General features: G+C 67.3%; 71 protein-coding genes (1 of these 71 cut by a window edge). 33 read left to right on the forward strand and 38 right to left on the reverse strand.

The genetic code is table 11. The features are described 5' to 3' along the window. Positions 1-1,206 carry the 3' portion of a substrate-binding domain-containing protein gene (locus QHF84_RS00465; RefSeq protein WP_281311120.1) on the forward strand. It extends 306 nt beyond the left edge of the window, so 1,206 of the gene's 1,512 nt are visible here — the last part of the coding sequence; its start codon lies beyond the left edge, outside the window; it ends in the stop codon at positions 1,204-1,206. 27 nt (positions 1,207-1,233) lie between these two features. Here the strand turns inward: QHF84_RS00465 and QHF84_RS00470 are convergent, their stop codons facing one another. Genes QHF84_RS00470 through QHF84_RS00505 form a run of 8 tightly spaced genes read right to left on the reverse strand, consistent with a single transcriptional unit; the run spans position 1,234 to position 30,712 of the window. Further along, positions 1,234-2,268 (reverse strand): prohibitin family protein, encoded by a 1,035-nt coding sequence (locus QHF84_RS00470; RefSeq protein WP_281311121.1) that lies wholly within the window; start codon positions 2,266-2,268, stop codon positions 1,234-1,236. 27 nt (positions 2,269-2,295) lie between these two features. Next, positions 2,296-2,547, reverse strand: a complete 252-nt coding sequence (locus QHF84_RS00475) for a hypothetical protein (RefSeq protein WP_281311122.1) — start codon at positions 2,545-2,547, stop codon at positions 2,296-2,298. Between the two features lie 15 nt (positions 2,548-2,562). Further along, complete coding sequence (locus QHF84_RS00480) at positions 2,563-3,174, reverse strand: DUF697 domain-containing protein (RefSeq protein ID WP_281311123.1); 612 nt, start codon at positions 3,172-3,174, stop codon at positions 2,563-2,565. 54 nt (positions 3,175-3,228) lie between these two features. Continuing rightward, the gene (locus QHF84_RS00485; protein ID WP_281311124.1) at positions 3,229-4,908 is read right to left on the reverse strand and encodes a cyclic peptide export ABC transporter; all 1,680 of its coding nucleotides are present in this window, start codon (positions 4,906-4,908) and stop codon (positions 3,229-3,231) included. A gap of 19 nt (positions 4,909-4,927) precedes the next feature. Continuing rightward, entirely contained in the window at positions 4,928-6,703 is a 1,776-nt protein-coding gene (locus tag QHF84_RS00490; protein ID WP_281311125.1) for a carbamoyltransferase C-terminal domain-containing protein, read from the reverse strand. A gap of 14 nt (positions 6,704-6,717) precedes the next feature. Then, positions 6,718-7,428, reverse strand: a complete 711-nt coding sequence (locus QHF84_RS00495; RefSeq protein WP_281311126.1) for an aspartate/glutamate racemase family protein — start codon at positions 7,426-7,428, stop codon at positions 6,718-6,720. Further along, a complete protein-coding gene (locus tag QHF84_RS00500; protein ID WP_281311127.1) occupies positions 7,425-20,846 on the reverse strand; it encodes a non-ribosomal peptide synthetase in 13,422 nt (4,473 codons plus the stop codon). Before QHF84_RS00500 ends, QHF84_RS00495 begins: the two co-directional genes overlap by 4 nt. Continuing rightward, positions 20,846-30,712, reverse strand: a complete 9,867-nt coding sequence (locus QHF84_RS00505) for a non-ribosomal peptide synthetase (protein ID WP_281311128.1) — start codon at positions 30,710-30,712, stop codon at positions 20,846-20,848. The genes QHF84_RS00500 and QHF84_RS00505 overlap by 1 nt, the downstream gene beginning before the upstream one ends. Before the next feature lie 655 nt (positions 30,713-31,367). On the opposite strand from QHF84_RS00505, the gene QHF84_RS00510 reads away from it, so the two are divergent. Further along, a complete protein-coding gene (locus QHF84_RS00510; protein WP_281311129.1) occupies positions 31,368-31,970 on the forward strand; it encodes a DUF4291 domain-containing protein in 603 nt (200 codons plus the stop codon). 734 nt (positions 31,971-32,704) lie between these two features. On the opposite strand, the gene QHF84_RS00515 is transcribed toward QHF84_RS00510, so the two are convergent. Beyond that, on the reverse strand, positions 32,705-35,746 hold the full coding sequence (locus QHF84_RS00515) for a proprotein convertase P-domain-containing protein (protein WP_281311130.1): 3,042 nt from the start codon (positions 35,744-35,746) through the stop codon (positions 32,705-32,707). Positions 35,747-36,011: 265 nt separating this feature from the next. Between QHF84_RS00515 and QHF84_RS00520 the strand changes: the two genes are divergently transcribed. Both QHF84_RS00520 and QHF84_RS00525 read left to right on the forward strand, forming a co-directional pair. Then, positions 36,012-36,863, forward strand: a complete 852-nt coding sequence (locus tag QHF84_RS00520) for a 2-dehydropantoate 2-reductase N-terminal domain-containing protein (protein ID WP_281311131.1) — start codon at positions 36,012-36,014, stop codon at positions 36,861-36,863. A gap of 469 nt (positions 36,864-37,332) precedes the next feature. Then, complete coding sequence (locus tag QHF84_RS00525) at positions 37,333-37,740, forward strand: DoxX family protein (protein ID WP_281311132.1); 408 nt, start codon at positions 37,333-37,335, stop codon at positions 37,738-37,740. Positions 37,741-37,792: 52 nt separating this feature from the next. Here QHF84_RS00525 and QHF84_RS00530 read toward each other — a convergent pair whose 3' ends face one another. The 3 genes from QHF84_RS00530 to QHF84_RS00540 form a co-directional block, all read right to left on the reverse strand. Beyond that, positions 37,793-40,990 (reverse strand): beta-propeller domain-containing protein, encoded by a 3,198-nt coding sequence (locus QHF84_RS00530; protein WP_281311133.1) that lies wholly within the window; start codon positions 40,988-40,990, stop codon positions 37,793-37,795. A gap of 145 nt (positions 40,991-41,135) precedes the next feature. Further along, complete coding sequence (locus QHF84_RS00535) at positions 41,136-41,840, reverse strand: hypothetical protein (RefSeq protein WP_281311134.1); 705 nt, start codon at positions 41,838-41,840, stop codon at positions 41,136-41,138. Positions 41,841-41,845: 5 nt separating this feature from the next. Next, positions 41,846-42,292: a hypothetical protein gene (locus tag QHF84_RS00540; protein ID WP_281311135.1), complete on the reverse strand. Its 447-nt coding sequence runs from the start codon at positions 42,290-42,292 to the stop codon at positions 41,846-41,848. Positions 42,293-42,331: 39 nt separating this feature from the next. Between QHF84_RS00540 and QHF84_RS00545 the strand changes: the two genes are divergently transcribed. The 4 genes from QHF84_RS00545 to QHF84_RS00560 all read left to right on the forward strand — a co-directional run bounded on the left by QHF84_RS00545 (position 42,332) and on the right by QHF84_RS00560 (position 50,634). Next, complete coding sequence (locus QHF84_RS00545) at positions 42,332-42,748, forward strand: hypothetical protein (RefSeq protein ID WP_281311136.1); 417 nt, start codon at positions 42,332-42,334, stop codon at positions 42,746-42,748. 80 nt (positions 42,749-42,828) lie between these two features. Further along, positions 42,829-46,731: a serine/threonine-protein kinase gene (locus QHF84_RS00550; protein WP_281311137.1), complete on the forward strand. Its 3,903-nt coding sequence runs from the start codon at positions 42,829-42,831 to the stop codon at positions 46,729-46,731. Next, positions 46,728-48,347: an SIR2 family protein gene (locus tag QHF84_RS00555; RefSeq protein WP_281311138.1), complete on the forward strand. Its 1,620-nt coding sequence runs from the start codon at positions 46,728-46,730 to the stop codon at positions 48,345-48,347. Before QHF84_RS00550 ends, QHF84_RS00555 begins: the two co-directional genes overlap by 4 nt. 13 nt (positions 48,348-48,360) lie before the next feature. Further along, positions 48,361-50,634: a patatin-like phospholipase family protein gene (locus tag QHF84_RS00560; RefSeq protein WP_281311139.1), complete on the forward strand. Its 2,274-nt coding sequence runs from the start codon at positions 48,361-48,363 to the stop codon at positions 50,632-50,634. Positions 50,635-50,695: 61 nt separating this feature from the next. Here the strand turns inward: QHF84_RS00560 and cysS are convergent, their stop codons facing one another. The 6 genes from cysS to QHF84_RS00590 all read right to left on the reverse strand — a co-directional run bounded on the left by cysS (position 50,696) and on the right by QHF84_RS00590 (position 56,347). Continuing rightward, positions 50,696-52,138 (reverse strand): cysteine--tRNA ligase, encoded by a 1,443-nt coding sequence (gene cysS / locus QHF84_RS00565; RefSeq protein WP_281311140.1) that lies wholly within the window; start codon positions 52,136-52,138, stop codon positions 50,696-50,698. A gap of 324 nt (positions 52,139-52,462) precedes the next feature. Next, positions 52,463-53,842, reverse strand: a complete 1,380-nt coding sequence (locus tag QHF84_RS00570; RefSeq protein WP_281311141.1) for a cytochrome P450 — start codon at positions 53,840-53,842, stop codon at positions 52,463-52,465. A 42-nt stretch (positions 53,843-53,884) separates the two neighbouring features. Beyond that, positions 53,885-54,718 carry a nucleotide-binding enzyme gene (locus QHF84_RS00575; RefSeq protein WP_281311142.1) on the reverse strand — a complete coding sequence of 278 codons (834 nt, stop codon included), beginning with the start codon at positions 54,716-54,718 and terminating at the stop codon, positions 53,885-53,887. After that, positions 54,715-55,074: a sigma-70 family RNA polymerase sigma factor gene (locus tag QHF84_RS00580; RefSeq protein WP_281311143.1), complete on the reverse strand. Its 360-nt coding sequence runs from the start codon at positions 55,072-55,074 to the stop codon at positions 54,715-54,717. The genes QHF84_RS00575 and QHF84_RS00580 overlap by 4 nt, the downstream gene beginning before the upstream one ends. Next, positions 55,049-55,582, reverse strand: a complete 534-nt coding sequence (locus QHF84_RS00585; RefSeq protein WP_281311144.1) for an HD domain-containing protein — start codon at positions 55,580-55,582, stop codon at positions 55,049-55,051. Before QHF84_RS00585 ends, QHF84_RS00580 begins: the two co-directional genes overlap by 26 nt. Before the next feature lie 9 nt (positions 55,583-55,591). Next, positions 55,592-56,347, reverse strand: a complete 756-nt coding sequence (locus tag QHF84_RS00590) for a glutathione S-transferase family protein (protein ID WP_281311145.1) — start codon at positions 56,345-56,347, stop codon at positions 55,592-55,594. Positions 56,348-56,484: 137 nt separating this feature from the next. On the opposite strand from QHF84_RS00590, the gene QHF84_RS00595 reads away from it, so the two are divergent. From QHF84_RS00595 to QHF84_RS00610, 4 genes are all read left to right on the forward strand, one after another. Next, positions 56,485-57,000, forward strand: coding sequence for a hypothetical protein (locus QHF84_RS00595; RefSeq protein WP_281311146.1), 516 nt, complete (start codon positions 56,485-56,487; stop codon positions 56,998-57,000). Positions 57,001-57,081: 81 nt separating this feature from the next. After that, a complete protein-coding gene (locus tag QHF84_RS00600; RefSeq protein ID WP_281311147.1) occupies positions 57,082-57,561 on the forward strand; it encodes a DUF1579 domain-containing protein in 480 nt (159 codons plus the stop codon). Positions 57,562-57,631: 70 nt separating this feature from the next. After that, on the forward strand, positions 57,632-59,002 hold the full coding sequence (locus tag QHF84_RS00605; protein ID WP_281311148.1) for a hypothetical protein: 1,371 nt from the start codon (positions 57,632-57,634) through the stop codon (positions 59,000-59,002). A 9-nt stretch (positions 59,003-59,011) separates the two neighbouring features. Further along, positions 59,012-59,866, forward strand: coding sequence for a hypothetical protein (locus QHF84_RS00610; protein WP_281311149.1), 855 nt, complete (start codon positions 59,012-59,014; stop codon positions 59,864-59,866). A 3-nt stretch (positions 59,867-59,869) separates the two neighbouring features. Here the strand turns inward: QHF84_RS00610 and QHF84_RS00615 are convergent, their stop codons facing one another. Then, a complete protein-coding gene (locus tag QHF84_RS00615) occupies positions 59,870-61,486 on the reverse strand; it encodes a hypothetical protein (protein WP_281311150.1) in 1,617 nt (538 codons plus the stop codon). Positions 61,487-61,708: 222 nt separating this feature from the next. Between QHF84_RS00615 and QHF84_RS00620 the strand changes: the two genes are divergently transcribed. Next, positions 61,709-62,203: a hypothetical protein gene (locus QHF84_RS00620; protein ID WP_281311151.1), complete on the forward strand. Its 495-nt coding sequence runs from the start codon at positions 61,709-61,711 to the stop codon at positions 62,201-62,203. A gap of 358 nt (positions 62,204-62,561) precedes the next feature. Here QHF84_RS00620 and QHF84_RS00625 read toward each other — a convergent pair whose 3' ends face one another. Beyond that, a complete protein-coding gene (locus QHF84_RS00625; RefSeq protein ID WP_281311152.1) occupies positions 62,562-65,873 on the reverse strand; it encodes a serine/threonine-protein kinase in 3,312 nt (1,103 codons plus the stop codon). A 129-nt stretch (positions 65,874-66,002) separates the two neighbouring features. On the opposite strand from QHF84_RS00625, the gene QHF84_RS00630 reads away from it, so the two are divergent. After that, positions 66,003-67,469 carry an ATPase domain-containing protein gene (locus QHF84_RS00630; RefSeq protein WP_281311153.1) on the forward strand — a complete coding sequence of 489 codons (1,467 nt, stop codon included), beginning with the start codon at positions 66,003-66,005 and terminating at the stop codon, positions 67,467-67,469. Between the two features lie 22 nt (positions 67,470-67,491). Further along, complete coding sequence (locus tag QHF84_RS00635; protein WP_281311154.1) at positions 67,492-67,848, forward strand: response regulator; 357 nt, start codon at positions 67,492-67,494, stop codon at positions 67,846-67,848. A gap of 72 nt (positions 67,849-67,920) precedes the next feature. Here QHF84_RS00635 and QHF84_RS00640 read toward each other — a convergent pair whose 3' ends face one another. Beyond that, the gene (locus QHF84_RS00640; RefSeq protein WP_281311155.1) at positions 67,921-68,736 is read right to left on the reverse strand and encodes a HAMP domain-containing sensor histidine kinase; all 816 of its coding nucleotides are present in this window, start codon (positions 68,734-68,736) and stop codon (positions 67,921-67,923) included. A 299-nt stretch (positions 68,737-69,035) separates the two neighbouring features. On the opposite strand from QHF84_RS00640, the gene QHF84_RS00645 reads away from it, so the two are divergent. Beyond that, on the forward strand, positions 69,036-70,484 hold the full coding sequence (locus QHF84_RS00645) for a hypothetical protein (protein ID WP_281311156.1): 1,449 nt from the start codon (positions 69,036-69,038) through the stop codon (positions 70,482-70,484). 4 nt (positions 70,485-70,488) lie between these two features. On the opposite strand, the gene QHF84_RS00650 is transcribed toward QHF84_RS00645, so the two are convergent. Next, positions 70,489-71,172 (reverse strand): hypothetical protein, encoded by a 684-nt coding sequence (locus tag QHF84_RS00650; RefSeq protein ID WP_281311157.1) that lies wholly within the window; start codon positions 71,170-71,172, stop codon positions 70,489-70,491. 158 nt (positions 71,173-71,330) lie between these two features. On the opposite strand from QHF84_RS00650, the gene QHF84_RS00655 reads away from it, so the two are divergent. Further along, entirely contained in the window at positions 71,331-71,552 is a 222-nt protein-coding gene (locus QHF84_RS00655) for a hypothetical protein (protein WP_281311158.1), read from the forward strand. On the opposite strand, the gene QHF84_RS00660 is transcribed toward QHF84_RS00655, so the two are convergent. From QHF84_RS00660 to QHF84_RS00670, 3 genes are all read right to left on the reverse strand, one after another. Beyond that, a complete protein-coding gene (locus QHF84_RS00660) occupies positions 71,543-72,241 on the reverse strand; it encodes a hypothetical protein (RefSeq protein ID WP_281311159.1) in 699 nt (232 codons plus the stop codon). The genes QHF84_RS00655 and QHF84_RS00660 overlap by 10 nt on opposite strands. 16 nt (positions 72,242-72,257) lie before the next feature. Next, a complete protein-coding gene (locus QHF84_RS00665; protein ID WP_281311160.1) occupies positions 72,258-76,349 on the reverse strand; it encodes a DUF2339 domain-containing protein in 4,092 nt (1,363 codons plus the stop codon). A 160-nt stretch (positions 76,350-76,509) separates the two neighbouring features. Then, on the reverse strand, positions 76,510-76,992 hold the full coding sequence (locus tag QHF84_RS00670; RefSeq protein WP_281311161.1) for a hypothetical protein: 483 nt from the start codon (positions 76,990-76,992) through the stop codon (positions 76,510-76,512). A gap of 375 nt (positions 76,993-77,367) precedes the next feature. Here QHF84_RS00670 and QHF84_RS00675 point away from each other — a divergent pair, with 375 nt between their 5' ends. From QHF84_RS00675 to QHF84_RS00715, 9 genes are all read left to right on the forward strand, one after another. Next, positions 77,368-78,270 (forward strand): hypothetical protein, encoded by a 903-nt coding sequence (locus QHF84_RS00675; protein WP_281311162.1) that lies wholly within the window; start codon positions 77,368-77,370, stop codon positions 78,268-78,270. Positions 78,271-78,608: 338 nt separating this feature from the next. Continuing rightward, positions 78,609-79,070: a hypothetical protein gene (locus QHF84_RS00680; RefSeq protein WP_281311163.1), complete on the forward strand. Its 462-nt coding sequence runs from the start codon at positions 78,609-78,611 to the stop codon at positions 79,068-79,070. A 273-nt stretch (positions 79,071-79,343) separates the two neighbouring features. Further along, positions 79,344-83,147 (forward strand): serine/threonine-protein kinase, encoded by a 3,804-nt coding sequence (locus tag QHF84_RS00685; protein ID WP_281311666.1) that lies wholly within the window; start codon positions 79,344-79,346, stop codon positions 83,145-83,147. A 48-nt stretch (positions 83,148-83,195) separates the two neighbouring features. After that, the gene (locus QHF84_RS00690) at positions 83,196-83,696 is read left to right on the forward strand and encodes a hypothetical protein (protein WP_281311164.1); all 501 of its coding nucleotides are present in this window, start codon (positions 83,196-83,198) and stop codon (positions 83,694-83,696) included. Positions 83,697-84,040: 344 nt separating this feature from the next. Next, entirely contained in the window at positions 84,041-84,481 is a 441-nt protein-coding gene (locus QHF84_RS00695; RefSeq protein ID WP_281311165.1) for an STAS/SEC14 domain-containing protein, read from the forward strand. Between the two features lie 23 nt (positions 84,482-84,504). Beyond that, on the forward strand, positions 84,505-85,608 hold the full coding sequence (locus QHF84_RS00700) for a terpene synthase family protein (protein WP_281311166.1): 1,104 nt from the start codon (positions 84,505-84,507) through the stop codon (positions 85,606-85,608). A 33-nt stretch (positions 85,609-85,641) separates the two neighbouring features. Next, complete coding sequence (locus QHF84_RS00705) at positions 85,642-87,447, forward strand: acyl-CoA dehydrogenase (RefSeq protein ID WP_281311167.1); 1,806 nt, start codon at positions 85,642-85,644, stop codon at positions 87,445-87,447. Positions 87,448-87,600: 153 nt separating this feature from the next. Further along, the gene (gene traA / locus QHF84_RS00710) at positions 87,601-89,649 is read left to right on the forward strand and encodes an outer membrane exchange protein TraA family protein (protein ID WP_281311168.1); all 2,049 of its coding nucleotides are present in this window, start codon (positions 87,601-87,603) and stop codon (positions 89,647-89,649) included. Continuing rightward, positions 89,646-91,649, forward strand: a complete 2,004-nt coding sequence (locus tag QHF84_RS00715) for an OmpA family protein (protein ID WP_281311169.1) — start codon at positions 89,646-89,648, stop codon at positions 91,647-91,649. Before traA ends, QHF84_RS00715 begins: the two co-directional genes overlap by 4 nt. Positions 91,650-91,833: 184 nt before the next feature. On the opposite strand, the gene QHF84_RS00720 is transcribed toward QHF84_RS00715, so the two are convergent. Next, positions 91,834-92,463, reverse strand: a complete 630-nt coding sequence (locus QHF84_RS00720) for a hypothetical protein (protein ID WP_281311170.1) — start codon at positions 92,461-92,463, stop codon at positions 91,834-91,836. Between the two features lie 151 nt (positions 92,464-92,614). Between QHF84_RS00720 and serA the strand changes: the two genes are divergently transcribed. Beyond that, positions 92,615-93,862 (forward strand): phosphoglycerate dehydrogenase, encoded by a 1,248-nt coding sequence (serA, locus tag QHF84_RS00725; RefSeq protein ID WP_281311171.1) that lies wholly within the window; start codon positions 92,615-92,617, stop codon positions 93,860-93,862. Here serA and QHF84_RS00730 read toward each other — a convergent pair. Then, positions 93,859-95,250: an FAD-binding oxidoreductase gene (locus tag QHF84_RS00730; protein ID WP_281311172.1), complete on the reverse strand. Its 1,392-nt coding sequence runs from the start codon at positions 95,248-95,250 to the stop codon at positions 93,859-93,861. The two genes, serA and QHF84_RS00730, sit on opposite strands and share 4 nt — an antisense overlap. A gap of 84 nt (positions 95,251-95,334) precedes the next feature. Here QHF84_RS00730 and QHF84_RS00735 point away from each other — a divergent pair, with 84 nt between their 5' ends. Further along, a complete protein-coding gene (locus QHF84_RS00735) occupies positions 95,335-96,666 on the forward strand; it encodes a diaminopimelate decarboxylase (RefSeq protein ID WP_281311173.1) in 1,332 nt (443 codons plus the stop codon). Positions 96,667-96,669: 3 nt separating this feature from the next. On the opposite strand, the gene QHF84_RS00740 is transcribed toward QHF84_RS00735, so the two are convergent. From QHF84_RS00740 to QHF84_RS00750, 3 genes are all read right to left on the reverse strand, one after another. After that, on the reverse strand, positions 96,670-97,368 hold the full coding sequence (locus QHF84_RS00740; RefSeq protein WP_281311174.1) for a class I SAM-dependent methyltransferase: 699 nt from the start codon (positions 97,366-97,368) through the stop codon (positions 96,670-96,672). 63 nt (positions 97,369-97,431) lie between these two features. Continuing rightward, the gene (locus QHF84_RS00745; RefSeq protein WP_281311175.1) at positions 97,432-98,349 is read right to left on the reverse strand and encodes a DNA adenine methylase; all 918 of its coding nucleotides are present in this window, start codon (positions 98,347-98,349) and stop codon (positions 97,432-97,434) included. Between the two features lie 146 nt (positions 98,350-98,495). Then, positions 98,496-99,122 carry a CDP-alcohol phosphatidyltransferase family protein gene (locus QHF84_RS00750; protein WP_281311176.1) on the reverse strand — a complete coding sequence of 209 codons (627 nt, stop codon included), beginning with the start codon at positions 99,120-99,122 and terminating at the stop codon, positions 98,496-98,498. A gap of 146 nt (positions 99,123-99,268) precedes the next feature. Between QHF84_RS00750 and QHF84_RS00755 the strand changes: the two genes are divergently transcribed. After that, on the forward strand, positions 99,269-100,474 hold the full coding sequence (locus QHF84_RS00755) for a hypothetical protein (protein ID WP_281311177.1): 1,206 nt from the start codon (positions 99,269-99,271) through the stop codon (positions 100,472-100,474). 3 nt (positions 100,475-100,477) lie between these two features. Here QHF84_RS00755 and QHF84_RS00760 read toward each other — a convergent pair whose 3' ends face one another. Together QHF84_RS00760 and ggt are read right to left on the reverse strand one after the other, a co-directional pair. After that, positions 100,478-100,900, reverse strand: coding sequence for a PPC domain-containing DNA-binding protein (locus QHF84_RS00760; protein WP_281311178.1), 423 nt, complete (start codon positions 100,898-100,900; stop codon positions 100,478-100,480). 1 nt (position 100,901) lies between these two features. After that, entirely contained in the window at positions 100,902-102,692 is a 1,791-nt protein-coding gene (ggt, locus tag QHF84_RS00765; RefSeq protein ID WP_281311179.1) for a gamma-glutamyltransferase, read from the reverse strand. Positions 102,693-102,799: 107 nt separating this feature from the next. Here ggt and QHF84_RS00770 point away from each other — a divergent pair, with 107 nt between their 5' ends. Further along, positions 102,800-104,497, forward strand: coding sequence for a choice-of-anchor Q domain-containing protein (locus QHF84_RS00770; RefSeq protein WP_281311180.1), 1,698 nt, complete (start codon positions 102,800-102,802; stop codon positions 104,495-104,497). Positions 104,498-104,537: 40 nt separating this feature from the next. Continuing rightward, positions 104,538-105,437, forward strand: coding sequence for a hypothetical protein (locus QHF84_RS00775; protein ID WP_281311181.1), 900 nt, complete (start codon positions 104,538-104,540; stop codon positions 105,435-105,437). Positions 105,438-105,451: 14 nt separating this feature from the next. Here QHF84_RS00775 and QHF84_RS00780 read toward each other — a convergent pair whose 3' ends face one another. From QHF84_RS00780 to QHF84_RS00795, 4 genes are all read right to left on the reverse strand, one after another. Then, a complete protein-coding gene (locus QHF84_RS00780) occupies positions 105,452-106,777 on the reverse strand; it encodes an ATP-binding protein (RefSeq protein ID WP_281311182.1) in 1,326 nt (441 codons plus the stop codon). A 109-nt stretch (positions 106,778-106,886) separates the two neighbouring features. Next, complete coding sequence (locus QHF84_RS00785; protein WP_281311183.1) at positions 106,887-108,491, reverse strand: L,D-transpeptidase; 1,605 nt, start codon at positions 108,489-108,491, stop codon at positions 106,887-106,889. Beyond that, positions 108,488-109,429 (reverse strand): hypothetical protein, encoded by a 942-nt coding sequence (locus tag QHF84_RS00790; RefSeq protein WP_281311184.1) that lies wholly within the window; start codon positions 109,427-109,429, stop codon positions 108,488-108,490. The genes QHF84_RS00785 and QHF84_RS00790 overlap by 4 nt, the downstream gene beginning before the upstream one ends. 63 nt (positions 109,430-109,492) lie before the next feature. Beyond that, a complete protein-coding gene (locus QHF84_RS00795) occupies positions 109,493-110,077 on the reverse strand; it encodes a hypothetical protein (RefSeq protein ID WP_281311185.1) in 585 nt (194 codons plus the stop codon). A gap of 92 nt (positions 110,078-110,169) precedes the next feature. Here QHF84_RS00795 and QHF84_RS00800 point away from each other — a divergent pair, with 92 nt between their 5' ends. Continuing rightward, complete coding sequence (locus QHF84_RS00800) at positions 110,170-112,365, forward strand: prolyl oligopeptidase family serine peptidase (protein WP_281311186.1); 2,196 nt, start codon at positions 110,170-110,172, stop codon at positions 112,363-112,365. 411 nt (positions 112,366-112,776) lie between these two features. Here the strand turns inward: QHF84_RS00800 and QHF84_RS00805 are convergent, their stop codons facing one another. After that, positions 112,777-113,292 carry a hypothetical protein gene (locus QHF84_RS00805; protein WP_281311187.1) on the reverse strand — a complete coding sequence of 172 codons (516 nt, stop codon included), beginning with the start codon at positions 113,290-113,292 and terminating at the stop codon, positions 112,777-112,779. A gap of 563 nt (positions 113,293-113,855) precedes the next feature. Then, positions 113,856-114,608 (reverse strand): SIMPL domain-containing protein, encoded by a 753-nt coding sequence (locus QHF84_RS00810; protein ID WP_281311188.1) that lies wholly within the window; start codon positions 114,606-114,608, stop codon positions 113,856-113,858. 144 nt (positions 114,609-114,752) lie between these two features. Here QHF84_RS00810 and QHF84_RS00815 point away from each other — a divergent pair, with 144 nt between their 5' ends. Beyond that, entirely contained in the window at positions 114,753-115,136 is a 384-nt protein-coding gene (locus QHF84_RS00815) for a hypothetical protein (RefSeq protein ID WP_281311189.1), read from the forward strand. Positions 115,137-115,343: the final 207 nt, after the last annotated feature.

A 115,343-nucleotide genomic window follows, 5' to 3' on the forward strand; every position in this document is an offset into this window, starting at 1 on the left:
GGCGACATCGAGTCGGCCGATGCAATCCTCGACGGAAGCGCAAGGCCCATGTTGTGGGCGCCCGCCGACGAGCTCGTCTTGCGGTACCTGGACGTCCGCTGGAAGACGGTACACAGCCAGGGCAAACTGCTCTTCGACATCGAGAAGCAGGTCTCCCTGGTCCAATCCCCTCTGGTCTTGCTCATCTGGGATGATCGGCGTCAGGTCGTGGACGCCGTCATGGCAAAGCGGACGCGCGAGCACGGGCAATGGGCAGAACTCATGTGCGCGGCCGTCCCGATGCAGCAGGGTCTGTCGGGGATGCCCATCGAGGACATGGTGCCTGGCTCGTGGATCGACTGGTACGGGCCGCTCCTGCCTGCACCGAAAAAGCAGCCCCCGCCCGCGCCCAAGGCTGAGACGACCCCGGACGTCACGACCACGTCCGCTTCGCCCTTCCCCACCGTGGATCAGATCAAGTCCTGGGGGCGCGCCAAATTCGGTCACACCTCACCGACGCGAGCCGCGTCCGGGCTCGAGGTCCTTTATCTGATGGCCTACGATTACGTGTTGCCGCCGAAGGTTCGTTCGGGCGACACGAACATTGCCAAGAAAAATGCACGCTCGACCGCGGGAGCTTCGCGTCCCGTCTCGAACGAGGTGTCCGCCGAGGGCTTCCTGCAAGCCTGGCGCGAGCAGAGGTCGGCGTTCGGCGGTTGGCTCAAGCGGTGCGAGGGCGGCCTCGATGCGCCGCCGGCCTCCACCAAACTCCTCACCGATTCATTCTTCCACGTGGGTTCGTCGCGTTACGACGCCGTCGTGACGTACGAGCACCTCACGTTCGACGTCCTCGCGCGGATCGACGAGTTCGCCAGCGTCGTTCCCGACGCCCGGATCCTCTATCCGCAGCCGACGATCATGACGCAGCATCCGGTCGTGTTCCTCGACTTCGGCGACGAGATCACCGAAGCACAGAGGCTCGTCGCGGGGAAGTGGCTCGCCTTCCTGCGCAGCGACGAAATGCAAAAGAAGGCCATCGAGCACGGGTTCCGCCCGGCAGACCCGGCGCTCTCCATCCGCGACTACCATAGCGCGCAGAACCCATTCCTGCGCTTCCGGCGGTACGGCGTCACGTTCGAGGACCCGATCATCGAGCCGCCGCGCCTCGACGGCGAGGTCGTGCACGAGCTCATCCGTACCTGGGAAGACGCAACCGGCCGAAATTGATGAACGTACGCGCGTGAAGGCCGCGTGTCAGGGGTTGGGCGGCCCCGCGGGTTGCGGGGGCGCGGGCGCAGCGGACGCAGCGGACGCAGCGGGTGCTCCCCCCTCAATCGCTGGCTCGACGTTCATGAGCAACTGCGCGCCGTGCCCTCCGCCGAGGACGACGACCTTCGAGTTGGGCGCCTTCGCCAGATCGAGCGTGGCCTCGATGCTCCGCCAGCGCAGGAGGTCCGGATTCACTTTGCTCGCGATGATGTTGTAATCGCGGATTCCGGCCGCCTCGGTGCGTTTTCGCTCGGCTTCTTTCTCCTCGCGCTCGAGTTTGTATCGGTACTCGAGCATGAGCTGCTCCTGCTTGTACTTGTCCGCGATCGCGCTTTCCACGATGGCCGGCAGCTCGATATCGACGAGCTTGAGCTCCTGAATGATGACGTAGGGGCGCGAGGAAAACTCGTCGCCTGTCTCCTCGAGCCTGCCGAGGACGGGGATCTGACCGAGCTCTTGCAGCACGTCTCTCGAGCTCGCGTAAATCTCGTAGGCGGGCCTGTTCCCGAAGGTACGTCGGACGTGGGACTCGACCTCGGGCTGGATGAGGCGCTCGAAATACTCCGTGCCGATGTCTTGATGCAGGAACCCGAGCATTTCCTTGTTCGGTCGATACCGGATCGAGACCTCGACCCCCAGGTTGAGCCCCTCCTCGCTGAGGACGTCGAACTTCAGCTTTCTCTGCTGCAGGCGCGTCTCGTAAACGGTCAGCGCGTCCCATGGAGGAATGATGTTCAAACCTTCGCCCCAGACGCGGTTCGTCACCGTGCCACCCGCGAGAAATCGGTACATGACCGCGTGGCACCCAGGGGGAACGACGATGAAGATGCGCGGCCACAGGAAGCCGAGCGCCAGAAGCACCATGACCAGCGTCGTGTATGCGGTAAACTGGACGTTCCGCAGCCAGACCCGGAATCGATGTTGCGCGACGGCGGCTGCCCGCTCGAGGGCCGGGGGCCCCTCCGCGGCGGGGTCGGCGGACTCGGGGGGCTCTTGTGTCTGCGGCTCTTGGTCGGACATGGTCATTTCCGGGTCTCACCTACGAGGTCATCGCCCGAAGCGGAACCAAGGCCTCTTCGTCGTCGCGGGCCGTGCATTCGGCGTGGTCCAAGGCCCGAGATCGAGTGGAATGGGCCGGGGGCCCGAAGCCAGCGCCACGATGAAACCGCCGATCGGCGTCAAGATCACCGAGAGAAATACCGCCCACCGGAAGCCGATGCGGCGCGTTCCTCCGACGAGGCCTACCGCGAACACCGTCAGCGCTGGGAGCACGAAGCGAAAGATGGGAGTGAGATCCATGGGTGAACCGCTCGCTCAGGCCCCGTTGTCGGTCTTCGCCTTCTCGCTCACCTCCGCGACCGTCGCCTTGGCCTTCTCGAACTCCCGCATGAAGTACGCGCGCATGGCGACCGGGTCGAAATTGAGCAGGGTGCCGCCCGACTCGAAATGCATCATGAACACCTTGCCCGTCGCGAGCGTGAACGCGCCCGCGAGGATGGGGATGGTGATGATCCCGAGCGCCGTACCCACGCCCGGAATGAGCTTCGCCACGCTCGAACCGATCGAGGCGCCAATGGTCACCCCTCCCAGGCTCGAGAAGAGCGACGTCACGAGCTTTTGCGCGATATCCTTGGTGAAATCGACTCCGTAGAGCTCGGAGAGCTCGGAGAGCATCTTCATCTGAACGCCCGTCACGGCGATCGCGTCGGCGAACGGAATGGGCACCGCGCCGGCGCCGAGCGACCACAGGACATTGCGCCGGATGATCGCCTCCGCGCGCCCCACGAGCGGCGGCGCCGCGGAGGGCTTCGGGCTGGGCGGCGGCTCGGGCTTGGCTTCCGCCTTGGGATCAGGCTTCACCTCGATCGTGGGCTCGTCCTTGTCCTGCCTTGCGGGTTGCTTCGGCTGCGTATTCTCGGTCGTCATGGGGTCCCGCCCAGTTTCGCATGTTTCCCAGCGGTCCGGTAGAAAAAAGCGGTGTCAGGATGGGAGCGATTGCTCCGCGCTCTCGGCCTTGGGGCGAGCCGGAGCACGGCGGCCGGGCTCGATGGATAGGAGCTTTCCGTATTCCATCGTGAGGACGCGATCCGCACAGTCGAAATAACGGTCGTCGTGGCTGACGGCGATGACCGTCTTGCCCCGCGCCTTGAGCGCGGGGAGCAGCTCCTCGTAGAAGTACTTGCGGAACTCGGGGTCCTGATCCGCGGCCCACTCGTCGAAGACGTGGATGGGTCGATCCTCGAGCAGCGAGACGACCATCGCGAGGCGCTTTCTCTGGCCCGTGGAGAGGTCGCGTCGCGTGAATCGATCGACCTTGAATTCGGTCTTGCCCTCGAGCTGCATCTGGGCGAGCAGGCGGGAGACGGCGGCGCCGTCGACATCGAGCAGGCCGTAGGCCTTCGAGAAGAGGTGAAAATCGGAGAAGATCGCGGAGATCATCTCGCGATACGCCGGCGCGTTTTGCGGTCGCAGGAGCTCGCCCCCCGAAAAGAGCATCCCCGCGGTGGGGGCGTAAAGCCCGGTCAGGACTTTGAGGAGCGTCGATTTCCCGCTGCCATTGCCACCGACGATGAAAATGATCTCCCCCGGGTCGATGGTGAGGCTGACGGGCCCGATTCGGAACGGCGCGTCGCCGTTCGTCCGCGCATACTCGTATTCGACCTCCTGTACGACGATCGCGCCGGGCTTGCCCTTCCACGGATCGGAGAGCGCGCCTTCCGGCACCTTCGCCGAAGCGGCTGCGTCGAGCTTCCTTTCGAGCGCCTCGATCTCGGCGATCGCCTGGTTCGAGCGGACGTACGCGGGATACCCGCTCACCGCACCCTGCAAGGGCCCCCACAAGAACATGACGCCCGAGACGAGCTTCGTCAGCGTGGCCGGCTCCATGTGCACGTGCCGCGGCAATACGAAGACGAGAGCGCCGAGGAGCACGAACAGGTTGCAGCTCGCGAGGATGAAATTGTCGTCGAAAAGATGATTGGCTTTTCGCGTGAAGTCGCGCAGGTTCGCCGAGGTCATCATGATATCGTCGCGGATCTCCTGACCGCGCGCTCGGCTGAATCTGACTTCCTTGAAGCCCCGTAGGAGATCCGTGAGCACATCGAAGAACGCGACCCGGGTCTTCGCGAGCTGTTGCAGAAATCCGACCATCACCTCGCTGCGCGTCCAATACAGCGCGAGCCCGGCGGCCGTGAGGATCCCGAGCAGCGCAAAGGCCGGGAGCGACATCCACGCGATGTAGACGATCGCGAACACGAAGATGAGCAGCTGCTGCAGGACGTTCGTCACGAGCCCGGCTGCGCCCGAAATCACCGTCGCGTTCTCGGTGATGCGGTCGTAGATCTCGGAGGTCCCGAGGCGCTCGAGCGCCGCAAAATCAGCGCGCAGGATCTTCTCGACGATCCTGCCCTTGATGCGGTGCAGGATCTCCTCGACGATATCAATCGTACGGTGGAACAGGTACCTCGCGCCCAGGATGTATGCCAGGATGAGCACGAGGAAGAGGAAAAACGCCCTCGCATCGACGTCGTCGGGCGCCTGCGCGGCGCCGTTGATGAAGACCAGCACGAGCGTGTTGCCGACGCCCGCCGCCGTCGACGCGACCAAGAGCCTCAAGCGGTCTGGGCCGGCTTCCTTGTAGATGAGCTGGACGATGTTCATCGGCGTCCCGGTCACTTTATCAGACCCGCGAAGCGGATGCTCGGGAAGAGAGCCCCGGTGCGCTCGGCGCCAGCGCGCGTGCTTCCGCCTCGCCCCTCGGCTGCCGCGACGCCTCGACGAGACAATCTCCAATGGCAAGCACGTCGATGCTCGCGCTCCTGAACGTCTCGATCGCGTGCTCCGGCGTGCAGACGATGGGCTCGCTGTCGTTGAACGACGTGTTGAGGACCATCGGTACACCTGTCCGCGCGTAAAATGCCGAGATGAGCTTGTGGTACCTCGGGTTCGTCTCTGCGCGAACGGTCTGCACGCGGCTCGTCCCGTCGACATGAATGACAGAAGGGATTTGGGCCATGCGATCGGGCCGGACGGGATAGGCGAGGAGCATGAAATCCGATGTCGCCGTGCTCTTTTCGATGACGAACCAGCGCTCCGCCTCCTCCGCGAGGATGCTCGGCGCGAAGGGGCGGAAGCTCGCGCGGTGCTTGATGCGGTCATTCAGGCGGCGCTTCATCTCCAGCGCGCGTGGATCTGCGAGCAAGCTGCGATTGCCGAGCGCGCGTGGTCCGAACTCCATGGCCCCCTGGAACCAGCCGACGATCTTGCCTGCCGCAAGGAGCTCGGCGACCTTTTCCTCGATGTTCGGCTCGCGCTGGTACACGACGCCGGTCTTCGAGAGAGCGCGCTCGATTGCCGAATCGTCGAAGCGCGGCCCCACGTATGGGTGGAGCATCGGAGATCGCTCCGCATGGCCGAGCACGTCGTGCCACACGTGTAATGCGGCGCCGAGCGCCGTGCCTGCGTCGTGCGCGGCAGGTTGCACGAAGAGCCCCTCGAACGGGCTCGCCTCGAACACGATCCGATTGGAGACGCAATTGAGCGCGACGCCCCCCGCCATGCAAAGGTTCTTCGACCCAGTCCGCGCCGCGAGGTGACGGACCATGTGCCCGATCGTCTGATTGGTCATCTCTTGAAGCGCGGCAGCGATGTCCTCGTGCGCCGCGAGGATCGGTTCGCTTTTCTTGCGCAGGGGGACGCCAAACAGGGCCTCGAGGGGTTCGTAGTCCTCCACGCGAAATCGCAAAGCGCCGCCGTCGAGCGCGAAGTGCCCTTCGGGCTCGAAGGAGACGAGGCGCTCGAACGACCCGCGGAATCGACGTGGATCACCATAAGCGGCAAGCCCCATGACCTGGCAGGCGTCGTACTCCGAGAAACCGAGAAACTTGGAGAGCTTTTCCCACAAGAACCCGAGCGAGGATGGATACCTGATTTCATCGAGCGCCTCGATCTTCGACCCGCATCCGGAGGCGAAGAGCGTCGAGCCAACCTCACCGATGCCGTCGACGCACAGAATGGCCGCCTCGCGGAACGGTGAAGGATGGAACGCCGAAGCGGCGTGCGCGAGATGGTGGGGGACCCACTTGAACTCGCCGGTCATGCCCAGACGCCGGAGCTCCGCAGGCACGCGCAGGGCGAGGTCGAAGAAAAGCTGCTCCCCCGCTGGGCTTCCCCAACCGCCGGGGACGACCGGCTCGACGATCTCCTTGTTGCGAAGTCGGTCGTGGGGTTCGAGCGAATACCCCACACACGATACTTCCCCGAGCGTGACGCCTGCGACGTCGAGGCAATACTGGATTGCGAGAAGCGGCAGCGCGTGGCCGTCGTCGAGGTTCGCCGCCTTGCCGTGTTTCCTGCGCGAGAGGCGCTCCTCCTCGATCGCGGCGACGATCGCGCCATCCTTCAGCAAGCAGGCGGCCGATTCATGGTATGCGGCGTTGATGCCCAATACGTACATCGATGACCTCGAATCTACGTTCCCGAGCGGACAATTTCGTAAAAATCACGGGCGACGATGCTGAACGCATCGATCGCGCGAATCGAGCTGCTTTCGCGGGCGTCGAGGGCTTTCGCCAGAAGGTGGAACTCCGTACACCCCGAAATGAACGTCCGCGTCCCGTATTTGTCGAGCAAGCGCTCGAGGGTAGGTAGCGCGATGCGCGGATCCCTGCCCTTCTTCAGGACGTCGAAAATGAGCGCCATGATGACGTCCCGATCCGTACGGTCAGGCTCGACGATTCGGTGGGCGTTCTTGCAGCCCTCTTGAAACAGGCGTTTGTCATAGGTGCCCAACGTGGCGATGAGCAGCGCGGGCTCGTTGCTCCTCTCGAGCTCGCGATCGATGATCGTCATGATGGGGAGCACCTTCTTTTTGGCCTCGGCGGTGATCCCCGGCAGCGAATAATGCGCCGTGCAGCAGCCGATCAGGATTCGATCGCAGAGAGGATCGAGGCGCCGGAGTTGCGTCTCCATGAACACGAGGAAGCGCTCCTCATTTTTCGTGTAGATGCTCTCGTTGCGATCGGGCGCCGAGGGGAGCGAGAAGAGGATGACCTGAGGCGCGTCCTGCTCCTTGGCCTTCGGATTGTATTCATAAATGGTCTTGACGAACTCGGCAGAGACGACGGGGCCCATGCCTCCGAGGATGCCGAGCGTGGGCGACGGCTGGACCGCGGTGTTCATACGTCCTCCAGTGCATCCAGATCGGCCAGTTGCCCGGCGATGACATGCGCGATCGCCTGGACGTGAGGCTCCTCGAGCATGCTCGTATGCATGCCCGGAACGCGTATCGCCGTCACCGAGGCGAGCGCCGACCAGCCTTCCACCTTCTTTCGACCGAGGTCTTCGCCGTCGTCGGCGGCTACGAACAGCACGAACGGCGTGGGGACGAGGTCCCGTGGAACATAAGGCATCCGTCGATTGGCTTGGAAGACGTTCAGCAACCCGCGCACATGCGTGAGGCTCGCCCCCGGCGCAAGGACCCCAACCTTCTCGAGGCAGCCCCGCAAGACGCCGAAGCGCTCGTCCGACGCGAGCGGCGCGAGCTTGTCGGCCGTGAACGAAAAGACCTCATCGAACGTCGCTGCGACGCCCGAAATGAAGTCCGCGATCACCTGCTCCTCGTTCAGATCATTCTTTCTCGGTTCCACCATGTCGGGTGAGCTAGAATCGAAGATCCAGAGGTTTACCTTTTCGCCGGCCCGGACGAGCGCCTGCGCCATCGCGAAGGCCACCCTTCCGCCCCAGGAATGGCCGCAGAGGCGATAAGGCCCGCGTGGAGAGACGGCACGAATCTCGGTTATGTAGCGGTCGACGACCTCCTCGATCGTCGAATACGGCCTGGTGACACCGTCGAGGCCGACCGTTTGGAGGCCATGGACGGGCAGATCGGGTCCGAGGTGCTTCGCCAGGCCATGAAACCCGACGACGTTGCCACCAAGGCCGGGGACGCAAAAGAGCGGGCGCCGCTTGCCTCCGGGCTGGATCGCCACGAGCGGGGCCCATCCATGACTCTCATCGAAGCTCGCAAGGAGCTGCGTCATCGCCTCCACCGTGGGGTGCTGGAAAATGGCGCTCAATGGCAGGCGTTTGCCGAAGGCGTCCTCGACCTTCGCCATGAGCCGCACGGCGAGGAGCGAGTGACCTCCCAGATCGAAAAAATCGTCGCGGACACCCATGGGCGCGACATCGAGGACCGACTCCCAGATCTCGAGGCACTTCTGCTCGTGAAAGCTCCGTGGTGGGACGTACTTTTGCCTAGGAGCCGTCGCCAGGGCTGGTGGTGGCAGCGCTCGACGATCGACCTTCCCGCTCGTGTTGAGCGGCAATGTGTCGAGCGCTACGAATGCCGAGGGGATCATGTAATCAGGCACCATGCTTCGCATGAAATGGCGCAAGGCAGCGGCCGTAGGCGCAGCGGAGAGCGCGCTACCTTCCTCTCGACGCCCGACGACGTATGCGACGATTTGCTTTTGCATCCCCTCGCCGAAGGTCGTGACGGCAACACGCTCGACGTCCGGGTGCTGTGAGAGCGCTGCCTCGATGGCACGGAGTTCGACGCGGACGCCACGAATCTTGACCTGTTCGTCGCGGCGACCGAAGATCGAAATGGTGCCGTCCGGTCGGTAGCGGCCCACGTCGCCCGTGAAATAAAGCAGATCCTCGGGGTCATCGCGATACGGGTTCGGCGAGAATCGCCTCCGTTCTGCCTCGGAGCCATTGATGTACCCGTTCGTTCGGAACGGCGTCCGGATGACGATCTCGCCGGCCTCGCCAATGCCACAGAGATGGCCGTTACGAAGCACGAGCCCCTGGGTCTCGGGCATTGGATGGCCAATCGGCTGCACGCCTGTGACGGGCCGATCGGGGACCTCGAAGAAGAACTTCGTCATGGTCGTCTCCGTGGCCCCGTAGAAATTCATGATCTTGGCCTTTGGAAACGCCTCTCGCAAACGGCGGATCAATACGTCGCGCAGCGGCTCGCCTGCGAGGACGATGCAGCGAAGGCTTTCGATCGCACGCCTGTCCGCCATGTCCGAAAGCCACGTCTCCGCCACGGATGGCACGGTATGGATGAGCGTGATCCGGTCCCGCTCCAGCCACTCGGCGAACCGGCGCCCGTCCATCAGACCGTCATCCGTGTGCAACGAGAGCGAACCTCCGCTCGTGAGCGGAAGAAAAATGTCGCGCAACACGGCATCGAACGAGAGAGCGATGAGCTGCGCCACGCGATCGCCTCGACCCACGCCAAGCAGCTTCCTCTCCCATTGCAAGAAGTGCGAGAGGCTCTTGTGAACGCCCAGCACTCCCTTGGGAACGCCTGTCGTGCCGGAGGTGAAGAAGACGTACGCGGCCGCGTTTGGCTGTATCGCGCGCGTACCGAGCGCCACCTGGGTCGTGCTGTGGCCATCGAGGCCGTGGCGAGGGTCCACCCGGATCTCCCGGATGATATTGGACGAGAGCCCCCTGACCTCGTCGTCCTCGGCAGTGAGCGAAATTGCGTATTTGGCCCCCGACGCCTCCAGCATGGCGGCGAGCCGCGACCGGGGCAGACCCGGATCGAGGAGCAAAAACGCTCCGCCGGCGTCGAGCACTCCGAGCATGCTGGCGACCAGGCCGAAGCTCTTGCCTCCACGAATGGCGACGATGTCGCTTTGCCGGACACCAAGCTCCACGAGCGCATTCGAGATGGTGGCGGCCTTTTGCGCGAGGTCGCGGTACGTCCAAGCCTCCGCGCCCCGCACGAGCGCGACGTTGTCAGGTGTGCGCTCGACCCATTCCGAAAAGAGGCTCGGGACGGGTGCGTGATGCGGCTCGGGGAGCGCGGCCTGTAGGTCCGGGAGGATCGAACGCGCGCGCTCCGTGATCAGCGAATATGCATCGATCGACCTCGCCGGTTCGTCGCAGACCTGGAGGAGCAGGTGTTCGTATTGATCGAGCAGATGCTGAATGCGGTCGGCTGCGAAGAGCTCGGCATCGTATACGGCGCACAGCTCGATTGCGCCCTCGAGATCCACGGCGTACAGCGTGAGATCGTACTTCGACTCCACGCTTGGACACGCCGTCTCTTCCACGACTCGAAGGCCGGGTAGCTCGAACGGGGCGCCCTCCGCCGGCACCATATTGAAGACGACTTGAAAGACCGGGTGATGGTTCAGGTGCCGCGTAGGAGAGAGCGCGGCGACGAGCTTCTCGAATGGAACGTCCTGGTTTGCGACCCCCTCCTGCGCCACGCGCCGCACGCGCCCGAGGAGGCCCTCGAAGGAAGGATTGCCGGAGACGTCGATGCGCAGCGCGACCATGTTCAGGAACAGCCCGATGAGCGGCTCGAGCTCGACATGGCTGCGGCCGGCGACGGGCGTGCCGATGACGAGCTCCTCCTCCCCGGACCACCGGGAAAGCTCGAGCCCGAAGACCGCGAGGAGCACGACGAAGACGGTGGTATCGTTTCGCCTCGCGAGCGACTTGACCGAGCGCGAGAGCTCGGGACCGAGCGAGTGTGAGACGGATCCGCCCGCGGACGCCTTGCGTGCCGTGCGAGGGAAGTCCTGGGGCAATGAAAGCACGGGCGGTGCCCCTCCGAGTGCACGCACCAAGGACGCGAGCTTGCCTTCCATCGCCTCGTTCGAGAGGTGCGCTCGTTGCCATACTGCGAAATCGGCGTACTGGATCGGAAGATCAGACAGCGGCGAGGGTTTGTCTTCCCTGAAGGCCGCATAAAGCGCCGTGAGCTCGCCAAGGAGCACGCCGGTCGACAAACCATCCGAGACGATATGATGCATGTCGATCGACAGGACGTGCTCCGCCTTCGAGATTCGCTGGAGATGGGCACGGAAAGGCGGCTCCTCGTCGAGCCGAAAGGGCAGCGCGGATCCGCGCGCGGCGACGTCAACGGCCGGGAGGAAGAATTCCGTCGGGCCGATGACCTGTCGCGGCTCGCCGTCCATTGCGACAAACTTCGTGCGCAGGATCTCGTGGCGGCGAACGATCTCACGCAGGCTCTTTTCGAGCGCTGCGGTGTCGAGATCACCCAGAAGCCGGAGGCGCAGTGGCATGTTGTACGCCGTGCTGTCCTCCTCGAGCTTGCTCAGAAACCAGATCCGCTCCTGGGCGTGCGAGAGCGGCAAGGGTCCGTCGCGCAGCGCCTTGGGAATGGCTTGCGCGCTCTCCGGCTTGCGCGCTCGTAGCTCGTCGATGCGCGCCGACTGCGCGGCGACTGTCGTGTTCTGGAGGAGGAGTTGTAGCGGCGGATCGATGCCGAGCGTCGTTCGTATCCGCGCCGCCACCTTCACGATGAGCAAGGAATGTCCCCCGAGACCAAAGAAGTCATCGGACACGCTCACACGGGAAACTCCCAGCACGTCGCGCCAGATCCGGGCCACGACCTCCTCCGTGGCCGTGCGGGGAGCTGCGCCTTCGTCCTGCGGGTCTGCATGCGTCTCCCGGGCGTCGAGAAGTGATTCGACGGCAATGTCGCGTGCTTTCGGCAGACACAGCTCCGAGATTCGCTTGTTCGAGAATCGGATCGCGCCGACGAGCAGCGCTTGGAGGTCGTCCCGTAACGCGATGACCGCGGCGCGATCGACGCGGCACGTGTCGAAGGCGAGGGTCGCGCCGGCATGCTCGCCATCGTGATGGATCGCGAATGCGAGCGCGTTCTTCGCGTTCATGACGGCCTCGGGTAGCTCGAGAGAGAACGGCGACCATCCGCCCGGGAGGCCCTCCGCACCCGTCACCTCGAACAAGCTCACGTCGAAGAACGGGGGTTCGCCCGAGCGGCGTGCCATTCCCTGGTCACTGACGACGACATCAAAAGGAAGCGCCTGGTGACGGTAGGCCTCGATCGCCGTCTCCCGGGCACGAGAGATCCATTCTCGGACACTGGGGTCGCCATCGAGCATCACCCGGAGCGCGACCGTGTTCGTGAAAAAGCCGAGGATCCCCTCCGTGCCCGGCACATCACGATTGGCCACGACAGCCCCGATGACGAAATCGGTCTGTCCCGAAGCACGAGAGAGCAACGCGGAAATCACCGCATACCATACGATGAAGGGCGTGCAGCCGATCGCGCGCGCGAGCGCTCCGAGGGCGCTGGATGCCTCGGCTCCGAGGCAAAACGACACATGATCCACGGGGCCAGGTCCGCGCTCCCCCCCGACACGCACGAATGGTAAAGTGAGCCTCGGACTCCCGGTGAGCAGCTTCTTCCAGTATTCGCGTGAGGGCTCGAAGGCTCCACCTTCGAGCGCGTCCTGCTCTGCACGGGCATAATCGGAGAACTGGAAGCGCGGCGAAGAGATCGCGGAGTCCTCTCCGCGGCGGATGGCGTCGTAGCGTGTGGCCCACTCGCGCATCAAGATTCCGGTGGACCATTCATCGGTGATGATATGGTGCTGATGGAGCAAAACGACGTGCTCGTCGGCAGAGATGCGAGCCACGAGCACACGCGTGAGCGGGCCTCGCTCGAGATCGAACGGCGTTGCAATCTCTGTCGAGAAGACATCGCGGAGGGACGCATCGCGTGCGTCATCGAGGAGCGCGGAGAGATCCACGACGTGAAAGCCAATGGCTGCCCGATCCCATACCACGCGAGTGGGCGCGCCGGAGACCTCCGGATAACCCGTCCGGAGGATCTCGTGCCTCTCGCTCAGCGCGAAGAGGCTGGCTCGGAGCGCCTCTGCGTCGAAATCGCCCGTTATCCGGAACGAACGTGGCACCTGGTACGCTCGAGCATCCGGGTAGAGGCGCTCGAGAAACCAGATGCGACGTTCCGTGCTGGAGAGGCCCGCGTACGGCGGAGCTCCACTCTCTCGCTCGTGGAGTCGCACGTCAGCGGCACGCTCGGGCCTCTCCACCGTCTCATCGACGAGCGCCGCGATGGCCTCGATCGTCGGGCGCTGGAAAAACGTCGCCATCGAGGGCGCATACCCGAGCGCCGACTTCATCGCGGAGAGCAGGCGAACGACGAGCAGTGAATGACCCCCGAGGGCGAAAAAGTCCTCGGTCGGGCCGACGTCCTTCACGCCGAGCATTTCCTGCCATAATCCGACGAGAGCGTGCTCCGTGCGTGAACGCGGCGCTCTTCGAAGAGGGCTTACGCTGTCCAGCGCCGGCGCCGGGAGCGCTCTGCGATCGACCTTTCCGTTGGGCGTGCTTGGTAAAACGTCGAGCGTCACGAATGCAGACGGAACCATGTACTCGGGCAACGTAGCCCGCAGGTGCTCGCGCAGCGCGCTCGGCGCGACACCATCCTTCGATGGAGCGACGTAGGCCACGAGCCGCTTGTCCCCCGGCGTGTCCTCACGAGCGAGGACGGCGCACGCACGAACGGCGGGATGCGCGGACAGCACCGACTCGATTTCTCCGAGCTCGATACGAAAGCCTCGGATCTTGACTTGGTCGTCGACCCGCCCGATGAACTCGAGGTTACCGTCGGCGCGCCACCGCACGAGATCGCCAGTGCGATACATGCGCGCTCCGGGCTCGGGAGAAAATGGGGAGGGGACGAAGCGCTCCTCCGTCAACTCGGGTTGATTCAGATACCCTCGCGCGACGCCGGCTCCGCCAACGTACAGCTCGCCCGGCGCCCCCATCGGCAAAAGCTCGCGTCCAGCGTCGAGCACATATACGCGCACATTGGCGAGCGGGCGACCGAGGATCGGCTCCGAGGATGCTTGGATCCTCGTCGCGGTGACGTCGACCGTGCACTCGGTTGGACCGTAGACGTTGAATGCCTTCAGAGACTCCACGCGGGAGAGGCGCGACCAGGTCGTACCATCGATGGCCTCTCCGCCGACGAGGATGCAGCCAGGCCCCCCTAAGCCGTTCGCGTAGAGCCCCGCGTCGAGGAGCAGCGCGGCCTGCATTGGAGTGCAATCGAGTACGTCAATCGCTCGTATCTTCAGGAAATCAACGAAACGCTCGCCGTCGAGCCGCACCTCCTGCGGCACGGGAAGGAGGGTGTCGCCGAACAAGAGCCGGAGCCATTGCTTGACCGACGCGTCGAACGAGATCGACGCATTGAGCGCGACGCGCTGCGACGATCGGTATCCCGCATGAACGGCGCGATCCAGCGCGAAGGCGAGGTTCACGGCGGACGCGTGCTCGACGACGACCCCTTTGGGCCTCCCCGTGGAGCCCGACGTGTGGATCACATACATTGCATGATGCGGGCGAACTCCCGTCTGCGGAGGCGTGTGGGGCAATGTCGACCACGGGCAAGGGGCCTCGTCCAGGCATACGACGCGCGCCCCAGTTGCAGGCGCCCTCGCCTCGAGGTGGGTTTGCGTCAGGAGCACGGGGGCTCGGGTATCCTCCAGGAGGAATTTCATGCGCCCCGCCGGATACGAGGGGTCGATGGGCACGTACGCGCCGCCGGCTTTGAGGATGCCGAGCAGGCCCACCATCATATCGAGCGACCGATCCACGCAAAGCCCTACGAGCACCTCGGGCCCGACGCCCAGGGAGCGCAGGTGATGCGCCAATCGATTCGCTTGGGCGTCGAGGACCCCATAACTCATCCGCTGTCCTTCGTACTCCACCGCGATCGCATCGGGAGCTCTCCTCGCTTGCTCCTCGAAATGCTCGTGAACGCACCGGCCGGATGGGAACTGCGCCCAGGTATCATTCCATTCGACGAGGAGCCGCCGCCGCTCCAGCCCCGTGAGCAATCGTAGCCGCCCTACCCGCTCCTCTGGATGGTCCACCACTTCGGCGAGCAACGTCTTGAAGGAATCAGTCCAGCGCAGAATGGTGGCTTCTTCGAAGAGATCCGTATTGTAAAGCCAGTATCCGGAGAGCCCGTCCTCACGCTCCGTCACGTGCAGCGTCATGTCGGTCCGGGCCGTCCGCAGGCCGAGATCGAGCGGCGAAATACGAAGGTCCGGCAGCGACAGCTCGACGTCCGGCACGTTTTGCAAGGCGAACATCACCTGGACGAGCGGGCTGTGACTCGCGCGCCGTGCCGGCGAGATCTCCTCGACCAGGCGCTCGAACGGTAGGTCCTGATGGTCAAATGCCTCCTCCGTCGTCCTCCGCACCTGTGCCAGGAGCTCGAGGAATGTGGGATCCCCCGCGAGGTTTGCTCGAAGCACGAGGGTATTCACGAAGAACCCGATGAGAGGCTCGATCTCCTGGCGATTGCGGGCGGCGATGGGCGCGCCGACCACCACATCCTCCGCACCGGAGAGACGCGAGAGCAGAATGTCGAAGGCCGCGAGCAATACCATGAACAGCGTCGCGCCCGTCCTCCGGCACAACTTCGAGAGACCCGAGGCGAGCTCCCCAGCGATCCGGAACGACACCACGGCGCCACGATGCGTCTGCACCGGTGGACGCGGTTTATCCACGGGGAGCAGCAAAAGCTCGGGCGCACCCCGAAGTTTTTCCGTCCAGTACCCGAGCAGCGCAGAATGCTCCTCGCCTTCGTGCCATCGGCGCTGCCAGAGGGCGTAATCCGCATACTGGATCGGCAGCGCAGGCAGCCGTGGCTCTTCTCCGCGGAGGAATGCCGTGTAAAGCGCAGAGAGCTCTCGCCAGAGGACCCCGATCGACCACCCGTCGGCGGCGATATGGTGCATGTGGAGGAAAAGGACGTGTTCATCGGCCGCGAGACGCAGCAGAAGAGCACGCAGCATGCAATCGGTCGTGAGGTCGAATGGTCTTCCGGACTCGATCTCCGCCATCCGCTCGATCTCGATGTCACGCTCGTCGCCGGGGATACGTTCGATGTCCACGACCGACAACGTGAGCGTGACGTCCGGGTGGATGATCTGGCGTAGCTCGGAGCCTTCCAGCGCAAACGTCGTGCGGAGGACCTCGTGGCGACGTACGATGTCGCCGAGCGCGCGTTCGAGGGCACGGACATCGAGATCGCCGATCGCCCGCAACGCCCCGAAGACGTTGTATGCCACTCCGGCGCCCCATCGATCCAGAAACCACAACCGCTCTTGCGCAAACGACGCGGGCACTGGCCCTTGCCGAGATGCCGGTACGATAGCGTCCGCTGCCCTTTTCGTTCCCCCCTGCGCGGTAGCGTGGAGAAACTCGGCGAGCCCGGCGATCGTGGGTCTGGCGAAAAATTCCCGGAGCGGAACCTCTCGCGCGAGCGAGCTCCGGACGCGCGACACGATCTGCGTCGCCAACAAGGAATGTCCGCCAAGCTCGAAGAAGTTATCGTGGATACCGATGGGATCCACGCGAAGGACCTCGGACCAGATACGGGCGACGGCGTTCTCCGTCTCGCTGCGGGGTGGGACGAAGGCCTGGCGAGAAGCGTCCCGCTGCGGCAGGGGCGCGGGCAGCACCTTCCGATCGACCTTGCCATTCGACGAGATGGGCAATGCGTCCAGCGTCACCCAGGCTGCAGGGAGCATGAACTCCGGCAACTTCGCGGACAGCGCGTCCCGCAGGAGCGGGACGAGGCGGCGGTGCAGCTTGCCGAGGAGGGGGTTGTTCGCATACGCCCTCCACGGCAACGACGTCGGGCATGATGTCCGAATCGTCGCATCTCCCCGTCGCGCTTCGCTCCCGCGCCTGGACAAGACGACATCCATCGTCCCGACATCGCCGGTGGAAGACCAGAAAATGTCGACATCATAAGGCAACACATCGCCCAGCGCGAAGAGATCCGCGGGATCCACGCCTTTTGGTCCCTCCGCAATGGCTCGGCGAAGCTCGGAGACGCGCTCCTCATGCGGTTGCGCGAGCCATGCGATCGTCCTCGATTCCGCGCCGAGTCGCGCATTGGGCACGTTCGCGATACCGACATGGTCGGGCTGAACCATGACGAGCCACTCCCTCAGGGACTCTGGGGTCCACGACGACCGCGCGAAATTCTCGACGCGCGTGGGCATCGTCCGCTCGGCGCGCGCTACGCCAGCGCCCGAGAGGCGCAGGACGACCTGATAACGGAAACGCGTGAGCTCGTTGTGGAAGCGGCCTCGCTTGAATCCGAGCTCGACATTTTCGATCTGCGGCCACTTCGATCGCAGTGCCAGGAAAAAATCTGGGTCGAGGAGCAACTCCTCCTCCTCGAGGATCCGTTGCTCCACGAGCGCCGCGAACTCGGACCGCCGCATCTCGTCGGGCGCTCGAAAGAGCTGCACCGACGCGTGGTACGCCTCGAGCAGCTTGAAGCTCCGCACGTCGCCGATGTACACGGCTCCGCGTGGCGCTACGGCCCGGAGCGCGCCCTCGACGACGCGGAGCATGTAATCGACGCTCGGGAAATACTGAGCGACAGAGTTCAGGACCACGACATCGAAGAATCCTTCGGGTATACCGGCAAAATCATCCGCCATTCGCTGAGAAAGCTTCACGTGCTCGAGATTGCCGAGAGCACTCCTCATTCGCTCGACATGCGCGAGGGCGCTTGCTGCGTGGTCCGTTCCCCAGTACGCTTCGCAATCCGGCGCAACACGAGCGAGAAGCAAGCCCGACCCGCAGCCGATCTCGAGCACACGGCGCGGGCGAAGCGCGCGAATCTCCCGCACGGTGGCTTCCGTCCACTCGGCCATCTCGATGGCAGGAATGGGTCGTCCCGTATAACTCGAATTCCAGCCGGTGATGTTGAACGCGGCGTCGTCGCCGTCGTGCTCTTCGGCGTAGGTCTCTTCATAGAGCCGCCGCCATTGCTCGACATGTTCGTCTTGCATTGCATCGTCGCCCGATTTCGGAACGACGTACGCCACGAGCCGCGGCTCGCCTCTCGTATCGTCACGGAGCAAAACCTTCACGTCGCGGACCGCAGGATGCAGAGCGATCGCGGCCTCGATCTCCCCCGGCTCGACGCGATGCCCCCGGACTTTGACCTGCTCATCGGCGCGCCCCAGGAATTCGAACCAGCCGTCCGCGCGGAGCCGCGCGAGATCCCCCGTCCGGTAGAGCCTGCCATCGCCGAAGGGGCTCTCGACGAAGCGTGAAGCCGTGAGCTCGGGTCTGTTCAGATAACCACGCGCCACCCCCGAACCACCAATGTAGAGCTCACCCACGACACCGATGGGCGCGAGAGCCAACGTGGGCTCGAGGACGTACGCCTGCGTATTGTCGATGGGTCGACCGATCGGCGGGGTCTCGCGTGCATCCACGCAACGCATCGCCAACGACCAGATCGTCGCCTCGGTCGGGCCATAAAGATTGAAGAACCGGCGATCACGGCCCCATATCCTCACGAGCTCCGCCGAGCAAACCTCACCGGCGACGTTGATCGTGTGCAGGTGCGGGAGCGGCTCGGCGGAGAGAGCCGAAAGCACCGAGGGGGTGAGCGTGGCGGCGGCGACGCGGTGGCGCGCAAGGAATGCTTCGAGCGGACCACCGGGCAGCATAACCTCGCGCACGCCCATGCAGAGCGCGGCGCCGACCGAGAGCGCCATCCAGATCTCGAATGTAGCGGCGTCGAAGCATATCGAGGCGAATTGGAGCACGCGGTCGCTCGGTCCGAGCTCGAAGATGCGCCTCTCGGCCTCGACGACATTGCAAAGGCCTCGGTGCTCGACGAGTACACCCTTGGGTTTTCCCGTGGAGCCCGAGGTATAGATGACGTACGCGAGGGTTTTCGGCCCTGCATCACTTCGAGGGGCCTCCGGGGAAGCGGATGTGATGGCAGCAGCATCGGCCTCCGCGTCCAGGCGTAGCACCGCGATACCATGCCCGAGTCGATCCGCGAGTCTGGCCGTGGTGATCACGAGCAGCGGCCGCGCGTCCTCGATCATGAGCGCGAGGCGCTCCTTGGGGTACTCTGGATCGAGCGGCAAATATGCGCCTCCAGCCTTGAGGATGGCGAGGAGCGCGACGATGAGGTCGATACCACGCGGCAAGCAGAGGCCGACAAGCGTCTCCGGACCGACACCTCGTGATTGGAGGTGGTTCGCGAGTCGGTTCGCGCGTTCGTCGAGCTCGCGATACGAGAGCGTCATGGCGCGCGCCCCATCATCGAACAGCAGCGCCAGGGCGTCGGGCGTCCGCTCGACCTGTGCCTCGAAGACACGGTGGACGCCCGCTTCGCGCGGGTATGTTGCGGTCGGCCCGGTGCCCTTCGCCAGGCAGAATGCCTGCTCGGTGCCATCGAGCATGGGCAGATCGCCGACCCTCGCCCCCGGCTGCGCCACGATGCCTGCGAGCAGCGTCTGGTAGCGGGCGATCATTCGCTTGATGGTGCCTGATTCGAAGAGCGCGGTATCGTAGACCCAATGGCCCGTGAGCGCGCCGTCTCGCTCGGTGAGGTGCACCTCGAGATCGAGCCGCGTGTACTGGGCCTCGTCGGGAATTCGATGGACCACGAGCCCTGGTAGGGCCATTTCCCTCTCCGGCGTGTTCTGAAGCGCCAGCGCGACCTGGACCAGGGGATGGAAGCTCGGATTGCGCTCGGGCGCGAGCTCATCGATGAGGCGCTCGAATGGCAGATCTTGATGCGCGTACGCGTCCTGCGCTGCTTTCCGGACACGCGAAAGCAGATCGAGGAAGGTCGGGTTGTCCGACAGATCGGCGCGAAGCGCGAGGGGATTGACGAAAAACCCGATGAGCGGCTCGATCTCGGTCCGGCCGCGACCGGCGATCGGCGCGCCGACCACGATGTCCGTTTCGGCGCAAGAGCGGCCGAGGAGCACGTGGAGCGCGGCGAGCAACGTCATGAAGAGGGTAGCGCCCGTGGAGAGGCCCAGGCCCGAGAGGCCTCGCGTGAGCTCTTCGGAGATTCGAAACGGGATCGATTCGCCGCGGAACGCGGCTGTACGCGGGCGCGGATGGTCCGTTGGGAGCCTGAGCAAGGCGGGCGCGTGCGACAGCGCCTTTTTCCAGTACGAGATCAGCTCGGTGAGAGCGTCGCCCGAGAGGCTTCGCCGCTGCCATACCGCGAAGTCCGCATATTGTATCGCAAGGTCGGGTAACGGCGATGGTCGTCCGGCGGCGAACGCTCCATAAAGACTCTCGAGCTCATGCATGAGCACGCCCATCGACCAGCCATCCGAGGCGATGTGGTGCAGGGTCAGGAAAAGAACGTGCTCGCGAACCTCCTCGTCTCTCGCGCCACACGCGAGGATCGTCGCGCGCAGCATTGGATCCTGTGCCAGATCGAAGGGTCGCCCGGCCTCCTCGCGGGCGAGCCGCCGCACGTCCGCCTCCTGCTCTTCCAGGGAAAGATGGCGGAGATCGATGATGGGGAACGAAATGGGCGCGGGGTCATGGACGACCTGATACGGCTCCCCATCGCGCTCCGAAAACGTCGTTCGCAGGGTCTCGTGGCGGCGTACGATTTCGTCGAGGCTCCGCCGAAGCGCGTCGAGGTCGAGCGTGCCGCAGAGGCGCAGCGCAATGGGCATGTTGTACGCCGCGGCGCTGCCCATCCGATCGAGAAACCAGAGACGCTGTTGTGCGAAGGAGAGAGGAAGCCCACCGGCTCGCGGCACTGGCTCGATGGGCGACTCCTGTTCCGCCACGACAACCTGCCGGAGAAACGCGATGATATCGTCCCTGTGCCTCGAAATCTCCTCGCGCAGCGCGTCCGTGAGGGCGCCTCGCGGCGCCCTGAAGCGAAGGCGGTCGCCCTCGACCCATAACTTGACACCACGCGCGAGAGCGTCTTCGAGCAACCTTTCGATGGTCATCACAGATCGCCCTCTTCTTCGTGTTCCTCCGTGACGCCATCGTCTCGCGTGGACACGATGCTCTCGCTCCTCGCCACGAGATCACGCGCCAGCGCCGCATGATCGAGGAACGAAGCGAGGGCGGCCACGGTGGGTAGCTCGAAGATGCGCTGGAGCGGCAATCGTACGGAGAAGGCGCGGTTGAGCCGGGCGAGCACCCGTGTCGCCATGAGAGATTGGCCGCCGAGCTCGAAGAAATCGTCGTGGATCCCGACGCTTCCGCGTCCGAGGATGTCCTGCCAAATGGCAGCGACCGCCGCCTCGGTCTTCGTGCGGGCCGCCACCGGAGGGGCCGTCGAGCGCGTCGATGTCGGCATCGGCAACGCAGCACGATCGACCTTCCCGCTCGTCGTGATACGGGGGATCTCGAAAAGGACGACAATACGCAATGGGATCATGTGCTCCGGCAATGTCACCCGCAACGCTTCGAGGATCTCCTCCTCGATCCCCGCGCCGCGCCCCTCGGCGGGGACGACGTATCCCACGAGTGCTCGCTGATTGCCGAGTTCCTGCACGACCACCGCCGCGTCCCGCACCGCAGGGAGCTGACGGATGTTCGCCTCGACCTCCTCGGGCTCGACGCGATAACCGCGAATCTTGATCTGGTTGTCGATCCGCCCCAGGAAATCGAGCGTTCCATCGGGCAACCACCGAACCAGATCTCCCGTCCTGTAAAGGCGGCGAGGCCCGGCTTCGCCGCTCGACCCGGGCGGCGGCGGCAGCGCATCGAGCACGACGAATTTCTCCTGCGTGAGCGCGGGCTGCCCGAGATAGCCACGGGCGGGGCCGATCCCACCGATGTAGAGCTCGCCCGGAACCCCCACGGCGACCGGCCTCTGATGACGATCGAGCACGTAGGCGGTGCGATGCGCGAGCGGTTTGCCCACGGGGATGCGGGCGCGTCTCGCATCGAAGTCACGCGGCACCTCGTACACGGCGGCGGCAACCGTGGCCTCGGTTGGACCATAACAATTGAAGAGCCGGACGTGCTCGGCGAGGGGCGTTTTTCGCCATGGGCCGAGTACATCGGCGGGCATGACGTCTCCGCCGATGATCAGGGTGCGCAAGCGATGCCCAGAAAGCAGCGCAGGATCGTCGAGCCACTCGAGCGTGAGCCCACGCCAGTGCACGCCCGACGTGTCGAGCACGGACACGCCGAGCTCGACGAGCTTTTGTGTGAATGCGCGCGGCTCGAGATCCCAGTTCGGGAGCACGGCCGTGGCACCGGCACAAAGCGCGGGGAAGAGCTGCTCGACCGAGGCATCAAAGTGGTACGACGCGAGGACGAGCACGCGGTCGGCGGGAGACAGGGCGTGGAATCGGCGATAGTGCGCGCAATGCGTCACGAGGGATCGATGCTCGATTTGCACGCCCTTGGGCTGCCCGCTCGATCCGGACGTATAAATGACGTACGCGAGGTCGGCGAGCGCGACGCCACTCTCGGGTGCCTTCGTCGGAAGCGCCAACGAAGCCGCCGCTCCGTCGCGCGGCAAGACGACGACACGCACATCACTTCGTGGCACCGTCGAAGCGAGCTCTGGCTGGGTGAGGAGAATGCGCGCGCCGGTGTCCTCGAGCATGAACGTCACACGATCCCGAGGACTCTTGGGATCCATCGGTACGTAAGCGCCGCCGGCCTTGAGCACGGCGAGCATTCCCACCACCATCTCGATCGACGCCTCGACGAGCATGGCGACGAGCGTCTCGCGGACCACGCCGAGGGCGCGGAGCTCGTGCGCGAGCCGGTTCGAGCGCTCGTCGAGCTCGCGGTACGTCAGGCTGCGGGAACCTACGCCCATTTCATCGAATACGATCGCCACGGCGTCCGGTGTCCGCGCGCACTGCTCCTCGATGAGGTGGTGAATGCACCGATCCGGAGTCGGATCGAGGGCCGTCTCATTCCATTCGATCAGGATTTGCCGCCTCTCCTCCGGCGTCAACATCTCCAGATCGCACACGTTGCGCGATGGATCAGCAACGATGGAATCGAGCAGCATCCTGAAATGGGAGGTCATTCGCGCGGCCGTCGCTGCGTCGAGGCGCTCCTCATCGTAGACCCACACACATGCCAGGCCGTCTTCGGTCTCGATGATGTCGACCTCGAGATCCATTCGCGCCCGCGTCTGCTCGAGCGGAAAGGGCGTGGCCGAGATCCCCGGCAGCGTGAGCGACGCTGTCGGGGCGTTTTGGACGGCAAAGAGGACTTGAACAAGCGGATTGCGGCGCGGGACGCGCTCGACGGCGAGCGCCTCCACGACCCGCTCGAAGGGCAGCTCCTGGCGCTCGAACGCCCAAAGCGTCGCCTCCTTGATGCGAGCGAGGAACTCCAGAAACGTCGGGTTTCCCTTGAGGTCGCCGCGCAGGACGACCGTGTTGACGAAGTAGCCGATCAGCGGTTCGAGGGACTCTTGCTCGCGATTGGCGACCGGGGTCCCGACGAGCAGATCGACCATTGCCGTGTAACGCGACAACAGCACCTGGAAGGCGGCGAGCGTGATCATGAAAAGAGTGGCGCCGCTCTGCCGGCCGATGCGCCGTAGACCCTCCGCGATATCCCGGTCGAGCCGGAACGTCACGCACCCGGCGCGCCTCTCGCCGTGCCGCGGCGGCACGACAGCGTCCGTCATGGAGGGCAGGTCGAGCAGCGTCGGCGCGCCCCGAAGCCTCTCGCAGACGAGACCGAGCTCGCGCTCGAAGACCTCCCCTCGGAGCCGCTCCCGCTGCCAGACCGCGTAATCCGCATACTGGATCGAGAGCTCCGGCAAACCCGACGGCCTCCCGCACGAGAATGCCGAATACAGATCCGAAAGCTCACGGCAGAGAACGCCGATCGACCAGCCATCGGAGGCGATGTGATGCATCGTCAAGAGCAGTACGGATCGCTGGTCCCCGAGTCGAAGAAGCCGGCCGCGCAGCATGGGACCGTTCTCGAGATCGATAGGCTCGTCTCCGTCCGTCTCGATCCATGACCGCAACACGTCGGCGCTCGACGGCGGAGCGAGCCCCGAGAGGTCCACGATGCGGAGGCAAAACGTCGACGGCGGTCGAATGATCTGCCAGATTTCGCCGCGCGCCTCCAGGAAGCTCGTCCGCAGGGTCTCATGGCGCCGCACGATCTCCTCGAGTGACCGCTCGAGCGCGAGAACATCCAGCGGCCCTTCCAGGTTCACGGCAAACTGACTGTGGTATGCGCGACCCAAACCGAGCTGGTCGAGCAACCATAACTGCTGCTGGGCAAAGGAGGCCGGCAATGCGCCGTCGCGCGGAGCCTTCGGAATCGGCGACGGAGCGGCAGCGCTCTCGTTCTCCCCGGCGGACTTCAACGCATCGACGTGCTCCGCGAGGAGCTCGATGGTCGGCCGCTCGAAGAGGATGCGCAATGGGACGTGCACGCCGAACGCGTCGCGCATCCTGCCGATGACTCGCGTCGCCATGAGCGAATGCCCGCCGAGCTCGAAGAAATCGTCGCGGATGCCCACCGCCTCTGTACCGAGCGCATCTTGCCAGATGTGCGTGATCGTGATCTCCGTCGGGCTCCTGGGCGCGCCGCCACGGGCCCGTGTTGCGCTCCGGCCCTTGGTGGGCATGGGCAGGGCCGCGCGATCGACTTTGCCGTTGGCGGTCAAAGGAATGGCGTTCAGCACCGTGAACGTCGAGGGTACCATGTAGTCGGGCAGGCGCGCCGCGAGGGCCTGCCGCAGCGCAGGCGGGAGCGTACGCCGCAGCTTCCCGAGCAAGGGGTCGTTGGCGTAGGCAGAAAGCGGCATCAGCGTCTCCACGCGACGACGAATGCCTGGGTCGGGCGCGCCCTCGCGCACGAAGACCGCTTCCATGGTCGCCCCGGTGGGATCCTCCGCGCAGCCGAGCTCGACGCGGTATGCGTGCTCCTGACCGAGCGCCCACAGGTCCTCCGGATCGACACCGAGCGGTTTGCCCGAACATTCGACGCGAAGCTCGTCGACGGCCTCCTCATGATCGCCACCCAACCACTGGAGTGCGCGGAGCTCACGCCACAATCGCGCATTCGGGATGTTGCGAAGCAACAGGGCGGGCGCCTGCGACGCCTGGAGCTGCTTGCCGAGATCGACGAGGCTGAGGCCCTCGCGGTCGAAATCGCGCCATTCACCTGCGCCCTCGTTCCCGTGCGCGAAAACGTGGTCCTCACGCGTGGGGCCCACGCGGAGGATCGCGTGATATCGGAACCGATTGAGCTCGTTGTGGACGCGCCCGCGCAGGAGCCGTATGCGCACATCCTCGATACCCGGCAAGATCCGCGGCAACGACAGGAAAAAGCCCGGGGCGAGCAAGAGTTCTTCCTCGTCCTCCGCCTGCTGCGCGAGACGCGCGGCGAGCGTCCCGCGATCGAGCGCGCCGGGAGATGCATGGAGCGCGACCGACGCATGAAGCGCGGGGAGCAGCGTGAGGTTCCGCAAATCTCCGAGGAATACGTGACCGCCCGGCCTCGTCACGCGCAGGGCGCCCCGGAGGACGCCGAGCAAATACTCCACGCTCGGGAAATACTGCACGACCGAGTTCATCACGACGAGGTCGAACGAATGATCGGCGATCCCCTCGAAATCGTCCGCCATCCGTTGCTGGAGGCGGACGGAGCGAAGGTTGTCATTCTCCTGCGTGAGCCGATGCGCGCGCGCGATCGCCCGAGCGGAGCAGTCCGTGCCCAGGTAGGTGTCGCATCGTGGCGCGATCCGGGCGAGGACGAGCCCGGATCCGCAGCCGATGTCGAGCACACGCGTGGGCTCTAGGGCGCGCAGCTCCCCGATCGTCCCCTCGAGCCATTCGTTCATTTCGGACGTCGGGATGTCCTCCCCCGTGTAGCTGGAAGTCCACCCAGCAAAATCGGACGCATCGGTGCTCCCCGTCGCGCCGTAGACCTCTTCGTAAAGGCTTTGCCATTCCTTCACGTGCTGGGTCTCCACGGATTCGCGCTCGCGGGTCGGGACGACGTAGGCGACGATTCGCTTCTCGCCCGTATTGTCCTCGGAGGTTTGGACCGACGCGTCCTTTACGCAGGGAATTCCGCGCAGGGCTGCTTCGATCTCACCGAGCTCGATCCGGATCCCGCGCACCTTGACCTGGTGATCCAGTCGCCCGAGGATCTCCAGATGGCCATCCGCGCGGAGGCGCCCGAGATCTCCCGTCCGGTAGACGCGCCCCTTTGCGAATGGGTCGTCGATGAACGCTTCACGCGTGAGCTCGGGGCGATTCAGGTACCCTCGCCCCACCCCGACCCCGCCGATCCAAACCTCTCCCGCGACGCCGAGAGGCGCAAGATGACCCCCGCGGTCGACGATGTAGATGCGCGCATTGGGGATCGGACGTCCCAGCGGGAGCGGCTGCGCGGGGACGTCGCAAAACATCGCGGTCGACAGCAACGACGCCTCGGTCGCGCCGTACACATGGACGAATTGACGCCCCTTCCCCCACTGCTCGAGGAGAGCAGGCGGACACGCCTCGCCCCCGACGTGTATCATCCGCAAATCGGGCAGGTCTGCCGGAGGAAGGGCCGCGAGCGTCGAGGGGGTCACGGCCATCGCCGTGATACGGTGACGCGAAAGGAAATCGGACATCATCTGCCCGGACGCGAGGTCATCCACGCCGCCCGTGTAGAGCGACGCGCCGACGCGCAGGGCCATCCAGATCTCGTACGCGGAAACGTCGAAGCTGGGAGACGCAAACTGCAGGACACGGTCGTTGCTCGTCAAACCGAACATTCGGATCTGCGCCTCGGTGGCATTGACGAGCCCTCGATGGTCGAGGAGCGCACCCTTCGGCGTACCCGTGGATCCGGATGTGTAGACGACGTATGCGAGGTTCTCCGGACCGACGCCGCTGTCGGGGTTTTCCTCGTCGAGCGATGCCGAGACGACGTCATCGCCGTCCATGAAGACGAGCTGCGCGACCGAGGGCGGGAGGCGCTCCACGAAGCGCGCCTCCGTGACCACGACAGGCGGCCTCGCGTCCGAGAGCATGAGGTCGAGGCGGGCGCTCGGGTAGGCCGGGTCCAGCGGCAGATAGGCGCCCCCAGCCTTGAGGATGCCGAGCATGCCGATGACCATGTTTGCCGAGCGCGGGAGACAAAGCCCGACGACGATCTCCGGGCCGATACCGATGCTCCGTAAATGGTGCGCCAGGCGGTTCGCCTGCGTATTGAGCTCGTGGTACGTGAGGCGCGTCTGGATTTGCCCGTCCTCGAAGACGAGCGCGACGTTCTCGGGGCAGCGCCGGCATTGCTCCTCGAAGAGCTGGTGGATGCAGCGAGCCTCCGGGATATCGGCCGTCGTGCCGTTCCATTCGTCGATGATCCAGCGCCGCTCCGGGGTGGTCAGCAGAGGCAGCTCGGAAACCCTGCTCTCCGGGCGCTCGGCAGCAGCGCGGAGGAGCGTCCGGAAATGGCCGATCATCCGATCGATCGTGCCCCGATCGAAAAGATCGGCGTCGTAGAGCCAGTAGCCCGCCACCTCGTCGCCTCGCTCGAAGAGGTGGACCTCGATGTCCGCGCGAACGATGTGCACGTCGATGGCGATCTCGCGGACGTCGAGCCCCGGCAGGACGAGGTCGGCCATCGAGGCGGGTTGCAGCGCGAAGATGACCTGGACCAGGGGATTGTGGCTGAGGGCGCGCTCCGGGTTCAGCTCTTCGACGAGCCACTCGAATGGGAGGCGTTGGTTCGCGTATGCCTCCTGGCTCCTCTTCTTGGTCTGCGCGAGCAGCTCGAAAAACGTGGGGGCACCCGAGAGGTCGACCCGGATCGGGAGTGTATTGGCAAAGAAACCAATGAGGGGCTCGAGCTCCTGTCGAAATCGGTTCGCGATGGGCACGCCCACGCAGAAGTCCTCTTGACCGCCATGGCGCCCGAGCAGCACCTCGAAGCCCGCCAGCAGCGTCATGAAGAGGGTCGTGTCCGCCCTCCGCCCGACGTCGCGGAGGCCTCGGATGGTCTCCGCGTCGAGAGGGCACTCTGCCCTGCTGCCCCGGAATCGCTGGATCGAAGGACGCGGCCTGTTCGTGGGGAGCTCGAGGAGCGGTGGCGCGTGCTCGAGCTGCTTCCTCCAGTATCGCGCCTCCGCGTCGAGCGCACCGCCGCTCATCCATTGGCGCTGCCATGCCGCAAAATCCGCGTATTGCACGGAGAGCGCAGGGAGAGGGGGCTGCGATTCTCCCCGGATGTACGACGTGTAGAGCGCGTGGAGGTCCCGAACGAGGACCCGATACGACCAGCCGTCGGACGCGATGTGGTGCATCGTGAGAAACAGGACGTGGTCGATCGGTGTGCCGCCAGGGTCGCCCAGGCGGAGCAGGCGCGCACGCAATGCGAGGTCGACACGGAGATCGAAGGGCTCCGAGGCCTCCGTTCGAGCGAGCCGTTCCATCTCGCGCACTTGCTCCTCGCCTGGCAAATGGCGCAGATCGACGAGGGGAACGGTGAGCGAAGCGAAATCATTGACGCGTTGGCACGGCATCCCATTCTCGACGTGGAATGTCGTACGCAGGCTCTCGTGGCGACGCACGAGCCCTGAAAGCGCCGAGGAGAGGGCCTCGACATCGAGCTCGCCCGTCATCCTCACCGCCGAAAAGTTGTTGTAGGACGACGCGGCTCCGAGCTGATCCAGAAACCAGAGACGCTGCTGCGCATAGGAGAGCGGGATCGCGCTCGTTCGATTCTGCCGCTCGATCACGAGGAGGCCATGATCCTTGCCCTTCCCCATGGCGAGACCATGCTCCGCGGCGCGAATCGACTCGAGATGGGCAGCGAGTCGTTCGGCGGTCCTGTGCTCGAACACGACGTCGAGGTCCAGGGACGCGACCACCTCGCGCTGGAGCCGGTTGAGCACCATGACCGCGCGGAGCGAGTCTCCCCCGAGCGCAAAGAAGTCGTCGCGAATGCCTACGCGCTCGACGCCCAGCGCTTCGGCGAAGAGGTCGACGACCCGGCCCTCGAGCTCCGTGCGCGCGACATCGACGTTCGGTGCGGCGCAAGCCCCCTGATTTCGGCGGCGAATCTCCGCGAGGATATCGTCGACCGAGGAGAGGTCGCGCGCGATTCGCTCGAAGATGCGGGCGCTCGGGCCCGTGCCTCGCTTCGCGACGGGCGCGGGCGCGTCGTCATGCGCGGCGAGCTCCTCCTTGCCTTCGCCCGGATGAAACTCGAGCATGGCCATCGTCGAAGCCCGGCAGCGCGCCGTCCACGCGCCGTCGCCGTCGTCGCGCACCTCGCCTCCGAGGGCGCGCACGAAATCACACGCGGGGCGGTTCCTCTTCGTTGGCCTCAGGGGCACGTCGATCCACGTGATTCCCCGCTCGATCGCGATCGAGCCGAGGTGACGCATGACGTGATGCTCGACGCCACGTCCGAGCACGCGGCAGCTCAGGAGAAGCGTGTCGACGACGAGCGTATCGCTTTGCGTCTCGAAGAGGAGCAAGCCGACGAGGCCGTAGGCTCCGAAGCGATCGGAGACGGTCACGGCCCTGCATTCGAGCGCGCCCGAGCGGCAGAGATCGAGGAGCTCGCCCTCGCTGCGTCTGCGCACGGTCGTATTGAACTGGTTCGTGCGCTGCGTGAGCTGCGCGGCTCGGGGAATACGTGCCGGGTCGAGCGGCGCGATGTCGACCTCGAGCCCGAGCCCGGCGATGAACTCGGCGAAATGGAAGGCCGTTCGCTGGTAGCTCGCTCGTTGCACGTTCTGCAGATAGAGCTCCGTCCGACTCCGGTCCTCCTCCGTGATCACCATCTGGTCGAAGGCCCATACGTGCGCGAGGAGCGACGGGATCCGGCTCCCGTCCTCGGGAAGCTCGAGGGTGAGGACCTCGGGGCAATGGTCCCTCATCTCGGCGCATTCGATGGGATTGTCGTCGATGAAGATGAAGCTGTCGAGACCGAGGCCTAGCTCGCGCGCCAGGTCGCGCACGTTCTCCGGCTTGGGGCGCCAGTTGATGCGGGTCGCCACGAAATGCCGACGTTCGAGCGGCATGTCGCGGCGCTCGTCGAAAACGGCAAGAACGTCGTCTTCCTCATTCTTGCTGCAAAGGCAAAGGAGCTTTCCTTTGGCCTGCTCGGCGACGACGAAGTCCTGCAGCGCCCGCCGGGGCGCGTCGAGGATCACGCCCAAGGGCCCGTCCTCGGCGACGACGCCGCGCCACAAGGTCTGATCACAATCGAGCACGATCACCTTGTGAGGCGGCCGGAGGAGCGCGGAGATCTTGCGTGCAATGAGGGTCCCGAGCGCACAAAAGAACGGAATCGTGTACGGGACGTGGCCGCGCTTCTCTCCGATCGGGTCATACCATTCGGAGGTGGGGTACACGGTGCCGACGGCCTCGCTGGTCACGACGTGCACACCGTCGATGGCACGAGCGGCTAGGGCGAGCTCCTGTTCGGCACGCGCGAGCAATATGCGTCTTTCGGCGTCTGCGTCGGGGTCGCCTGGGCAAAGGAAAACCAGGCAAGGAAGCCGGCGCGGCGTGGCGCAGAGAGCGCGGACGAAGTCGTTCGTGATCCGAGTGAGCCGTTCTCCGGGGGGCTCTGTGTGACTTCCTTCGGTGAGCCAATCCTCGAGCCGCAAGAGGACGACGTTCGCGCCCGGACCGCTGCGCGTGAATTCGCTCGCAGGATCGAGGAGCTGCTGGAAGACCTGATTGTAGGGTGCGAAGTGGATCTCGGCAGGGATTCCGAGCTCGGCCATCCAGAACGCCAGGGTGTCGCTCAGGGGCTCGCTCGCGAACGTAGCGGCAATGATGACGGTGGCGCGCGCCTGCTCCTGCGTAACTTGCTCGGAATCAAGCTCGACCGCAACAGCACTCTTTACCATGGGTCAAGGAACGTTCAGCCAATTGCCGGCGAGCAAGCGGGGCCTCACGGGTGGGTGGTCTCGACGGTTTCGTTTGCAGTATGCATCGTGCACCCACCCAGGCGTAAACAAGAACACCGCCCAACCAACGTTAGACGAACCACAAACAAGGACGCTGCATCGAGCAGTTTACCAACAGGTGGAAGCTTTCGTCGACCACGGAACATCAAAAACGTACCCGTCACCGCACCGCTGCGCGCAGCGCTTCGCGCGTGGTGCCGCCACGAACCGGAGAGACGCACGGCTCGTATCGATCATTGCTGCGCTGCGGGCCCATTGCCCGCCCAACGGCGGGTGGTCCCCCCTGGTCCCATCGGCTGGACTGTACAGAGACCGCGGCGCGGAAGCCGCTTGCACGGCGCCCTCGTCGGGCCTGGAGGGCCCCTCCAGGCGCTTGACGGCCGAGGCGTTCCTGGTTCATGGCGAGGTGGCTCGCAAGGGTGTGACGGAGCACATGCCAGCGATCCGACGTATCTCGGGCGGCGGCACACTCGCCATAACGGGTGCTTGCAGCGCTCTTGGGGCGGATCGCGAAGGCCGGTTTGTAGAGCTCGTCAAAGCCCGCCCTTCGCGAGCGGCACCTCGCTCCGCGGCATGTCAGGCTTCGTGCCCCGTCATGGCCACGCCGAAGCCCCATGAAATTCGCGCCGACTACGATGGAAGCACGATCGTCGTGTACCAGGCATATTCATCCGAAATCGCGGATGCTGCGCTGAAGCATGGTCGATTCGTGGCGCCGTTTTCCTTCAACAGGATGACGTGGATCAAACCGAGCTTCCTCTGGCTGATGGCACGGAGCAACTGGGGCGCTCGGGCCGGGCAGGAGCGTACGCTCGCCGTGCGTATCACACGCGCGGGCTGGGAACGGGCATTGTCCCTCGCCGTCCCGACGGATCCTCACGGGCCCGGATACGAAACCTACGACACCTGGCGCGCGGCATTCGATGAAGCATCCGTACACGTCCAATGGGATACCGAGCGATCCTTGCAGGGCGCCGGCCTTCCCTACTACAGCATCCAGGTCGGGCTCAGCAGGCACGTCATCCGGGAATTCGTCGACGATTGGATCGCGGAAATCGTCGACCTCACGGGGCAGGTTCGAAAGATGAGGGATTTGCTCAACAGCCGGCAATCCGACAAGGCACGACGTCTCCTGCCTCGGGAGATGGTTTACCCGCTGTCTCCGGCCCTGCGCAGGCGGATCGGTGCATCGGCATAGGTCAGCTCGAAGCGAGTGAGCATTTCGAGCACGTCCGAGGACCGTCGCGACTCACCCAGAGGACAGTCGCGACCCTCTTCAAGCAGGGTAACGACCCACCACGGCGACCGGTTCGAGCAGGTCCATGACCATCGCGACTCACCGCGCCGACAACTTCGAGCACGTCCGAGGACCCTTGCGACTCACCCAGAGGACAGTCACGACCCTCTTCGAGCAGGGTAACGACCCACCGCGGCGACCGGTTCGAGCAGGTCCACGACCGTCGCGACTCACCCCGCCGACAACTTCGAGCACGTCCGAGGACCGTCGCGACTCACCCCGAGGACAGTCACGACCCTCTTCGAGCAGGGTAACGACCCACCGCGGCGATGCCATCGAGCACGTCCGAGGACCGTCGCGACTCACCCCGCCGACAACTTCGAGCACGTCCGAGGACCCTCGCGACTCACCCCGAGGACAGTCACGACCCTCTTCGAGCAGGGTAACGACCCATCACGACGATGCCATCGAGCAGGTCGAGGACCGTCGCGCCCCTCTGTGACGATGGATTCGAGCAAGTCGAGGACCGTCGCGACTCACCCCGAGGACAGTCGCGATCCTCTTCGAGCAGAGTAACGACCCACCGCGACCTCGACCCGAGGGACGAGCTTGCCGTGTTGGAGGACCGAAGACCGCGCAGCGCCCGCAGAATCGAGGCGCTGCGCGGCCTTCTTTTTGGAGGGAGCGTCAGCGCGTCAGGGCGCCACGCAGAGCGCGAGCGACCAGTTGTTCAGCGTGCCCGTGATGTACTGCTCGTCGTCGCCGATGACGAGCCTCCATGCCCCTGCGGACGCCTGCCCGTTGAACGTGGCGAGCGGCGCCTCGGGCGAGAAGCACTCGGTGAAGGGCGCAGTCCCGGAGGTGATGGGCGTCGCGCAGGTGTCGTCGAGGACCGTATTGACGTAGTGGTCGAGGTCCTCGCCGTTGTCGCTGGTCAGGTCGATCGTCGATCCCGCCGGCGACGTGAGCGAGACGTCGACGTCCTCGATCCAGGTGTGCGTGACGTTGAGCCGCACCGCCGCGCGCTGGACGGTCCCCGTGACGGACGCGTTCCTCGTGCTCGTCGTGATGTCCTCGTCGGGGATGCTGAGCGGCGTGTCCGTCGAGTTGTAGACCACGAGCTTCTCGCCCGCGGCGCATTGCGTGGCGAGGCCGCAGCCGAACGCGCATTCCGAATCGGCGCAGTCCGTGTTCCCGTCGCCGTCCTCGTCGACGCCGTCATTGCAAACCACCTCGCGGACGATCTCGCAGGACGCGGTGCAACCCGGGGTGCCGTCGCACTCCTCGGAGCCCTCCTTGACGCCGTTGCCGCAAAGCGCGGTGATCTTCACCTGGAGCTTGTAGCCGGTGATGACGCTGTTATCGAGGTAATCGATCACCCGCACGCGGTAGGTGCCCGCGGGCAGCCGGCGCGCGTAGGTGTTGACGTTCGGGTCGATCCTCGAACAATTGCCGATCGCGCCCTGATCCTGCTCCGGGCCGACCGGCGTCGCGCAGTCGGAGTAGAGCTGGATCACCGTGTCGACCGACGTGCAGGTGCCGGGGCCGTTCATGTCGAACGTCTCGATCCACACGTCGGCCACGGCCGGGAGCGTGAAGGCGAACCAGTCATCGTCGCCGATCGGCGTGATCGCGCCCGTGAGCAGCAGGCCGGTCGCGTCCGTGGGCACCACGAACGGGCCGGTCGCCGCGGCGCACGTGTCGTTCGGCTCCACCTCGGGCTTTGCCTCGACCTGGCAGTTCGAGGCGCAGCCGTCGCCGTTCGCCACGTTGCCGTCGTCGCACTGCTCCGAGCCCTGCTTCTGGCCGTCGCCGCAGAGCGCGTTGAACGAGACCTGGAGGAGGTAATTCGGGATCGTACCGTTGTTCTGGTAGTCCTCGACGCGCACGTAGTACGTGCCCGGGGCGACGCGCCGGAGGGGCGTGTCGACGGTCGAGTCGAGCTTCGAGCAGCTCCCGACGCCGCTCTCGTCGTCGGAGTCGAGCACCGTGGTGCAGTTCGAGCCGCGGAACTCGATGACCGTGTCGGCGCTGGCGCAAGCGCCCACCGTGCCCTGGAAGGTCTCGATCTTGAGATCCGCCGTCGCGGGCACCGTGAAGGTGTAGAAGTCCTGATCGCCGACCGGCGTGATCGAGCCCTTCACGGTCGTCGGGATCGTGATCGGCGCGGGCGCCGTGGCGCAGGTGTTGTTCGGCTCGAGCTCGCAGCCGGCCTCGACCGTGCAGCCCGCGGCGCAGCAATCGCCGGCGACGGTGTTGCCGTCGTCGCATTGCTCGACGCCCGCCTGCTTGTAGCCGTCGCCGCAGGTCGCCGGCTTGCACTGGATGCAACCGTCGGTGTTGTCCTGGTTGCCGTCGTCGCATTGCTCGACGCCGGCCTGCACGAACGTGTCGCCGCAGGTCGCGGTCTTGCAGGTCGACGGGCAGGCGTCGGTGTTGTCCTGGTTGCCGTCGTCGCACTGCTCGACGCCGTTCACCACGCCGTCGCCGCACGTGGGCGCAAGGCAGACGTTGCCCATGCAGACGCCGCTCGTGCAGTCGGCGTTCTTGGAGCACGCGAGGCCGTCGCCGCACTTGCCGCACATCGGGCCGCCGCAGTCCATGGCGGTCTCGTTACCGTTCTGCTTGCCGTCGCTGCAGCTCGGCGCGGCGCAGACGCCGCCCGCGCAGACGTCGCTCGTGCAGTCCGAGTCGACCGAGCAGCTCTTCGTGTCCGTGCACTTGTCGCAGAGCGGGCCGCCGCAGTCGACGTCGGTCTCGTTCGCGTTCTTCGCGCCGTCGGTGCAGGTCGGCACGCAGACCGAGCCCGAGCAGCTCCCGCCGACGCAGTCGCCGTCGATGGAGCAACCCTTGTCGGGACCGCAGGGCGAGCAGCTCGGGCCGCCGCAGTCGGCGTCGGTCTCCTCGCCGTTTTTCACCGTGTCGTCGCAGGCCGGCACCGCGCAGGCGCTGCCCGTGCACACGCCGCTCTTGCAGTCCGACGCCTGGAGGCAGGCGCGCGTGTCGTCACAGGGCGTGCAGATCGGACCGCCGCAATCGATGTCGGTCTCGTCGCCGTTCTTCACCTGGTCCATGCACGAGGCCGGCACGCACGCGTTCGACGTGCAGATGCTGCTCGCGCAGTCGGCCGCCTGGTTGCACTCGACGCAAGCGCCCTCGCCGTTGCAGAACTTGCCGTTGTCGACGTTGCAGGACGCGCCCACCGGGAGGTTCACGTTCTTGGGCGCATCGCCGTCGCAGGTGTCCTCGGTGCAGGGATTGCCGTCGTCGAGCACGTCGGCCGTGTCCGGCATGCTCGTGACCTCTCCCATGCCGTCACACACGCTCTGCTTGCAGTCGCCGGACGACTGATCGGTCGTCGCAGTGCCCTGGGGCGCGTAGGTGACGCCGCAGACGCCTTCGGCGCAGGTGCGGGTCGCGCAGTCGGTGTCGGCTCCGGGGCAGTCTTCGGGCGACGTGCACTCGTTATTGCTGCCGCCCTGGCCGCCGTTGCCGCCGCCGCCCTGGTTGTTCCCGCCGCCGCCCTGGTTGTTGCCACCGCCGCCTTGGTTGTTGCCACCGCCGCCTTGGTTGTTCCCGCCGCCGCCTTGGTTGTTCCCGCCGCCGCCTTGGTTGTTCCCGCCGCCGCCACCCTGGCCTCCGGCCCCTTCCGGGTTCTCGTCGGAGCAGCCGGAGAGCGACGCCCCACCAACAGTGAGCGCCGCCACGGTCACCAGCGACGCCAGGAACCTCGTCAACGATGAATCAAGCCTTCCGTTTCTCCTCACCAGTCACCTCTTCGAACATCAAGAGACAAACCGTAAAACAAGGAGCCATAGACCCGGAGTTTTTCGGCGGCGTCAAGAAGTACCCGTCAGGCCGGAAAGAGACGACCGACCCGCGAGCAGAGATCACCCGGCGTCGACGTTCGCCGGGCACGGGCACGTTCGTCGGGTGCACGTTCACGTCCGCCAAACGAAACGCGCGTCCACGTCCGCCAAGCGCACGTGGTAGCGTCGCGGCATGAAGATAGCCGTCCTCGGGCCAGGTGGAATCGGCAGCACGTTCGCATTCGAGCTCGCGCGCGCAGGGCACGACGTGACCGTGATCGCGCGTGGCAAGCGCCTCGAGCACCTTCAGCAGGACCGGGCCATCGTGACCGCATCGGGGAAGCGCGCCGCGGTACACGTCAGCGCAGCGCTCGATACGACGACGGAATGGGATCTCGTGCTCGTGACGGTCCTCGTCTCGCAGGTGGACGCGGTGCTACCCACGCTCGCAGCCAGCGCGGCGAAGACCATCATGTTCATGTTCAATACCTTCGAGCCGTTCGCTCGTCTCCGCGAGGCCGTGGGCGCGTCACGTTTCGCGTTTGGTTTCCCCGCGATCCTGGCGACCCTCGACGAAGGCAAGCTCGCGTCCGAGATCGTGACGCGAGGCCTGTTGACCACGGTGACGGATGCAACCTGGGCCAAGGTATTCACGGACGCCGGCATCCCCGCCGTCGTCCACGCGGACATGGAGAGCTGGCTGCGGACCCACGCAGCCCTGGTCGTGCCCGTGATGATCGCCGCCGCGACGGCGCATACGCGCCGCGCAGGCGTGTCATGGACCGAAGCGACGAACCTGGCGCGCGCGATGGACGAGGGACTTCGCCTGGTGCGCCGGCTCGGAAACACGCTCACGCCGGCCCCAGTGGCGACCGTGAGCCGCTTGCCCATCCCCGTGCTGGCCTCGTTGTTATGGACGGCAAGCCGGCTCAGCCCGATCCGCAAGGCGGGCGCCGCAGGCTACAGCGAGCCCCGCACGCTGATCGACGCCATGGCCGCCGCAGCTCCCGGCGAGATACCTGCGCTGCTCGCGGTCAGGCCCTGAACTGAGCATTGGTTTCACCGCAAGCCGCCGCGCCGGGGCGCCGCCCCGGACCCCGCGGGGGCTGTCCGCCCCTCGACCCGGACCAGCGCAAGCGCTGGACCTTTTGTGGAAGAACTGCGCGGTGCGCAGTTCTTCCAACGGGCCGGTGGCAAGACCAAAGACGGCGTTGCCAGTCGAAACGTCAGCTGGCAGGGTCGTCGCCGGTCTTGACTCGGCCTGTTCGATGAACTGCGCACCGCGCAGTTCATCGACCCCGAGTCCAGCGCTTGCGCTGGTCCGGGTGCAGGGGCGGATAGCCCCTGCTGGGGCCTGGGGCAACGCCCCAGCGAATCGGCTTCCCGATGAGACCAATGCACGAGCACCGTGGCGCATCGCTCCGCGACCACGGTTTGTAACGACAACTCCTCGCGTCACCGACATCCGTTTTTCCCGCTTGACGCGCTCGCGCATTCGATCCTTTCATCCCGCGATGGAACAACCTGCAAGTTCACGCAAACTCACGATCGCGGGCTGGGTGCTCTCGGGGCTCGTTGCGCTCTTCCTGGGCGTCGTCAGCGCGGGGGGCAAATTCATCCAGCCGCCGCCGCCTGGCGTCCTCGAGGGGGCGGCGCACCTCGGCCTCCCCATCGAAAAATACCCGGCCATCGGCGTCGTCGAGATCGCCTGCGTGATCCTGTTCTTGGTCCCGCGCACGGCGCTCGTTGGGGCCATCCTCGTCGCGGCGTACCTCGGCGGCGCTACGGCGATCCACGTCCGCGTCGGCGATCCTTGGTTCCTGCCGCCCCTCGTCGGCGTGATCGCGTGGGTGGGTTACGGCCTGCGCCGGCCCGACATCATTCGCACCGCATTCGCGGCGCCTCCGAAAACATCCAAGTGATGGAGTGTGCGAGGCGGCGTGGGGAACGCGCCGCCTCGCGCCATGGGGAGGGTTACTGGCTTCCGGGCAGATTTACGTCGTCTTCGTCTGCCTGCAGGATGCCACGACGTCCAGCGGCGAAGAGGACGTCGTCGCCGTCGACGAGCAGGTTTGGCTGCGGCTCGGGCCAGTATTCCGAGAACGTGCCTTGCGGGATGTAGAAGAAGCTCAGCGCCTTGAGGTGATTGGGCTTGGCGGCCACGGTGAGCACGCCTCCGGGGATGTCGAAGAAGAGATTGTCGCCGCGGGCGCCGTCGAGCGCCATCCATGATTGAATGAGGGATTGCCCGCGCACGGTGTAGCCGCGCACGCCGGAGCCCGAGGCCGGCTTCAGCAGGGCGACCTTGGCCCGCGCGTCCCACGGAGGCCCGTCGTAGAAGGGCTTCCACGCGAGGCCGTGGGTCACGACGGGCCAGCCGTCCTCGTCCGCGACGACGGTGTATACCTCCCGGTTCGGGAATCGCTGATAATTCTTCAGCTCGGCGACGCCGTCGTCGAGCTCCACCCGCGCCACGGCCGACTCCAGGAACGCGTCGCCCCAGACCGGATCGCGGGTGATGAGCTCGTCGTCGTCGACCCCGACGATCCGCCCCGGCACGTTGATCTTCGACACGACCGGCTGCCCCGGCTGCCCGAGGTCGATCTTCTCGACGAAGTATTTTACGTGAGGCCGGAGATCGCCCGGCTTCGTGGCCGGCGTCTTCGTCGTGACGTAGAGATCCTCGCCGTCCGAGAACGTGCTCACGTATTCTTCATCGGCTCCGAATGTGATGGTCGGACGCACCGCGGGGTGCGCCGGGTCCGAGAGATCGAGCACGCCGACGGTGGCGTGCCGGACCTCGCGGTACGTGCTCCCCGGCCAGCAGTAGCCGTTGATGTACGGCTGCGCCGCCGCGAAAGCGACGGGCACGCAGGTGGGGTCGGCGCCGACGTGGTCGGTGCATTGCGCGAAACCACCATCGCAGGCGAAGTCGTCCGTGCCGAGCGGCGCCTGGCAATGCATGCGGCCCGTCCAGTAGGTGCAGCCCTCCTCGCCGTAGCATTCCGAGTACTGCTGGTTCGGGAGATACGAGCAATCCTCGACGTCGGCGCCATACGTGTACGTGGGGTCGGGGGGAACGGCTACGAAGACGAGCGACTTGTTCCCCGGGTACACGGCCGGCACCCAGCTCCCGGCGAACGGCAACCCGGTGATCACGAAATCGCCCGTGGATTTCGGATGCAGCGGATTCGAGAGGTCGATGATGGTGATCGTATACTCTTGCCAGTTCGAGACACGTATGGCGGTCAAAAGATGGCCGACCTTGTAATAATACGCGCTCGGCGGCACCTCGATGCTCGCGAGCGTCGGGGCGTATTGGGTCTCGCCCGATCGGGAGGTGACCTCGACGCGGGCCTTCACGGTGGGCTTCGACCAGTAGGTCGTGTCCTCCGGGTTCTGCACGCGCACCCGGTAATTGCCATATCGGAAGATGGCGAGGTAATTCGGCGCGAGGAAGACGTGGCCGCGTTTCGTGGGGTTGTCGACGTCGCTGCGGTCGTACAGGCCGAACTCGGTCTGGGTCAGGCCCGCGGCGCCCGTGCCCGAGGTCGGGAATCCGCGGAGCATGCGGCTGTTCAGCGGGAGCAGCCCGCGGCGCGTGACCGTGCTGCCCGAGAACGTGAAGAGCTGCACGCCGGAGGTATAAGGCACATTGCTCCAATCGCCGCTGCTATACGCCACGAGCGCGAGCCCCGTCTCGGTCTCGCCGCTCGGCGCCTGCACGTTCACTGCGTTCTCGAGCACGGAAAACGCGCGCCAGTTGCCGGCGAGCTCCGCTTCTCCTTGCCAGTTGCTGGTGAACGGGTCCACGGCGGCGCGCGCGAGCAGGGGATTGGAGCTGTTCGCGTCGTAGAGGCTGACCGCGACATGGTAATACCACGTGCCGGTCCGACCGGCGCTGATCAGGCGGCTTCCCCCGAAGACCGGTCGGAAATGGTCCTCCACGCCCGGCTGGGACGACGTCCCGAGGGATCCCACATGCCCCGCCGTGTCGACGGAGAATACGTGAACCGTTCCACTTTCCAGGAGCGTGGTCGAGACGTAGGCCTTGTCCTCGGTGAAAAGCGCGCCGTGAATGGCCTGGCCGGGCGCGAAATCCGCGTGCTCGATCGGCGTGGGGTTTCCCGGCCCCGACGCGTTCCACGTCTGCAGGTGCACGCTCGCCTCGGGCATGTCGACCCTCGTCCCGGAGAACGCGCGAAGCGTCGAGCCCTGCAGATCCACGTGGGTCTCGTTGAGGATGGTGTCCGCCGTGATCACCTTCCCGCGCACGCTCAGCGTGCCGCCTGCGCCGATGTCGATGATGCTGACGTGATTCGCCGGATCCCGGGCGACCCTCGCGGTGTGCACCGCGACCAGCGCGCCATTCTCGATCACGAGGCCCCGCAGATCACCGGGGAACCCGACCGTGCTCGTGAGGGAGGGCCCGCTGCTCGTCAGCGCGAATCGCTTGATGGAGGTCTGGTGTCGCCCCTCGGAGTACCCGGTCCCTGGAACGGGGAACCAGCCGTACTCGGTGGTGCCCACGTAGAGCACGCCGCCGTCGAGACGGCTCGCCTTGACGGTCCCCGAAAGCAGGGTTTGCGACACGACCTCGGGGTGCTCTCGATCGCTGATGTCGACCTCGAGAATGGACGGGCCCGTGCTGCCGTCCGCGGCGATCCGCGCCGGATCGGGTCGATAACCTTGCACGCCGCTCACGAGGACGAACGCGCGATCGCCCTTCACGTGCATCTGGAGCACGCCTCCGGCAATCGGCAGCCGTCCCACGATGCGCGGCTCGTCGGGGTCTTGCACGTCGATGACCTGCAGACCGCGGAAGGAGCTCAGGTTGAGCACGTACCCGTCGCCGAGCACCTCGTAAGTGTCGCCTTGCGCGCTCGTCGTGCTCGGCGCTCCGAGCTCGCCCGCGCCCTTTGCCGCAACGGTCTGCTCCTCCTCTTCTTCTTCCTCTTCTTCCTCTTCCTCGCCCCACCCCACGAAGTAGGGAAGCGGCTCGGCGGAAAGGAAGGACGTCGGCCCCTGAATCGCCTCGGTGGCCTCGGCCGTTTCCGTTTCTTCCGAAGGTGTCTCCGTGCGGGTCGTGCACCCCTGCCCGACCAGAAGTAGCAACGCGGCCGAATACCGCGCAGCACGCGCGACTCGGCCGTCCTGGATGAAGGTCTTCATGTTCATGGTCTCCCGTCTCCGCCCATCACATGGAATGAAGGGCGATAGACCCACCATGACATCGACCTTATGGAGTGGTGTCAACACACATGTTTCCGAGGGCACCTCTCCGCCCCCTCCGTCGACTGCGCGGGTCGACGTCAGGCTAAAACGGCCAGGATTGCAGCGCGACGCGCACGGGCTTCTGATGCGCCTGCAAGGACAGGAAACCGGCGCACGGGCCTTTCCAAGGGGCCGAAAGCACGTTGTACGCCCCGGTCGCCGTCCATTCGATGTCACCGTCCCATGGCGTTCGGAGTGAAAACGTCACGCGCCCCGTGTGCACGAAGCCATGCTCGGCCGTCCAGAGGCCGGCGACGAGCTCCAAGGCGCCCTTGCCGATTTCGTGCTCGGTGCGAAGGAGGACGTTGACGAGCGACGCGAGTGGATCTTCGAGATACGGCAGGGCCGCGGGTTTCCAGGCTCGGCGCGCCTGATCATATCGATACGTCGTTCGCAGGCAAAGCATGCGTTGCTCGCCTTTCATCACGACGCGGGCCTCGTCGCCGAGCTCCTCCGCGGCGCGGCGAAAGAGGCGATCGTCAGGGCAACGCGGGGCGAGGAGGTAGTTGCATCCGAGGACGAATGCGCTGGACGGCTCGCCGGCCAGGTAATCATGGACCGCACACATCCCGAGGACGCCCGGGCCCGCGAGCCTTTGGCAGCTCCACTTCTCCATCGTCTGCATGAGCTGGATGCCGGGACCGATGACGCCGACACGCATCGCGAAGCTTGCCCGATCGAACCACGACGGCGCGGGAATGGGCCGGTTCCCAATGATGAAGTGGTCTGCGATGCACCAGTCGCCCATGGGCTTTACGTGTCGCCCCGGGCAGCCGTGTCGGCCCTCTCGTAGTGGTAGGTCTCCAGCATCGTCCGATACACCCGCATGTTCGGCCGATATCGGCGAAAATACTCGGCGTCGTCGCCGGTGAGCACCTTCGAGATGGCGGCGGCGACGGCCGGCGAGCGGCACATCCCGGCGTCGCAATGGACGACGAGCCGCTCGATGTGCGAGAGGTGTTCTTCCACGAGGTCCCAGATCGCGCGGGCATGGGCGCGCGAGAAGAGCGATTCTTCGGGAATCGACTCGGTCTTCGCGTCCGCGTCCGCGAACGCGAGGCGCAGAAGAGCACGACAGTGTGGAGACGCTGGGATCCGAGCGTGATCCGCCTCGCTCGACGTGATCGAGACGACCACATGGGGGACGTCGTGCGGCCGAACCCGCTCGACAGCGCCGCGACTGTAGACGAAGATCTCCACGTGGAACGTGATATCCCGACGCCCCGCCGGAAGCCAGCCATGAAAACGTCGCGACTCTTCGTCCTCGTCGTCCTGGGACTCGCGAGCTGCGCGGCCCCGCCCGGGGATGCGTCCGTCGATGCGCCCACGAACCTGGCCTCCTCGTGCCCGACGAACGAGATCTCATTCACGAAGGAGACGGGATGCATGAACGACGGCTCGGTCGAGTTTTGCTTGCCGACGGGCAATGAAGCGCTCGTCGCGCGGGTCCGGGAGATCGCGCCGACGATCGAGGCGGGATCGTCGCGCGGCCGCGCGGGGTGCAATCTGCCGGCCGAGACGCTGTATTTCTTCCCCACGGGCGAGGCCGAGTGCGTCGCGCGCCACGGCGCGCTCGTGGATGCGGCGTGGGACAAGATCTGCCGGATCGCGGCGCTGCCGGAGGTCCGGAAGATCGTGCCGACATGGTACGAGTGAGCCTCGGAGACGAGCGTCGACACGCACGCAGCGCGTCCAGTCGCCTGCGTGGCGCGTAGGCACGCTGGGAGGGTACCAGTATGCGTGTCCTGTCGGCGGGCGACGTGGTCGCCGGACGGTTCGAGGTCGTGTGCCTCGTCGCGCGGGGCGGAATGGGCACCGTCTATCGGGCGATCGACCATTCGGAGGGAACGACGGTGGCGCTCAAGCTGATCGCGCTGCCGACAGGCGACAAGAACACGCCGTCGCGCTTCGAGCGCGAGGCGGCGATGCTCGCGCGGGTGAAGCATCCGCGCATCGTGCGGTACGTGGCGCGCGGGCTCCTCGACGCCGGGCACGGGTATCTCGCGATGCAATGGCTCGACGGCGAAGATCTGCGCAGCGTCCTGCAGCGAGGGCCCCTCGCGGCGGCCGACGCGCTCGCCGTGCTCGCGTGCGCGGCCGAGGCGCTCGCGGCGGTGCACGCCGAGGGGATCGTGCACCGCGACGTGAAGCCCGCGAATCTGTTTCTGCGCGGCGGGACCAGCGCGGACGTGGTGCTGCTCGATTTCGGCATCGCGCGGCCGCTCCAGGCCGCGAAGCGGCTCACGGCGGCGGGCACGCTCGTGGGAACGCCGCACTACATGGCGCCGGAGCAGCTCGTCGACGGCGGGAGAATCGGGCCCGCGACGGACGTGTTTTCCCTCGGATGTATCTTTTACGAATGCCTCACGGGGCGGCCCGCGTTCGACGCGGCGCACGTCGCGGGCGTGCTCGCGCGCATTCTTTACGACGATCCCGCCTCGGTGCGCGCCACGCGCCCCGCCATCCCGCGAGAATGGGAGGACCTCCTCGTTCGAATGCTCAGCCGAGACGCCGAGCGGCGTCCGAGGGACGGCGCGGCGCTGCAAAACCTCGTCTCCGCGCTGCCCGCGGTCACGGCGGAGGAACACCTGCCCCTCTCGCTCCACGGCCCCGCGGCGCCCCTGGAGTCCGGCGAGCAGACGCTCGTGACGCTCGTGCTCGCCACGTTCGGCCCTCCGGAAGGCGGCGATCCGGCCGAGGCTCCGGCGATGGAGACGGGCCGCATGGAGGCGGCGCGGAGGGCGCTGCCGCTCATGGGGTTTTCCGTGGAGGAGCTCGCGGAGAGCTCGATCCTCGCATCCGTCGCGTCGCCCGGAATGGTCACGGACCAGGCGCGGATCGCCGCGCGCGGGGCGCTTTATTTGCGCGAGCTCTGGCCCGACGCGCGGCTCGGGGTGGTGACGGGCCGCGCGTTGATGGGGCGAACGACACGCACGGGCGAGGCCGCCTTTCGCGCAATGAAGCTGCTCGAAGATCGCAGCCACGAGGCGCAGGAGGGCGTCTGGCTCGACACGGTCACGGCCGCGCTGCTCGATTCACGTTTCGTCACCCAGAACAAGACGAACGGGACGCTCTTGCTCGCCGAGCGCCCGGACGAGGGCACCGGGCGATTGCTGCTCGGCAAACCGACGCCGTGCGTGGGGCGCGAGGTCGAGCTGATGGAACTCGAAGGCCTGCTCGGACGGGCGATCGAGGACGGCGAGCCACAAGGCGTGCTCTTGCTCGGGCCCCCGGGGACGGGAAAATCGCGGCTCTTCGGCGAGCTTGCGCGCCGGATTCGCGCGACGCACCCCGAGACGTTGCTCCTCGTGGGCCACGGCGATCCGCTGACGGCGGGCTCGCCGTACGGGGTCTTGCGGGACGCATTGCGCAGGTACGCGGGGCTCGATTCGATCGAGGATCCCGAGAGCGCGCGCAACGGGGTGCTCGAGCGGCTCTGCGAGCACGTGGACACGAAAAATCGGCGGCGCGTGGGCGAGTTCCTCGGCGAGCTCTGCGGCGTCCCCTTCCCTGCCGAGGCGAGCCCGCCGCTGCTCGCCGCGCGAAACGACGCGCAGGTGATGGAGGAGCAGATCGGCCAAGCGTTCTCCGAATGGATGGCGTCCGCGTGCGCGGCGCGGCCCGTGACCCTGGTCCTCGAGGATCTGCACTGGGGCGACGCGCTGACGGTGAAGCTCGTGCGGAGCCTGCTGCGCAGCGCGGGCGTGATGCCCTTGTTCGTGTTTTGCCTGGGCCGACCCGAGACGCGCGAGCTGTTCCCGCACATGGCCTCCTCGCGGATGCACGAAATGTCCTTGCGACCGCTCGGCCGACGGGCGATCGAGCGGCTCGTCAAGAGCGTGCTCGGCGATTCCATCGCCCCCGAGACGGTGGAGCGCATCGAAAAACTCTCCGAGGGCAATGCGTTGTTCCTGGAGGAGCTCATCCGGGCCGCGGCGGAAGGCAAGATGAGCGAGGCGCCGGAGACGGTCGTGGCCATGCTCCAGGCGCGTTTGTCGAAAGCGTCGTCGCCGGAGCGGCGGCTTCTGCGCGCGGCGAGCGTCGTGGGCGAGACGTTCTGGGTGGGCGCGGTCCGGCGGATCGTCGCGGCGTGGGGAGCGCGCGACGACGTGGACGGGTGGCTCGAGCGACTCGTGGAGGAAGAGCTCGCCACGCGGCACAAGGAGAGCCGATTTCCCCGGGAGATCCAGATGGGATTCCGGCACGCGCTCGTGAAGGACGCAGCGTATGGGCTCTTGACGGAAGCGGATCTAAAAAGCGCGCATCTCGCGGCGGGAGCATGGCTCGAAAGCGCGGGCGAGACCGATGCGATGGCGCTCGCGGGGCACGCGGAGGAAGGCGGAGATCTCGCGCGGGCGGCACGGTTTTATGCGAATGCGGCGGCGGAGTCGCTCGGGCGGAACGACCTCCGGGAAGCGGCGCAACGCGCGGGAAAGGGGCTCGGCTGCGGGGCGGAGGGCCTGCTCCGCGGCGAGCTCTGCGCGATCGTCGCCCTGGCGAGATACGGCCTCGGGGTTTGGCCGGAGTCCACCGCGCCGGGGCTCGAAGCGCTCGCCACGCTTCCCAAAGGGAGCTACTGGTGGTGCCGGACGGCGGAGCGGATGATCCACGCATTGCCGCAGGTGGGGGACATCGATTCCTTTTTGAAGCTCGCGGAAGAGGTTTGTCAGGTGGATCCTCCGCCCGAGGCGCTCCCCGCGTTCGCCTGTGCAATCGGCAACTTGCACTACATCGCCACCGGACTCGCTCCGGTCACGTTCGCCGAGGTGCGACGAAAAACCCTCGCGCGCCTCACACAGCTCCCGGCGCTCGACGAACCCCGGGCGCGCGGCCTCACGCTCATGTGGCAGGCGCACGCCGCGATGTACGTGGAGCCCCACCTCACGCGGAACCTCGCGCTCGCGCGCCGCGGCGTGGAGGTGCTCGCCGAGGGGAAGGTCTTCCACGAGCTCTCCATGGGGCACGTCCTCGTCGGCATCGCGGCGCGGGAAATGGGCGATCTCGACACGGCCGAGGCGTCCACGCGCGAAGCGCTCTCCATCGCGGAGCGCATCCAGGACAGGTACCAGACGGCGAACGCGGCGTTTTACGTGAGCGAGACGTTGCTCGAATGGAACGACCCGTCGCGCCTGGAAGAGATCGAGTCCCTCGCGCGGAGGGCGCTCGATGCCCACGTGGGGGCGTTCTACGAAGGTGCCAGCGTTCGTGTCCTCGCGGAAATCGCGCTCTCTCGTGGGCAGGCGTCGATCGCCGAGGCGCACGCGCGGCGGGCCGTCACCGCCGTGACGGAGGCGGGCGCGGAAGGCATGCTCGTGTACTGGTGCGTCGCCACGCACGTGCGCACGCTCCTCGCCTGCGGTCGCGTGGGTGAGGCCCTCGCGATCGTGGAGGAGCGGCTGCCGTCGTTCCTCGCGCTCGACGGGGCCGGCTATTTCGACGTCCCCTTCCGCCTCGCCGTCGCCGAGACGTTCTTCGCAGCCGGAGATCCCGCGGCCGGCAGGGACGCCCTCGGCGAAGCGCTGCGCCAGATCGAGCTTCGCGCGGGACACATCCACGACGCCACGAGCCGCTCGCGTTACCTCGCCAAGAAGGATAACATTCGTGCCTTCGCGCTCGCCCGCGCGTGGAGACGAAAATGAGCGGTCACCTCTTCATCGTGCACGGCGATCTCACGCTGCTCTCTTGCGACGCGTGGCTCGTGCCCTGCGATATCGACGCGATGCCCTCGCGGAGCTGGACACGCTCGTTCAGCCATATCCAGGGTCGATCCTTGCGCTGGGCCGAGCCGACGGAGGCGTGGCGGCGTGGAGAGCAGCGCGTGCTGAAGGTGGTCGAATGGGAAGATCACCTGCCGCGGCCGTGGGTCGGCAACGTCGCGGCCGTCCCGAGCACGGAGGTCTCCTGGTTCGTCGCGGGCGCAGAGGAGTTCATCGAGCGGGTGACGGACGACCTGCGGGCGCAGGGAGCGCCCCCTCGCAATGGGCGGGCCAAGCATCTGCTCGCGCTGCCCGTCATCGGCACGCGATACGGCGGAAAGCGCCACTGGACCGGGGACGTCGTGCGCGCGCTCGTCCCTGCCCTGGAGCGGCTGGCCATGACGAAAGACGTGGACATCGCGCTCGTGAGCAACGACGAGCTCACGTATGCGTCCGCGCAGGCGCAACGCGGGACGGATCCCGCGGCCTGGCCCGAGCTCGACGAACACTTGTGGCGGACCGGGGAGAGTCTCGCGCACATCGCCGCAAACGGTGATCTCGTGCTCTTCATCGGCGCCGGCGTGAGCAAGAATGCCGGCCTGCCGGATTGGGGAGGTTTGCTCCGGGATCTCGCTCGGGATGCCGGGATGAACGACGCGGAGCTCGGCGCCTTGAGAGAGCTAGGCGCGCTCGATCAGGCTCGCGCCATCGAGCTCCGCATGGAGACGACCCTGCGGCCGCAGCCGAGCAAGCGCATCCTCGGGGAGAGAATCGCGGATGCATTTGCCCGCGTCCACGGGTATGCCCTGTCGCATGCGCTGCTCGCCGCGCTACCGTCGCGGGAAGTGATCACGACGAACTACGATACGCTGTTCGAACGCGCCTCGGCGGCGGCCGGGATGACGGTCTCGGTGCTGCCCCACGAGCCCCAATCCGGGGCTTCGCGGTGGGTGCTCAAGATGCACGGGTGCGTCACGGATCCCGACAACATCGTCCTGACGCGTGAGGATTACATGCGATACGATCTCCGCCGGCAAGCGCTCGCGGGGATCGTGCAGGCGCTGCTCCTGATGCGTCACATGCTCTTCATTGGTTTCTCCTTGCGTGACGACAATTTTCACCGGATCGCGGATGCCGTCCGGCGCGCGCGTGTGCCCGCGAAGGCGGACGCGAGCTCGCCGGTCGGTCGGTTCGGCACGGCGCTCTCGCTGTTCTGGTCGCCCCTCGAGCAAAGCCTCTGGGGCAATGATCTCGACTGGGTGAACATGCAATCGACGCCGCCCCCGGCCGGACGCAGCGAGGAGAGCGACAAGGCGTGGGCCGACGCGGCGCGGCGGCTGGAGCTCTTCCTCGATAGCCTGCTCGCCAGGACGGGGACGACCGCGTACCTCTTGCACCCACGCTTCGAGGGCGCGCTCAGTGATCCGGAGCGCGGGCTCGCCGACAAGCTGCAGCGATTCCTCGACGAGGTCGATCGGGACCCGAGCGTGAAATCGGCGCCGGCGTGGAAACACCTGGAGGCGCTCTTGCACCGGCTCGGGTGGCCAAGGACGCCCTGACGAGGAAGGATTCATGACGGAAGCCTTCTGCAAGCTCATCGCCGCGCCGCCGTGGGTGATCCAGGTCGTCTTCGACTTTTCGAGGCACCTGCTCCTCTTCGGGGCCCTGGTCGTGGTCCTCGGGATGCTCTTTTACGATCTCGGTCGATCGTTTGGCTTGCCATACCTGTTCCGCGGACAGACCCGCAAGGCCCAGTTCGCGATCGGGCTCTCCATGGCGCTGCTCGCGAGCGAGCTCTTTTACGTGAGCTTTCTGATCTCGCCCGAAGAGCTGCATCGTTGTCGCGGGTACGGCATTCCCCTCGACGTCCTGAATTACCTCGGCGCGCTCTGGGGCGTGCTGGCGACGGTCATCGTCGCTTCCCTCGTTTCCCGCTTGTTCCGCAAGACGGACGAGAGCCTTCCGCGCGATTCCAAGCCGATCCTCGAACGCCTCGGGACCACCGCGTACACGCTGCTGGGCGCGGAGATCGGGATCGTCCTCACGCTGGGTTTCATTTTCGGCGGGACGAACGGCGCGATCCTGGCGCGTGTCCAGAGCTTCGGCGAGCACATCCGTCCGTGCATCCACGGCATCGGAAATTGCCTCTCGGCGGACTGGAAAGCGGACGCCCCCCGGGAGATGCTGCACGAGCACGTGTACGCGGCGGCGTTTTTCGCGCTCCTGGCCGTGATGTACATCGTGGCGAGTTGCTTCCGGGCGAGGAAGATCCCCGCGGCCGCGGGGCTCTGCGTCCTCCTCGCGCTGCTCGGCGCGATCGATGGTTTTTTCGTGTACTGGCTCGAGAAGTGGCATTCCTTGCTGCTGATCGGCGGGGCCATCCTGGCCTTCTACGTGCTCGGCCGGAATCGATATGCGGCCAGGTTCACCGATTTGAAAGATGCCTATCCGGCCATCGAGCAGGAGCCCTGTGCGCACGGGTGCAAGGCGGCCGGGCATGTGCACCTCGCGGACTACGAGGCGGCCGGAGTGAACGGCCCAGGCCTTTTGCCACGGGCCATGGACGAGTTCCGCTGGACGGACGAGAAAGGCCGGAAGCGGCCCCTCGTGCTGGTTTGCACGAGCGGCGGCGGGATCCGCGCGGCGGTCTGGACCGCGGCCGTCCTCCGCGAGCTCGAAACACAGCTCGATGAACGGGAGCGTCGAGCGTTTCCCTATCACGTCCGGATGATCAGCGGCGCCTCCGGCGGAATGGTGGGCGCGTCGTACTGGGTGGCGACCCTCGAAAGCCCGACGAGCACGGAAGGTTCGTCCGAGTATCACAAAGAGGAGGCACCGGGAAAAACCACCCCGGACGCCAAGGGATCGGACTGGCTCGTCGCCAACGTGGCCAAGGAGTGCCTGTCACGCGTGGCCGCGTCGCTCGTGTTCAGCGACGTGCCCGCGCGCATCCGGGAGTGGGCGAAGCGCTCGACGGGCCGGGAGCTCCACGATCGGGGCACGGCGCTCGAACATGCGTTCGTGGAGAACATGCCGTCCCTCGGCACGAAGCTCTCCGTGCTCGGGCCCGGCGAAATGGCCGGGTGGCGCCCCTCGCTCGTGTGGAGCCCGATGCTCGTCGAGGACGGGAAACGTTTGCTCATCTCGAATCTCTGCCTCGACGCGCTCCTCGTCCAGCACGGGCCGGCGATCGGAAAGGAGGGCCAGCGGGTCGTGTATGCGCGATCCGGGTACGAGCTCGCTCGGCTTTTTCCGGTGCAATCGAGGGATACGCTGCGCCTCGCGACGGCGGCCCGCATGAGCGCGTCCTTTCCGTTCGTGTCCCCTGCCGCGGCACTGCCGACCGTGCCCCGCAGGCGCGTCGTGGACGCCGGCTACTGGGACAACTATGGCGTGAACCTCGCCTGCGGTTGGCTCGACGAAATGCTCCGGACGGGCTGGATCGAAGAGAACGTGAGCGGCATCCTGCTCGTGCAGATCCGCGACGGCGTGGAGCGGCCGGAGCCCGCGGGCGACCATTTCGGCGACCGGATCGCGCGGGCCCTCGAAGGCGTGACGTCTCCCATTTCGGCGGTGCTCTCCGCGCGCGAGAGCGTGATGCGCTTCCGCAACGACGAGCAGGTGGAGGCCATCGCGCGGCGGTTCCACCTCGACAAACGGTTCGGCGGGAGCTTCTTCCAGCAGGTGACGTTCGAGTTTCCAGGCGACGCGGCCCTGAGCTGGTACTTGACGCCCGAGGAGCGAAAGAGCCTCGAAGACGCGGCGAACACGACCGTCGGCGCAAGGGCCGACGCGCTCCGGGCGTGGTGGGACGAGCGCCGGGCCGCCGCGTCGCGGGCGGCCTGATGCCGCGCTTCATTGCGCGCGCGTTCGTAGCCGAGTACGCATGTACGGTCGCCTCACGTGATCACGCAGATAGGGACCATCGTACCCCGTCGGGCCCATCCTCGATTTCGATACCCGCCGCAGCGAGCCCCGCGCGCAGCGCATCCGCCCGGGCATAATCACGCCCGGCGCGGTGCCGTGCCCGCTCCGCGAGGAGCAATGCGATCACCCGATCGAAGCGCTCGGCATCCGGCGCGTCGCGCTCCTCCGGCAGGAGCCCGAGCACGCCCTCGCCGAGCGACGACACGAGCTCGAGCGCGTGGAGGATGGTTCCCTGCGGCACGGGCCCCGCGAGCGCGGCCTGGAGATCACGGGCCAGCACGAAGAGCGTCGCGAGAGCGGCGGGCGTGTCGAAATCGTCGTCCATGGCCGCTTCGAAGGCACCACGCGCCGCGGTGAGACGCGCTTCGAGCGCCTCGGCATGGCCGGGCGGCCCTCCGCCCGCGCGCCGCGCAAGTTCGCGACGGAGATCCCGCAAGCGACGGAGGCCCGAGGTCGCCGCCTGCAGCGTCTCCGCCGACACCTCGGCCGTCGCCCGGTAATGGCTCTGCACGAAGAGAAACCGCAGGAGCAGCGGATCGTGCTTCGCGTAAAAGTCCGCGAGCGTGGTGAAATTGCCCTTCGATCGGGACATCTTCTCTCCGTTCACGGTCAGCATGTTCCCGTGCATCCAGAGCCGCGCGAAACGCCGGCCCGCGCCCTCGGCCTGGGCGATCTCGGCCTCGTGGTGCGGGAACTGCAAATCGAGCCCGCCCGCGTGGATGTCGAAGCCCTCGCCGAGGTATTGCAAGCTCATCGCCGAGCATTCGAGGTGCCAGCCTGGAAACCCCTCTCCCCAGGGCGATTTCCAGCGCTGCACGTGGGACGGGTCGGCCTTCTTCCACAACGCGAAATCACGCGGATCCGACTTGCTCCCGCGCACGAGATCCCGCGTCCCGATGGCGAGCTCGTCGATCACCCGCCGCGAAAGCTTTCCATAGCCGGGAAACGCCGCGACCCGGAAGTACACCGACCCGTCCGCCACGTACGCGAGGCCGCGCGCGAGGAGCTCCTCCACGAGCTCGATCTGCTGCGGGATGTGGCCACTCGCGCGTGGCGTGACGTCGGGCCTTCGCACGTTGAGCCGGCCCATCTCGTCGAAGTATTTCCAGAAATACCGATCGGCGATCTCCATGGGCTCCACGCGTTCGAGTGCGGCGCGTTCGGCGATACGATCGCGACCTTCGTCGAGCGCATCCTCGGTGATATGACCGACATCGGTGACGTTCGACACGAATCGCACGTGGTGCCCGCGGTATTCGAGCCACCGCCGGACGACGTCGAATGCGACGGCGGTCTTCGCGTTGCCGAGGTGCGCGTCGCCGTAGACGGTGGGGCCGCACAGGTACATGCCGACGTGCTGCTGCGCGTCCGGAAAAGCCACTTGTGTCTGTCGCGAGAGCGTATCGAAAATCTGGATCGCCATGGGACATCCTCCTCTGGTCATCGACGTACGAAACCAAAGCGGCAGCGCCCCGCGCGCGCAATGACGCCGAAATGGCCCGCATGAAAAACGCCATTTCGGCGCGCGAGCCCTCGGCGGCTTGCCCTCGTGCGGCGCTCCCGCGGCCACGAGGGCGCAGAGGCGCGCCGGATCCACGGGCGGACGTCCGCCCAGCGCGGCGGCGCGCGCGTGCCTCTCGTGGGCCTATCTTTCAGGAACGCTTTTCAGCGACGACAACAGCGGCCATCGCAACGGAGCGCGAGGGCCGTCAGAGGGTACGTACGCCGAGAGCTTCGCATGAGGACTCTACCTTATCGCAGAAACGCGGGCGAGGCAAGCCCCGCCTGCCCGGGGCCGCCGTTGCACCCGGCGCCCTTCCAGCATCATCGGCACGCGGCCCTGCGGCCCCATCGTGATTCCCCGTTGCACATGCTCCATCGGGGCCGTGCTCGCGAGCCGGAGCTGATATTCCCGCAGGACAATGGCGAGCACGACCTTCATTTCCAGCATCGCCAGCGTCGCTCCCAGGCAGCGGCGGGATCCTCCGCCGAACGGGATGAACTCGAACGGGGAAAATTCCCGCTCCAGGAATCGCGTGGGGCGAAACCGCTCGGGCTCGGGATAAAGATCCTCGCGCACGTGCACGAGGAGCGGGGATGGGATGAGCGCCTCGCCCGGGGGAATGATGTAATCGAGGAGGGCAAACGGCTTTCGAGGCACGCGCCCGACGTTGACCACGGGCGGTACGATGCGCAGCGTCTCCAGGCAGACGGCCTCCAGGTAGGGCAAACCGAGGAGTTTGTCCAGCGAGGCGTCGGGCCCGAGGGCGTCGAGCTCGGCGAGCACCCGCGCGAGCGTGTCGGGCTCGCGGTGAAGCCAATAAAAGGCCCAGGCCAGGGTGACGGCCGTGGTCTCGTGCCCCGCGAAGAGCAAAGCGCGGAGCTGATCGAGGACTTCCTGCTCGCTGAGCCCCTCGCCGCCCTCATACCGCGCCTTCAGCATGAGCCCGAGCACGTCGGACCGGTCTTCGACCGAGGCGCGCAAGGCGCGGATCTCCTCGATCAAGAGGGCGTCGAGCGCCGCCCTGGCCCGGAGCATGCGCGCCCAGGGGCCGAATCCGCCGAGGGGGCGTCGGATCGCCGGCATGACGAGAATGAGCGGATTCATGGCGTGAATGAGATCAAGCACGGCCGCGCGGACGAAGCGGATCCGCGCCTCGCCGTTCACGCCAAACACCACCCGGATGACCACGTCGAGCGCGATGGCTTGCGTGGTCTCCAGCATCGAGAACGGCTGACACGGCATCCACTGCGATGCGGCCTCCCGCGCGACCTCGGCCACGACGGCCGCGTACGATTTCGCGGCGGCAGGCGCGAACGGAGCCCCGAGTAGCTTGCGATCCCGGCGATGGCGCGGCCCGGTCGACACCACGACCGAGGTCCGCCCGAAGATGGGCTCCGTCACGTCGACCCCGAACGGCTCGAACGTCTCGGGATCGGCCGTATAAATGGCGCGGATCGCCGCGGGGTTTCCAAGGAACGTGATCGGCCCGTTCAAGGTGCCGACGCGGAACGGATCCCCGTGCTCCGCGGCGAGGCGGCGAATGACGGAGGCCGGGGACCCGAAGCTCGAACGGAGCGTGTCGATCAGGCCGAGGTGCTCGGGTCCGGGCGGGAGCGTATTCATGCAATCCCTCCCGCCGAGCCATAACCGGGCCCCGACGCCGTGTCAATCGGAGTACGCTTCGAAACCAGGGAGCGGATCGTAATCCTCGTCCGGTTCGTCGTCCTCGCCTTCGGGCCACGCAACCTCCGCGGGCTCCTCGGCGAGCAGCCCATCAAAAGGGCCCGGCAGCGGCGCGTCCTCGTCCTCTTCCTCAGCGAGGATCTCGTCGAGATCGGCGATGGTCCCGTCGGCCTCGTATTGCGCCCACGCCTCGGGGTGCGCCTCGCGGAGGAGCGCTTCGAGCGCCGGCACCTTCACCCGCTGAATGGGCTGCCCGTCGGTGCTGCTGCGGGGTCGAAACCGCAATTCGCGCCTCTCGTAGACCGTGAGCTCCACCGGGAAGACGTCCGCCACGTGATGGTGCACGTATTCGCGAATCTGGCCGAATTTGAAGATGCTCACCCGCTCCCGCTCGGAGGTCCACCCGAGGCCGGCGAGGTGGCGCTCGAACGTGTCCTCGTCGTCGGTGAAGACCTGGATGTCGATGTCGCTGCCGCGCCGGATGTGCCCCGTGCTGACCGATCCGATGAGGCGCGGCTCGAACGGGCCGAGGGCGCGCATCACGCGGAGAGCGACGACACGCATGGCGAAGAGCCGGCGCGTGCGCCGTTCGCCCTCGGCGAGCTCGGCCATGGCGAGCAGGGCGTCGCGAATTTCGCCGTTCGAGGGCAAGTCCTGCGGCCTATACCGCAGGTTTTTCCCTCCCGCACGGCCGAGCAGGCGCCTTCCGGCCATCCGTTTGGCCGTGAAGTATTGCTTGACGCCTTCCTCGTACATGAGGCGCGCGGCTTCCGCGGCGATCCTGCCGCGGAGCCCTCCGGTTCGTTCGCTGCTCATGATGGCAAAACGAGCGGCGCGAGGGCATCGCGGAGCTTGCGGAGCGCGCCGCCGACGGTGCGGCCGCCGCGCCCGGCGCCATAGATGCGTTTTTGCACGACCTGCTGCGTGACGCCGAGGCGGCGCGCGATCTCGCCCTGGGACAGGCCTTCGAAAAAATACGCCTCGACGACCTCGCGCTGTTTGTCCGTCAAGACCGTTGCGACGGCGTCGCGCACGGCGTCGTGGAGGCGAAAGCGCGCCTCGGAGACCTCGTCGTCGTGGTAGAGGTGGCGCGACGCATCGATGTGATCGAGGTCCGCGACGAGGCGGGCGCGGTGCCTCTTGCCGTCAGAACAGCTCCTTTCGTGGGTCATGGATGGGGGCGGGCTCGCCGCCGGGGTCGAGGAGGGAAAGGTCTGCGCCTTCGAGGAGAATCGAGAGCGCGTCTTCGGGTGACATCACGGTGGCGTGAGGAGAGCGACCGAGGACGTCCCAGCGGCGCAGGCGCTGGAGGTCGGCGAGCGCGGTCGTCCCGCGCAGGCGGCGCTTGGTGGGCCCAGGGTCGTGCAAAAGGTCGAGGTGGTGGCGCACGAGCCAGACGATGCGGGGCGAGACGAGGCCGTCGAGCAGATCGGCGCCCAGCGCGTCGTGGTCAGGCGAGGATATCGCCTTTCCCACGTCGTGCAAGAGCGCCGCGGCCCAGAGCGCGCGGTCGGAAGACGCGGCGCGCGCGAGATCGAAGACCTGGAGGGAATGGTAAAGGGCGCAGCCCTCGGGGTGATACGCAGGGTTCTGGCGTATTCCGTCGAGGGCGAGCAGCAGGGGGAGGATCTCGTCGTACATCACCGGGGCGCGGCGCAGGTGATCACGCCGCTCACCCACGGGGCACGGTCACACCCACCGGCGATGGTTTTCGTAGACCTCGTCGCGCCACTTGACGAGCCGCTCGTACCGCTGCGCGAGGTCCGGGTTGCTCCAGCCCGCGCGGCCGCCGGGTCCCGTGGGCATGAACTTCTTGTCGACCGGGCTCACGACCTGGAGCACGAGCGCCATCGCGATGTCCGCATACGAAAACGTGTCGCCGAGCAGATACTTCTGTCCGTCGGCGAGCGCCTCGTCGAGCGCCTCGAGCCCCTGCTCGGCCACGGCGCGGTGCGTCTCTGCGCCCTCGCGCATTCGATACTTCGCGACGAAGAGCTGCATCGCGCCGCGGCCGATCGGCATGAGCAGCGGCACGAGGGCCTTCGGGGTGGTGCGCGGCAAGGCTGCCTTTGCGAAGGTCGGATCGTCGACGAGCTTGAGCATCATCATCGCCCGGAGCGCCGCGAGCGTCGTCTCGCTGCGGCGGTTCCAGGCCTCGATCTCGGCCTCACGACCCGCGGGGAAGAGCTTCGGCCCCGCGCCGACGGCGTCCGCGTGGCGGGCGATGTCGTACGAATCGGTGAGGAGGACGCCGCGATCGTCGAGGATCGGGACGGTGACGCGCCCCGTCGGCTTGCGCAGGAGCACGCGGAGCCGGAGCTCGCCCGCGAGGGGGTAGTGCTCGACTTTCTCGTACGAGATGCGGTGATGGTCGAGCGCCCAGCGGGCCTTCTCGGACCAGGGGGAGAAGGAGATGCCGTAGAGCCGGGTCTTTTGGTTCTGCATTGGAACCCAAGCATCCTACAGGTCGGGCGGGACGTCGAGCGAACGAATTGCGCGCGCGGCAAAACGACGCAGGTCGATGCCTGGTACGAACCGAGATGGCATTGACAACCCCCCTTCCCCTCTTGTTTCTTTCTCCCATGCACCCTACCCCGGTCCCCACGAGCGAAGGCGCGTTCGTCCTCACGGGGCTCACGTCCCGCGGGGGACTTTCGAACTGGGTCTTTTTCTTTTTCCCCACGGAGATCGTGCAGTGTGACCTCGGCATCCTGCCCGCCGTGAAGGCAGGCGCCGAAGCGGGGATCCGCGCCAATCTCGACGTCATCGGCGAGATCGGCGATACGACGTATGGACCTCGGCGGCCGAAGGGTGGAACGGCGGAGGCGTGGTGCGACGCGCTCGTGGGCAAAGCAAAACGTGTCGAGCGGCTCCCTCGCGAGCGCGTTCGCGAGATACGCCTGCACCTCACGGCCATGGCGCACGAGCTCTACGTCGCAACGGACGAGGGCAAACCACAGATGTTCAGCCTGATGAACCGGAACGAGGCCGAGGAGGTCCGAGGCTTGCTCCAGGCTCGGTTCGGGGAGCGGTTCGTCTTGACGAAGTCTGGTGTGTTCGCGTTCTTCGAGCGGCACGCGCCGTCCCTGATGAAATGAGCGGCGGGCCACGCATTTCCTGGTTGACGGCGGGTGCGCCTCATGGTTTGACCACGAACCATCTTTCCCAGGGAGGTAGGAATGAAGGTCGAACCGACGAAAGAGCATCTCTGGCTGCAGAAGCTCGTGGGCGAGTGGACGTACGAGCACGACGCGGAGATGGAGCCGGGCAAGTTCCACAAGTTCACCGGCACCGAGGTCGTGCGCCCGATGGGCGACCTCTGGGTGCTGTGCGAGGCGCGCGGCGAGATACCCGGCGGATCCATGTCCCACATGATGTGGACGTTCGGCTACGACACGAACCAGAAGGCGTTCGTCGGGACGTTCATCGCCTCGATAATGCCATACATGTGGGTTTATCGCGGCTCGCTGGACGCCGAGGCGAAGGTGCTGACGCTCGACACCGAAGGCCCGGATTTCTCCGACATGAGCAAGGTGTCCAAATACAAGGACATCATCGAGATCAAGAGCGCCGACGAGCGCGTCCTCCGGTCTGTGATGCAGGGCCAGGACGGGAAGTGGACCGAGATCATGCAGCAGAACTATCGGCGGACGAAGTGAGCCCGAGGGACGATTGCGCGATCGTCCCTTACCTCGACCCACGTGCTCTGGTATCGTCCGGCGAGCCGTGATGTCCCGTGTTTCGCATGTCGGAGTTCTCGGGCTGATCTGGCTGCACCTCGCAGCGTGCAAGCCCCAAGGAACGGGGCACGACGAGCAGGCCGCCGCGACGAGTTCCGCGGCCTCGACGGCCAGCGCCGCCGCGCCTTCGCCGAGCGTCGCATCGTCCGCGCCGTCCACGGCCGGGACCGCGGAGGGCACGGCGGCTCCGTATTTGCCACCGCCCGAGCCTACTGTCGCCGAAGCGCCGCCCGAAGCGCCACGCAAGACGATCGGCACGTTCGACGACTGGGTGAAGGCGTACCAGGGGCTCGGGGCGCCCGAGGTCCACAAGAAGCCGCCGCGGCTCGGGCTCGTCAAGGACCTCGGCCTCTCGTCCGGGCGCCTCACGTTCACACGCTCGGGGGATCTGTTCACGTACGATTTCGCGAAGGGCGCGGAGACGCAGATCACGCAGAAGGCGCAGCGCAACGTGGCGCCCGTGTTCCTCGGGGACGGGCGTCGGATTGCGTTTCTCAGCAACCGCGACGGGATGGCCTGGCGCGTGTTTTTGATGAATGCGGATGGCACGGATCCGCGGCCGGTCAGCCGCAAATTCGCCGGCGCATACGGGTATCAGCCGTCGTTCGCGATCACGTCGGACGGCAGCCGCGTCGCCTACATCGCGAAGAGCGCGTCGCCCGACGGGCCGTCGGAGGAGCTGCACCTCGTCGACGTGGCGAGCGGCGAGGATCATCGCGTGGGCGAGCCGGATTATTTCAATCATCCCGCGTTCTCGCCGAAGGGTGATACACTCTACGTCGTCGCGGGAGGGTTCGAGGCGGAGCACCTTGCCTCCGTGGACGTCGCGACGCGGAAGCTCCGGCATTTACCGGACGCTGGCAACCACATGTTCAGCGGCGCCCAGTGGCTCGGCGATCGATTGTTGTTCTCGGCGAGCCCGGCGGGCTCGTACTGCTGCCGGAGCAGCAGGCTTTACACGACGATGCCGGATGGCAGCGGTATTCGCGGGTTCGGTTCGTTCTGGGCGCCGGGTTCGGTGAACCTGGGGGTGTCTCCCAAAGGAACCAAGGTCGCCGCCGCGTGGTCCGTACGCGAGGGCGGGTTCGGCGCCGATTATCGAAACGAGATCTCCGTGCTCGACGCGCGCGGCGTCGACGAGCGCATGCTCACGGTCGCCTTCCCACGGCCGTTTTACAGCGCGTTCGAGCCCACCTGGGCGCCCGACGACCACCACCTCGCCTTCACGCTCTCGTTATGCCCGTACGTGGGCTGCGAGCCGACAATCCGGAGCGTCGTCGTCGTCGATACGCGGGACACGAAGGCCGTCCCCGCGTTCATCGCGTATGGCGGCAGCGCCTCGTGGAGCCCCGTTCCCTGAGGCACGCGCATGGCCGGCGAGACGCTCACCTTCCCGCGCATTTACATCCTCCGCGCCTCGGAAGCACCACGCGCGCTCGTCTTCGTCACGCATCGCCAGAAGTGCTGGTCGCTCCACCTCTGGGACCTCGACACCCACCACGTCGAGCCCGGGGCCATGTTCTTCGGGACGCTCTACCCGCGGCGATGCGCGCTCTCGCCGGACGGACGGTATCTGCTTTATTTCGCGATGAAAGCGCCGGGCGATCCCGATTGGCCCTGGCAATTCAGCGGCCTTTCACGCGCCCCTTGGCTCACCTGCCTGCTCGCCTGGCGCGAGGCGGGGACCTGGACGCGCGGCATGTGGTTTCCCTCCCCCGCCTCGGGTCGGCCGGACATCCCCGCGCGCCATGACTTGCACCACGGCGCCGACGTGGCGGATCGGTGCCCGTGGAACATCGAGAACATTCATCCGACCCAGCTCGCGGCCGAGCGGCGGATCGGGTTTGTCGAAGCCGACGATTCCGCGCCGCGAGATCCACACGACATCTGGGACCAGCATCGCCAGGCGGTGCTCCAGAAGCGGCGCCCGGGCGGCGGGCGCGAGGTGCTGCGTGTCGTGCAGGGGGGCTTCGACCAGGGCGAGGGGCGGGTCGAGCGGTATCGCAACCATTATGGTCTCGTCGGGAAGGACGGGCGGGAGATCCCGCTCTCGAACCACGTGTGGCTCGATTGGCTCGATCGAGACCACCTCTACGGCGCGTCCCTGGACGGGCGGCTCGTGGTGTGTGCGCTGCGCGGAGGCGAGCTCGTCGAGACGTGGTCGCACGCATTCGAGCGAATGCCCCGGCGGAAGCCCGCGCCGGCGTGGGCGCGAGACTTCTGATCGTCAATCCCAGCGGTCGAGCCTGTACACGACGCGCATGCCGCCCTTCGAGGTCACGCGGAAGTCGAGGTTCCAGGTCGAGCCCTTCACGAGGCTGATCCCGCAAGCCTCGGCCGTGTCCTTGCCCTCGACGACCGCGTTTTGCGCATACGCCTCCATCGTCGAGCGAATCTCGTGGTATTCGCTCCGTAGATACCCCGGGAAAAACCCGGCGCCCTGCTTGTAGTCCCGATCTCGCGCGTCCTTCAAGATGAAGATCACGCCGACGCCGTGGTGCGTGAGGACCTTCTTCGGGTTCCACATCCACGGCTGCAAGGCGATCGCCGTCACCGGATGGTAGACGTCGGGCTTCAAATTCCAGCGCGCAGGCGGCGAGCCCCCCGCGTACACGTACGAGCTGACCCGATTGCGCCGATCCTCGAAGTCCCATTGCAAGATCGGAGGCGCGTCGGCGTGCTTGGCCGTGACCATCCCGATGTACGACTGGTTCGACTTCGGGACGAAAAACTCGATGCTCTCCGCCTCGGGAAGGACGGTTCGCTGAAACTTCTCCCACGTCATGGTGACGGGCGGGACGTCGACGTCGACGGCAATCTTCGCGGCGGACTTCAGGTGATCGAAGACCCCGGCCTTTTGCTCCTTGGGCTTGGCGTTTTTGGGGACCCACAAGGTCTCGATATCGCCGAGCCGGGCGAAGCGCCGCTCCATCGCTCCGGCACTCTTCAGCGCTTCGACGATTTTTTCGGCACGCGCGAGGTTGCCGGCCGTCGGCGCCGCCTGCGGGCGCTGGTACTGGAGCGGGTGCATCTTCGCGGCGAACCGACTCTTGACCTCCGCGAACGGCATGCCCGCCGCGAGATCTTCGAGCAAGGTGCCGATCATGCTGCTGCGCACATGGCAGAAGCCGGCCGGCGCACGAGCGACCGCGAGCCAGGTGAGGTTGTCCCGCGCGCGGGAATTTTTCGTGGCGGCGCGCGTCTCGTGCAGCTCGAGCAGCCATTTCGCCACGCCGAGGACGGCCTCCGATCGATAAAGCGACTCGGTGGAGAGCAGCGAGTGCGCCTGCTTGACGATGTCGATCGGGAACGCCTCGAGCCCACGGAGGAGCGTCTCGTGATCATGGCGCTTCTCCGCCATGATCTGAGGGTTCGTCTTGATCACGGTGGGCTTGTGGAGAAGGTCCTTCGAAGGCGTGACCGCGATGTGCTCCCAATCGCCCGTCCGCGGCGTGCCCCATACCTTCTCGTCCGAGAGGAAAACCCCGTCGATCGGCGCCTCGGCCACGACCTTCGCGAGCGCCCGGATCGCGCTCTTGTAGGGCTCGGGCGCAGTCTCGGGATCCCAGAGCGCAGGGCGCGCCTTGCCATCGGAACCGACGATCACGAGGCCGCCGTACCGATTCACGAAGTGCCTGCAAACAGAGCAGTTGTTGACCTGCCGCAGCTCGATCGGGACAGCGTCGAGGAAGACCTGGTAAAGCGCCGACGTGCGCGTGGTGAACAAACTCGGTTTGTCTTTGGTGACCTTTCCGAAGCGCGCGCGGACCGAGGCGAGCAGTTCGTCGTAGTGGTCGTCGATCGGAGGCATCTGCGCCGTCGGCGGAGAAGGAAGATCAGGCATGGTCGCGCCCCCGATGACACCGCGGCGCCCCGCCAATTGCAAGAGGCGAGCGCGAGGCACGCTCGAAAGCGGCCGGCCGGTTGACGCTCCCCAAAAGGCCGCCTACCGTCATCGTTCATGCGGTGGCCGCTCCTCTTTGCGCTCTTCCTCCTCGGCTGTGGGCCCTCTCCCGCCGCCTCCGGCGCCGAATCCTACGCAGGCTCGATGCCCGCCTCAGGGCGCGTGATGCTGCACGGCGTGACCGTAGCCCCCTGCAAACTCGGCGGCGAAGTCTGGGACGGCGTAGGACAAATCGAGCCGAGCCAGATCGATCTCCTCGGCAATCTCCTGCGCGGGCGCGTACCCTACGTGGAGATCGCCAAGGCCCTCGCCGCACCCGCAAACGAGGCACTCGACAAACCCGACGTGAAAGGTCGCGCAAAGATCGTCGGCCCCATCGAAAGCGCGCCCGTGCGGCTCACCGGCCAGTCCGATAGCTTCACCCCACAATTCCAAGGACCGCCGACATTCGAAAACGTAGCCTTCGACGGGACCACACGGCTCGCCATCGAGCTACTCGACGACGACATGGTCAGCGACGACCCGATCGGCTCCTTCCAACTCGGCCCCGACGAAATGCTAGAAGCATTCCGCGCCGGAAACGTGCATCAAGTCCGCGTCGATTCACAAACGAACGGGCAAGTGCTGTTCACCGCGATTTCCGTCCTGGCCGACTGAACGCGCGGGGCGTCGCCCCGCACCCCAGCGGGGGCTGTCCGCCCCCTGCACCCCGGACCAGCGCAAGCGCTGGACTCGAGGTCGATGAACTGCGCGATGCGCAGTTCATCGAACAGCCGGTGGCAAGACCGGCGACGACCCCGCCAGCCAAGGCAGCAGCGCTGGTGTCTCAACCGGCAACGTCTCGCTGCGTGCGACGACCCTCACGGTCTTGCCACCGGCCTGTGGGAAGAACTGCGCATCGCGCAGTTCTTCCCCAAATGGTCCAGCGCCTGCGCTGGTTCGGGTCGAGGGGCGAACAGCCCCCGCGGGGCCCGGGGCAGCGCCCCGGCGCTACGCCGCCGAACACCACACCACCTCAGAGCGCTGCTGCGAACTCGCGACCGAACTCGAGCGGAGACGGGCGTTCGGCCGGATCTCGCGTGGTGGCGGCGCGCAGGAGTTTGGCGATGGCTGTGGGGAAGCCGCGGAGACGTTCGGGGTCGTCGAACGGATCGAGCCGCATGTGCGCGAGGATGCGGTCGCGGCCTGTCAGCTCGTCGAAGAATGAGCGGCCTGTGGTCACGTTGTAAAGGGTGCCGGCGAGTGCGTAGACGTCGGAGCGTGGGTCGAGCTCCACGGGGTCCAGCACCTGCTCGGGTGCGATGTAGCCGGGCGTGCCTGCCACGAAACGGCCTCCGACTTCGGGTGGGACGCGGATGGCCCGCACCATGCCGAAATCGATGACCACGGTCGAGAGTGGGGGCACGCGCCCGGGATCGCGGTGTTTGTCTGGGTCGAAGCGCTCTCCGCCGGCGAGTGGTAGACGGAGCCACAGGTTTGCTGGCTTGATGTCGCGATGCACGAGACCTGCGCCGTGCAGCGCTGCGAGCCCGGCGCATGCGTCGAGCACGACTTGCCGCAGCTCGAAGAGCGTCATCAGGCGTGCTGCGGCGTATTGCTTGAGGTCTGCGCCGATGAGGTATTCGAGCACGAGGAACGGCGCGCCCTCCGAGACGCCGCGATCGATGATGTTCGCGACGTTCGGGTGATACAGGCCGGCGAGTGCGTTTGCTTCCTCGACGAAGGATGCGAGGATGCCGGCGCGCTCGGTCTCGTTTGCGCTGGCGAGTGCGTCGGCTTTGGGGATCTTGAGCACGAAGAGACGATCGGCTCCGGGCTTTCGCACGAGCCAAACCGAGCCGATTCCGCCTTCGCCGAGGGGCTTGACGAGCTCGTAGCCCTCGATGAGCTTGGGCTCTTTTTTCTTTGTGGTCGGCGGTGGCGGCGGCGTCCTTCGGATGGCGCCGCGCACGGCGCCTTCGAGGAGCGCGGAGGCGACGGGGCCGAGCGAGGCGAACCACACGTCGAGCATGCCGAGCTCTCGCGCGCGGATGGCGCGGGCGACGAGCGCGGCCACGCGGGGTGCGTTTTGGGTCGTGCGCGGCGGCAGCGTGTCTTCGTCGTCCTCGTTCGCGGTGTGCAGCGCCTTGACGGGATCTGCGAGTGCGGCCTGCAAGCGATCGCCTGCGAGGACGAGCTTGATGCAGCGGATCTCGAGGTCGGGCTTGGGGCCGGCGGCCTCGTTGAAGTCTTCGAGCGCCATCGCGAGCTTCGTGAGTGCGCAGGAGAGCTCGGTGTCCTCGGCGTGCAGCGCGACGAGCGCCTCCTCGGCCTGGAATGGCCAGCCTGCGTCGGTCTCGGCCGACGACACGGCCGTGCGCAGCGCCTCGGCTTGCTCGCAGCAGCGCGCGAGCGCGCTCGGGGCCATCATCGGCAGCGAGGTCGCGAGCTGACGCAGCATCGCGGGCCGATCGATGACGAGCGCCCACCATGCGGCGAATGGACCGAGCCAGCGGACGTCGTCGACCTCGCCGAGCGCCGTCCCGCGCGTCGTGTCCACGAGCCGCCAGAGCAGCGCCGAGAGCGCGTTTTTCAGGGCGGGCGGGAACTCTCGCGAGCCGCTGCCGAGGCCTTCCAGCTTGCGCAGCCAGAGGCACGTGTCGTGCGCGGTCGGCCCGCGGCCCGGGCCGAGCTCGTCGTCCTCGCCGCATGCGTCGAGCGCGTATCCGCCGAGACGGACGGCCGCGACCTCGAGTGCGAGATCCTCGTGCACGTCCGTCTTCTCGCCGCGCCGCCGCTCTGCGACGAGGTCGAGGATCTCCGCGGGCGAGCGGGCCAGGGTCTTCCACGTCTCCTCGAGCTCGGGCTCGTCCACGGGCACGCCCGCGGGCCGCGTTGCGAGCAGCGGCCGCCAGAGGCGCACCGCGAAGGCCCGCGCCGAGGATTCGAGCGCGTTCAGCGCGGCCGCCCTCTGCCGCAGACGGCCCCACCCGAGCGCGATGCGGCGCGCTTCGTGAAACGTCGGCGCGAGCGACGAGGCGAACCGCGCGGCGCGGGCGTCCGCTTCCTCGTCGTCGTACTGCGCGGCGAGGCGCATCAGGTTTTCCAGACCGAGCTCGAGGTCGAGCGGATCCCGCTCGGCCCGATCGATCACGTCCGTCACCGCGATGACCTCGATCCACCGGCGCGTCTCGTCGATCGACGCGGCGCGCACGTATCGCGCCTTCTCGCGGAGCGCGCGGAGCGTCGCCTCGATCTCGGGCTCCTCCACGCCGCGACGGAAGAGCGTGGCGAGACCACGCGCGAGAGCGCGCGCGGCGATCGCGCCTCCGTCGCCTTCGAGCACCCGCCGGGCGAGCCGATCCCAGAGCGTCTTGCGCTCGAAAAACAGGTACGGCGTCGCTGCGGCGACCGCGGCGAGGACCCAGGCCTCCTCCTCGCGCGAGTCGAGGATGGCCACGAGCTGGCTCGCGAGGAACGCCAGCCGATCGGCCGGGAGCGAGGCGAATGCGGTCGTCGCGCGCTGCCGAAGGACCACCGACTCGCCGAAGACCCAGTCGAGCAGCGTGCCCTGAAGCTCTTCCATCACGCCCGTGAGGCGCCCGAGCGCGCGCGCCGCGTGCACCCAGACGAGCGGCTCGGGGTGCAGGAGCAAGGGCTGCAGCACCTGGAGCGTGCGTCCGATGAGCTCGGGATCGGCCATCCGGGGCATGCCACGCACGCTGATCTCGAGACATCGCGCGGCGAGGACACGTCCACGGAGCGCGCCGTGCGCAGGCTCGCGGATCATGAGCTCGAACGTCGTGGGTGATCCCCAGAGCCACGGCCCGAGCTCGGGGACCTCCAGCGCGCTCGCCCCGGCCTCCCAGATCAGGATCTCCAGCCGCGCGCGCGCCTCGACGTTCGCCGCCGACGCGAGCGCCTCTCCATCGCCGAGCAGCGGCGCGCACGAGAGCGCGTCGAGCAGCGGCCCTTCGACGACACGCGCGCGTGCGGCCTCGACGATCCGATCGCGGCCGATCGTCTCGGCGAGCGCCACGAGGATCGGGGCCATGCGTACGTCGCGCCGGAACGCACTCGCGGCACAGAACGAGAGCAGGACCTCGCCCGCGGGCTCGCCGTAGAGCGCGGCGAGCGCGGCGATCTCCTCGGCCGAACGTGCGAGCTCCGGAAGCTCGCGCCGGAGGAGCTGCGCGGCGGCGCGCGCGTCCTGGGGCAACGCGCGTCGATCGGCCTCGCTCTCGCCGCCTGCGCGGAAGTGCGCGCGCACCGACTCCTCGAGCTCGGGGTTCGTCGCGTGCAGGCGCGTCAGGGTCGAGAGCGCGATCTGGATGTCTTCGGAGAGCATCAGCGGCCCGGAGAATACTGCCTCGCCGCGTTCCGTTCAAAATACCCACGGCTTGGCAGGGTCGAACTTTGATGGCAAACCTTTGCCTCTCCGATGATCGAGCCGAAAAGAACCATCTACGCAACCCGGATGAGCACGGGGGTCGCCGGCCTCGATACGGTCGTCCTCGGCGGGCTCTTCCAGGGACACATCTATCTGGTCATGGGGCGGCCGGGCGCGGGCAAGACGATCCTGGGCAACCAGATCTGCTTCCACCACGCGTCGAAAGGCGGCCGGACGCTCTACGTCACGCTCCTGTCCGAGGCGCACGAGGCGCTGCTCGCGCAGATGCACGGGATGCAGTTCTTCGATCCGACGCTCATCGGCACGGGGATCGTGTACCTCAACGGCTACGCGGCGCTGCGCGACGGCGGGCTCGACGCCCTGCTCAAGATGCTGCGCGACGCGATCCGCTCCCAGGGCGCCTCGCTGCTCGTCATCGACGGCATGGTCATGGCCGAGCTCGCCGCGCTCCCGAACGTCACCGCCTACAAGCGATTCATCCAGGACTTGCAGGCGTGGATCGGGCTCATGGGCGTCACGGTCGTGCTCCTGACGAGCTCGGATCCCGACAACGGCGTCCGCGCCGAGCACACGATGGTCGACGGAATCGTGGAGCTGCGCAGCCGGACGGCCGGGGCCCGATCGCTGCGGGAGCTCCACGTGACGAAGCTCCGCGGCTCGAGCTTCCTCGAGGGTTGTCACACCTATCTCATCTCCAGCGAGGGCCTCGTCGTGTATCCGCGGTTCGAGGCGCTTTTCGGATCACGCCGCACCGGAGCCCAGTCCGAGCAGCGCATCACGATCGGAATCGAGGCGCTCGACGAGCTGCTCGGCGGCGGGGTCTTCGAGGGCTCGACGACGCTCCTCCTCGGCCCCACCGGATCGGGAAAGACCGTGCTCGGCATGCATTTCCTGAACGCCGGTGTGCGCGCGGGCGAACCTGCGCTCTGTTTCGGTTTTTTCGAGAATCCGGCCGCGATCCGCTCAAAAATGGCGCGCTTCGGGATGACCACGGCGGGGACCCGCGGCCCCGGGCTGCTCGTCGAATGGCAGCCGTCGGCGGAGCTCGTGCTGGACGCGCTCGGGCACCGGCTCCTCGAGCTCGTGCGGACCCACGGCATACGCCGCCTCTTCATCGACGGCCTCGCGGGGCTCCGGCGCGCGACGCTGAATCCGGATCGCGTGCCCTCGTTTTTTTCGGTCCTCGTGGAGGAGCTCGCTGCGCTCGGCGTCACCACGCTCCTCACGGACGAGACGCAGGACATCTTCAGCGGCGACATTGCCATCCCGACCCAGGCCGCCTCGGCGTTTTGCCACAACATCCTGACGCTGCGCCAGGTGCAGGTGGAGGCGCAGATCCTGAGGCTGCTCGCGCTCACGAAGACACGTGACAGCGCCCATGCGCGCGGGCTCTACGAATTCGAGGTATCGGCGACCGGTATCGAGATCGGTCCGTCGTTCGAGCTCACGCAGGGCGCCGCGAAGGGCGTCCCGGCGCGCGGGACGAAGTTGCCAGAGGTCCCACGATCCCGGAAGGAAACCAAGCGCAAGTGACGCCGGGCGGAGCCGCTGGCCGATGAAGACCATCCTCCTCGTGGACGACGAGCTCGCGATCGTCGATACGGTCGCCGAGGTCCTCGCCTGGGAGGGCTATCGTGTCGTCACGGCCCCGAACGGCAAAGAAGGGCTCGCTTTGGTCGCGAGCGAGCGCCCCGATCTCGCGCTCGTCGATTTCATGATGCCGGTGATGGACGGCGTGCAGATGCTCCGCGCCCTGCGCGCCGATCCCGCGTATGCGACGCTGCCGGTCGTCCTGATCACGGCCGCGCCCAGGGCCTTGCCCGCGGACGTCCGGGCGAGCACGCCCGTGCTGGCCAAGCCCTTCGACGTTCAATCGCTGCTGCGCGTCATTCGAGGCCAGATCGACCCGTGACGGGCTCCCGCGGCAAGGAGAGCACGAACGTGGCTCCCTCCGACGGCCGGCTCGTGACCGTCACCGTGCCGTTCATGGCCGTGGCGACCTGCTTGACGATCCAGAGGCCCAGGCCAAACCCGGCGAGGTGCGTCGTCGTGTGGACGCGCGCTCGAACCGGTGGAAGATCCGCGCCTGATCCTCGATTGCGATGCCCACGCCGTGGTCCTTCACGGTGATCCGCGCCGAGGCCTCGAGCCCCTCCACCTCCACGTGCACGGGCTGGCCGGCGCCGTATTTCATGGCATTCGACAGCAGGTTGTGGAGCACGAGCTCGAGGAGGGGTCGATCCCACGCGCCGAGGACCTTGCCATGGCTCGAAAAGGTGCACGGGCAGCGGGCCCAGGCGAGCTCGTCGCGCGCGGCGGCGATGACGTCGGCGACGAGCGCGGAAAGATCCAGCGGCTCGGGCCGGATCTCGATGCGGCCGGCCTGGAGGCGCGAGGCGTCGAGCAGCGCCCGCACGAGCCTCGTCATGCGATTCGAGCTGCCTTTGGCCTTCTCCAGGTGGCTCAGCACCCACGCCTTCGGGACCTCGTCGGCGGCGCCGCGGATCCGCGCGTGCAAGAGCTCCAGGCAGATGTGCAGGGCCTGCAGCGGGGTGCGGAGCTCGTGCGAGACGGTATTCAGCACGCTCTCGAGGCGCTGCTCGGCCTGGAGCACGTCTGCCCGCGCGGCTTCGAGCTCGCGCGTGAGGCGAACACGCTCCTCTTCGAGCATCCTCCGCTCGGCGCGCAGGCGCATGACCTCGTCGGAGAGCGGCTCCTCGGACGAGGACCCGTCCTCCCGGGGCTCGTCGTTCGGGACCAGAGGCGACGACGGGAACGCGGAGCGTGGAGACGGAATCATGCGTGGGTGAACCACCGATATCCTGGAGCCCCGGGCGCATCAAACACGGCCTTGGTCAGTGGCTGGATGAATTTCGCGTACGGAAATTCATGCACGCGGCTGTGAGTGCCCAAGCTGGCGCATTGTTGTAAGGACAACCAGGAAGGAGACAACCCGTCGCAGCGGTCGATCTCGCCCCAAGGCCTGCGAAGGCGAGCGCGTCTCACGCGGAGGCCACGGCCCGGCGCTGTCGCCGCGTGGGTACGATGGAGGAGCGGCATATGCAGAGGGATGCATCGAAATCGGGGACGAGGCGCAACATGACGATCGGAACGGCGCTCCTCGCGGCGCTCGCGCTCACGGGGTGCGGCGCGAGTGTCTCCACGGTCCCCGTGAGCCCCGAGCAAAACCCGCTCCCTTCGCCATCCTCGAACGAACCCGCATCCCCCACGACCGCGCTCCGATTCCGCGATGGCCTGCTCGCCCTCGCTCGACAGGACGCCACGCAGAAGCACGACGAAGCGAGCTGCAGGGCCACCGCGGCGCATTTCACGGCCGCCGCCGACAGCCGCGAGAGCGCCTCGATCCGGGCGCGCGCCCATTACAATGCAGGCGTGGCCTACGAGCGATGCAGGCTCGATCGCGAGGCGCGGGAGCAATTCACGAAGGCGCTCGCGGCGGAGCCCACGTTCCACCGGGCGCGGGCCGAGCTCGCACTCCTGGATTTCGCGGCGTCGGGCGGGAAAAACTTCGACGCGGCGATCGCCGAGCTGACGCGGGCCGCCGTCGTCGACGCGCAGTTCAAGGATGCGACCTCGCTCGTGCACCTAGGCGAGCTGCACCTGAAACGAGGGCGCGCGACGCCGGACGCGGATGGGCTCACCGATGCGCAACGCGCGAAGAAATACGCGCAGAGCGCGCTCGCAGTCGATGATCGCGCCTTGCCGGCCTACAACCTCCTCGCGCTCATTCATCTCGGGACGGCGCAACGAAAAGCCGAGGCGTCGCGGGCGCTCGGCCCGCTCAACACGAGGAAGATCGACACGCAGGTGCTCGAGCTCGCGGCGCTCGTGTGCTCGCAGGCCATTCGCAAGGATCCGCGGTATGCGCCGATTCACAACACGGCCGGCATGATCCAGGTCGAGCTCGGGGATTTCACGGCGGCCGCGCGTTCGTTCGACGAGGCGCGGAGGCTCGATCCCGCGTTCTTCGAGGCGCACATGAATTTCGCCGCCGTGAACCTGCGCTTCCGCGGTTTTTCGCCGGCCGAACAGGCCTACCGGGCAGCGCTCGCCTTGCAGCCGGGCGATTACGACGCGCGCATCGGCCTCGCCCATGCGCTCCGCGGCCAGATCGACGAGGCGAACATGACGCAGAAGGTCGCCGAGGTGCGGAGTGAGCTCGCGAAGGCGAAGCAAAGCGCGCCCGAGCGGCCCGAGGCTTATTACAACGAGGGAATCCTGACGCAGGAGTACGCGGCGATCGCAGGCGGAGAGCGTCCCGAGCTCGCGACGCGCAAGGCCAAGGAGCTTTTCGGCGTCTTCCTCCAGAAAGCCGGCACCGATCCGACCTACGCGGACGCCGCGCGGCGCGCGCGCGAGCGGATCGAGGAGATCAAGCAGGTCGAGGGCTTCATGGAGGGGGACGATTGGAGGAGGACGGAGGCCGAGCGCAAGGCCGAAGAGGTCGAGCGGAAGAATCGAATGGCCGAGGAGGAGGCGCGCGCGGGGGAGGAGGAAGAAGCGCCGAAGCCCGCGACGAACCCGTGAGGAATCAGCCGGCGCGCAAGAGCACGCGATCGTAAAGCGGCTCTTCCTCGACGTCCATCCAATCGATGTCGTGCACGACGGCGTGCGCGAGAATGCAGAGCCCGAGCAGCGGCAATCCGTCGTCCTCGTCGTCCTGCTCGCGGAAATACATGACGAACCCCGTCCCGTCCTCGCGAGCCGGCTCGTCCTCCTCCGGATCGAAGGCGATCATCGCTTCGACGTCGAAGTTCCGCATCTCGTCGATGCCGAGCGCGCCCTCCTCGGGCAGGCGCTCGTTCAGGAACGCCAGCATGGCGTCCCAATCGTCCTGCATGAGCCGATAGACGACGTTCGCGTGGACCTCGATCTCGACGGGCGAGCGCGCCTCGAAATGGGAACGAAGCAGCCCCACGTGGCGCTTCGTTTCGGTCGCGAAGAGCGTCTCCAGAAGCTCGTCGGGCTCCGTGTCGACGCTGTCCGCCTCGTAAAATCCGCGGTCCGGGTCCTCGTCGAGCCCGAGCAAACGCTCGAGGCGCTCGAGGTACACCGTCTCGCTCCCGCCGTCCTGGAAGGTGATCTCGTACCGATCGACGACAAAAAGGAGCGTGCCCGCCTTCGAGACCTTCGCGAGGAGCTCGGGGGGTCGGGAGGGCCCGACGGAGCGACGCGCGAACGCAAAATCCACGGGCCCGGTGAGCTGTACGGCCATGATGAAGGCCTCCGCGCGAAGGGGAGCCGAGGACGTCCCCGCTGTCAAGCGCGGGTCTTTCTTTCACGCGTGATCGATGCGAACGGGCCCACGTTCTTGACGCCCGGTGAAAACCGGCGGATGCTGCAAAGGCCGCGCAATACGAACCCAAGGCCCCGATGAGCACGACCATTCGCCCCGTTCGCAGCGAAAATCCCGGTGGGGGCTCGGAGCTCTCCGTGGAGGAGCAAAAAGAACGTCTGCGCGGCGAGAACAGGGTCTGGCACATCGGCCGCACGAGCCGCGATGACAACGATCCGATGGCCGGCCTGAACGGGAGCAAGGTCGATCTGACGCGCGTGCTCCGGGGTCGCCGGCTGCGCGGCGACCGTCAGCGATAACCACCTTCCCGGGCCGCCGCCGCGGCTTCCGTCAGGCGCGTCGCGAGGACCTCTGCGTCGAGGCCGGCTTCGTGCTCGGTGAGGATGAACGTCTCCCCTTCCCGCGTCGTCGCGACCCAGGGGAGCTCCTCGCCGCCCGCGATGTCGTCGCGGCTCCGCACGAGCACGAAGACGCCGCGCCCATCGAGGTCCCGCGCAAGGCCCACGCCGCGCAGGATCGAGGTGGGGACGTTGACGTCGCGGCCACGGACGCGCAGCGAGACGAAATCGGCGGAGATGGTTTCGAGGCGAATGGGCTGGCCATACCGGACGTCCGCGACGACGCCCTTGTCGTGCACGAAACCTACCGCCGCGCCGGCCACGCCGGCGCCGAAAAACATGAACCCGAGGACCACGAGCTCCGAGGCGAGCGCGCCGATGGCGATCGCCCAGACCAGGGCCACGAGGACCAGGGCGAACGCAAGGACGCGCATCCCCGCGCCGAGCCGGATCCGCCGCACGGTGCCGGTCTCCTCGACGGAAAGGCCCAGCATGACGAGCCCGAGGCCCATGACGGGCAGGCCCGGCGGCGAGAGCAGGAACGACAAGAACCCGTCCCGAGCCGCGGAAAAAGCCGTCGCCGCGAGCCCGAAGGAGGAAAACGCGTACGAGAAGGCGCGCCCCTGGGAGAGGAGGAAAAAGCGACGCACGGCGGACGCGAAGATATCACGGAGGAGGCGGGGGCGTGCTGGAATCAGCCGGTTTGCCCTCGTCCGCGGCGCCCGCGTGGCGGAGCAGCCGGATCGCCCAGAGCGAAAGCGCGAGCAGCACGACCGCGAGGCCCACGCCGAGCGCCGCCCGGTGCCGCTCCGTGAACGGCAGCGGCGCCGCGCGGTCCGCTTCTCCAAAACGAGGGTTTGGCAGGACAGGCCCCATCTTCGCTTCCCGCGGGGCTTCAGCGCGATCGGCGCGGTCCAGGATCGCGGCGAGATCGTAATACGGCGCGGCGGCGGTCCGATCGCCGACATAAAGCCGGTGCTCGCCGGGCGTCGCCGCGCGAAAGACGATCTCGCGGGCGCGCACTTCTCCACGCGCGCCGCGGATCACGAGCGGCGGCGAGTCCTCGTCGTGGATCACGAGCCGGAAATATCGCTTGCGGGTCTCCTCGATCGGCAGCCGCATCGATTCCAGCACCACGCCCGGCCGCGGCGTGATCCGATAAAGCACGCCGCCGCCCACGGCCGGCCAGACCTCGCGGAAGCTCGTCGCCGTGACGTCCACGCGCCGGCGGAGCTCGCTCGTCCCCACGTCGAGCGTGATCGCCTGGATCGGCAGCCCCTCCGCGCCTGCGTCGAGCGTGACGACCGTGGACCGCTCCGCCTCGTCGCGCCGGATCTCCTCGATGCCGAGCGGCGCCTCGGAAAACGCATTCGCGCCGTCGTTCGGGGCGGGGCAGCGGAACACGCCTCCCGTGATCGAGATCCGCCCACCGGCCTCGGCCGCGTCCGAGGGCAGGAGCGTCACGCGCACGAGCTGCGCTTCGGACTTCGGGTACGGGACTTCCAGGTGCTCGACCGTGCCGCGCTCGTGCCGGATCCGGTACACGAACGGCCCCTCCGCGACGACGCCGAGCGCCTCGCGGCTGTCGCCCGTCTCGATGCGTACGCGCCGGAGAAACGTCTCGCCGGTGACGTCGAGCACGAGCCGACAATGCAACGTCGACGCGGGCAGCCGGAACGTCGCCACCGCCGCGCCGCTCCCGAGCCACGCGGGATCCAGGAGCTCACCACGCACGTCCGGCGTGAGGCGATGGGCCGCGACTTCCCGCACGATCCGCGGCACTTCGCGACCGGCTTCGTCTGCGATCCGCACATCCGCGAAGAGCTCGGCGGACGTGCTCGCCCGGTAGAGCGCGTCGTCCACGGCGAACCGATGATCCCCGGCGGCGTCGATGCCCGTCACGACACGCATCGACGCGTACTTGCCGACCGGGAGGAGCCGCGGCGCGAGCTCCTGCGCGTCCGCGCGTGAGGCGACGAGCAAGATCACGAACGCGGATCCACCCGTGCGCATCAGCGCGAGGAGGCGATCGCTGAACCGCGCATAAAGAAAACCTCCGCCGACGAGGAGCGCGCCGACGCCGGTGAGCAGGAGGATCTGGTAGATGCGCTCGACGCTCCACACGTCCCAGACCGCGAGCTTGGCGACGGCGAGGAAAAACAAGGCGAGCCCCAGGTATCGATGAAGCGCGCTCCGGGCCGCAAAGCCGAGCGCGAGCAGCGCCGCGGCCGCGACCGAGAGCACGAGCGTTGTCGTCATGGCGAGCCTGCCCTGCTGGGACTCCAAGAGGGCCGTGAGGCGCGCGGAAAAAGCCGCCCACTCGGGCGCGTCGAGCGGCACGGGCGGAGGCGCGGGGAGCGTGGTCACGGCCGAGCGGACTTCGAGCACGGCGAGCGTGATCCAGAGCGCATGGCCGCCGATCGCGGCGATCCCCGAGGCGAGGTCGAGCCACGTCCGCGCCTCGTCCTTTGCTGCTTCTGCGCGCTTCGCCCCTGCGGCGAGCAGGTACGCCGCGACGAGCAGCGAGATGCTCATGCCCGCGAGGCCCGTGGCGCGCGGGCTCCGGAGCAAGGGCACGGAGAGCACCCCTTCCCTGCCCTGCGTCGCGAGGAACTGCTCGACGAGCGCGTGCGTGCCCCACACATCGAGAACGACGAGGCGAACGAAGGTCGCGGCGAACAAGAGCGACGTGACCACGAGCCACCCCCACTCCCGCGAGCGCGCCGCGATCGCTGCTGCGACGCAGGCGAGCGCGGCCCAGAGCACGGTGATCGTGGCGCCCTCGAGCCCGAACGCGAGCGCCGCCGCGAAGAGGCCGAGCGCGAGCCCCGCGAGCACGGACAGGCGCGCGCTCGCCTCGGGCCTCCAGCGTACGATGGCCGCGGCGAGCGCGAGATCCGCGGCACCCGCGGCCGCCGTGATCAGCGCGCGGAGCGTCGGCACCTCGTCGCTCGTCGACGCGAGCGCGGCCGCGACGGATGCGAGCGTGGCAAGTGACCCCGCAAGGACGGAGCTCCAGCCTATAGGCGCAGCGGCACGGAGCACCGCAACCCCGACGGCCACGAGGTGCACGATCCCGAAGACCACGAGCGCGCCGAGGAACGCGGGAGACCAGGGAAGCGCCGGCAACGCCTCTCGCACGCACCCTGCGGCGATCGCGACCACGAGCGACGCGGCGCCCACGGCGGCGAGGTGCAGCGCGCCGAGGCGAGCCTTCAGCGCGAGCGCGACGGCGGCGGCGCTCCCGATCGAGGCGAGCACGACGAGGATCGCGGGCTTCTCGGGCAAAAGCTGCACGGCGGCGAGCACGACGAAAAGCCCGGCCGCGACGCTGCCCGCGATGGCCGCGCCGGCCGGGAGGGGATCACGGCGGAGGACTTCGTGCACGAAGCCCGCGACGTACACGGCCGTCCACCCGCCGAAGAGTGTGACGAGCCAGAGCCTTTGATCCGCGGGGACATCATGGCTCACGACGAGCAAGACCACGAACGCCGCGGCCATGGGCACGGCGAGCAGCTCGGTCGCGCGGAGCGCGCCGAGGAGCGCGATCGCCGCGATTCCGAGTCCGATCGCGAGGACCGAGAGCACCCACACGTGGTCGTGGAGCAACATCGCCGCCCCCGCGTGCGAGAGCGTGAGCGCGGCGAGCGCGAAGAGCTTGGCATCGAGCTTTCGCGGGGTGCGGCGGTCGAGGTAGAGCGCGACGGCCGACCACTGCGCGGAAGCGAGTCCGACGAAAAGCAGCGGCGCGAGACGCGCGGTCAGGCTGTGATAAGGCCCGAGGCGCGCTTCCGGCGGCACGTCGCTCCACGCGGGCGCTTGCCCGTGGATGTCGAAGTACTTCGCATACCAGCCGAGGAAAAGCGCGGCCGATCCCGGCACGACGAGCGCGGGGACGAGGCGGAAGCCGGCGCGCAGCGCGACGCCGAGGGCCATGGAGCCGAGGAGGAGCAGGTAGCCGAAAAGCGCGGCGGGTCGGTCCTGTCCGGTCGAGAGGACGACGGGGTTCGCGAGGCCGGCGACGAGGACGAGGACGAGGAGCGACTCGGCGCGGTGGCGAAGCGAGAGGCCGGCGCCGAGCGCGAGCACGAGGGCCACGGCGACGAAGGCTGTGGTCGGGGGAGCGAGCTGGTAAAGGGCGACGCTCGCCCAGAGCGAGGCGACGAGCGTGGCGAGGCCGATGCCGGAGAGGGCATGCACGAAGCTCGGGCGGGTCTTCGGCCGCAAGAGCTCCGCGGAGGCGAGGAGGACGACGCCGAAGGCAGCGCCGAGGGCGACGCGGCCGGTAGGGCCGATCCAGGCGTTGTCGACGGCGTACTTGAAGAAGAACAGGGCGCCGAGGAGGAAGGCCGCCGCGCCGATGCGCGTGAGCCATGTGAGGCCGAGTTGTTCTTCGAGGGAGGGGGCGGGCTCCGTGGGGGGTGCGGAGGCGGGAGCGGGAGTGGAAGCAGGCGCGGCGGCGGAGGCGGGAGCGGCAGCGGAGGCGGCAGCGGCAGCGGGCGCGGCGGCGGGAGCGGAGGCGGCAGCGGGCGCGGGAGCGGGTACGGAAGCGGGTGCGGGCGCGGGCGCGGGCTCCATACGCTCCACCCGCGCGAGATGCCTCGAAAGCTCTGCGATCCGCAGCTCCTGCGCGTTGAGCCGTTCTTCGAGCTCCCTCGCTCGGCTCCTCGCCTGGAGCGCCACGATCACCGCGACGATCGGCGTGGCCAGGAACAACCCCACGAGGCCCAGGCCAAGCAGGACGAGGAGCGCCTCCATGCATTTGCACTACCACGGGCTCGCGCGCACCGGAGCGCGGATCGGGACGGGTGTGCCAGCAGCGGCAGGAAGAATTACTCGTTCGCAGGGTCGGACTCGCGGTGGCTACTGCCCCACGTGCCGGAGCCTGTCAACCCGCGGATGGACGGCCGCCGTCGACCTAGAGCGGTGCGCCTTCCGGATACACCAAGCTCAGTCGTTTCTCGCGCAGTCGGGCTTCTTCGAGGCAAACTTCCTCGATCTGCCTGACCAGCTCTTCCGACAGCCCGAGCTTCGCTGCCATTCGGATCACCGTGGCCCTCTCTCGGTCACTGTATTGGCCATCGGCGCTGCAAGCTCGAATCGCGTCGTACACCAGAAAACGCCGTGAGGCACTCGACGCCGGCGTCATGGAGATGACTTGCTCGATATCTTCGTCGGCCTTGTAGGATAAAAGCTTGTCCAACAACGAGTCCGATGCACCAAAAGCAGCAGAGTGGCCGACCGCCCAGTCCCTCTCTTCGGGCGTCAATTTGCCGTCCCCATTGGCACAAATGAGGACCGCCTTCATGTAGCCCTCGAACGTTTCATCCGTTGGAAGTGTGGTGAAGTTGGCCTTGTCCTTGAACAGCCACAGATAGCCTTTTTCTTTGTTCGTCGTCATGTTCGGCCCTCGATGCTCGGCGGTCGCTGTCATGCACAGGTCGCCAGCGTGGCACTCCCGTTTCATGCCTCGCGGTAGATGTCAATTTTTCGCTATGGGGTGATGGTTCAGCGACGAATCTACGATGAACCGACCACCGGCTGGAGCGCTGACCGCGATGATTCGACCAGTGCTTGCATGGAGTGCCGAATCGCTCGTTGATCGGTCGGGCGACAGGGAAACGAATGAGGGGCTCACGATGCGCCCGGGAACCGGAGGATCACGGATCGTGAAATTCGTGCTTCCCGTATACCTTCGACCAGCGGCGGGCACAGACTGCCAGGCTCACGCTTCTGCGTGGATCCTTGCTTCAACACTGGCTTTATCGAGGTGAACATGCGCCCCGGAGTCCACTGGCAAACTCCCGTGACCGTCACGCTGCTCTCGCTCATGACCAGCGCCGCCGTCCTCGCGACCAGCACGAGCGCCCCTGCGTCGGACGCGCCGTTTACGTGCCAAACGTTCCTCACGAACCCTCGGAACGGGCAGACGGCGACGCCCGCGGACGTCGTGATCACCGGGTTCTCGACGTGCAACCCGCCGCAGAAGCCCAGCTTCACCGATGACACCGGCGCCGCGATCCCTGTCGATTTCGTCGTGACACCCACGCAATCCGGGTCCGATTTCACGCTCACCCCGAAGGCGCCCCTCGCCGCGGACCGCACGTTCACGGTCTCTGCATTCGACGAGACGGTCCATTGTGTTCGGCCGCCGAACCGGATCACCTTCTCGACGGCTGTAAATCCGAGCGTGGCCGAGGTCGAGATCGTGAGCGAGCCTGAGAGACTGGTCGCCCTGAAGGTGTACCTCTCCGAGCCCGTGATGAACCCGGGTGATCTGGGCGATGGCTCGTCCTTGTTCTCCGTCACGATCGATGGGTTCGATCTCGCGGGCATCGGCACTGCAGAGCACGACGGAACCGGGGTCTCGATCACCTACAAACCCCTCGCCTCGCAGCCCGCCATGACGCAGGCGGTTCACGTCCGACTGAAGCAGGGCCTCGTATTCGCTTCCGGGGAGACGCTGGCGGAGGATCTCGACGTCTCGTTCGTGCCCTCGGAATGGCCCTATGGTTGGTCGCCCGCCGGCAAGATTCCCGTGGGTTGTGCGCCGCCATCGAGTGACGTTGGTGGTTGCAGTGCGTCGCCCACCGGAAGCGGCGAGGGCGGGAGCGCGATCATCGGGGTGGTGATGATGGGCTTGCTCGCCCGGGGACGGTGGCGGCGCGGGCGCCGGTAGGCGCCGGACCTCCGGCTGCGTCTCCGCTTTCGCTTCCGCGACATTTGGCCATACGCTGGCCGATCATCCGCCTCGCCGTCGCCGATCCTCGACACCTCGGTGGCTGATGCTTTCCAACCGGGTGGCCGATCCTCCGCCACCCATCAGCCGATCATCCGCCACCCAACGGCCGATCATCCACCGCCGATCAGCCGATCATCCGCCATCCATCAGCCGATCCTCCGCCATCCATCAGCCGATCCTTCGCTCTCGTGGTGCGAACCATCCCCCTTACGACGGTCTCGCAACGCCTGTCGAGGATGAGTAACCTGCCTCCCGAAAGTGAGGAATGTTCGAGCATGGACAACAAAGTCGGCGACTCGCTCTTGACGCCTCAGGAGCATGCCTTGTTGCTCTCGCAACTGAAGGCGATCGTGGAGAAGCTCCGGGCGCACGGGATCTCGCTCACCGTCGACGAGCGCAAGCGTGTGCTGCGGCAGCGCAGGGGCGCGGAGCCGCACATCCAGCGGGTGATCGATCTGGCGAAGAAGTACAATGTCTCGCTGAAGACCATCCCGCTTGCGGGGCTCGAGAACGACCTTGCTCTCGCGAAGCAACTCCAGCCCATCGAGGAGGAGGTCCGCGTGGCGCTGCAGCTTGCCGAGGACACGGGCTTGCAGGCCGGCTCGGAGGCGTGGGAGGCGTTCCTCGCCTACTACGGCGTGCTCTCTTCCATGGGCGAACGAATCCCCGACCTCGCGGCCGAGCTTCAATCCGTGGTCGACTTCATGGCGATCGGACCGCGCAAAAAGACCCCCTGATCCCTCTGCATCGACCGCATCGCGGTCGATGCACCCCGAGTCCAGCGCTTGCGCTGGTCCGGGTCCAGGGGTGGACAACCCCTGGTCGGGGTCCGGGGTGAAACCCCGGCGCTACGCCCCGGCGCTCCGCGTCCTCGGTCACCTTCACAGGCGCCTAACATGGCGCCGCTTGGATCCCGGCTCCTCCCGGGTCAGAATCCCTGTTCGCGCATGCGCCCTGGAGACATCATCGGTGAGCGCTTCCGTGTCGAGCGCCTGGCCGGCGTGGGCGGCATGGGGGAAGTGTATCGCGCCGAGGATCTCCAGACGGGGGATGTCGTTGCCTTGAAGCTCCTCCGCGCGTCGGAGCTCTCGAACGCTGAGCGGCTTGCGCAGGAAGCGCGTGTGCTCGAGACCCTTGGTCACCCGCACATCGTGCGTTACGTCGATCATGGCGTTGCTCCGACGGGTACCCCTTGGCTTGCCATGGAGTGGCTCGAAGGCGAGAGCCTTGCTGCGCGCCTTGGCCGCAAGGGCCTGCGCCTCGAGGAATGCATCACCCTTGCGGTGCGGGTTGCCGATGCTCTTGCCACGGCTCATGCGCGTGGCGTCGTTCACCGTGACATCAAGCCGAGCAACCTCTTCCTCGAGCGCGGCGAGATTGATCGCGTGAAGGTGCTGGATTTCGGGGTTGCGCGGGATCGGGGGCGGGGACGTTTGACGCTCACCGGTACCATCGTGGGAACGCCGGGGTACATGGCGCCTGAGCAGGCGCGCGCCGACAAGGCTGGCGTCGATGCGCGCGCGGATGTGTTTTCCCTCGGTGCCGTGCTCTTCGAATGCCTCACGGGGCAGCCTGCGTTCGATGGTGAGCATGCGTTCGCGATCCTCGCGAGCTTGCTTCTCGCCGAGGCTCCGCGCGTGCGGGACCTCCGCCCCGATGTGCCCGAGGCTCTCGATGACCTCGTGGCTCGGATGCTCGCGAAGGATGTGCAGAGCCGGCCTGCCGATGCAGGTGCCGTTGCGCGCGCGCTGCTCTCGCTCGGGCCCATGGAGGGCAACGCGACGCAGGTCCATGCGACCTCGGCGGAAGTCATCACCGACAGCGAACGACAGCTCCTCAGCATCGTCGCTGCGCTGCCGCCTTCGTTGCCCGATGGCAAGGAGGCGCCGTCGCGGTTTTTGCCGCGCGAGCGCATCGCGGCCATCGAGCAGGAGATTGCGCCGCTCGGCGCGCGTGTCGAGGAGATCGAGGGTGGCGCGCTGCTCATCGGCCTCGTCGGTCGCGGCAACCCCACCGATCAAGCTGCCCGCGCGGCCCGCGCTGCGCTGCGCTTGCGCGCCCTCGCCCCCGAGGCCCGCATCGTGCTCGTCACTGGGCGCGAGGAGAGCTCGCAAGGGCTCGCGCTCGGTTCGGTTTCGAAGCGCGCTGCTGCGCTGCTCGACCTCGGCGAAGAGGCCGGCGCTGTGCGGATCGACGCCTCGACGCAGGCCCTGCTCGATGTGCGCTTCGACGTGAGCGCGGGCGCGGACGGCATCTTCCTGCGCGGCGAGCGCGAGGTCGGCTCGGGGACGCGTACGCTGCTCGGCAAGCCGAGCCCGTACCTCGGCCGCGAGCGCGAGCTCCGCAGCGTGCGCGACTTCCTCGAAGAGGGCCTCGATGAAGGCAAGCCGCGTGTCGCCCTCGTGCTCGGCCTCCCTGGCATGGGCAAGTCGCGCCTGCGGCACGAGCTCGTCGAGCAGCTTCGCCGCGGCGCCGTGGAGCCAGCGGTCGCGATCGGCCGCGGCGATCCGATCGGCGCGGGCTCGGCCTTCTCCATCCTCGGCTCCGCGATCCGCACGATGGCGCAGATCGGCATCGGCGAGCCCGCCGCTTCGCGCAGACACAAGCTCGAGGCGCTGGTCGCGACGTACCTCGCGGGCGATGATCTCCCGCGCGTCACGGCGTTCCTCGGCGAGATGGTCGGCGCTCCTGCCAGCGACGAGCGCCCCGATCTCCGCGCTGCGCGCCAGAACGCCACGCTCATGGCCGATCGCATCCGCGAGGCGTGGCTCGACTTCGTGGAGGCGCTCTCGGTCGTGCGCCCGTTCGTGGTCGTCCTCGAGGATCTGCACTGGGGCGATCGCGCCTCGATCAAGCTCGTCGACGCGGCGCTCGCGATGCAGGGCGAGGGCCGCTTCGCCGTGCTCGCGCTCGCCCGGCCGGAGCTGCACGATCTCTTCCCGAAGATCTGGGCCGACAGGGAGCTACTCGAAGTGCGCCTCGGCGAGCTCGGGCGCCGCGCGGCCGAGCGGCTCGTCCGGCATTTCCTGGGGGAGATCATCTCCGAGGAGGAGATCCAGCGCCTCGTCGATCGCGCCTCCGGCAACGCCTTCTACCTCGAAGAGCTCATCCGCGCCGTGGCCGAGGGCCGCGGCAGCGATCTGCCCGAGACCGTGCTCGGCATGGTCGAGGCGCGCCTCATGTCGCTCGAACCCGAGGCGCGGCGTGTCCTCCGCGCCGCCAGCGTCTTCGGCCAGTCGTTCTGGTGGGGCGGCGTCGCTGCGCTCATCGGCGACGCGTCCTTGCCGAACGGCCGCGTCGGTCTGCTCGATCGCCTCTGCGAGCGCGAGCTCATCGTGCGCCGCCGCGAGAGCCGCTTCCTCGGCGAGGAAGAGTACGCCTTCCGCCACGCGCTCGTGCGCGAGGGATCGTACGCGATGCTCACCGAGCGTGATCGCCGCCGTGGGCACGCGCTCGCGGCCGAGTGGCTGCTCGCGTCGGGCGAGACGGACCCGACGATCCTCGCCGATCACTTCGAAAGCTCCGGCGACATGGAGCGCTCGGCCGAGTACTTCGCGGCCGCGGCCGAGCTCGCGCTGTCGGCTGGGGATTTTTCCGCGGCCGTGAGCTTCACGGAGCGTGGCCTCGTGGCGAGCCCACGCGCGGATGTCGTGGCCCAGCTCCGCGCGATCCGCGCCGATGCGCTCAACTGGACGAGCTCCTCCGCGACGGCCTACGAGGCGGCCATGGAGGCGCTCGAGAGCGCGAGGCCGGGCAGCAAGGACTACGCCCGCGCGCTCGGGGCCGCCCTGGGCAGCGCCTTGCTCCTGCGCAAGAAGGACACCGTCGCCTCGCTCATGGACGAGCTCTATCGCATCGAACCCACCGAGGACGCCGTCCCCATGCTCTCGTTCGCCTACAGCTCCGCGGTCATCTCGCAGCTCGTCATGGGCGAGCGCGCGATGGCCGAGCGGTTCTTGCTCCGCATGGAGCAGGTCTTCGGCCCCTTCCTCGCCCGCGATCCGTCCGTCGCAGGCCGCTTCGGGTATGCCCGCGGCTACTGGCACAGGGTTGCCGAGCAGGATCCGTATACCGCGCTCGGCATCGAGCGCGAGGCCATCGCGAACTTCATGGTGTCCGACGATCGCCGCTTCTTGCCGCTGCTCCGCGCCCACGTCGGCCTCGACCTCGTCCTGCTCGGCGCGTACGACGAGGCCGAACGCGAGTTCGATCTCGCGCTCGCGGCCGCGCCGGCCGACAGCGTCTCCGCGCTGCTCGCCGGATGCTTCCGCGCCGCGCTCTTCCTCGAACGCGGAGAGCTCGAAGAGGCCATCACGCTCGGCACGACCGTCGCGGACGCGGCCGCCGCCCACAGCGAGGGCGTGATCAGCGTGAGCGTGCAGTACTTCGTCCTCGAAGCGCACCTGCGCCGCGGCGACCTCGACGCGGTCCGGCGCCTGCTCACGGCCGTCGCGCCCCTCGTCGAGATCCTCCCGCTCGGGCAGATCTGGTCACTCGCGGGCCACGCCGCGCTCACGCTCGCCGAGGGCCGCCCCGAGCGCGCGATCGAGCTCAGCCGTAATGCGCTCGCGAAATCGGCCGAGGTCGGGATGAAACACACGAGCGCCCACGCGCGCATCCTGCTCACGCACGCCGAGGCGCTCTGGGCCGTCGGCGAGCACGGTGAGGCCCGCGCCGTGATCGAGGCGGCCCGCGCCGAGCTCCTCGCCCGCGCTGCGCGCATCCCGGACCCGTCCTACGCCCGCACCTTCCTCGAGGCTGTCCCCCTCCATGCGCGGCTCCTCGACCTCTGGAAGGCGTGGTGCGGCGCCTAGAAACGGCCCTCGCATTGCCTCCGCACAGGCGCCCGGTACGCTCGTGGCATGCGCCGAAATACGTCTCTGCTTCTCCTAGCTTTTGCCCTCGTCTCCCTCGCCTCGCCGTCCGCGCACGCCGACGAACCACCGGGCTGGGTGCCCACCGACAAAGCCGAAGACCTCCCACCACCGCCACCCGCGCCGCCGCCGCCGCGCCCAGGGCCCACGACCTACACGGTCGAACAGCCGGAGCTGCCCGCAGGTGCGACGAAAATGGCGAGCCCGGCGGCGTTTTACGTCGGGCTGACGCTTGCCGGCGTGGGCGCGCTCGGCGTCGTCACGGGCCTCGTGATTCGGGCGGATCTCCCGGAGACCGAATGCGAAAACTGCCCCGCCGAAGAAAAACGTTCGGCCTCGCTCGGCCTGCTCATCGGCGGCGGCATCGGCATGTTGATCGGCATCCCGATCGCCGCGGTCGGGGGTCGACAGGTCGCGGACGAACCGTCGTGGGCGCGCCCGAAGGTCTTCATCTCTCCGCGCGGCGGCGCGCTCCAGTGGACGTTCTGAACGTCGCACCGCCATCCGATTGGTGAATTCGCGGAGGCGTCTCCGCTACACCTCGCAATGCCCTCCACCCGGGACGTCGGTCCTCGGGGACGAACCCGAAATGCTCGAAAATGCCCAACTCTCCGGGACGTCGGGGCTGAACGGGGTGTGCATGCCGTACCCATCGGGAGCGGCGGAAACCTGCGCGCATGCAATGCATGCACGGGCGGCCATCGCCTTCCGCTGAAATTCCCGTCCGTCTTTTGATTCCCTGGTGTTCTGATCGACCATGGTGCGCGGCATGACGCGTGCACCGCGGAGGTAGGCGACCTAGACGCTTTGCCTGGTTGTCGAAAGGCTCTCACGTGCTTCAAGCCACGCAGGAACAAGGGATTCGATACGATGTTGGTTCGAGCCGGATGTGCTTCGAGCCGCCGGACACGTGCTTCGTGACCTATGTCGGGGACCTCGACGCGGACGTCGTCGCGCGGATGAACGCGGTGCTCGAGGAGACGACGCGGCATCGCAGATCCGTCGATTTGCTCGTGGATCTGTCTCGTACGGGACAGGTGTCGGAGCGCGTCCGGCGCCACGCCGCCTTCGGCATGCTGCTCCTGAACCCGCGCGCCACCGCCGTGTTCGGCGCCGATTTCCACCTCCGCGTGGTCGTTTCGATGATCACGAAGGCGATTCGATTGCTCCACGTGGATCTGCGCGGGCAGATCAAGTTCTTCGATCGCGAAACGGACGCGCGCGCCTGGCTCGCCGAGGTCAGGCGAAGAGAGACGATGCAGCGCAGCGCTTGAGCGTTTTTCGGGGGGGAGCGGTCATGCTTGCAGCCACGGAACGGACCGACGAGATCATCACGGTTTGTCCTGCCAGAGAGATCACGGCGCCACGCGCGCCGGACCTCGCGCTCGGGATCCCGCGCCACTGGTGGCCGGATCCGCTCGTGAACGTGCACGCGGCGCGGATCGAGGAAGAGACGCTCGCCTGGTTCCGCGAGCTCGGCTTCGGCGAGCGCTCGATCTGGATCGTCCGCACCTTCGCGCCGGCCGATTACGCGGGCATGCCGTTTCCGCTCGCGGAGCCGCGCGAGCTCTTGCTCCTCGCCAAATACCTCTCGCTCTGGCTGCTCTGGGACGACGTCGACGTCGAGGGCCGCGAGCGCACCTTCCCGTTCTGCGGCCCGGCGATCCTCGAGCCGAGCGCCTCGGGCGTCACCACGCTCTTCGGCGCCACGTGGTCGGCCCTGCTCCGCGAGCTCGCCCTGACGATGAGCCCCGGCTGGATGGCGACCCTTTGCGAGGCCATGGACACCTGGAGCACGGCCGCGCTGAAAGAGGCGCGCACCTCGAAGCAGCGCCGCGCGGGGCTCGCCCGCGTCTCGTACGAAGAGGCCCTGCGCTCGCGCATCGACACCATCGGAATGGCCGCGACGGGGTATCTCCTCGAATACGCCCGCGGCGTCGAGCTCCCGCCCGACTTCCACGCGCACGAGACGGCGATCGCCTTGAAGACCCTCTCCGGCAAGATCGTCGGCCTCGGCAACGACATCTGGAGCCTCGGCAAGGACTGGGCTTCGGGCTACGTCAACGTCATCCTCGCGCTCCGCGACGAGCATGGGCTCTCCATGATGGAGGCCGTGCGCCGCATCATCCGCGATCACGACGACGCCATCGCCGAGTTCGACCGCCTCGCCCGCTCGCTCCCGAGCTTCGGCGCGGACTGGGACGCGCACATCGCGACGTGGGTGCAGGATCTCCGGCACGCCTCCCTCGGCTTCACCCTCTGGGAGTCGCGCGCTCCGCGTTACGCCGCGTTCAAGATGCTCGTGAATGGCACGCCGATCGATCCCTCGTTCATCGTGCCCACGTCGCTCGCTCCGCGCGCCGCGGCGGCGACCGCGTCCGCCTACGCTCCGCACCCTTGACGCCTCTTCGCCGCTGGCATCACGTGCGCCGCGATGCCCTCGGCCCCCACGAACCCCCTCGTCAGCGATCGATTCATCGACTTCCTGCTCTTCGAGGTGCTCGACCTCGAAGGCCTGCTCGCCCTGCCGGATTTCGCCGAGCACACGCGCGAGACCGTGGGCATCTACCTCGGCACGGCGCGAAGGCTCGCGCGCGAGCTGCTCTTCCCGGCCTACAAGCCCATGGACGAGGCCCCGCCGCGCCTCGAAAACGGCCGCGTGCGGGTTCACCGCGCCATGCACGACATCTATCCGCGCCTCGTCGAGCTCGGCGTCCTCTCGGCCACGCGCCCGCCCGAGGCGTACGGGCAGAGGCTCCCGCTCACCGTCGCCTCGCTCGCCACGAGTTATCTCATGGCGGCGAACCTGTCGGCGTACGGCTATCTCGGCCTCACCACGGGCGCCGCGCGGCTGCTCGAGTCCTTCGGCTCGGACGAGCTCAAGGAGCGCTTCATGGGCCCGCTCTATCGCGGCGAATGGACCGGCACGATGGCCCTCACGGAGCCCCAGGCCGGCAGCAGCCTGAGCGACGTCGAGACGCGCGCCACGCCCACGGCCGAAGGCCATTACCTCGTCAAGGGCTCGAAGATCTTCATCTCGGGCGGCGATCACGACCTCACCGAGAACATCGTCCACTTGACGCTCGCCCGCATCGACGGCGCGCCGCCCGGCATCAAAGGCATCAGCCTCTTTGCGATCCCCAAAAACCGCCCCGAGCGGGGCGGACTCGTCCCGAACGACGTCGAGGTCGCGGGCGTGATCCACAAGATCGGCTGGCGCGGCCTGCCGAGCCTCGCCCTCAATTTCGGCGAGGCGGGCGATTGCCACGGATATCTCGTCGGCGAGCCTCACCGCGGCATTTCGTACATGTTCCAGATGATGAACGAGGCCCGGCTCATGATCGGTATGAATGGCGCCGCCACGGCCTCGGTCGCGTTCCACGAGTCGCTCGAATACGCCAAGACCCGGCCCCAGGGCCGGAGGCTCGGCGACAAGGACCCGCGCGCCCCGCAGATCCCCATCATCGAGCACGCCGACGTCCGCCGCATGCTCCTCCGCCAGAAGGCCATCACGTGGGGCAGCCTCGCGCTCCTCGGCCTCGCGGCGCGCCTCTCCGACCTCGCAGAACACGCTCGGGAAGAAGCCTCCCGCGCGCGTGCCGCGATGCTCCTCGACCTGCTCACGCCCATCGCGAAGAGCTTCCCGGCCGAGCGTGGATTCGAGTCGAACACGCTCGCCGTGCAGGTCCTCGGCGGCTACGGCTACACGAGCGAGTATCTGCCCGAGGCGTGGCTGCGCGATCAGAAGCTCAACAGCATCCACGAGGGCACGACGGGCATCCAGTCGCTCGACCTGCTCGGCCGCAAGGTCCCGGCCGCGGGCGGCGCGGCGTTCGGCGCGCTGCTCGAGGAGATCGCGGCCACCTGCGACGGAGCCCGGGACGCGGGCGTGAACCCGGATCTCGTCCAGCGCGTCGAGGGCGCGGCGATGGCCATGCGGCAGATCACGCTCCACCTCGGCTCCCTCGGCGCGCAGGGCGACGTCCGAGGCATGCTCCTGCACAGCGCCGATTACCTCGACCTCGCGTCCACCATGGTCATCGGCTGGACGTGGCTGCGCCTCGCGGCGGCCGCGCAAAAAAACCGCGCGGATCGCCCGCAGGATCACGATTTCTACGAGGGCATCACCTCGGCGGCCCAGTACTGGATTCGCACCGAGCTCCCGCGCGTCGGCTACCTCGCCCAGCTTTGTCGCTCCGGCGAAGATTCTTACGATCGCGTACGACCGGAGTGGTTCTGACGCGCACGGATCCGACGTCGACGGTTCACGATCCGGCGTCCCACGCGGCCTTCCTCGGGCCGCGCGGTAAGCCTGCGATCTTGTACGGCTCACGCAGTCCATGGTAGTGTCCGCGGCAGTGCCGCGGAGTGCGGCGCGAAGGCCGACGGTGCCATGGAACTCAGACGAATCCTCCTTGCTTCAGTCGCCCTCCTCGCCGCGATGGCTCCTCGGGTCGCGAGCGCCGAACCCATCACGATCCCGGAGGGCGTGGACGATCCGCTCCCCGGCCTCGGCACGGGCCTCTGTGCGGCCTCGGCGATCTCCACGAACCCACAAGGTGACTTCGGCCTGAACGCTCCGGACAACTTCTCGGGCGCGGTCAATTCGTTCATCGAGGCCCATGTTGCAGACCGCGTCGAGGCCACGATCCGCACGCGGCTCGACCTGTCCAACAACAACGCCAGCAACGAAACGCTGAGTTACGGCGACTTCATCGACGCCGCGCTCGATCAGGGCTGCAAGACGGGCGGGTGCGATTTCTTCGTCAACGACCCGTCGACGAGGTTCGGCAGCCGCATGCGTGGCTACTTGAACGTCACGCCGGATTTCGTGAATCAGCCCATTCACTTGGGTCTTTACGCAGACGACGCCGTGAGCGTGACGATCTACGACAAGACCGCCACCCCCCACGTCGCTGCATTCCGGCCCCCCGAGTTCGGCGCGGCGACCTGGCGCCTCACCGACCAGGTCACCTTCCAGAAGGCCGGCCTCTACCCGATCGAGATCGCCTACATCCAGCTCACCGAGCACGCCGCGCTCGAGATGTCGTACTTCGTCGGGGACTTCGCGGACTTCGAGCGCGAAGCGAACATCGCGCCGATCGTGCATCTCAACGAAGTGGGCTTCCAGCTCTTCCCCGAGACAATGTTTTTCCAGACGCGCAGCGGGACGCCCGCGTACCCGAACCTCGGCGAGTGCAAACAGTGCAAGCGCGAGTTCGTCAACCAGACGGGCAACAGCGGCTGCGGCGGGGGGTACTACTGCAACGACGCCGCGGTCTGCGCCCCCTGCGACACCGACGAGCTCTGCGGTCCGAGCTGCGTGAAGTGCGCCTTCGACACGCCGTTCTGCGTGAACATCAACGGCAACGTCCAGTGCGGCGCCTGCAAGACCGACGAGGACTGCACGGGCGGCTTCGTCTGCAACCCCGACACGAAGACCTGTGACGAGTGCAACAGCGCGTCCGACTGCCCCAAGGGCGAAGCGTGCGTCGAGCACAAGTGTGAGCCGTGCTCGACGAGCGCCGAGTGCGCCGGCGCCTCCTGCAACTGCTGTCCGGACGGCGCGAACGGGCAGCAGATGAAGTGCGCCCCGCTCGAGCCGAACGGCAACCCGAGCTGCGTCGAGTGCACCACCGACGCCGACTGCGGCGGCGGCATCTGCAACCTCTCCGTCGGCCGCTGCCAGGGCACGCTCCCCGAGAACAACTCGCCGACGTGCTGCGGCGACGGCTGCATCAACTGCACCGCGCTCGAGACCATCGTCGTCAACGGCACGAGCCAGCCCCGTTATCCGTTCTGCCTGCCCGGGCCCGTCGGCACCGCGTGCGCCGAATGCCGCCACGATATGGATTGCGGCGAGGGCGCCTTCTGCCTGAGCGGCACCTGCACCCCCTGCACCCGCGACAAACGTTGCGGCATGCGCTGCGATAGCTGCGGCGGCGACACGCCCTTCTGCTACGGCCAGAACGCGGCCGTCGCGGCGTGCGTGCGCTGCGCCGACGACTCGCAATGCGGCGACGGCTCCACCTGCGACACGGCCACCCACACCTGCACGCTCAACACGGGCTGCATGGTCACCTGCGGCGCCGAGACGCCGCATTGCGACGGCAATACCTGCGTCGCGTGTTACGCAGATTCGCACTGCCCCTGCGGCGGCACCTGCAACCTCTCCACGAACACCTGCACGCCCTCGTGCAAGACCAATGTCGACTGCCTCGGAAGCGATCACTGCCGCTGGAACGAGGCCGAGACCGCGAAGGAGTGCGCGCTCGGCCCCATGCCCGACGGCGTCGATTGCGGTGGCACGCTGGCCACGATATGCTCTGCGAGGCCCGGTCGACATGGAGGCGGCGCGCCCGGAGCCGCATTGCTCGTCCTCTCCGTCCTTGGCCTGCTCGGCCGCCGCCGCCTCCGTTCAACCCTCCGAGGTGAGCCGTGAAGCGATCAATCTCGTTCTTGCTCTCGCTCGCGACGCTCGCCGCGGCGCCCCTGGCCGCGGAAGCCGCCGAAGAAGGCCGCTTCGACGCGCAGACCTTCCGCCCGTCCGCGGCCCCGCGTGATCTCGTGATGATCCAGAAGTCCGAGGTCGTCGGCCATCTCTCGCCGACGTTCGGCATCTACACGGACATCGGCCTCGATCCGCTCGCCGTCGCGGCGATCACGACGGGCCAGGAGATCCGCGCCGTCGGCGCGCGCCTGCAGGTCACGGGCCTCGCGGGCATCGGCTTCTTCGACGTCTTCGACATCACGATGGCGATGCCGTTCGTCGCCTGGCAGATGTCCGACAACTTGAGGCCCCTCGGCACCGAGGGTGAGATCGCGCCAAACGCGCTCGGCGATCTTCGTTTCAACACCAAGATTGCGATCCCGTATCTGAACCGCAAAGCCCAGATCAAAGAGGGCTTCGGCATGGCGCTCACGGGCAACTTGAACCTGCCCACGGGTGATCAGAACGCGTTCGCGGGCGACGGCGCCGTCTCCGGCGGCATGGGCCTCGTCGCGGATTACCGCTTCAACTTCGGCCTGCTCGTCACGGCAAACGGCGGCGTCTGGTTCCGGCCCGATCGACAGTTTGCCGGGACGAAGGTCGGCGACATGGCGAACTTCGGCATCGGCGCGGAGATGTACGTCGTGCAGCGCTGGGGTTGGTCCGTGCTCGGCGGCGTGTACGGCAGCGTCTCGATGGTGAAGTTCCCCGACAGCCCTTCGCAGGTCCCGGCCGAGGCGCTCATGGCGATGCGCTGGCAGTGGGCGAGCGGTTTCGGGCTCACGGTCGGCGGCACGTTCGGCGCGAACTGCGGGTTCGGCGCGCCCGTCTTCCGCGCGTTCGCGGGCCTCACGTGGCAGCCTTCGAAGTCGCGCGAGCAGCAGGAGATCGATCGCCTGAAGCAGGTCGACAGCGAGGATCCCGATCACGACGGCCTCATCGGCGACGCGGATCATTGCCCCGAGCTGCCGGGCGTCCCGCAGAACATGGGCTGCCCCGACTCCGACTCCGACAAGGACGGCGTCCCCGATCGTGACGACAAGTGCCCGATGCTCGCGGGCGGCCGCGGCGGTTGTCCGGGCGCGTACGTCAAGGACGACGAGATCGTCATCCTCGATCAGGTCCACTTCGCGACGGACAAGGACATCATCCTCGACGATTCGAAGAAGGTGCTCGACGCGGTCGTCACGGTCCTCATGGACAACCCCGAGATCCGCTCGGTCGAGATCGAGGGCCACACGGACGTGCGCGCGGGCGATGTGTACAACCACAACCTTTCGCAGCGCCGTGTCGAGAGCGTCCGGGCGTACATGATCCAGAAGGGGATCGATCCCTCGCGCGTCACGGCGAAGGGGTACGGTCACTCCAAACCCATCTACGACGACTCGCAGTGCATCCAGAAGGACGAGGAGCTCTCGGAAGACTGCAAGTTCATGACCGCGAAGAACCGCCGCGTCGTCTTCCGCATCAAGGGCCAGGGCCACGCGCCTGGGAAGGCCGTCGGCGGCGGCGACACGATCCTCTCGCCGGGCGGCACGCTCGACGGCGAGGGCGTGATCAACGGGAGCGGCGTGCTGAACGGCGGAAGCACCTTGCCGAACGAGGGCCTGCTGCCGAAGGGGAGCGGCGTGCTCGACAAGAAGGACCCGACCCTGCCGAGCAGCACCCTCCCGCGCTCCGGCGAGCAACTGCAGCCCGAGGCGCCGAAGGAGGAAGGCGCGGACAAACCGGCCGACGGCAAGGACAAGCCCGCGGACAAACCGGCCGACGGCAAGGACAAACCCAAGCCCGGCGCCGCGCCCACCACGCAGAAGCCCGGCGCTGCGCCTGCGCCCACCACGCAGAAGCCCGGCGCTGCGCCTGCCGCGCCGAAGCCTGGTGCCGCGCCTGCGCCTGCCGCGCCGAAGCCCGGTGCCGCGCCTGCACCCGCGAAGCCCGCGGCGCCGCGCTGATCCCCGAGGCCTCGCTCCGACGAATGGAGCGAGGCCCGCGCCCTCCCCCACATCCTCACGCATCGCGCGCCGCGTCCACGCGGGCGTCGCGATTTTCTTTGGTGCACAAACGAAACGAGGCCACGGGCGACCCTCCCTCGGGAGGACTCGCGCGCGACCTCGTCTCGAAACGCCTTCTGGCGGGCTACTTCTTCGTCGTGGTCTTCGTCGTGGTCTTCGTCTTCGTCGTCGACGTCGAGCCCGTCGACGACGTCGTGGGCGTCGGCGTGGGCGTCGTCGTCGTGGCGGCCGTGGGCGTGGGCGCCGTGGTCGCGGCCGCGGTCGGCTGCGGCGGCGGCGACTTGACCTCGACCGAGGTGTTCAGCGGCGTCGCCTCCTTGGGCGGGTTCGGATCCGCCGCCGGCACCGGCTCGGCGCCCTTGTCCACCTCGGAATGGGCGCCGAGATCGAGCGGCTTCGACGAGATGCCTTCACGCCGGATCCAGACGATCGCCGTCCCCGTAGCCACCTTGCCGTACGAGGCGTCGGGCAGGCGAATCTCCTCCTCGATCGCCTCGATCACGGCGTCTCCGCCCGCCATGCACGCGGCTTTGCGGAGCGACCGCAGGCGCTCGGGCTCGGTGCGCGCTCCGGGCTCGCTCTGCACCGGCTCCAGGCGGTGGAACTCCCTGTCGGGCTGGGTCTTGCCCGCGAAGATGGGCATGTCCGTGCAGAACTCGCCGGACGGCGTGCGCATGTCCTGGAAACGCGGAGGAGCCGCGCAGGCGACAAAGATCGCGGCCGTCGCGGCCGAGAAGAGAACGACACGTTGCATGGCTATTTTCTTACCAGTTTCTACGCGCGTCTTGCAAACGTCGCGTCGAGGCAAAAGACACCGCGTGAACGTCCGTCCGGGGTCGGACGGTTTTCCGGCTGGCCTGCGCCCGCCCATGGGGTAGAGAAGGCGCCCCGAACGAGGACGCGCCATGACCATGCCTGCTCCGGCCGAGCTCTCCCGCGACACGATCCAGGTCCTCCTGCTCGAGAACATCCACCCGAGCGCCACGGAGACCTTCAACGCCTTCCGCGAAGGGCGCAGCTACGCCATCACCCGGAAGAGCAGCGCGCTCAAGGAGGACGAGCTCATCGCGGCCCTGCCGGGCGTGCAGCTCCTCGGCATCCGCAGCAAGACCCGGGTCACGGCCCGCGTCGTCGAGAACGCGCGCGACCTGCTCTCCATCGGTTGCTTCTGTATCGGCACGAACCAGGTCGACCTCGTCGCCGCCAACGCCCGCGGCGTCCCGGTCTTCAACGCGCCGTTCAGCAACACGCGCAGCGTCGCCGAGCTCATGATCGGCGAGATCATCCTCCTCGCCCGCCAGCTCGGCGATCGCTCGCGCGAGGTCCACGCCGGCGTGTGGAAGAAGGTCGCTGCCCATTGCTACGAGGTCCGCGGCAAGGTCCTCGGCATCATCGGCTACGGGCACATCGGCCGTCAGCTCGGCGTGCTCGCGGAGGCCGTCGGCATGCGCGTGCTCTACCACGACATCGCCGCGCGCCTGCCGATGGGCAACAACCGCTCGGTCCCCTCGCTCGCGGCCCTGCTCGCCGAGTCCGACTTCGTTTCGTTGCACGTCCCCGAGACCCCGGAGACGCGCAACATGATCGGCGCGGCCGAGCTCGCGAAAATGCGCAAGGGCAGTTATCTCCTCAACGCGAGCCGCGGCACCGTGGTGGACATCCCGGCGCTCGTCGCGGCGCTCAAGAGCGGGCACCTCGCGGGCGCGGCGATCGACGTCTATCCCGAGGAGCCCGAGTCGAACACGGATCAGTTCAAGACCGATCTCCAGGGCCTTTCGAACGTCCTGCTCACGCCGCACATCGGCGGCTCGACGGAGGAGGCGCAGGAGGCCATCGGGCGCGAGGTCGCGGCGGTGCTCGGCAAGTTCGCGGCGATGGGGGCGACGACGGGCTCGGTGAACTTCCCGCAGGTCGAGCTCCCGCCGGTGAAGGGCACGCACCGCATCCTGAACGTGCACAGGAACGAGCCCGGCGTGCTCCGCGACGTGAACCGCGTCGTCGCCGATCTCAACGCGAACATCGACAGCCAGTTCCTGGCGACCGAAGGCGCGATTGGTTACCTCATCATGGACCTCGAGCAGGACGTCTCCGCCGAGGTGAGCCGCCGGATCGAGGCCTTGCCCTCGAACATCCGGACGCGCGTCGTCTATTAAAACACCTTCCCCGGATTCATGATCCCCAGCGGATCGAGCGCCTGCTTGATCGCACGCATGATCTCGATCTCGGTCCCGGATCGCGAATAGCCTAGGTAATCCTTCTTGAGGAGCCCGATCCCGTGCTCCGCCGAGATGGAGCCTCGGTATTTCCGGACGAGCTCGAACATCGTGTGATCGGCCTCGTGCGTGCGCGCGAGGAACGCTGCTTTCTCCATCGCGTCGGGCTTCATCACGTTCACGTGCAGGTTGCCGTCGCCGATGTGCCCGAAGAGCGCGATCTCCCAGCCTGGATAACGCGCCTCGAACACGCTCTCGAGCTCCGCGCAGAACCCTTCGAGATCCTGGATTGGCAGCGCGATGTCGTTCTTGTGGGGCATACCCGTCGCGCTCAGGCTCTCGCTGATCCCCTCGCGCAGCGCCCAGATCGCGGCCGCCTCGCCGGCGTGTTGCGCGAGCGTCCCGTCCGTCACCACGCCCCGCTCGAACAGCGACCCGATCCACGCTTCGAGCGCCTCCGGCTCGGCCCGCTCCACTTCGAGCAGCACGTAATAATCGCTCGGCGCCGAGAGCGGCTCGCGCACGCTCCGATGCCGCCGCACCCGCGCCATGCATTTTTCCGTGAAAAACTCGTATGCCGTGATCACGAACGGACCCGTGCGCGCCTCCTTGAAGAGCGCGAGCACGCCCGCGAGGTTTGGCACGGCGAACAGGAGCACGTCGAGCTTGCCCGGCAGCCGTGTCAGCTTCAGCGTCGCCTCCGTGATGATCCCGAGCGTCCCCTCGCTCCCGATGAAGAGCTGCCGCAGATCGATCCCCGTGTTGTTCTTCTCCAGCGCGCCGCCGAGCTCGAGCACCTCGCCGCTCGCGAGCACCACCTCGAGCCCGAGCACCCACTGCCGCGTGAGACCGTAGCGGATCACCTTCACGCCGCCCGCGTTCGTCGCGATGTTCCCGCCCACCTGGCTCGAACCCTTCGACGCGAAATCCACGGGCCAGGTCAGGCCATGCTCGGCCACGTGCCGGTGCACCTCCTCCGTCACCGCGCCGGCTTGCACGCGTACCGTCGCGCCGAGCACGTCCACCGCGTTCATGCGCCGCATGCGCGACAGCGACACCACGACCTCGCCCTTCGCCGCCACCGCGCCCGCCGCGAGCCCCGTTCGCCCGCCCGAGGGCACGATCGGCACTTGAAACGCCGTGCAAAGCTGTAGCAGGCGCGACACCTCGTCCGTCGTGCGAGGCAGCGCCACGGCGGCGGGACGTGGCTCGTGCACCTTCGTCCAGTCGCGACCGAAGGTGGCCAGGTCGGAAGGGTCGACCGAGAGGAAATCGGCAGGGAAATCGCGGGCGACGGCTTCGAAAAACCCTTCGGGCAGAGCGGTCATGGTCGGTCGATACAGTGCTCGCGTCCTCCCTGCAACCGGCAAGCGCCGCTTGACGTGGCGGACCCCACGGCTACCACGACCCCGATGAGTCGCTGGCTCGAGCGTACCCGCCTGGAAGATGCCTCCACCGTGCTCCGGCGCGCCCTCGCCGCGGGCTTCCTTCCTCCGCAGGAGCCTTACGACCCGTACGCTGCGTACAACCCGTCCGCCATCTTCCACGACCTCGGCCGCGTCCGCGCGCGTGTCGCCGAGCTCGACGCGTCTTTCCCCGCGGGCACGCTGCATGCCGTCGCCATCAAGGCGAACCCCGTGGTCGAGGTCCTCCGCGCGCTGGTCCAGGCGGGCGCGGGCCTCGAAGCGGCCTCGCTCGAAGAGGTCTGGCTGGCGCTCGAGGCTGGCTGCCCGGCGTGGCGTATCGTCTTCGACTCGCCTGCGAAGACCCGCGATGACGTCGCCTCGGCCCTCGCGCATGGCCTCCGGCTCAACGTCGACAACTTCGACGAGCTCGATCGGATCGCGCGGATGCTCGGGAAGAGCAGGCCGCCGCTCATCGGGCTCCGCGTCAATCCCCAGGTCGGTGGCGGATCCATCGCGCTCACCAGCGTCGCGACTCGCTCCTCGAAGTTCGGCGTTCCGATCGAGCGGCGCGACGAGATCATCGCCGCGTTCGAGGCGTACCCCCTCGTGCGCGCACTGCACGTGCACGTGGGCTCGCAGGGCATGCCGCTCGAAACCCTCGTCGAGGGGGTTGCCCGGGTCCATTCGCTTCGTGAAGAGATCGAGCGCCGCGTCGGCAAAGGCCGCATCCACACGTTCGATCTCGGCGGCGGCCTGCCTGTCGCTTACCGGCCCGAGGACAAGGGGATCCCGCTCTCCGCTTACGTCGATGCATTGAAGGCAAAGATCCCCGGACTCTTCGCCGGCGATCTTGCCCTCGTCACCGAGTTTGGCCGGGCCATTCACGCGACGGCGGGTTGGGCCGTGAGCCGCGTCGAATACGTCAAGCAGGCCGGCGACGAGCGCCTCGCCGTGATCCACCTCGGCGCCGATCTCCTGGTCCGGCGCGCCTATCGCCCGGACGAATGGCACCACGAAATCGACGTCCTCGACGCGGAAGGTCGACCCAAGACCGGCCCGACGGAGCCCGTCACGATCGTCGGCCCCCTCTGCTTCTCGGGCGATGTCCTCGCCCGGAACATCGTCCTGCCCCGCATCGAGCCTGGGGATTTCGTGCTCATCCACGACGTCGGCGCCTACACGCTCGGCATGTGGTCCCGCCATTGCAGCCGCCGCATCCCGCTCGTCCTCGGCTACGACGGCGACGACCTCTCCGTGCTCCGGTACCGCGAGACGCTCCACGACGTCGTCGCCTTCTGGAGCCGCTCGCGGCCGCAGCCCTCCAGAAACGAGTCGTGAGTGCTAGCGCCGCGACGGCGGAATCCGGTGCGGCCTGTGCTCCTGCTTCACCCAGAGCCTGAGGTGCTGCGTGCCCTCGGGGTCCTCCTCGACGATCTCGTAATCGGGCGGCATCTTCCCGCCAAACCCCTGGTACGTCACGACCCGCATCCCGGGCGGCGCCGCTTCCAGCGCGGCCTCGATCCGCGTCACGTCCTCCTGGAAGCGCTCCAGCGACAAGGGCACCGCGCCGTCCATCTGCCACGACGGCGCGACCAGGTTCTCCTCGAATGGATTGTAGAAATAGAGCGCGTCGAAATAGGAAAAATCGATGTCCTCGATCGTCCCGTGCACGAGCCGCGCGTTCCTCGCGCCGACGGCGGCGAGCACCTCGCGGCCCACGTCCACGAGCGCCTGCCTGTGCTCGATGCCCACGAAAATGCTCTCCGTGACGAGCGCGCCGACGAGGCAGAATTTCCCCACGCCCGCGCCCACGTCGAGCACGCGCAGCCGCCCCTCCGGCGCGCAGAGCTTGGCCGCGCGCGCTGCGATGGCGACGGGCGTCCAGAAGCGTGACGAGAGCTCGCGAATGTCCGCGGGGTACAGGGCGTCGATCGCCTCGTCGGTCACCGGCGCGCCTTCGCGGAGCGCCTCGATCGATTCCCACTGGGACGCAGAAAGCACGAGTGTGCCTGGACGGTGGTGCGGGAGAACGGCGCGCATGCGCGCTTCATCGGACGCGTGATTCGCGACCGGGAGCCCTCCGAAGAGACGCTCGCGGCCGTTTCACCGGATGATGAGCTCTTGAATCCGTCCGCGCCCCGCGGCCTTGCAGTTGATGGCGCGCGACGCCCCCACGGCGGCGAGCTCGAAGCCGTCCCCGTAGAGCGAATACACCTCGGGCGCGGACGAATTCGACAGGAGCACCCGCACGCCGCGCTCCTTCAGCTCGCGCGCCACGTCGCGCAGCCTCTGCTGCTCGCGCATCCCGAAGCCGCCGCTCGTGTAGGACGTGAAGCTCGACGACGCCGAAAGCGGCACGTAGGGCGGATCGAAATACACGAAGTCGCCCGGCCGCGCCCGCGCGGCGACGTCCTCGAACGAGGCCACCCGGATCGACGCGTGCTTCAGGGCCCGCGAGCAGGCGCGCAGGTTCTCCGCGTCGCAGATCGTGGGGTTCTGGTAATCGCCGAACGGCACGTTGTACTGGTTTTGCCGGTTCACCCGGTAAAGCCCGTTGAACCCCGTGCGGTTCAGGTAAATGAACCAGGCGGCCACCTCCACGTCGGTCTTCGCGTCGACGTCGCTCGACCGCAACTTCATGAAGAAATCGCGATCGTGCGGATACGACGCGAGGAGATCGATGACGTCCTCGACGGCGTCGCGCACGCCGATGTACGTGCGCACGAGCCGCTCGTTCGTATCGCTGAGCTCGGCGCGCTCGGGCATGAGGTGGAAGAAGAGCGCGCCGCCCCCGACGAAGGGCTCGTGGTACGTATTGAAGCGCGACGGAATGCGCGGCTCGAGCTCGTGGAGGAGCTGCCGCTTCCCGCCAACCCACTTGATGAAGGGTTTTGCCGTCCCCGGCTCGATTTCACGAATGTCCGGACGCGGCTTTCCGCGGGCCTTGAGGGGCCCGGGGCGGACGGACGGGAGGGGAACTGCGGCCGGGGTGTGGAGCGGTCGAATCGCGCGCTCGAGCATGTGGATACCCCAGCAACTACAATGGGGAATCGCGCCCGGCAAAACTTTCGATCGAAGAAGTTCCGGACAAATTCTATCGCTGAAAACTTGTCCCGGATTCGTGTGCTGAAAATTTGTCCCTGAACAACTGATCGGGCTTCACGGGTTCAGGGCTTCGGAATGCGCAGCGTCTTCGATATCATCGCGCTGCCGCTCACCACGAAGAGCAACACGATCGGGTGCAGCACCCACGGCCCGAGCTCGATCGCTCCGCCCGGCAGCGCCTCGCCGATGTGCCCATTCGCCGAGAGCGCGCCGAACAGCGCCACGAGCACGAGGCTCGTCGGGATCGGCGTCCCCTCGTAATACTTCACCTTCCCCCCCTCGTCCGCGAGCTGGCTCGCCGTCGCGTTGTACCGCGCGAGCCGGCTGATCCCGCAGGCCACGAAATACACGAGCGCGATCGCGTCCCAGCCCCCGCGCATCCCGAGCCCGAACGCGAGCGCGGCCGGGGCCACGCCGAACGACACGAGATCCGCGAGCGAGTCGAGCTCCTGCCCGAGCATCGACACCTCGCGCCGCGCCCGCGCCACGCGCCCGTCGAGGAAATCGCAGAACAGCGCGACCGGGAGCAGCCCGAACGCGAGCCGGAGGAACGTCACGTCGCCCGAGGCCACGTACTTCATCGTCGCCAGCATCGACCCGGTGCCGGCAAATCCATTGCCGAGGGTCAAGAAATCCGCGACTTGAAAGTCACGGATCATCGAGAAGCGGCGGCGTCGGGGCTTCTTCATGGCAGCGCTGGCATCCATGGCACAATGTTGGCACGCGGCCAAGATCCCCAGCACGGCCCCCTCCACGCCTTGACACCTCGCGCGTTTCCATCGGACCCTCGACGCCCTGGACGACGCCCGCCCGCCGAGGCGTTCCCCGGTCCGCCATGGCCCCCAAAACCCTGCGCCCGCTCCCCCGCCTCGCCCCGGTCCTCGCCCTCCTCCTCGCCGCCGCGTGCGACCCGCCCAAGCACGAACCCGCCGCCTCCGCGCCCGCGTCCGCAGCCCCGTCCGCCTCCGCCGCCGCGCGCGCCTCCGCCGTCGTCTCGGCCTCCGCCCCCGCCGCTCCTGCATACGGCCCTTTTGGTGAGCTCGTTCGCTCCCTCTCCGAGCCGGGGGGCGACTTCATCTCCGACAACCTCATCTCGAACGAGACCTCGTATCTCCAGACCGCCGACGCGCTCGCGGCGCGGCCCGCGGGGGGCGTTTACATCGGCGTCGGACCCGAGCAGAATTTTACGTATCTCGCGCTCACCCGCCCTCGCCTCGCGTTCATCGTCGACATCCGCCGCGACAATCTCCTCCAGCACCTTTATTATCGATTCCTCTTCGAAGAGGCCGAGAGCCGCTCCCATTTCCTCGCGTTGCTCGTCGGCCGTCCCTACGACGCGGCCACCGCCCCGCCCGCGGACGCCGACATCGACGCCGTCCTGAAGCACGCCGAATCAAAAGCGCCCGACCCGAAGCTCTTCGCGACGACCGTCGATCGGGCGATGAAGCGCATGCAGGAGACCTACGGCGTCACGCTCACGGACAAGGACAAGCGCTCGCTCGCGCGGATGACGCAGGTCTTTTTCGACAAACAGATCGATCTCCGGTTCGAGCTCAAAGAAAACTCCGGCCGCAAATACCCTTCCCTGCGCGAGCTCCTCGGCGGGGCGGATCCGGCGGGCAAGAAGCGCGGCTTCCTCGCGACGGACGCGGCGTTCCGTTTCGTCCAGGCCATGGAGCGCGAGGGCCGCGTGGTCCCCATCGTCGGCGATTTCGCGGGCGACGGCGCATTCCCGGCCATCGCCGCATTCCTCCAGAAAAACGACCTCCGCGTGAGCACGTTCTACGTATCGAACGTCGAGCAATACCTGCTCGAACCGCCGACCTGGACGAAATGGATCCGCAACGTCGCCGCGCTCCCGCGCATGGACGACGCGATCTTCGTGCGGTGTTACCTCGACCAGGGCCAGAAACACCCGAAGCAGATGGAAGGCCACCGCACGGCCACCGTGCACGCGAAGATCGGCGATTTCGTCACGCGCGAGCAGAAGACCCCGACGCGGTCGTGGTTCAAGATCGCGACCGAGGGCAACCTCGACTGAACGTCATTCCTTCGGATACGCCACGAGCTCGTCGTAGCCGTACGTCGCATCCGGCTCCCGCGCAAACCGCAACGCCGGAAGCACGCCGATCGTGACCTCCGCGGTCGTATAAACCCGCGATCCTTCCATCAAATGCCCGCCCCGCGCGACGCCGTCGCCGTCCGCGATGCCCACGTGCACGTGCGACCCGCCGCTGGCCGAGAGCGTGCCCACGAGCGAGGTGATCTCGTGTTTCCCCGGGATCCACGTCGCCTCCTCGCGGTTCGCGAAGCGGATCGAGGCCCCGTCGAGGCTCCCCACGCACGTCAAAATCACCGCGGCTTCGAGCCCGTGCGTCGCGACATACGCTTCGAGCGAGCGCAACAGGTCCTGACCCGGGCGGAGGCGAAGCACATGCGCGAGCAGCGGTGACGTCCTCGGCTCCATCTCAAAGCCCCAGCGCGAGCCCGCTCTTGTTCCGCGGTTCGGCCGCGCCCGTCCACACGCCGCCGGGACCTCGCACGATCGACGGCGCGTCCGCGATCGCGTCCCATGCCTCGAACTTGTGCCCGCGTGCGCCGAGCGCTCGCAACACGTCTTCCGGCAGCCCTCCCTCCTCGACGAAAATCTGATCCGGCAGATGCTGATGATGCACCCGCGGCGCGCCCACCGCTGCGGTCGCGCCCATCCCGTGATCGAGCACGTTCGTGATCACCGCGAGCGCAGCCGAGATGATCGTCGGTCCGCCGGCCGCGCCCGTCACGATTCGCACGGCGCCGTCGGGCCCGACCACGATCGTCGGCGTCATCGACGAAAGCATCCGTTTGCCCGGCGCGACCGCGTTCGCCTCTCCCTGCACGAGGCCGAAGACGTTCGGCTTTCCGGGCTCCGTCGCGAAATCGTCCATCTCGTTGTTCAGGAGAAACCCGCCGCCGCGCACGACCACGGCCGAGCCGAGCGACGTGTTGATCGTCGTCGTCAGCGCCACGGCCGCGCCGCTGCGATCTACGATCGAGAAATGCGTCGTGTGTTTTTTCTCGTTCGCGCCCCCGCGCCCGGGTCCGACCTCGGATGAGGGCGTCGCGCGGGCCGGGTCCATCGACGTCCGCGCTTCCTTGATGGCCTCGGCCGAAAGAAATTCGCCCGTGGGGATCGGCACGAATGCGGGATCTCCGAGGAAGTGATTTCTTTTCGCGAATGCACGACGGGACGTCTCCACCGTGACGTGCAGCGCCTCGGGCGAAAGGAATCCCATCTTGCCGAGCTCGTAACCTTCGAGCACGCCGAGCGTGAATGCGAGCACGAGCCCGCCGGACGAGGGCGGTGGCATCGCGAAGACTTTGTGCCCGCGATACTCCATCTCCACCGGCGTCCGCCAGACCGGCCGATAGGCCGCGAGATCCTCCGCCGTCACGATTCCCCCACCCGCCTTCATTTCCTCGACGACGAGTTTTGCCGTCTCACCCTCGTAAAACCCGGGCGCCCCGCGCTCCGCGATACGCGAGAGCACCCGCGCGAGCTCCGGGTTTTTCAACACCGCCCCCACGGCGAGCGGCTTTCCCCCCGGCAAAAACATCGCGGCCGACGCCGGAAACCTCGCGAGATCCGCCGCGCGGCCCCGGATGATCTCGGCGAGCCCCTCGTCCACGACGAACCCCTCCTCCGCGAGCCGGATCGCGGGCGCCACCAGATCCTTCCACGGGAGTTTTCCATAGGCCCGATGCGCCTCCCACAGCCCGGCCACCGCACCCGGCACCCCGGCCGCGAGGTGACCGACGAGCGATGCGTCATTCTTGCCGAAGAACATCTCCCGCGTCGCCTTCGCCGGCGCGGTCTCGCGGAAATCGAGCGCGCGCACCTCGCCCTTCTCCGCCCGCACGACCATGAATCCCCCGCCGCCGACATTTCCCGCTTGCGGAAACACCACGGCGAGCGCGAACGCCACGCCCACCGCCGCGTCGACCGCGTTCCCGCCCTTTTTGAGGATCTCCACGCCCACACGCGTCGCATCCGCCGCGTCGCTCGTGACCATGCCGTCCCGCCCTGATGCGGGCGCGGCCTTCAGATCGAAACGCCACGTCGCGGGCACGCGCGCGAGTGCGGGCAACGAGGCGGGCGAAGCCGCGATCGCCGGCACCTCCGGGGGCTTCGCTCCCTCGCTGCACGAGGCCGCGAGGATCGAGGAAACGACGAACGTTGCGCGAAGAAGGAGCCGGCGCGCGGCAGCGTGGGCGTTCACGGGCGCTTCATACCACGCGCGAGGCGCCGTCCCGCATCGATCGTACGAACGTCTTCATGCCCCCGCGCGACTCGCGTAAGGATGGACGGGAACCGCGGAGGTCCTCCATGCGATCTTTCTTTTCGTCCATCACCCTCGTCACGCTCACCTGCACCACGCTCCTCGCTGCCTGCGGAGACAATGGCGGCGAAAACGGAAGCGGTGGCAACGCCGGCAGCGGCGCAGAGGGCGGCAGCGGCGGCGGCGGCAACGGCGGCGGTGGCGGCAACGGGGGCACGGGCGGCAGCGGCGGCGGCAGCACCTCGATCGTCTGCGACCCGCCGATGATGCTCGCCGACGTCTCCAAACCGACCGCCGTCGTCGGCACGGGGACGGCCGCGAGCTGCACCGAAGCCGCGCTCGACGCGGCGCTCGCGAACGGCGGCGTCATCGTCTTCGATTGCGGCCCCGATCCGGTCACCATCACCCTGAGCTCGGCCAAACACATCTCCGCCGACACCGTCATCGACGGCGGCGACGTGGTCACGCTGAGCGGCGGCAAGAAAAACCGCATTTTCGAGATGGACACGAAAAACTACGAGGCCACGAGCCCGACCCTCACCGTGCAGCGCCTCACGCTCCGGGACGGCAAAGCCTCGGGCACGGCCATTCCGCTCGGCACCGATACCGACGGCGGCGGCGGCGCCATCTACCACGTCGGCGGCAACGTCAATGTCATCGACTGCGTTTTTCTGGACAACGAGGCCGCGCTCGAGGGCCCGGACGTCGCGGGCGGCGCGATTTACAGCATCGGCCTCGGCACGCTCACCGTGAGCGGCAGCCACTTCTCGGGCAACCGCGCCGCGAACGGCGGGGCCATCGGCGCGCTCGGCGCGGCGATCACCCTCGCGAACAGCACGATCGAGGGCAACCATGCCACCGGCTACGGCGCCAATTACATCGATCCCAATGGCCAGCAGGCCGGCCGCGGCGGCAATGGCGGCGCGATCAGCATGGATGGCAAGGGCCGCACGCTCTCTCTCTGCGGCGTGGTCGTGAAGAACAACCAGGGCCGCGCCTTCGGCGGCGCGCTCTTCCGCACGGGCTACGAGACCGAACCGACGACGATCGATCGCTCGACCTTCGACGGAAACTCCATCGAGGATCACGCGGGCGCCGAAGGAATGTCGAGCAGCGCCGGCGGCCTTTACATCCAGGGCACGCACGTCACCATGACCGCGTCGACGATCTCGAACAACCAAGCCGAAGGCTTCGCCGGCCTCTGGATCCTCGGCCACGGCGCGACGCCCGCGATTGCGGACCTCACGAACGTCACCATCACCGGCAATGCGACCTATCCCCGCGCCGATTTCACCACGCGTGGCATCGGCGGCGGCCTCATCATCGGCGACAACACCACCGGCAAGGTGACGAACTGCACGATCGCCGGAAACGCCGCGCAGTTCGCCTCGGGTATCTCCAACGTCACGAAGCTCGAGGTCCGCAACACGATCATCAGCAACGACGCGGACAACGAGTACACGCCCCTCAATTGCACCGGCAATGCCTACGCCCAGCCGCCCGGCACGGGGCAAAACAACCTCCAGTGGCCGAACGGCAAGAAAGACGACATGGATTGCACACCCGGCATCACCCGGGCCGACCCGCTCCTCGGCGACCTCGCCGACAACGGCGGTGCGACCCGGACGATCGCGCCCCAAGCCGGAAGCCCGGTCATCGGCGCAGGCGCGGGTTGCCCGGCCACGGATCAGAGGGGAAAACCCCGTAATCCGGACCAGTGCACGCTCGGCGCGTACGAACCCTGACGCATTGCAATCAGGTCCCGAGGCGGCGTAGCATCTCGGCATGCTTTGGCCTCGTTCGTCCCTCTTCCCGACGTTCGTCGTATCTCTCGCCACGTGCAGCGCGCTCGTCTCGGCGTGCACGCTCGATCAATCAGGAAGCATGGATCCCGCGGGCCCAGGCTCGGCGAGCGCCTCCACCGGCGCCGGAATGGGCGGCGCCGGCGCGAGCGGCGGAGGCGGCGCGGCGGGCACGGGCGGCGCCGGCGCGAATGGCGGCGCCGGCGGCACGGGCAATGGGTCGTCGTCGAGCGGCGGAGGCCTCACGAAGAACGACGGCGCCCCGTGCCTCGTGGGTATCGAATGCAACAGCGGTCACTGTACCGACGGCGTCTGCTGCAACGAAGAATGCAAGGACGCGTGCCACGCCTGCAATCAGCCGGGCGACGTCGGCTCGTGCCAGCCCGTCCCCGTCGGCGCGGACGCGTGTTCCACGCCCGGCGAGCTTTGTGACGCGGAAGGCACGTGCGCGTGTGGCGTCGCGAAGCCTCCCACGGGTCAGAGCTGCCCGGGCGGGTGGCTGGAATCGAGCCCCGGCACGTGCCTCAAGACGTGCGGCGGCGGTCAATGCAGGAACACGACCATCGATTGCCCCGCCGGCTTCCATTGCGTCGTCGACTGCAACGGAATGGACGCATGCAGCGACGGCACGGTCATCAACTGCCCTGCCGGGCACGCGTGCGAGGTGATCTGCTCCGCGAAAAACACCTGCCAGGGCATGGGCGGGAAGGTCCAGTGCAGCGCCGACGGCCCCTGCAAGCTCACGTGCAGCGGCTCGCACGGCACCTGCCAGGATCTGACGTTCACCTGCGGCGACAATCTCTGCGAGGCGAGCTGCACCTCGACCTACAAAGCGACGGTGGTGAAGGGCAACGCCTGCAGCTCCACGAGCAACTGCCAGTAGCCTCGTTTCGCGCGTCACGTCATCAGCGTGCCCTGGGCCAACGCCGTCGGGAGCCGGAAGCAGAACCGGCTCCCCCGCGGCGTGTTGTCCTCGATCCAGCTCGTGCCGCCGTGCGCCTCGACGGCCAATTTGCAAAACGAGAGCCCGAGCCCCCAACCGCCGCGGGCATTCTCTTCGAGCCGCACGAACCGATCGAAAATGCGCCCGCGCATCTCGACCGGTATCCCGGGTCCCTCGTCGCAGACGGCGATCGTCACCCACGCGGCGTCCGCGTGCGCCTCGATGCGCACCGTGCTCTTGGCGGGGCTATACCGAAGGGCATTGTCGACGAGGTTCTGCAGCGTGCGCCCGAGGAGATCCCGATCGGCCCGGAGCGCGCCTTCGGGCACGTCACAAGACAGCTCGATGGTCTGCTCGCGTTTCTCGGCGAGCGGCAAGACGACCTCGCGAATCTCGGCGAGCAACCCACAAAGCTCGACGTCGACGTGGCGCGGCACGAGCCTGCCGTCCTGGCTCTGGGCGATGTCGAGCACGTTGGCCGCCGTGCGGATGATCCGCTCCGCCGAGGAGAACACGATGCCCCAGCGGCGCCGATCCGCGGGCTTCAGGTCCTGGCTCCGGAGCTGCAGCGAGGCCGCGAGCGCGATCGCGGCGGCGGGGCTCTTGAGATCGTGCACGACGAGCGCGCTGAGCTCCTCCTTCTGCCGCTGCAGCTCGAGGAGCGCCGCGTGCTCCTCGGCGAGCTCGCGGCTCCTCTGTTCCAGCTCGCGCGTCCGGTCCTTCACGCGCTTCTCCAGCTCGGCGTAGACCGCGACATTCTCCATCGACACCGAGGTGCTATCGGCGAGCGCCTGGAGGAGCCCTAGCTCGTGCGGCGTCGCGCGGTGCCGAGATGCCCAGTAATTGCCGATCGCGCCAATGGGCGCCTTTGTCCGGATGGGCACCATGCACAGGCTCTTCACGAACGTCGGCCGATAAGCATCGACCGGGATGCGGGGATCCTCGTAGATGTCCTCGATCGTGACGGCCTCGCCGTGGAGCATGGCCCACCCGCTGATGCACGCGGACATCGGGAATCGCCGGCCCTTCCAGAGAGGACCGATGGCGTTCTCCTCCGCGTAGTAGCAGAGGTCGCCCTCGCGCAGGACGAACGTCGCGCCATCAGCGCCGGTGAGCTCCCTCGCCGCCTTCCGCACGATCTCCATGATGGTCGGCATGTCGCGGGCGAGCGACAGATCCTGGATGACACCGACGAGGAATGGGGGAGGCTCCAGGCCCTCCGTCGGCGGGCATTCCCCGGGGCGCGCGGACTCGACCAGACTGCATATGGCAGCCGTCATCGGCCATTTTTTACTGCACGGCCACGACCATGACAAGCTCGCTGTGGGGCACGCCATTCGATTCGAACCTGCCTGCCGAACGAACGGGCGTCCTCGCTCTGACGTACCGTTACCGCCGAATCACGATCCACGTCCCCGGCTCGCTCGGTCGCGCGTCCGCGCTCGACCAGCCTTCGGGGACGGGCGGGTCGGTCCAGGCGAACACGATCGACGCGTCCTCGGGCGAGAGGTTGATGCAGCCCCCGCTCTTCGGGCTGCCGAAGTCCTCGTGCCAATAGGCCGCGTGAATTGCGAATGGATTGCGGAAGTATTGCACCCAGGGCACGTCGGCGATCCAAAACGACGACGGATCCGGCGTCGCCTCGTCCGTGAGCTGCGCCGCCCGGTATTTCACGGCGATACGATAACTCCCGAGCGGCGTGAACGCCCCGCGGACGAGCTCCTCCGTGGTCGCCTTCGGCGACTCCGTCACGCCGCCCGCGCCCGGCGACATCAGCGTCGAATACACCGCGCGGCGCCCCTCGAACAGCGTCATCGTCCCGCGCGAGAGCGACACGTCGATCCATTTCTCGTCGGCCCCCACCATCCGGGGCCACGCCTCCGGCTCGGCGACGACCGAAATGTCCCGCGCCCGCGCATACGTCGGCCCGGGCTCGCGCGTCTCCCAGTACAGATCGCCCTCGTGCGTGATCGATTTCCCCGACAACCGCACGAACGTGCGAGGCGCCCAGGTCTCGCTCGTCGGAACGAACGCTCCGCTCTCCGCGCGCGCGTACTTCGTCCGCGTGGTCTTGCGGAACCAGCCGATCGGTAATGGATTCGTGCCGTCGATGGCGACGCCGCGGAACACGCTGGGGCGGAAAGGGCGCATGCGATCGGCGGGGACGAGGGTCAGCTCGGGCGAGAGCAGGAACGTGCGTCCCTCGACGTCGAAGGCATGCGAAAAGGAGAACATGGCTCCGTGCGGAATCTCCTTGCGCACGAGGCCGCCGCGCCGGCCCGCGGGCACGGGCGCTTCCTTTCCGCCGAGCAGAAACTCGGGAATGGGATCCCGCGCCGGGGCGGGCGTGAGATCGGCGAGATCTTCGTGCCCGTCCATCGAGCGGCGCACGCGCGCGAGGTCCGAAATGGGCCGCAGGCGCCGCTCGGTCCGCGCTTGCTCGCTCGACGTGGGGATCCGGCCGTACATCGGCGCCCGCGTGGAAAACGCGTAGTCGTACGGCCGCGGGCCTTCACGTGGGGCGGCGAGCGCGAGCGCGCGCAAGCGTGGATCGTCGAGGTTGCGGGTGATGGTCTCGTCCTCGCAGATGAACCCGCGAGGTGCGACGGGATAAAAGCGGCCGCTCTTGCAGCCGCCAAGCTGCGAAGGCGGCACCTCCACGGGCTCGTCGCTCTGGAGGACGACGGTCGTCCCCGGACGAACCTCGCCGATCCGGCGCTTTCGCGAGCGATCCTGGTAGATGAAGGTGGTGAAGCCGATGGAGCCGAGGCGGGGCGGATCCGTGTCGGCTTCCGCTGCCGCTGCCGCTGCCGCGTCCGCTGCCGCGTCCGCTGCCGCATCCGCTGCCGCTGCCGCATCCGCTGCCGCTGCCGCGTCCGCTGCCGTGTCCGCATCCGCTCCTGCCTCTGCGCCCGCGTCGGGCACGGTCTCGGCCTTCGGGCCGCCGCAGCCGGCCGCGAGCGCGCAGAGGAGCGTGAAGCGGGTCCGGGTCAATGCGAGGCGAGGATCTCCGAGATGCTCGAGTACCGGCTCGGCTGGCGGCTGCCGTAGTGCAGGAGCCCGCCGCCGGCCGTCATCCACGACTCGTCGAAGCGGCCGTCGGGCGACTGGATCCGCACGAGGTGATCACCATCGTCGAAGGCCCAGTGCCGGCCGTGCGGATCGAAGTGATCGATGAGCGCGCCCTGCCGCGTGCGGATGTGGAACTGATCCGACGGGATGTCCCACGTCCGATCCACGACGAACTCGTAGATCTGCCAGATGTTGCCCGACGGGAGCACGCCCCAGTCGACGTTCAGGCCCGCGTCGTTCGGCAGACCGAAGACACGGTAGTCGCCGAAGCGCCGCGCCGCGTCCCAGAGGTCGCCGTTGCGGCTCGAATCGTGGTGCAGCGTGATCATCGACTTGCGCACCAGGCCAAAACCCTTCGTGTCCGTGTAGTCGTCGTAGGTGCGCCGGAAGATGTGCTCGCAGAGCTGATCGGCGCCCGCCGAGAAGCCCACCGTGAGCAGGCCGCGCGCCTTGCGCTCGTGCAGGATCCGCCCGAACTTGCCGGGCTCGCCGTTGAAACGCGCGCCGAGATCCTTGTAGCGGTGCAGGCCCGTCACGCTGTGCCCGCCCCCGAGGATCACGACCTCCGACGACCACAGGTAATGCCAGAACGTCTCGACGTCCTCGGCGCGCAGCCCGCTGTTCCAGTAGAAAGGCAGGTACTCGAGGCCAAACCGGTCGTAGAAGCTGAAGAAGTAGCGGAAGTTGCCCCAGGCGAACTCCTGACGTTCGTACTCGCTCCCGTTCTGCGGGGTCTCGGACATCGGGAGGAAGAGGATCCGCCGGTTGTTCTCGCCGCGCAGCGCGCGCTGCACGATGAAGTGATCGTGGATCAGGTCGGATCGGTCGTGCGAGCTGTAGACGAGCGCGGTGCCTTTCATGGTCGGCGCAGAGTAGAGCCTCGGAAGGCGCCGTTCGTCAAGGCAGCCGTGCGCGGGATGTGCTCAGTCGAGGAAGAGCATCAAGGAGAGCGCGGAAAGGCGCTCGGCGTCGCTCCACGAGGCGAACCCGCGGCCGACCTGGAGCTCGACCTCCTCGGGCTCCCAGCGTCCGTCACAACGCCGCTTGCCCACGTACACCGGCCCGCGGCGCCCGAGGTCGAGCTCACAACGGCCGAGCACCACGTGCGCGCGCTCGTCGCTCATCGCGACCTCGACGTCCCGTCCGTAGACGAGCCCGCGCGCCGTGACCACGCGCTCGTCACGCGCGATGGTGAGATCAAACGGCAGCGACGACGCGAGCCCACGCACGCGATCGCCCTCCACGTGCATGTTGACGAGCCGACCGTAGACGTGCCCGCGGAGCGCGTGATCGTCCGGATCGGTGTAGCGGCCGAGGTTCACGTCGAGCCCGAGCACGCCGCCCGGGTTCACCTGACCGCCGATCACCTCGCGGCCATGACTGAAGACCGCGAAGCGATTGAAATCCCGGGGTTCGTCGTAGAGCTCCTCTTGCGAGGGGAAGTTCGGCGGAGCCGCACACCCCAGAGGAACCACGAGCGCGAAGAGCGAAAACAGCCACGTTCGCACGAGCACCTCCCTCGACCGGAAAACCGGGAAGGATTCTGCCACGGGATCGGCCCCTTGAAAACCCTCGCGACGCGTGACCATCATGCGCGCCGATGAAGCTCTCGCGCACCTCGTCGCTCGCCGTTCTGCCCGTGCTCCTCGCCGCTTGCGCCGGCGCGCCGCCTCCCCCGCCCGACGGCGGTAACTCCGAGGTCGCGACGAAGGTCATGGTCGAGGAAAGACCCGTGATGCCCGCGAAGACGGCCGCGTTCCCCTACCCCGCCACGCGCAAGGTCGACGCGTCGGATACGTTCTTCGGGGTCAAGGTCGCCGATCCCTACCGGTGGCTCGAGGACGAACGTTCGCCCGAGGTGCAAGCGTGGGTGAAGGCAGAGGACGAGCTCGCGCGTACCGAGCTCGCGAAGCTGCCGAAGCGCGAAGCGTTCGCCGAGAAGCTCCGCGCGCTCTCGTACCTCGAATCGATGAGCCCGCCGGTGCGCCGCGGAAACCGTTCGTTCTGGTCGCACAAGCCCGCCGACAAGGAGCAGCGCACGATCTACTGGCGCGAGGGGGACAAGGGTGAACAGAAGGTCCTGATCGATGTCGCTTCGCTCAGCGCCGATGGCTCGACCTCGCTCGGCACGTGGGTTCCCTCGTACGACGGCAAATGGGTCGCGTACATCGTGCACCCGAACAACGCGGACGCGGGCCAGATGCGGCTGCGCGACGTCACGACGGGCAAGGACAGCGTCATCGACACGATCCCGGGCGCCGAGTACGCCTTCCCGCTCTGGACCCCGAAGAGCGACGGTTTTTATTACGTCTCGGTCCCGGTCGACGCGCAGATCCCAGCCTCCGAGCTGCCCGGTTACTCCGAGGTGCGCTTCCACAAGCTCGGGCAGAAGGCGGAGACGGACACGCTCGTGCTCGCGAAAAACGGCGATCCCGAGACCGAGCTCGACGCGCGGCTCTCGCGCGACGGCCATTTCCTCGTGGTGAACGTCCTGCACGGCGGCAACGTGAACGGCATCAAGTTCCTCGACCTGCGCAAGAAGGGCGCGGCGTGGGTCGATCTCGTGAAGGGCTACGAGGGCTCGATGAGCGCCTTCGCCTACAAGGACGTGATTTACCTCCGCACGACGGAAGGTTCGCCGCGGGGCCGCATCTTCGCGATCGACCCGGCCAAACCGGCGCGCGAGCAGTGGAAGGAGATCGTGCCCGAGTCGAAGGACGCGGTGCTCGAAGACGCAGGTGTCGTCGGCGGGCACCTCGCGCTCACGTACCTGCGCAAGGCGTCGAGCGAGATCGAGGTCTGGACGACGGCGGGCAAGAAGGTCCACGCGATCAAGATGCCCGGAATCGGCACGACGGGCGGCCTCTTCGGCGAGCCGGACGAGGATCGCGCCTATTACGTGTTCACGTCGTTCACGTATCCGACCTCGATCTTCGAGGCGAGCGTCAAGAGCGGCGAGAGCAAGCTCTGGTACGCGGTCAAGGCGCCGGTCGATCCGGCCCCGTACGTGGTCGAGCAGGTGTTTTATCCGTCGAAGGACGGCACGCAGGTCTCGATGTTCGTCGTCCGCAGGAAGGACGCCCCGAAGAATGGCACGACGCCGTTCATCCTCACGGGCTACGGCGGCTTCAACATCAGCAAGACGCCGGCATTCTCGCCGATGTACTACACGTGGCTGGAGAATGGCGGCGGCCTTGCCGTGCCGAATCTGCGCGGCGGCGCGGAGTACGGCGAGGAATGGCACCGCGGCGGGATGCTGACGAAGAAGCAAAACGTGTTCGACGATTTCATCGCCGCGGCCGAGTGGCTGGTGAAGGAGAAGCTCACGTCGACGGACAGGCTGGTCGCATACGGCGGATCGAACGGCGGGCTGCTCGTGGGCGCGGTGGCGAATCAGCGGCCGGATCTGTTCAGCGCGGTGCTCTGCGCGGTGCCGGTGCTCGACATGATCCGGTATCCGCTGTTCGGCGACGGGAAGACGTGGGTCGCCGAGTATGGCTCACCCAAGGAGGAGAGCCTGTTCAAGGCGCTGTTCGCGTATTCGCCGTATCACAACGTCAAGCCCGGGACGAAGTACCCGGCATTCTTGATGCTGTCGGCGGACGCGGACGATCGCGTGCATCCGCTGCACGCGTGGAAGACGACGGCGGCCTTGCAGGCGGCGCAGGCGGGGGATCAGCCGGTGCTGATGCGCGTGGAGAAACACGCGGGGCACGGCGGCGCGGATATGGTGAAGAGCCGCGTGGAGCAGGGGGTCGATATGCTCGCGTTTGCGTACGGGCACGTGGCGCACTGACTCACCGAGCGTTCGCCGCGAGCAAGTTCTCGGTCGTGCCGGGGGGCCGCCGCGCCGGGGCGCTGCCCCGGACCCCGCGGGGGCTGTCCGCCCCTCGACCCGGACCAGCGCAAGCGCTGGACCATTTGGGGAAGAACTGCGCGATGCGCAGTTCTTCCCACAGGCCGGTGGCAAGACCACGAGGGGCCGTCTCACGCGCGACGGAGGGTCGCCCGTCGAGCCGTCAACGCTGCCGTCTTGACTGGCAGGGTCGTCGCCGGTCTTGAATCGGCCCGTTCGATGAACTGCGCATCGCGCAGTTCATCGACCCCGAGTCCAGCGCTTGCGCAGGCCCCGGGTGCAGGGGCGGATAGCCCCTGCTGGGGCCTGGGGCAACGCCCCAGCGAACCGGCTACGAGATGAAACCAATGCTCAGACTCCCGGGGACCTGGGCTCCGTGCTGGGCTCGGCGTTCGTCTCGGGACGGGCTTGCTTGTTCTTGCGGCGTGTCTCGGCGGCCTTTTTCGCGTACTGGGCGCGGTATGCCAGGGTCTTGTTGAAGGCGGCTTGCACGGATGGGTCGCCGTGCTGAATGGTGGCGTCGAGGAATCCGCCGATGCGGCTGATGTCGGACTCACGCGCGTCCTCGTAGTAGATCTCGCTCTCCTCGAGGACCTCGGCGAGCTTGAGGACATCCTTTTTGAGCGCTCGGATTTCGTCGAGTGTGGCGGTCTTGTCGACGATGTTCTGCAACATGCTGGGGTGAACGCCGAGGGTCTCGCCGTACTGCGGGAGGGCCTTCGAAAGTTCGTCGAACATCTCCGGAAAACCGGGCTTCTGGCGCCGCGCGCCCGAAAGCGTGCCATTGGCGGCGTCCACGAGCTTCGGACGAATGCTGGTCACGTCGATGATGCTGGGGCCCATATAGGGAGCAATCTTGTCGTTCACGAAAACCTCCATGCTCGCACCCTCATGGAAGGAGCGAGAGTCTTGGGGTGAGGGCCGCAAGATAAGCAGGGGCCGAATGCTGTCATCGGCGGAATCTTGCTCTGTGAACGGCCGCGCGGAGCGTGAGCACGCGCGAGGGGGTGCACGTCCTCGCGGACAGAGAGGGTGAACAGGCGCGGAGGGTCGCACCTGCTCGCGCGTGAGGAACGCGAGCACGTCCAGGGGAGCGCATGTGCTCGCGCGCAATCAGCGTGAGCACGCCTGGGGAGGCGCATGTGCTCGCGCGCAATCAGCGTGAGCACGCCCGGGGGAGCGCACGTCCTCGTGCCCCGGAGAGGGAGAGGACGACCGGGGGAGCGCACGTCCTTACGCGCGAGGAGCGAGAGCACGCCCGGGGGGGGCGCACGTCCTCACGGACAGAGAAGGTCAACACGCCCGAGGAGGCGCAGGTGCTCGTGCCCGGAGAGGGAGAGGACGCCCGGAGAGGCGCACGTCCTCGCGAAGGGAGCAGGGTGCGTACGCGGGAGGGGAAGCGCGCACGCGGCCGGCGGCGGCGAGCCGTATCAGCGCAGGAGCTGAAACGTGACCAGGATCTTCGCCCTCACCGTGACGTGCCCTGGTACGATCGAGCCGACGCCGAGATCGGGTTCGCCAGGCTCGGTGACGGCGACTTGAGCGAGCTGCTGGCCCGCCCACGCCGGCGGTACCGCCGCCTCTGCCACCACGAGGGGTTGACCGATTCGCTGACCGAGCTTCGCAGCGAGCGCCTGCGCCTTGTCTTGGGCTGCCTTGACGGCGAGCGCTCGCGCTTCATCCCGATGCTTCTTCAATTCCGTCGTCGCGAAGTCGACACCGTCGACGCGGTTCGCGCCCGCCTCGAGCGCGCCGATCAGCAAACGCTCGATCTTTCGCATGTCCCGGAGCGTCACGGTGATGGTGGTGTGCGCGGCATACCCGACGACGTTGGTTCGAATGTAGCCGTCTTTGTAGAGCGGCTCCAGCCTGATGTAATCGGTTCGCACATCCTTCGCGTCGATGCCGAGCCTCTCGGTGAGCGCGAGGACCCGCGCGACCCGCTCGTCATTTTGCCGCTTCGCGACGAGGAGCTCTACGTCTTGTGTGTCGACGCCGAGCCTCACGAATGCCTCGTCGGGCGCGACGCTCACCTGCGCGTCGCCAGAGACGCTGATCGTACGCAGCCCGGCCGTGGCTGCCTTGTTCACAGGGAGCGGCGCCTCGGCGCTCGACGCGCCCGGACTGGAAGCAGAGAGGGCGGCGCCGACGGCGAGCGCCGCGAACAGGGAGATGCGCTTCATGAATTCCTCCTTCACCCCAACGCGGGAGGTTTCGGCGGTATGGCAGGATGGAATGCACGTCGCGGGCCACGGCACGGAACTGGCCACGACCAGCGGTATTACCATTCGCCAGCGATGACGACGCGCGGAGGAGGAGCATCCTGCATGGCCCGAAAGATCATGATTGCATCGTTCATTGCCACAGCGGTCGGCAATTCCACGATCGCGCAGGCGGCCGCTGAGGAGATCCCGTGCACGCTCGAGGCGCGCGCTTCGGTCACGGTCACGGTCCTCGACGCGGAAGGCGCCCCCGTCTCCGACGCGGTGGTCAGGTATTCGGTCCGTGACGAGCCTGCCAGGGATTGCGAGTCGTTCACGGACGGCGAGTATGTCTGCGGCTGGGAGACCTCGGGACATTTCTTCATCACCGCGACACGCGGCGCCGAGGCGGCGACAGCGGCGCTCTTCGTGTGGTGGGGAGGGTGCCACGTACGGAGCGAGCGCGTGACGCTGCGACTCTCCGAGATGCCGGCAGACCGGAGTCCGTAGGAGCGATCGAACCGAGGGGCGGGAGCGGAAACGGGGTCAGGCGAGCCGGAGCGTCTTCAGGTGCTACCGGGCGAGATGCAGGCGCTGCCGCTGCCGCTGCCGCTGCCGCTGCCGCTGCCGCTGCCGCTGCCGCTGCCGCTGCCGCTGCCGCTGCCGCTGCCGCTGCCGCGACCGCTGCCGTTGCCGCTGCAGCGGCAGCTCCCACGC

This window comes from Polyangium sp. y55x31 (assembly GCF_029946505.1).
Lineage (GTDB): Bacteria > Myxococcota_A > Polyangia > Polyangiales > Polyangiaceae > Polyangium.

Excerpts from the sequence above, each read along its gene's own strand:
- QHF84_RS00470 (WP_281311121.1), bottom strand. The coding sequence starts at position 2,268 with ATGTCCGACCAAGAGCCGCAGACACAAGAGCCCCCCGAGTCCGCCGAC.
- QHF84_RS00475 (WP_281311122.1), bottom strand. The coding sequence starts at position 2,547 with ATGGATCTCACTCCCATCTTTCGCTTCGTGCTCCCAGCGCTGACGGTG.
- QHF84_RS00480 (WP_281311123.1), bottom strand. The coding sequence starts at position 3,174 with ATGACGACCGAGAATACGCAGCCGAAGCAACCCGCAAGGCAGGACAAG.
- QHF84_RS00485 (WP_281311124.1), bottom strand. The coding sequence starts at position 4,908 with ATGAACATCGTCCAGCTCATCTACAAGGAAGCCGGCCCAGACCGCTTG.
- QHF84_RS00490 (WP_281311125.1), bottom strand. The coding sequence starts at position 6,703 with ATGTACGTATTGGGCATCAACGCCGCATACCATGAATCGGCCGCCTGC.
- QHF84_RS00495 (WP_281311126.1), bottom strand. The coding sequence starts at position 7,428 with ATGAACACCGCGGTCCAGCCGTCGCCCACGCTCGGCATCCTCGGAGGC.
- QHF84_RS00500 (WP_281311127.1), bottom strand. The coding sequence starts at position 20,846 with ATGACCATCGAAAGGTTGCTCGAAGACGCTCTCGCGCGTGGTGTCAAG.
- QHF84_RS00505 (WP_281311128.1), bottom strand. The coding sequence starts at position 30,712 with ATGGTAAAGAGTGCTGTTGCGGTCGAGCTTGATTCCGAGCAAGTTACG.
- QHF84_RS00510 (WP_281311129.1), top strand. The coding sequence starts at position 31,368 with ATGGCCACGCCGAAGCCCCATGAAATTCGCGCCGACTACGATGGAAGC.
- QHF84_RS00520 (WP_281311131.1), top strand. The coding sequence starts at position 36,012 with ATGAAGATAGCCGTCCTCGGGCCAGGTGGAATCGGCAGCACGTTCGCA.
- QHF84_RS00525 (WP_281311132.1), top strand. The coding sequence starts at position 37,333 with ATGGAACAACCTGCAAGTTCACGCAAACTCACGATCGCGGGCTGGGTG.
- QHF84_RS00530 (WP_281311133.1), bottom strand. The coding sequence starts at position 40,990 with ATGAAGACCTTCATCCAGGACGGCCGAGTCGCGCGTGCTGCGCGGTAT.
- QHF84_RS00535 (WP_281311134.1), bottom strand. The coding sequence starts at position 41,840 with ATGGGCGACTGGTGCATCGCAGACCACTTCATCATTGGGAACCGGCCC.
- QHF84_RS00545 (WP_281311136.1), top strand. The coding sequence starts at position 42,332 with ATGAAAACGTCGCGACTCTTCGTCCTCGTCGTCCTGGGACTCGCGAGC.
- QHF84_RS00550 (WP_281311137.1), top strand. The coding sequence starts at position 42,829 with ATGCGTGTCCTGTCGGCGGGCGACGTGGTCGCCGGACGGTTCGAGGTC.
- QHF84_RS00555 (WP_281311138.1), top strand. The coding sequence starts at position 46,728 with ATGAGCGGTCACCTCTTCATCGTGCACGGCGATCTCACGCTGCTCTCT.
- QHF84_RS00560 (WP_281311139.1), top strand. The coding sequence starts at position 48,361 with ATGACGGAAGCCTTCTGCAAGCTCATCGCCGCGCCGCCGTGGGTGATC.
- cysS (WP_281311140.1), bottom strand. The coding sequence starts at position 52,138 with ATGGCGATCCAGATTTTCGATACGCTCTCGCGACAGACACAAGTGGCT.
- QHF84_RS00570 (WP_281311141.1), bottom strand. The coding sequence starts at position 53,842 with ATGAATACGCTCCCGCCCGGACCCGAGCACCTCGGCCTGATCGACACG.
- QHF84_RS00575 (WP_281311142.1), bottom strand. The coding sequence starts at position 54,718 with ATGAGCAGCGAACGAACCGGAGGGCTCCGCGGCAGGATCGCCGCGGAA.
- QHF84_RS00580 (WP_281311143.1), bottom strand. The coding sequence starts at position 55,074 with ATGACCCACGAAAGGAGCTGTTCTGACGGCAAGAGGCACCGCGCCCGC.
- QHF84_RS00590 (WP_281311145.1), bottom strand. The coding sequence starts at position 56,347 with ATGCAGAACCAAAAGACCCGGCTCTACGGCATCTCCTTCTCCCCCTGG.
- QHF84_RS00595 (WP_281311146.1), top strand. The coding sequence starts at position 56,485 with ATGCACCCTACCCCGGTCCCCACGAGCGAAGGCGCGTTCGTCCTCACG.
- QHF84_RS00600 (WP_281311147.1), top strand. The coding sequence starts at position 57,082 with ATGAAGGTCGAACCGACGAAAGAGCATCTCTGGCTGCAGAAGCTCGTG.
- QHF84_RS00605 (WP_281311148.1), top strand. The coding sequence starts at position 57,632 with ATGTCCCGTGTTTCGCATGTCGGAGTTCTCGGGCTGATCTGGCTGCAC.
- QHF84_RS00610 (WP_281311149.1), top strand. The coding sequence starts at position 59,012 with ATGGCCGGCGAGACGCTCACCTTCCCGCGCATTTACATCCTCCGCGCC.
- QHF84_RS00615 (WP_281311150.1), bottom strand. The coding sequence starts at position 61,486 with ATGCCTGATCTTCCTTCTCCGCCGACGGCGCAGATGCCTCCGATCGAC.
- QHF84_RS00625 (WP_281311152.1), bottom strand. The coding sequence starts at position 65,873 with ATGCTCTCCGAAGACATCCAGATCGCGCTCTCGACCCTGACGCGCCTG.
- QHF84_RS00630 (WP_281311153.1), top strand. The coding sequence starts at position 66,003 with ATGAGCACGGGGGTCGCCGGCCTCGATACGGTCGTCCTCGGCGGGCTC.
- QHF84_RS00635 (WP_281311154.1), top strand. The coding sequence starts at position 67,492 with ATGAAGACCATCCTCCTCGTGGACGACGAGCTCGCGATCGTCGATACG.
- QHF84_RS00640 (WP_281311155.1), bottom strand. The coding sequence starts at position 68,736 with ATGATTCCGTCTCCACGCTCCGCGTTCCCGTCGTCGCCTCTGGTCCCG.
- QHF84_RS00645 (WP_281311156.1), top strand. The coding sequence starts at position 69,036 with ATGACGATCGGAACGGCGCTCCTCGCGGCGCTCGCGCTCACGGGGTGC.
- QHF84_RS00650 (WP_281311157.1), bottom strand. The coding sequence starts at position 71,172 with ATGGCCGTACAGCTCACCGGGCCCGTGGATTTTGCGTTCGCGCGTCGC.
- QHF84_RS00655 (WP_281311158.1), top strand. The coding sequence starts at position 71,331 with ATGAGCACGACCATTCGCCCCGTTCGCAGCGAAAATCCCGGTGGGGGC.
- QHF84_RS00665 (WP_281311160.1), bottom strand. The coding sequence starts at position 76,349 with ATGGAGGCGCTCCTCGTCCTGCTTGGCCTGGGCCTCGTGGGGTTGTTC.
- QHF84_RS00670 (WP_281311161.1), bottom strand. The coding sequence starts at position 76,992 with ATGACGACGAACAAAGAAAAAGGCTATCTGTGGCTGTTCAAGGACAAG.
- QHF84_RS00675 (WP_281311162.1), top strand. The coding sequence starts at position 77,368 with ATGCGCCCCGGAGTCCACTGGCAAACTCCCGTGACCGTCACGCTGCTC.
- QHF84_RS00680 (WP_281311163.1), top strand. The coding sequence starts at position 78,609 with ATGGACAACAAAGTCGGCGACTCGCTCTTGACGCCTCAGGAGCATGCC.
- QHF84_RS00685 (WP_281311666.1), top strand. The coding sequence starts at position 79,344 with ATGGGGGAAGTGTATCGCGCCGAGGATCTCCAGACGGGGGATGTCGTT.
- QHF84_RS00690 (WP_281311164.1), top strand. The coding sequence starts at position 83,196 with ATGCGCCGAAATACGTCTCTGCTTCTCCTAGCTTTTGCCCTCGTCTCC.
- QHF84_RS00700 (WP_281311166.1), top strand. The coding sequence starts at position 84,505 with ATGCTTGCAGCCACGGAACGGACCGACGAGATCATCACGGTTTGTCCT.
- QHF84_RS00705 (WP_281311167.1), top strand. The coding sequence starts at position 85,642 with ATGCCCTCGGCCCCCACGAACCCCCTCGTCAGCGATCGATTCATCGAC.
- traA (WP_281311168.1), top strand. The coding sequence starts at position 87,601 with ATGGAACTCAGACGAATCCTCCTTGCTTCAGTCGCCCTCCTCGCCGCG.
- QHF84_RS00720 (WP_281311170.1), bottom strand. The coding sequence starts at position 92,463 with ATGCAACGTGTCGTTCTCTTCTCGGCCGCGACGGCCGCGATCTTTGTC.
- serA (WP_281311171.1), top strand. The coding sequence starts at position 92,615 with ATGACCATGCCTGCTCCGGCCGAGCTCTCCCGCGACACGATCCAGGTC.
- QHF84_RS00730 (WP_281311172.1), bottom strand. The coding sequence starts at position 95,250 with ATGACCGCTCTGCCCGAAGGGTTTTTCGAAGCCGTCGCCCGCGATTTC.
- QHF84_RS00735 (WP_281311173.1), top strand. The coding sequence starts at position 95,335 with ATGAGTCGCTGGCTCGAGCGTACCCGCCTGGAAGATGCCTCCACCGTG.
- QHF84_RS00740 (WP_281311174.1), bottom strand. The coding sequence starts at position 97,368 with ATGCGCGCCGTTCTCCCGCACCACCGTCCAGGCACACTCGTGCTTTCT.
- QHF84_RS00745 (WP_281311175.1), bottom strand. The coding sequence starts at position 98,349 with ATGCTCGAGCGCGCGATTCGACCGCTCCACACCCCGGCCGCAGTTCCC.
- QHF84_RS00750 (WP_281311176.1), bottom strand. The coding sequence starts at position 99,122 with ATGAAGAAGCCCCGACGCCGCCGCTTCTCGATGATCCGTGACTTTCAA.
- QHF84_RS00755 (WP_281311177.1), top strand. The coding sequence starts at position 99,269 with ATGGCCCCCAAAACCCTGCGCCCGCTCCCCCGCCTCGCCCCGGTCCTC.
- QHF84_RS00760 (WP_281311178.1), bottom strand. The coding sequence starts at position 100,900 with ATGGAGCCGAGGACGTCACCGCTGCTCGCGCATGTGCTTCGCCTCCGC.
- QHF84_RS00770 (WP_281311180.1), top strand. The coding sequence starts at position 102,800 with ATGCGATCTTTCTTTTCGTCCATCACCCTCGTCACGCTCACCTGCACC.
- QHF84_RS00775 (WP_281311181.1), top strand. The coding sequence starts at position 104,538 with ATGCTTTGGCCTCGTTCGTCCCTCTTCCCGACGTTCGTCGTATCTCTC.
- QHF84_RS00780 (WP_281311182.1), bottom strand. The coding sequence starts at position 106,777 with ATGACGGCTGCCATATGCAGTCTGGTCGAGTCCGCGCGCCCCGGGGAA.
- QHF84_RS00790 (WP_281311184.1), bottom strand. The coding sequence starts at position 109,429 with ATGAAAGGCACCGCGCTCGTCTACAGCTCGCACGACCGATCCGACCTG.
- QHF84_RS00800 (WP_281311186.1), top strand. The coding sequence starts at position 110,170 with ATGAAGCTCTCGCGCACCTCGTCGCTCGCCGTTCTGCCCGTGCTCCTC.
- QHF84_RS00810 (WP_281311188.1), bottom strand. The coding sequence starts at position 114,608 with ATGAAGCGCATCTCCCTGTTCGCGGCGCTCGCCGTCGGCGCCGCCCTC.
- QHF84_RS00815 (WP_281311189.1), top strand. The coding sequence starts at position 114,753 with ATGGCCCGAAAGATCATGATTGCATCGTTCATTGCCACAGCGGTCGGC.